An 86,948-nucleotide genomic window follows, 5' to 3' on the forward strand; every position below is an offset into this window, starting at 1 on the left:
GGCCGGGCGGCGGGTCCAACGACGGAGGGCCGGGCGGCGGGTCCGATGGCGGAGGGCCGGGTGGCGGGTCCGATGGCGGAGGGCCGGGTGGCGGGTCCGGTGGCGGAGGGCTGTGTGGCGGGTGCAACGGGCAGCCAGGCGATGAGCCCCACGGCGGACAGCCGGGCCAAGGCCAGTACGACGGACGACGGCCCGACTGCCGGTGCCCCCGCCCTCCCCACCCGTATCCGCCAGACCTCTCTCGCCCCCGGCCTGCGCACTCAGGCCCCGGCCGCCGACGACACCCCGGGAGGAGAGGTGAGCGCCGAGGAGATACGGGCGATCCTCGGTGCCTTCCAGCGTGGCCTGGACCGCGGCCGCAAGGGTCTCCCCACGAGCGCGGGCCCCACTGAGCGACCCGACACCGAGGAAGGGACGGACGCCGACGATGCGCACTGACCAGAACCCCGGGTACCACGCCGATGCCGACCAGCCGCCCGGAACCGACCTCGGCTGGCTGCTCGACGACCTCGTGGCAAGAACCGACCATGTACGCCTGGCCGTGCTCCTCACCGCGGACGGCCTGCCACTGAGCTGCTCGGAGGGCCTGCGCAGACGGGACGTGGAGCACCTCGCAGCCGTCTGCTCCGGCTTCCACAGCCTGGCCCGCTCGGCAGGGGAGCGGTTCGAGGCCGGGGAGGTGCGGCAGACCATGGTGATGCTCGACGGCGCCTACCTCTTCATCACCCCGGCGGGCGACGGCAGCAGACTGGCCGTGCTCAGCGAGGTGCAGACCGACATCGGCCAGCTGGCCCACGAGATGGCGCTGCTCGTCCGCCGGGTCGGCCGCCACATGGACGCCGCCGTCCGCTCGGCCGCGGGCCCCGCGGACCCCGCGGTCCCCTGAGCCGACTGTGACCGACGACCACTGGTACGAGGACGAGACCGGGGCGATGGTGCGCCCCTACATGGTGACGCGGGGCCGGACCCGGCCCTCGCACCGGCACATCATCGACCTGATGTCGCAGGTCACGGCCCGGGAGGCCGACGAAGGGCGGCCGGGCGTCGACCACGCCGCGGCGTCCCTGCTCGACCTGGTGCGCCGCGGCCCCCGGCCGGTAGTCGAGCTCGCCGCGGACGCCGACCTGCCCCTGACTGTCGTACGCGTGCTGCTGGGCGACCTGGTGGAGGCCGGGCTGGTGCGTATCGACGCTCCGCGGCACATGGTGCGAGGCGGTCCTGCGGCGGACCCGGCGCTGCTGCGGGAGATCGTGGACCGGCTGCGGGAGCTGTAGGCCCGCGGGTGCCGCGCCACGACCGGGGCGCGCAACGAATCGCCGCCCGGCCGGTGGTGCACGCAACGATTCGCTCACCAGCCCGCAACGGCTCCTTCTTGTCCGGCCGACGGCGCCGACCGTACCGTCTATCTGGCCCCCAACCCCCTCCGTACCGGTGGAGAACACGCATGCGCACCGCCCTGCTCCAGAGCTCCGGACGCCTCGGCTCGGTCGTCGAGAACCTCAAGGTCCTCGACGATGCCGCGGGCCGTGCGGCCGCCGCGGGTGCCGGGCTGCTGGTCGCGCCGGAGATGTTCCTCACCGGGTACGCGATCGGCGGCGACATCGCCCGGCTCGCCGAGTCCGCCGACGGCGACTGGGCGGACGCGGTCGCCGAGATCGCGTCCAGGCACGGCCTCGCCATCGTCTACGGCTACCCGGAGCGGGACGGCGAGACCGTCTTCAACTCCGCGCAGCTCGTCTCGGCCGACGGCACCCGCCTCGCGAACTACCGTAAGACCCACCTCTTCGGCTGCTTCGAGCGGGACCACTTCACCCCGGGCGACCAGCCGGTCGTCCAGGCCGAGCTGAACGGCCTCCGCGTCGGGATCATGATCTGCTACGACGTCGAGTTCCCGGAGAACGTCCGCGCCCACGCCCTGGCCGGCACCGACCTCCTCGTGGTCCCGACGGCCCAGATGCATCCGTTCCAGTTCGTCGCCGAATCCCTCGTCCCGGTGCGGGCCTGGGAGAACCAGATGTACGTCGCGTACGTCAACCGGGTCGGTCCCGAGGGGGAGTTCGAGTTCGTCGGGCTGTCCACCCTCGCCGGGCCCGACGGGATCGCCCGGGCCCGTGCGGGTCGCGGTGAGGAGCTCGTCCTCGCCGACGTCGACCCCGCCTTCCTCGCCGCCTCCCGCGAGGCGAACCCGTATCTCAAGGACCGCCGCCCCGGCCTCTACGGGTCCCTGGTCTGACCCCCTCAGCCTTCCCCCGAGTTCTTTTCGCGCAAGGAGTCCGTACCCCATGACGTCCATGGTGCCCAACGCCGTCCAGCACGCAGACGAGCAGCAGCCGCCGATCACCATGTTCGGGCCGGACTTCCCGTACGCGTACGACGACTTCCTCGCCCACCCGGCGGGCCTCGGCCAGATACCCGCGACCGGGCACGGCACCGAGGTCGCCGTCATCGGCGGCGGCCTGTCCGGCATCGTGGCCGCCTACGAGCTGATGAAGATGGGCCTCAAGCCCGTCGTCTACGAGGCGGACCGGATCGGCGGCCGGCTGCGGACGGTGGGCTTCGACGGGTGCGACCCCTCGCTCACCGCCGAGATGGGAGCCATGCGCTTCCCGCCCTCCTCCACGGCGCTGCAGCACTACATCGACCTGGTCGGCCTGGAGACCAGGCCGTTCCCGAACCCGCTGGCCGAGGCGACCCCCTCGACCGTCGTGGACCTCAAGGGCGAGAGCCACTACGCCGAGACCCTCGACGACCTGCCGCAGGTCTACCGGGACGTGGCGAACGCGTGGAACGCCTGCCTGGAGGAGGGCGCCGACTTCTCCGACATGAACCGCGCGATGCGCGAACGCGATGTGCCACGCATCCGTGAGATCTGGTCGAAGCTCGTCGAGAAGCTCGACAACCAGACCTTCTACGGCTTCCTGTGCGACTCCGACGCCTTCAGGTCCTTCCGGCACCGTGAGATCTTCGGCCAGGTCGGCTTCGGCACCGGCGGCTGGGACACCGACTTCCCGAACTCCATCCTGGAGATCCTGCGCGTCGTCTACACCGAGGCCGACGACCACCACCGCGGCATCGTCGGCGGCTCCCAGCAGCTGCCGCTGCGCCTGTGGGAGCGCGAGCCGGAGAAGATCGTGCACTGGGCGTACGGGACGTCCCTGAAGTCCCTGCACGAGAACGGCGAGCCCCGGCCCGCCGTGACCCGGCTGCACCGCACCACGGGCAACCGGATCACGGTGACGGACGCGAACGGCGACATCCGCACCTATCCGGCGGCCATCTTCACCGCCCAGTCCTGGATGCTGCTCTCCAAGATCGCCTGCGACGACGCGCTCTTCCCGATCGACCACTGGACGGCCATCGAGCGGACCCACTACATGGAGTCCAGCAAGCTCTTCGTGCCCGTCGACCGGCCCTTCTGGCTCGACAAGGCCGTCGACGACAGGGGAAATCCGACCGGACGGGACGTCATGTCGATGACGCTCACCGACCGCATGACGCGCGGCACTTACCTGCTCGACGACGGTCCGGACAAGCCCGCCGTCATCTGCCTCTCGTACACCTGGTGCGACGACAGCCTGAAGTGGCTGCCGCTGTCCGCGAACGAGCGGATGGAGGTCATGCTGAAGTCGCTCGGCGAGATCTACCCGAAGGTCGACATCAGGAAGCACATCATCGGCAACCCGGTGACGGTCTCCTGGGAGAACGAGCCCTACTTCATGGGCGCGTTCAAGGCGAACCTGCCCGGTCACTACCGCTACCAGCGGCGCCTGTTCACGCACTTCATGCAGGACCGGCTGCCCGAGGACAAGCGGGGCATCTTCCTCGCCGGTGACGACATCTCCTGGACGGCCGGCTGGGCCGAGGGAGCCGTGCAGACCGCGCTCAACGCCGTGTGGGGCGTCATGCACCACCTCGGCGGCGCGACCGACCCGGCCAACCCCGGCCCCGGCGACGTCTACGACGAGATCGCACCGGTGGAACTGCCGGAGGACTGAATCCGCCGGCAGGGCTTCACACCCCGGCCGCCCGCGCCTTCTGGTACACCTCAGCGGCGACGTCCTTGAGCTCCTGGGCGTCGCGGGGGGTGCCCTGCAGGTCGACGAGGATCTCCTCCAGGCCGATCGCCGCATGCGCCACCAGGTCCTCGACGATCTGGTCGGCGCTGCCCTGGAAGGGGTGGCGGTCGTCGCCGTCGTAGGCCTTGGCCTGGTAGATGGCGTTCACCCGCAGGACGGTCTGCAGGGGCTCCTTGCGGCCGCGCTCGGCCGCAAGGTCCTGCAGCTGCTGCCACTGCGTGGCGATCTGCTCGGCGCCCATGCCCACCGGCAGCCAGCCGTCGGCGTGGTCGACGAGCCGGCGCAGCGACTTCTGGTTGCTCGCAGCCAGCAGGATCGGGATCGGCCGGGCGGGCTTGGGGCCGACCACGGCGGACGTGATCTTCGTGATACGGCCGTCGTAGCTCACCGGGTCCGGGCCCCACACCGCCCGGCACACCTCGATGATCTCGTCCAGCACCTGGCCGCGCTCCTCGATGGGGCGGATGCCCGCGGCCGCGTACTCGTCCAGGGACCAGCCGGTGCCGAAGCCGGCGATCACCCGCCCGCCGCTCGCCGCGTCCAGCGAGGCCAGGGCCTTGGCCAGCTGGAACGGCTGGTGCAGCGGGGCGACCAGCACGCTGGAGCCGAGCCGGACACGCTCGGTGGCCGCCGCGGCCAGGGTGAGGGTGACCAGGGGGTCGGCGACGTTGCGGTACGAATCCGGCCAGGGGAGGCCCTCGATGCCGTAGAGCCCCTGGCCGGCGGGGTCCGGGAACAGGGCCCGCTCATAGACCCACAGGCTCTCGTATCCGATCTGCTCGGCCGTGCGTGCCACGTCGGGCACGTCCTTGCCGAGGTCGTACTGACGGTTCTGCGGAAGGCCGAGTCCGAGCCGGGTCGCCATACCTGTTGCTCCTTCGCAATGGATGTGCCTCCCCGTCAACTTACAGCGATCACACGGAAGTTCCCGTCCCGACAGGCGGCAAAGGCCGGATCAGTCCGGCAGCGGCGTGAGCAGCATCCGGCTCGCGAAACCCACCGCCGCGTCCAGCCGCCGTGCGAAGTCATCGGCCAGATCCGGCAGTTCCCTCAGCGCCCACAGCGCCCGCGCCGCCGACCAGGCGGCCTCGCGGGCCCGCTCCAGGCTCCACGCGCCGAGCAGATGCGTGAGCGGATCGGCGATCTGGAGCAGATCGGGACCGGGCATCAGATCCTCCCGGATGCGCTCCTCCAGCGAGACGAGGATGTCGCCGACGTGGTCGAACTCGTCCTCCAGATCCGCGGGTTCGCAGCCGAGCGTACGACAGGCGTCCACGACGGCGAGCGCCAGATCGTGCCCGATGTGCGCATTGATGCCTGCGAGCGCGAACTGCAGGGGCCGTACTCCCGGATGGCGCCGGAACTGGAACAGCGGCCGCCAGCAGGCGGGAACGGGGCCGTCTTCGGCCACGGACAGATACCGCTCGGCGAACCGCACGTCCAGGGTGGTCGCGGCCCGTCCGTCCGCGAAGTCCCCGTCATCCAGTCGGCGGTCGACCTCCTGGGTGACGGCGAGGTAGACGCGGTTGAAGACCGCGACGCCGTCGTGTTCCGGCCAGCCCGCATCGAGCGCGCGCATACGTGAGACGACCGTGTCCACCTCGGTCGTGAAGTGCTCCAACCGCGTCATGGGGGCAGAGTTCCAGGAGCGGGCCGACCGGAGTGCCACCGGCCCGCGGGCTTCCCCGGAACGGGGGAACGCACCGGTGGGCCATGAGGGGGACAGGGGGATCGGGACGTGTCAGGCTTACGCGTCCGGCGGCTGGCCGAGCGCCGGGCCGCCCGCAGGCGCGCCGCTCGGCGCGCAGCCATGGTCGCGGCGGCCTCGGTGGTGGTGATGACGGGCGCCGCGGCGGGGACGATGTCGGCGCTCGACGACGGCCGCGGCCCCGACCGGGCCCCTCCGGACGTGACCCGTTCGACCGTCCTTCAGCGGCAGACCGTCGTGCCGTCCGCCCCGTCCGGCACACCGTCCGCGGCACCGAGCCCCGCGCGGACGTCCTCCGCGCCGAGCCGGAGCGCCGCCACGCCCTCCAGGAAGCCCCGGTCCGCGTCCCCTCCCGCCCTGCTCTACCGCCACTCCGAGTCCCAGGTCCTCGACTGGCTGGCGGCCCATCCCGGCGACCCCCGGCGGGCCGTCATCGCGTCCCGTATCGCCGACCGCCCGGCCGCCGTCTGGTTCGCGGATTTCTCGCCGTCGACCATCACCGCGCGCGTGCGGGCCGTCACCTCGGCCGCCGCGGCGCAGGGCCGCGTCCCGGTCCTGGTGCCGTACACGATTCCGAACCGCGACTGCGGCGGGGCTTCGCGGGGTGGCGCGCCCGATCTGTCCGCCTACGACGCGTGGATCGACGGCTTCGCTGCGGGGCTCGGCTCCGGTGAGGTCATCGTCGTCCTGGAGCCCGACTCGGTCGCCCAGTCCGACTGCCTCACCGAAGGCCGGCAGGCCGACCGCTTCGCCTCGCTGGCGCGTGCCGGCCGCGTCCTGAAGGCGGCGGATCCCAAGGCCCGGGTCTACTACGACGGCGGGCACTCCGGCTGGAATGCGGCCGCCGAACAGGCCTCTCTGCTGGACCGGGCGGGCGCCGCCGCGCCCGAGGGCTCCGACGGCATCTTCACCAACGTGTCCAACTTCCAGCGCACCGGCGACGAGATCGCCTACGCCCGCGAGGTGCTGGCCCGCCTGGGCGGTTCCGCGCGTCTGGGTGCCGTGATCGACACCAGCCGCAACGGCAACGGTGCCCCGGCCGACGGCGCGTGGTGCGACCCGGCCGGCCGCAGGATCGGACAGGCGCCGACGCTGCGCACGGGAGAGGCCGGGATCGACGCCTATCTGTGGGTGAAGCTGCCGGGCGAGTCGGACGGCTGCAAGGGGACGCCGGGGTCGTTCTCGCCGGAGTACGCGTACCAGTTGGCTCGGTGAATCCCCGCGCAGCGGGCCTCGGGGGTGTGGCTGTGCCCCTTGAGATGCGCGGGGGCCATGGCCCGCAGTGCGTGGCAGCCGGTGATGAGGACCGGCGTGCCCAGCTGAAGAATTGTCCGGACCATTGTCACGTGCACCAGGCAGTCCTACGCTCACATGGTCCCACTCATGAACTGCGTTCACATGGATGATCGGAGCCTTGATGAGTGCACGACCCCGCCTGGCCACTCTGTTCGCCGCCCTGACCGCCTTCGCGGCCGTCGGCGTGCCCGCCGCCTCCTCCCATGCGGCACCGAAGGTCCCCGCAACCGCCGTCCTCGACGGCGCCCGGCTCCAGCAGACGAGACTCCGGCTCGACCACGGAGACACCCGGCTGCGCGGCGCGCTCAAGGAGCTGACCGCGCGTGCCGACGCCTGGCTGGACCAGGGCCCCTGGACGGTCGTCGACAAGCCGAAGCCCGCACCCGGCGGCGACATCCACGACTACCTCAGCCAGGCCCCGTACTGGTGGCCCACACGGCCGAAGACCGCCGACAACCCCTGGGGGTGCCCCTACGAGCAGCGTGACGGAGAGCGCAACCCCGAGGTGGACACCGGCACCGACCGTCAGGACGTGGAGAAGGTCTTCGACTCGGCCTACGACCTCTCGCTCGCCTGGTACTACACCGGCCGGAAGCAGTACGCCGAGAAGGCCGCCCAGGTCCTGCGCACCTGGTTCCTCGACCCGGCGACGAAGATGAACCCCAACCTGGACCACGGGCAGTTCATCCCGTGCAAGTACGACGGCCGCGCCATCGGCATCATCGACTTCTCGCAGTCCTACACCAGCGTCCTGGACGCGATCGCCATCCTGAACACCGGCGCCCCCGGCTGGTCCAGGGCCGACCGGACGGCAATGCGCGACTGGAACATCGCCTTCCGCGGCTGGCTGACGGACAGTGCGTTCGGCAAGGAGGAAGGCGCCGCCAAGAACAACCACGGCACCTTCTACGACATGCAGCTCGCCGCCCTCGCGTGTGCGACCGGCGACGAGGAGCTGGCCCGGCAGACGGTCCTGGACGCGCGTGCCCGGCGTATCGATCCGCAGATCGCCGCCGACGGCAGCCAGCCCCAGGAGCTGGCCCGGACGCGCAGCTGGCACTACTCGACCTTCGACCTGGTGGCGTACACCCGGCTCGCGGCCATCGGCCGCCATGTCGGTGTGGACCTGTGGTCGTACCGGGGGCCGGAAGGGCAGAGCCTGTTCAAGGCGGTCGACTATCTGCTGCCCGCCGCGACCGGCGCGGCGCCCTGGACGCACCCCGAGCTGGAGTTCCACCGCTATGCGGCGACCGACGTGGTGCACGCGGCGGCGGACGCGGGAGACGTAGGGGCCCAGAAAGCCGTACGGCTGCTGGAGGCACCGCCCGGCGGTGATCTGTGGGCCCTGCGGCCCGCCGCCGAGCAGCTGGACTCGATCGCCGGCTGACCCACGGGCGGAGGCTGCTGAGCGACCGCTTACCATGGTTGTGTCCAGCGCCGCAGTGTCGCGAGCGCCTCATCAGGCCATTTCGAGGAGCACCCGCCCGTGACCGCCGAAGCCCAGGCCGCACCAGTCCTTTCGTACGGCCGGCTGATCCCCGTCGCCGTCCACTTCGACGACCTGGACGCGCTCGGCCTGCTCCACAACGCCCGATACCCGCTCATGGTCGAGCGCGCCTGGACCGCCCTGTGGCATGAGCAGGGCTTCGGCTTCGAGGGCGACTGGGAGGCCGCGGGCGACTTCTGCAACGCGGTCAAGGAACTGCGGATCGGCTACGAGGCCCCGGTCACCAAGCCGGGCGCGTACGCCGTGCACCTGTGGCTGGAGCGGCTCGGGAACACCGGACTGACGTACGGGTTCCGGTTCTGTTCGGCCGACGGCACCGTGACGTACGCGCACGGCACCCGGGTCCTCGTCCGGCTCGACGCGGCGACCCTGCGTCCTACGTCGTGGAGCGAGCGGTTCAGGGCCGTGGGCCGGGAACTGCTGCGCTCGGCGGACTGACTTTCGGGCGGTCGCGGTCGCCCGCACGCAGTACGCCGGCGAACCCCGCGAGTCCGCACGCCAGCACCGTCACCAGACCGAAGGACACGACGAGACTCGTCGCCTGCGCCAGTCCGCCGAGTACGCTCGGGGCGATCAGCCCCGAGGTGTAGGTGATGGTCGCGACGCCCGCTATGGCCTGGCTGGGGTTGGGGCCGCTGCGCCCGGCCGCCGCGAAGCACAGCGGTACGACGACGGCGATGCCGAGGCCCATCAGCGCGAACCCGCCCATCGCCACCGCCGGATGGGCCGCGACGACGACGAGCAGTCCGCCGAGGACGGCGAGGACGCCACCGGCACGGACGGTGCGGACCGCGCCGAAGCGGTTCACCACGGTGTCTCCCGCGAGCCGCGCCAGCGCCATCGTCAGCATGAAGCCGGTCGTCGACGCCGCCGCGAGACCGGCCGACGCATCGAGCCCGTCGCGCAGATAGACCGCCGACCAGTCCAGGCTCGCGCCCTCCGCGAACACCGCGCAGAACCCGACCGCGCCGATCAGCAGCGCCGACCTGGGCGGCAGCGCGAACCGGGGCGGCGGTTCCTCTTCCTCTGCGGGCTGCAGATCGAGCACCCAGTGACAGGCCAGCACGCCGAGGAGCGTGAGGGTGGCCGCCGCGAGCGCGTGGTGCACGCGTGCGTCGGAACCGAGGTGCGCGGCGAGCGTGCCGGCCGCGGAGCCGAGCAGCGCACCGGCGCTCCACATGCCGTGCAGACCGGACATGATCGACTTGCCGAGCCGGTGCTCGACCTCGACGCCCAGCGCGTTCATCGCGACATCGGCCATGCCCGCGCTCGCCCCGTACGTGAACATCGCCAGGCACAGCGTGAACAGATTGGGTGCGAGGGACGGCAGCACCAGGGAGAGCGTCCACAGCGAGATCAGTCCGCGCAGGGCCGTGCGGCTGCCGAAGCGGTGGCTGATCCGCCCGGCCAGCGGCATGGAACAGGAGGCGCCGAAGGCCGTGAAGGCCAGGGCGAACCCGAGCTGGCCGGCGCCGACCGAGGCGTGGTCCTGGATCCACGGCACGCGGGTCGCGAACGAGCCGGTGACGGCGCCGTGCACGGCGAACACCGCGGCCACGGCGTACCGGGCGCGCCTCACCTCGCGCTGCTGCAGGACCCCTTCGGTCATTTCGCTCATTCTCCGCCCCTCCCCGCCTGTGTTCACCCCGCTGCGTCGCGTAAACTATCAGGAAGCCTGCCTGATAGATAGGTGATGACAGGCCGCACAGCGAGCGGCCCCGCCGATCTGGGAGGATCCCGGCATGCCCGCATCCCCGAGCACCGCCCGGGCCATCAACGACCGGCTCGCCCTGCGACTGCTCCAGCAGGAAGGCCCGCTGACGGCAGGGCAGTTGAAGCAGTTCACCGGACTGTCCCGCCCCACGGTCGCCGACCTCGTCGAGCGACTCACGGCCGCCGGGCTGATCGCGGTGGTGGGGGAGTCGGGCGAGCAACGGCGCGGTCCGAACGCCCGGCTGTACGGAATTGTCGCCGACCGCGCCCATCTCGCGGCCCTCGACGTGCGCACCGAGGGCGTCTCCGTGCTCGTTTCGGACCTGCTCGGCAGGGTGCTCGCCGAGGCGTCGGTGCCCATCGGCGGTGACACCGGCACGGGACCCGCGGTCGAACAGGCGGTGGCGGTGGTGGAGCGCGCCGCGAAGGAGGCCGGCGCCGATCGGCTGCACACGGTCGGGATCGGGGCGCCCGGGCTCATCGACCCCGCCACCGGTGAACTCCGCGACTCCTCGGGGCTGCCGGAGTGGCACCGAAGGCTCGTCGCCGCGCTCCAGGAGCGGCTGCCCGCGCGCGTGACCGTGGAGAACGAGACCAACCTCGCCGCCCTGGCCGAACAGCGCGAGGGTGCCGCCCGCGATCGTGACACGTTCGTACTGCTGTGGCTGGGGCATGGCACCGGGGCTGCCGTGGTGCTGGACGGCGCGCTGCGCCGCGGTGCCTCGGGTGGCACCGGCGAGATCGGCTTTCTGCCGGTCCCGGGCACCGGGACGCTGCCGTCGGCGACGGACTGCGAGGGGGGCTTCCACTCGCTGGCCGGGTCGGCAGCGATCACGGAACTCGCGGGGGAGTACGGGCTGTTCGCGCAAGGCGCGGGACACGAGCCGCTCTCGGCGGGGCTGGTACGGGAGGCGGTGGCCGCGGTCGCCGGGGGCGGCGGGCCGAGGGGGGCGGTGGTTCCGGCCCCGCCCGGCGCCGACCGGGCCGCGCGCTTCCTGGACGCCCTCGCCGACCGCCTCGCCATCGGCGCCGCCTCCGTCACCGCCATCCTCGACCCCGGCTGTGTCGTGCTCGGCGGCGAGGTCGGACAGGCGGGCGGAGAGGTGCTCGCGGTGCGGGTCGAGGAGCGGCTCGCGCGGATGTCACCGCTGCGGACCGAGGTACGGGCGAGCACGCTGGGCGGCGCCGCGGTACTGCGCGGCGCCCTGCTGACCGCAAGGGACGGCGCCCAGGACGAACTGTTCGTGCCGCCTTCCCGGTAGGCGCGGGGCGCGCCGCGGGGCCGCCGCCGGTCGCCGGGGGCGGCGGTCGTCGTCACGCCGTCAGCCCGGCAGTTGCGGTGGTGGGGCCCGGCGGCGGGGCAAGGGCCTCCGTCACCGCCGCCGGGCCGCTCAGGGGCGGCGCGCCGCGCCGGGAATCCCGACCCTAAAAGGACTAGACCAGACTGGTCAATAGGTATGGACCAATTGTCAAATGCCGCTCGTGGGGCGGGTGTTGCCCCGGATCGCGATGGGGAGGGCTCCCGCATGAGCGGCCATGGAAGTCCAGTATGTGAACGTGTGAGCCACCACACAGCGGTTCACCCGCATGGCTGTCGATCAGGCGTGGCACACTGAGGCTGTACCAGAAGCAGCGCACTCCGGGGTCGGTGAAAGTCCGAACCGGCGGTTACAGTCCGCGACCCGGTCGCTTCCAGCGGCCGGTTGACCAGGTGAAATTCCTGGACCGACGGTTAAAGTCCGGATGGGAGGCAGTGCGCGGCGGGCGGGCATTCGTGCGCGCCGCCGTATTGGCTCGTCCACGTGGACGAGTTCCGTCCGGCGTCGTCCCGGTGTTCTCGCCCGTATCTGCTGTCGTCATCGACAGGCCCCGGAGTCCGTGCCCCAACGTGGCAGGAGGACCCGGGAAGTGTTCACCGGAATCGTCGAAGAGCTGGGTGAGGTCACCGCCGTCGAGAACCTCGGCGACTCCTCCCGCTTCCGGCTCCGTGGACCCGTCGTCACCGAAGGCGCACAGCACGGTGACTCCATCGCCGTCAACGGCGTCTGTCTCACCGTCGTGGAGCACGAGGGCGACGAATTCACCGCCGACGTCATGGCGGAGACCCTCGACCGCTCCAGCCTCGGTGCCCTCACGGTCGGCTCCCGGGTCAACCTCGAACGCCCCACCGCCGTCGGCGCGCGCCTCGGCGGGCACATCGTGCAGGGTCACGTCGACGGCACGGGCACCGTCCTCGAACGCAAGCCCTCCGACAACTGGGAGCTCATCACCATCTCGCTCCCGGCGGACCTGACCCGCTACGTGGTCGAGAAGGGCTCCATCACGGTCGACGGCATCAGCCTCACCGTCGTCGAGGCCGGCTCCGACCGCTTCACCGTCAGCCTCATCCCGACGACCCTGGCGCTGACCACGCTCGGCATCAAGCAGCCCGGCGACCCGGTCAACCTCGAGGTCGACGTCATCGCCAAGTACGTCGAGCGCCTGCTGGCCAGTCAGGGGGCCGGGCGGTGAACTGGCTCAACTCCGAGGCCTTCACGCTCTTCGGCCAGCACATCAAGTGGTCGGACATGATCGGCAACGTGATCGGTCTGATCGCCCTCGCCTTCGGCTGGCGGCGCTCCATCTGGAGCTGGCCGGTGCAGTTCCTCTCCGGCGTCATCCTCTTCGCCGCCTTCGCCACGGCCCACCTCTCCGGCAGCGCCGGCAAGCAGGTCGTCGTCATGGTCGTCGCGGTCTACGGCTGGTGGCAGTGGAACCGCGGCAAGGGCCAGGCGGAGGACGGCCATGTCGCCGTACGGTTCGCCACCTGGCGCGAGCGCGCGGTGCTGGTCGCGGCCGCCGCCGTGGGCACCGTCGCGGTCGCGGGTCTGTTCAAGGCCTACCCGTCACTGTCCTGGGACCCGTGGCCGGACGCGTACATCTTCGTCGGCACGATCGTCGCCATGTACGCCCAGGCGCGCGGCATGGTCGAGTTCTGGTTCGCCTGGCTGCTGGTCGACGCCGTCGGCGTCCCCCTCAACTTCGCCAACGGCTTTGCCTTCTCCGGCTTTGTCTACGTCATCTACGGCGCGCTCGTGCTGTGGGGCATGCGCGACTGGTGGCTGCGCTCCCGCAGGGCGGAGCAGCCCGTCCTGGAAGGAGCCCCGGCATGACCGCCCTCCCGTCTCCCACCACCACCCTGAACGAGGCTCCCCCAGTGCCGAACGCCTGGGGTGACCCCCATCGCGCCGCCCCCTCGATGTCGATCCTCTACAGCACGGACAACATCGAGGACTTCGCCCTCGACCCGGTCGAGCAGGCCATCGCCGACATCGCGGCAGGCCGCCCGGTCGTGGTCGTGGACGACGAGGACCGGGAGAACGAGGGCGACCTCGTCATCGCCGCCGAGAAGGCGACCCCCGAGATCATCGCCTTCATGATGAGCGAGTGCCGCGGTCTGATCTGCGCCCCCATGGAGGGCGACGAACTCGACCGCCTCGAGCTCCCGCAGATGGTGGACAACAACACCGAGTCGATGCGCACCGCGTTCACCGTGTCGGTCGACGCGAGCGGCGCCCACGGCGTGACCACCGGGATCTCCGCCTCCGACCGCGCCACCACCCTCCGGCTGCTCGCCGGGGGAGAGGCGGGCCCCGGCGACTTCGTCCGCCCCGGCCACATCTTCCCGCTGCGCGCCAAGCCCGGCGGCGTGCTCGTCCGCAACGGCCACACCGAGGCCGCCGTCGACCTCGCCCGGCTCGCGGGACTGCGCCCGGCCGGCGCGATCGTGGAGATCGCGGGCGAGGACGGCCACATGCTGCGGCTGCCCGAACTGATCCCGTTCGCCCGCAAGCACGGCCTGACGATCATCTCCATCGAGGACCTGATCACCTACCGGCGTTCCCCCAAGCTCTTGGCTTCTCCCGAGGAGGGGGCACCCCCGTCCGAGCCCACCGTCCGACGCGAGGCCGAGGTCCATCTGCCCACCGCCTTCGGCGAGTTCACCGCGTACGGCTACCGCTCGATGCTCGACGGCGTCGAGCATGTGGCCCTGGTGCACGGCGAGATCGGCGACGGCGAGAACGTCGTCGTCCGCATGCACTCCGAATGCCTGACCGGCGACGTCTTCCACTCCCTGCGCTGCGACTGCGGCCCCCAGCTGGAGGCCTCCCTGGAGCGCATCCAGGCCGAGGGCCGGGGCGTGGTCGTCTACCTGCGCGGCCACGAGGGACGCGGTATCGGGCTGCTGTCCAAGCTGAGGGCGTACGAGCTCCAGGAGCGCGGCCGCGACACCCTGGACGCCAACCTGGAACTGGGCCTGCCCGCCGACGCCCGTGACTACGGCGCCGGCGCCCAGATCCTGGAGGACCTCGGCGTCCGCAGCGTGCGTCTGATGACCAACAACCCGGAGAAGACCGAAGCCCTGCTCCGGCACGGCCTCAAGGTCACCGGCCGGGAGCCGATGCCCGTACAGGCGGGCGAACACAACCTCCGCTACCTGCGCACCAAGCGGGACCGGATGGGGCACGACCTGCCCTGGCTGGACACGACCGCCGTGTCGGCCTGCGGCAACCAGTAACAGAGCACTGAGGAGAGACGTGAGCGGCAAGGGTGCACCGGAGTTGTCCGTACGCAACGCGAGCGACCTGCGGGTCGCCGTCATCGCGGCACAGTGGCACGACAAGGTGATGGACGGTCTGGTGGACGGCGCCCTGCGCGCCCTGCACGAGTTGGGCATCGACGAGCCGACGCTGATCAGGGTCCCCGGCACCTTCGAGCTCCCGGTCGCCGCCAAGGTCCTCGCGGGCCGGGGCTACGACGCGATCGTCGCGCTCGGGGTCGTCATCCGCGGCGGTACGCCCCACTTCGACTACGTGTGCCAGGGCGTCACCCAGGGCCTGACCCAGGTCTCCGTGGAGACCGGTGTCCCCGTCGGCTTCGGCGTGCTGACGTGCGACACGGAGGAGCAGGCCCTGGACCGTGCGGGTCTGGAGGGCTCCAACGAGGACAAGGGACACGAGGCCGTGACCGCGGCGGTGGCGACCGCGGCAACGCTCCGTTCAGTATCTGAACCCTGGCACTGAGGTACGCCCCGGAGCGCGTAGGGTTAGGACCACCATGTCCAAGAAGACGTTCGAGGAGCTCTTCACCGAGCTCCAGCACAAGGCCGCCCACGGTGACCCCGCCACCTCCCGCACTGCAGAGCTGGTCGGCAAGGGCGTCCATGCCATCGGCAAGAAGGTCGTCGAGGAGGCCGCCGAGGTCTGGATGGCCGCCGAGTACGAGGGCAAGGAGGCGGCTGCCGAGGAGATCTCCCAGCTGCTCTACCACGTCCAGGTGATGATGGTGGCGCGCGGGATCTCCCTGGACGACGTCTACGTCCACCTCTGAGCCGTACACCGAACACCTCCATATACGTACGCACGAACGAAGGAAGCCGACCTCATGCTGCGCATCGCCGTCCCCAACAAGGGTTCACTGTCCGGCCCTGCGGCGGAGATGCTGCATGAGGCCGGCTATCAGCAGCGCCGGGAGTCCAAGGAACTGCGGATCGTCGACCCGGAGAACGAGGTCGAGTTCTTCTACCTCCGCCCCCGCGACATCGCGATCTACGTCTCCTCAGGCCGCCTCGACATCGGCGTCACCGGCCGCGACCTGCTGATCGACTCCGGCGCCAACGCCGAGGAGATCCTCCCGCTCGGCTTCGCCCGCTCCACCTTCCGCTTCGCCACCAAGCCCGGCACCGCGAACGGCGTCGAGGACCTCTCGGGCATGACGGTCGCCACCTCCTACGAGGGCATCGTCGCCAAGCACCTCGCCGACAACGGCATCGACGCCTCCGTCGTCCACCTCGACGGCGCCGTCGAGACCGCCATCGAGCTGGGCGTCGCCGAGGTGATCGCGGACGTCGTCGAGACCGGCACCTCGCTGCGCAACGCGGGCCTCGAGGTCATCGGCGAACCCATCATGAAGTCCGAGGCGATCGTCATCCGCCGCACCGGCGCCGACGGCGAAGAGCCCAAGGTCCAGCAGTTCCTGCGCCGCCTCCAGGGCGTCCTGGTGGCCCGGACCTACGTGATGATGGACTACGACTGCCGCGTCGAGCAGCTGGAGAAGGCCGTCGCGCTCACTCCGGGCCTGGAGTCCCCGACCGTCTCGCCGCTGCACAACGAGGGCTGGGTCGCCGTCCGGGCCATGGTCCCGGCCAAGGAGGCCCAGCGGATCATGGACGACCTGTACGAGATCGGCGCCCGGGCCATCCTGACGACGGCCATCCACGCCTGCCGCCTCTGAGGGGGCGCACACCGATGCCGGACCAGTCCTCTCTGCCCGCCCTTCCCGTCACCTTCCGGCCAGGCCGCACCCGTGCCGTCCTGCTGACCGCCGGTGTCGCGATTTTTGTGGTCATCACCACGGTCGCGATGCTGCTGGAGCAGCTCACCTCCGGGGAGCGCCTCAGCTTCGTCTTCACGGCGGCCGTCCTCTTGGGAGTGCTGCTCCTGCTCTCCCGGCCGAAGGTCGTCGCCGAGGAGAGCGGGGTCACCGTCGTCAACATCGCCAGCCGACGCCACCTGGACTGGGCGGAAATCCTCCAGGTAAACCTGCGTCCGGGTGATCCCTGGGTGTTCCTCAACCTCAGCGACGGCACCAGCCTGCCCGCCCTCGGCATCCAGCCAGGCATCGCCAAACAGCGTGCGATCGAGGACGCGCGCACGCTCCGGGCGCTCGCCGACGCCCGTTCCACGGCCCATCCCGAGCGACATCCGGGCTGACTCGGCGCCCTCCACCCTGCCACACAGGGCGATGTCTTGATTAATCTGGTGGCAGAGGCGTTCACGTTGCGCCTCCGCCCCTGATGTTCCGCCCGGTGCTCGGGGGCTCCTGCTATCCGAGGAGTGACTCCCTCCGGCGATGGACGGATCGTCCTGTAGTACCTGCGCCGCCCCCTGCCGACATAGCGCGGACCTCGACAGAGTCGTCTGCGAACACGCGGAGGCGGCGGCATCATGACCATCCCCTTGCTGCTCCTCGGGGCGGCGTTCCTGCTGATTCTGGCCAACGGCTTCTTCGTCGCGGCCGAGTTCGGACTCGTCACGGTCGAGCGGCCCGACGCCGAGAAGGCCGCGGCCGAGGGCGACCGACGGGCCGGTACGGTCGTCGAGTCGCTCAAGGAGCTGTCCTTCCAGCTCTCCGGCACCCAGCTCGGCATCACCATCACCTCGCTCGTCGTCGGCATGCTCGCCGAACCGGCGCTCGCCGAGGTGCTGCACGGCCCGTTCTCCGCGATCGGGATCCCCGACGGCGCGGCGAGCGGCGTCGCCGTGGTCGTCGGCATGCTGCTCGCGTCGGCCGCGCAGATGGTGATCGGCGAACTCGTGCCCAAGAACTGGGCCGTCTCCCGGCCGCTCCAGGTCGCCCGCTTCGTCGCGGGCCCGCAGCACCTGTTCTCGCGCCTGTTCCGCCCGGTGATCGCCGCGCTGAACGCGGTCGCCAACCGCCTCGTCCGCGCCCTGGGCGTGGAGCCCGCCGAGGAGCTGGCCTCCGCCCGCACCCCCGGCGAACTCGTCTCCCTGGCCCGGCACTCCGCTCAGGCCGGCGCACTGGAGCAGGACACGGCGGATCTGTTCGTACGGACCCTGTCCCTGGGCGAGCTGACCGCGCAGCATGTGATGACCCCGCGCGTGAAGGTCAGCGCGCTGCAGTCGACCGCCACGGCCGAGGATGTGGTAAATCTCACCCGGGCCACCGGTCTGTCCCGCTTCCCCGTCTACCGGGAGAAGATCGACGAGATCGTCGGCATGGTGCACCTCAAGGACGCTCTCGCGGTGCCCTCGCATCAACGGCTGCGCACGCCCGTCACCCGGATCGCCCAGACGCCGCTGCTCGTGCCGGAGACGCTGCCCGTTCAGCCCCTCCTGGAGCGTCTGCGCAGTGAGCAGCCCATCGCCGTCGTCGTCGACGAGTACGGCGGCACGGCGGGCGTCGTCACCCTGGAGGACATCGTCGAGGAGCTGGTCGGCGAGGTGCGCGACGAGCACGACGGACAGGACCTGCCCGAGCTCGCCGCCGCGCCGCCCGAGGACGGGCGCCCCGCGTGGGACGCGGACGGCGGCTGCCGGGTCGACGTCCTGCAGCGGATAGGCCTGGACGTGCCGGAGGGACCGTACGAGACCGTGGCCGGACTCGTCGCCGATCTCCTCGGCCGGATCCCCGCCCCCGGGGACCGCGCCGAACTGCCCGGCTGGCGGCTCACGGTGCGCCAGGTCGAGCACTACCGCGCCGAGCGGGTCAGGCTCGTGAAGATCGCGGACGCCGCCGCGCCGGCCGCGGAGGCGGTGCGATGAGCCTGATCCAACTCGTGTTCGCCGCGCTGCTGGTACTCGTGAACGGGTTCTTCGTCGGCGCCGAGTTCGCGCTCGTTTCCGTGCGGCGCAGCCAGATCGAGCCGCTGGGGACCGCACGGGCCCGGCAGGTGCTGTACGGGCTCGAACGACTGCCGCAGATGATGGCCGCGGCCCAGTTCGGCATCACCGTGTGCTCGCTGACGCTGGGCGCGGTCGCGGAGCCGACGGTGGCCCATCTGCTGGAGCCGGTGTTCGCGGCGGCGCACATCCCGGACGAGATGGTTCACCCGCTCGGGTATGTGATCGCGCTCGCAGCCGTCGTCTTCTTCCACCTGGTGATCGGCGAGATGGTGCCGAAGAACCTGGCGATGGCGGCGCCCGAGAAGGCCGCGCTGTGGCTGAGTCCCGGGCTCGTCGCGTTCGCGCGGCTGTGCCGGCCGGTGACGGTCGCGCTCAGCGCATGCGCCCGGGTGATCCTCAAACTCTTCCGGGTGGAGCCGAAGGACGAGGTCGAGGCGGTCTTCACCAGTGAACAGCTCAACCAGCTGGTGGAGGACTCCGGCCAGGCGGGCCTGCTCGACCCCGAGGAGCAGGAGCGGCTGGAGGACGCACTGGAACTGGGCTCGCGCCCGGTCACGGACGTGCTCCTGGACCCGGCCCTGCTGGTGACCGTGCAACCCACGGTCACCCCCGGGGAGGTGGTGGCGCTGACCGCGCGCACAGGCTACTCACGCTTCCCCGTGGTCGCGGCGAACGGCGCCTTCATGGGCTATCTGCATGTGAAGGACGTCCTCGACCTGGAGGAGTCCGAGCGGGCGGTGCCACAGCAGCTCTGGCGACCGATGACCACGCTCGCGGCGGAGCTGCCACTGGACGACGCACTGACGGTGATGCGCCGGGCCGCCACACACCTGGCCCAGGTGGCCGACAGCTCCGGCCGGGTGCTGGGCCTGGTCGCCCTGGAGGACGTACTGGAACTCCTGGTGGGCGAGGTCAGGGATCCGGCGCACAGGGAGGCCCCACCCCAGCCGCGCATGCCGGAACGGCCGGAACAGAAGGAAGCGGTACCGAGCTGATCCTGGGTTCCCCCGCGCCCCGTAAGGGGCGCGGGGCTGTATCAATATGCGGCTCCGCCGCGTGGGCGCGGTCAATCACAACGCATCCGCACACGCAGGACGTCGGAAGCCGACCGAGCTCGTGGGCGATCCTCACAACCCCGAAGGATCCTGCGGCCCCCGCCCGGACAGAACTTCCCCGTACGCCTGCATGAGATCGGGCAACCTCAAAGTCGACAGATCGTCCCGGTTCGGCACCCCCGGGTACCCCGTGAGCCGCAGATCCCGGTACGCGCAACTCTTCTCGTACAGCGTCCGCAGGAACCGCCCGTTGCCGAGTTCGTCGATCCACCCCTGGTCCACCACGTGCCCGGCAATCGAGCGAAGCTCCTCCAGCGACTCCTCGTCCCAGACGTCCCCGTTCTCCGCGGCCAGGACCTCGCCGATCGCCGTCAGCTCCAAGGGACGGTAGGAGGGGAAGTCGACCCGGGTGGTGAAACGCGAGGACAGTCCGGGGTTGGCGGCCAGGAGCCGGTCCATGCCCTCGGGGTAACCGGCGAGGATCACCACCAGGTGGTCGCGGTTGTCCTCCGCCCGCTTCAGCAGCACCTGCAGTGCCTCGTCGCCGTACGCGTCCCCCTTGCCGTAGCCGGAGTTGGACAGCGAGTACGCCTCGTCCACGAACAGTACCCCGCCGATCGCCGAGTCGATCAACTCGTTCGCCTTCACCGCGGTCTGGCCCAGGTACTCGCCGACGAGGTCGGCCCGCTGCGCCTCCACGAGGTGGTCGCCCCCGAGCAGGCCGAGTGCGTAGAAGACCCGGCCCAGAATGCGCGCCACCGTGGTCTTGCCGGTGCCCGAGGGGCCGGAGAAGACGAAGTGGCGTTTGGGCGGCTGTACGGGTAAGCCCTGGTTCGCCCGCAGCCGCGCCATGTTCAACTGTGCCGACAACGCCTTGACCTGGCGCTTCACCGGCTCCAGCCCGACCATGCGCTCGAGCTCGGCCAGCGCCTCCTCCAGCAGCGCCGGATCCGTGGGCCCAGCCGGCAACGCCTGCGAGGGCACCGAGTCCTTCTCGCGCACGGCGTCCCGCTGCGCGGGCAGCGCACCGGGCGGTGGCGGTTCGGGGTCGGAGAGCTTCAGGTCCCGGCCCTCGGTGCCGAACAGCGGATCGAGGCCGTCCGGCCCCTCCAGCACGTCCCCGCCTCCGGCGAAAGCCATCGTCGTGAAATCGGCCGACTCGTCGTACCCGTCCCCATCGGCGATCGCCGCGAGCCGCGCCGAGGTGTCCATGAACGCAGGGTCGACGCGGTGCACCGCACGGTAGAGGGGGAGGGCGGCCGCCGAGCGGCCCGTGCCTTCGTGGGCGCGGGCCAGCCAGTACCGCAGCTCCTTGCGCTGCGGCTGCTCGCTGCGGCAGCGCATCAGGGCGGCGGACAGCAGCGGCTCGGCCTGCCCGTACATCTCCAGGCGGACCCTGGCCATCCCCCCGAAGAGCCCGGCCTCGATGCCCAGCATGGGGTCGTCGATCAGCGGATCGGTGTGCCGGACCAACTGTTCCCAGTCCTTGACCAGGTAGGCCCGGCAGGCGTGCAGGAAGCGGACCTGGGGATCGGTGTCGACGGGGGGCAGTCCGGCCAGCGCCCGGTCCAGCTCCGGGACGTGGCGGCCGTCCAGCCAGTGCGAGGCGTGCGCGAGCAGCAGATCGCGCGGGCTCTCCAGCACCGGCTGCACCCACCAGCCCAGCCAGTACCAGGAGTTGAGATTGCGCCGGTGCCGCGCCCGCTGCTCCCCGAAGCGGTCCCGGTGGCGGAACATCCGCAGCAGCGCGGTCGTCGTGTCGACGCGCAGTGCGTGCAGCCCGAGCCAGCCGTCGGCCATTCCGGGATCCATCCGGACCGCAGCGCGGAACTCCTCCTCCGCCTGCGGATAGGCGCCCATCGTGTAGGCATCCACACCTCGCAGCCAGGCGAGGTCGGCCGGGGCCTCGGGGCCCTGGGTGCCGAAGTCCATCACGTCCCCCACAACCGTGCCCCCGTCGGTTCACCGCCGGGCCCGTGCCCGTCGGTCGCCCTGCTCGAACTGCTGTGCCGCGGAACGGAGTTGCAGTGCGAAGAGCAGCCTCCGAAGGTCGCACCGAGAGGCATCGTACCTGCGGGGGAGTGGCGCACCGAAGGGTGCCGCACCGACCGTTTGGCGAGGTGGGAGCAGACGGGGCGCACACCGTATGGTCACCGAGGGTGAGCGATTCAAGCCTCCCGGCGCCCGCAGAAAGGAACCAGGGCAGAACGAAGCCCCCGATCACGGGGGAACAACCGGGGGCTTCGCGTCTGCGGACGGCCTCGAAAGCCGCACATTCAGAACGTAAGTCCTGTACGGCCCCCGGGTCAAGCCGACTTGAAGCCCTCAAGGAAGTTCTCCCGCAAGCGCCTTCACAAGTTCAGCACACTGCCGATGGTCCGTCACTGTGGGTGAGATCCTGGTCCGGACCAGTCGTCCCGACGGGCCCCGGCAGCACCTCGTATCCCTCGGACCCCTGTCGCACCAGAAGGTCGGCGAACGGCCGCGAGGGGTCCTCGGCGAAGTGCCGGTGCTCCGCCTCCACCCATCCGGCCCAGAAGGCATGTTGCTCCTCGCCGTCCCGGGTCCGACCGCGGGTCCATGCCTCCTCGTGCGGCAGTTCCATCCACAGCAGCCGCGCCAGATGCGGGCGCAGGGCCCGGCGGCCGGCACCGACCCCCTCGACCAGGACCACGGGGGCGGGCGGCAGTGCATGGGTGGGGCCGAAGTGCCGGGCCCGCCAGTCGTAGGGGCGATAGTGCGCGGTCTCGCCGCGGGTGAGCGGCTCGATCACCTCCCGCAGCAGCCGCTCCGTCCAGGCGAACAGTTCCTCGTGGGTGGCGATGTCGTCGAGGTGCAGTACGGGTGCGCCGCCGAGCGCGGTCGCCAACTGCCCGGCGAACGTGGATTTCCCGGAGCCCGCGTGCCCGTCGACGCCGATGAGGCGGACAGGGCCGCAGGACGGCGGCAGCTGCCGCAGGCGGGATGCGAGGGCGTGAATGGCGATTCCCGGGGTGAGGTGAGAGGACAATGGCATATTTCGGGGGAACATTCTACGTGGGTGTGAAGTCGAGCCGGCCAGCAGGATGTGAGGGCCTGATCCCGTGAGCCGCGAAAATTGGTGTCGCATTGAACAGTTCATTTGTCAATCATCGGCTCCTCATTCGTGCTCCCCGAACTCGGTGATCATCTCGAACCGGGTATTTGGGAATCTGGATTCCGGTTGTGCCCGATGCTGAGTAGGGTGCCTCGTGCGCAACTGCGAAGCGCCGTACGGGGATGGACGGGGGAGCATGGCCGCGGGCTTATTCGAAGGGCAGTACGTATGGCATCCGGCGGCCGACGACCGCGAACTGGCGAGCGTGTGCGTGGAAGTGCGGGCCGGCCGCTATCTGGGCGCGTACACACTGCTCGCCGAGACCCGTGACGACGCCGGACTCCGTGCCCATCGCTCCCTCGTCCTCGCCTCCGAGGCAGCCGACTCCGACCTGTCGGAACGCTGGCTCGCCGAGGAGCCCAGCCCGGAAGCCGCGCTGATATGGGCGCGCGTCGCCGTTCTGCGGGCGGTGCGCGCCGCCGACGCCCATGACGAGCGGGTCCGTGCGCTGGAGCGCATCGCGCTGAACGCCTGCGAGCGCGCCACGATCATGGCGCCGCACGACCCCACCCCCTGGGTGGCCAGGCTGACGCTGGCGCGTCTGCACGAGATCGGTGAGCCCGCCCCGCAGGGACTGCTCACCGCGCCGCCCGGCCCCTGGCAGCTGTTCTCGCACATCCTGCGGTTCGACCCTTTCCACCGCGAGGCCCACCACCGCTTCCTCGCCTACTTCTTCTCCCGCCATCGCGGCTCGGTGAACGCCGCCTGGGACGTCGCCGCCTTCCTCGGTCAGCGGGCGCCCGTCACCTCGCCGCTGCGGCTGCTGCCCCTGGTGGCGCTCGTCGAGAGCTACGACCCCTCCCGATTGCTCGCCGACCACCTCTGGGAGCAGCCCCAGTGGCGCTCCACCACGCTCGCGGTCTACCGGAACTGGCTGCCGGAGGTGGCCGGTTACCGCTTCACTCCGGTGCTCGACCTGGCGTATCTCGCGCACGCGCTGGTCATGGCCCAGTGCGAGTTCGAGGCGCGTGCCGTCCTGGTGGCCATGGGGCCCTACGCCTCGCGCATGCCCTGGAGTGTCTTCGGCGACCCCGAGGAGCAGCTCTCGCGCGCCCGGCGCGCCTGCGGACTCCCGGTGCCGGGAGCCGTCTGAGACGTTCATTCCCTTTCCGGTAAATCCCCCCACAGAAAGGTCCGGTTGTGGCAGAACGGATGTCAGTGCCTCGTAAGGGACGGCGCGCGGGCCGGGATCCCGTGGCGATCGACGACGACGCGACGCTGCACGCGATGGGATATCCACGGAAGCTCACCCGGAGATTCCAGGCCTTCGACAATTTCGCCATATCCTTCACCATCATCAACATCCTCTCCGGGATTTTCTCGTCGTTCGGATTCGGCATGAACGCGGGCGGCCCACGCATTCTCGTCTTCGGCTGGATCGGCGTCTCCGTCATGGTGCTGTTCATCGGCGCCGCGATGGCGGAGGTGGCATCCGCGTATCCGACGAGCGGGGCCCTGTATTTCTCCGCCGGAAAACTCGCCAAACGGCACAGGGGAGCCTGGTCCTGGTACACCGGCTGGCTCAACTTCGTGGGCCAGGTGGGCGGCACGGCGGCCACCGGATATGCGGCCGCCACGTTCGTCCAGGCGTTCATCGCCCTGCAGTGGCCCTCGTACAGGCCCACCGCGCACCAGACCGTGCTGATCACGGCCCTGATCATCGCGGTCCAGGGGCTGGCCAACACCTACACCGTCCGGCTCGTCGCCGTCCTCAACCGGATCTCCGTGTGGTGGCTGCTGATCGGGCTCGTGGTGATCGTGGGCGCACTGTTCGTGGGTCCGGACGAGCACCGGCCGGCGTCGTTCGTCACACATTTCGTGAACAACACCGGATTCACCAACGGGCTGTACGGGGGCATGCTCGGCCTGCTCGTCACCAGCTGGACCTTCACCGGCTTCGACGGCAGCTTCCACATGTCCGAGGAAACGGTTCGGGCGACGGTCAACGCGCCCCGGGGCATCACCCGCTCCATCGGCTATTCGGCGATCACAGGCCTGGTCCTCATGCTCGCCCTGGTGTACAGCATCGGCGACTACGACAAGGTGGCCGGCTCCTCGGCGCCGCCCGTACAGATCCTCATCGACGGGCTTGGCGTGACCACGGCAAAACTGCTGCTGCTGATCGTCATCGGCGCCATGCTCTTCTGCGGCCTGGCCAATCTGACCAGCAACACCCGGCAGATCTTCGCCTTCTCCCGGGACGGCGCGATGCCGGGCTCCCGCTGGTGGCACTCGGTCTCGCCACGCACTCGTACGCCGGTCAAGGCGGTGTGGCTCGCCGTCGCCTGCTCGCTGGCCCTGGTGCTGCCCGGCTGGTGGTCCCACACCGCCTTCACCGCCATCGTCAGCGTCAACGTCGTGGGGCTCTTCCTCGCCTATGCCGTGCCGATCTTCCTGCGGCTGCGGCTCGGCGCCGAGTTCCGGCCCGGGCCCTGGAACCTGGGGCGGTGGTCCACCCCTGTCGGTGTCCTCGCCGTCGCCTGGATCGTGCTCAGCAGCGCGCTGTTCATGCTGCCCCAGGCGTCGCCGGTCACCGTGGACTCCTTCAACTACGCGCCGGTCGCCCTGGCCGTCGTGCTGGTCGTCGCCACGGTGTGGTGGTTCGCCACCGCACGCCGCCGCTTCCAGGGGCCGGTCAGCTACGGCCGCCCGGACGAGGTCGCGGCGATGGACCTCGTGTGAGGGGGCCGCGGCTCCGGCGCAGGTGGTCCGGGGCGCCGGCCCTCCGGCCACCGCCTCCGCCGAGGCCGCGGCGCCCCAGGTCAGGCCAGTGGACGGGATCCGTACCGGTGGGGCGCGCCGACGGCGGAAGTGCTGGCAGAGCGTCCGGGCGGCGGTCATAGTTGGCGCACACCGTGCGTCTGAACCGCTGCTTCCGGACACCTGGGGGTCACCCGCCCATGACCAGAGCTTCAGAGCCGTCCCCGACCACGGCTTCAGAGCCGTCCCGCAGAAGCATCCTCGCCGCGGCGGCCGCCGCGGCCACGGCAGCCGGCGCCGCGGCCACCCAGGCGAGCCCGCCGACGAAAGCAGTCCCGAGACTCGTGGACAACCGCGCCTGGGCCTCGTACACCGACTGGCGCGGTGGCACCGCGCTGGGCGTGGCTGCCATCGCCGGCCCCCGCCCCGGCGTCGTGATCGCCGCCCCAGCCGGCCGCACCGACCACACCGATCCGCACACCGGCCGGACCACGACCTGGGAGTACGCCACCTGGACCTCCCCGGTGCACCGGCTCGCCGTTGGGTCCACCGAAGTCATCGCCTCCTGGAATGCGCACACCCCGGCCGGTACCTGGCTCCAGGCCGAGCTGAGGGGCACCTACGCCGATGGCACCAACACCCCCTGGTATGTGATGGGCCGCTGGGCGTCCGGCGATCAGGACATCAGGCGCACCTCCGTCGACAAGCAGACGGACGGCAGGAGCAACATCTGGACCGACACCTTCGCCATCGCCGACGCCGCCTCGGGGCTGCGCCTGGTGTCGTACCGCCTGCGTCTGACCCTCTACCGCACACCCGGCACCCGGATCACCCCGACCGTGTGGCGGCTCGGTGCCATGGGCTCCGACATCCCCGACCGCTTCACCGTCCCGGCCTCCACCCCGGGCCTCGCCCGGGAGCTGATCGTCCCGCGCTACTCGCAGGAGATCCACAAGGGCCAGTACCCGGAGTACAACAACGGCGGCGAGGCCTGGTGCAGCCCCACGTCCTCGCAGATGATCATCGAGTACTGGGGGCGGAAGCCCACCCCGGAGCAGTTGTCCTGGATCAACCCGTCATACACCGACCCGCAGGTCTGCCTCGCGGCCCGCCTCACCTACGACTACCAGTACCAGGGCTGCGGCAACTGGCCCTTCAATGCGGCCTACGCGGCGACGTACCAGGACCTCCAGGGCGTGGTCACCCGGCTGTCCTCGCTCACCGACCTGGAGACGCTGATCGCGGCGGGCATCCCGGCCATGACGTCCCAGTCGTTTCTGAAGGAGGAGCTGACGGGGGCCGGTTACGGCACCTCCGGCCATCTGATGACCGTGATCGGCTTCACCGCGGACGGCGATGTGATCGCGAACGATCCGGCCGCGCCGAGCGACGAGGCGGTGCGGCGCGTCTACAAGAGGCGTGAGTGGGAGAACATCTGGCTGCGGACCAAGCGGTACAACGCCTCCGGCAAGGTCGTCTCCGGCACCGGCGGCGTCTGTTACCTGTACTTCCCGGCCCGTCCCACCTCGCGGCAGCGCAAGGCGCTGGCGGCGGTGGGCGTCCGCTGACCCGGGGCTTTGCGGAGCAAGGCCTCTTCACCCGAGGCCCCGGGGACCGGGGGCCTTTCCGTGTGACCAAGGTCTCCGCCGCACCGGCCCATTCCGGTGGCAAGGTGGACACATCGGCGGGGGAGTCCACTGCACAGCCCAAGACCAGCGAGATGCCATGACCTCCACCTCGGCCACCGCCACCCGCGTCCGCGCCCGCACGGGCGGCCCGAAGGACGACGGCCCGAAGATCCTCGAGCACGTGGTGGGCTGGGTCCTCGTGGTGGTCCTCGCGATGCTCGTCACCCGGCTCGGCCTGCTCTGATCAAAACGGCCCAGGCATTTTCGGACCGGTCTCCGGCATTTCCCGAACGCCGTCCGACCTGTCGATCAAAGTCGAACATGCTGGTGGTGTCGTTCTGCAATACTGCGGATGTCCCGCCGGCAGTCGGAGACTTGGGCCGAAATTGAATAATAGTCAACAGCGAGGTGCGGTGCGCCCATCGGTGCGCGGTACCGATCGCTCCCTGGCGCGTCGCGCCGAACTCATAGCCATCGGGCGGAAGTTATTCGCCGACACGTCGTACGACGCGCTGTCGATGGACGACATCGCGCGCCATGCCCACGTGGCCAAAGGGCTGATCTACTACTACTTCAAATCGAAGCGCGGCTATTACCTGGCCATTGTCGAGGATTCGGTGACCGATCTGGTCACCACCGCGGCGGGCGGACTCGAACTGCCGCCGGTGGAGCGTGTGCACCGGACCATCGACCGCTATCTGTGCTACGCCGAGCACAACCAGGCCGCCTACCGCACGATCGTCAGTGGCGGTGTGGGCTTCGATGCCCAGGTGCACGCCATCAGGGACGGGGTGCGTGAGGCGATCGTGGCCACCATCGCCGAGGGGGCGTACGGACGGCGTGAGATCGCCCCTTTGGCGCGCATGGGCCTTCTCGGCTGGGTCTGCAGCGTGGAGGGCGCGACCCTCGACTGGATCGACCGGCTGGAGCTGTCCCGCGAGAGCATGCGCGACCTGCTGGTGAAGACGCTCGGCGGCACCCTGCGCGCCATCGAGGAACTGGAGCCCGCGTATGTCGCCCCGCCGCCCGCCCGCCGGGCCCTCTGAGTGTCATGGCTCCACTTGTACTCCTCCGAGCCGTCCTCGTACGTGGTCGCGGCGGTGAGTAACAGTAAGTGGACTAGACCGTTGCTCAAAGGTTTGGACCAATGTGACGCAGGGCTCCCCCCTTTCTTGAAGTAAGCGGTCGTTAACTGGTGACTCGGTGCCTCCGATCGGGCATACTCCAAGCGCCACAGCCGCTGGTCAGCCGCTTCCGCGACCCGGAGCGGCGACCATCGGCCGGTGCCAGTGAGACCCGGCGGAGCCGCCCCACCCAAGGCGTGTCCGTCGATGTGCCCAAGAGGGAGGAGAGCGTCGCCATGCCCGACCGCGCCCCGCAGCCGGTGGACCGTCAACTGCCCACGGACGAGGCCCGGGATCTGATCTCGCTCGTTCGTGACATCGCGCAGCACGAGATCGCCCCGAAGGCGGCCGAGGAGGAGGACGCCGGGCGCTTCCCGCGCGAGGTCTTCCGACTGCTCTCCGAATCAGGTCTGCTCGGTCTGCCGTACGACTCCGAGTACGGCGGCGGGGACCAGCCGTACGAGGTCTACCTCCAGGTCCTCGAGGAGCTGGCCGCGGCCCGCCTCACCGTCGGCCTCGGCGTCAGCGTCCACACCCTGGCCTGCCACGCCCTCGCCCACTACGGCACCAAGGAGCAGCAGGTCGAACACCTGCCCGCAATGCTCGGCGGTGGTCTGCTGGGCGCGTACTGCCTGTCCGAGCCGGCGTCCGGATCGGATGCGGCGTCCCTGCGGACCAAGGCCGTCCGGGACGGCGATCACTGGGTGATCAACGGGACGAAGGCTTGGATCACGCACGGCGGGATCGCCGACTTCTACACCGTGATGGCGCGCACGGGCGAGGACGGCCCGCGCGGGATCACCGCGTTCCTGGTCCCCGGTGACGCCGAGGGGCTCAGCGCTGCCGTGCCCGAGAAGAAGATGGGCATGAAGGGTTCGCCCACCGCACAGGTCCACTTCGACGGGGTGCGCGTGCCCGACGAGCGGCGCCTCGGGGAGGAAGGGCAGGGCTTCGCGATTGCCCTGTCGGCGCTCGACTCCGGGCGGCTCGGCATCGCGGCCTGCGCCATCGGCGTGGCCCAGGCGGCGCTCGACGAGGCGGTCGCGTACGCCACGGGGCGGCAGCAGTTCGGGCGGCCGATCTCGGATTTCGAGGGGCTGCGCTTCATGCTCGCCGACATGGCCACGCAGATCGAGGCGGGCCGGGCGCTGTACCTGGCGGCGGCGCGACTGCGCGACGCGGGGCGGCCGTTCGCCAAGCAGGCGGCCATGGCCAAGCTGCACTGCACCGACACGGCGATGAAGGTCGCCACCGACGCCGTGCAGGTACTGGGCGGGTACGGCTACACCGCGGACTTCCCGGTCGAGCGCTACATGCGCGAGGCCAAGGCACTGCAGATCGTCGAGGGGACGAACCAGATCCAGCGGATGGTCATCGCCCGTCACCTCGCCGGCCCCGAGTCGCGCTGAACCGGGGGCGTCTTGTGGATCTTCGCGGCATTGCGCTGATCCACAGGACACCCTTCTAGTCAGGGCCCGCCGCGAGCTGCTTCAGGCCGACCGGGGGCGCCGCGAGCCGCACCCACTCCGGGTCGTGGCGGCCCGGCAGGGTGCGCCCGCGGTCGGCCCAGGTCCTCATCAGCGCGCGGTAGATGGGCGGATCCTGGGGCTGTGGCGGCGGAAGCGATGCTGCCGGTGCCGGAACGAACACCCGTCGCCGACGCTCGGTCGCCGCATGTGTGGCGGTCATGCATGGGGAACGCCGGGGCGTGCGCACAGGTCACCGGCCCCGGTAATCGAGCGTGAGTTCCGTGAGGGCTCGTACGGGGCATGCGGCGCCTTCACCGGGTACGGCCGCCCGCCGCACGGTATCTGGTCCCCGTCGCTCATCTGACGTACCGTCAACTTCGTCGGCCGGGCCCCTGCCGCGCTTCCCGCCCGGCGGTGTCGACTGCCGTGCGCCCAGGGGGGCTTGCCGTGCCGACGACGACCGTCCCGTACCGCTCGACGAGTACCCCGTGCACCAGGTGCCCCTGTCGATGAAGCACGTCGCGACCGGGGACCGCAACGCATGCGACCGCTGCATGTTCCACGTCCTCGATCATCGGGGGCGGGCACTGCTCATCCTCGGGCTCGGGGTGTATCCCAACGTCGGGGTGATCGACGCGTACGCGACCCTGGGTATCGGCGACACCGTGCATGCCGTACGGGCGTCGGACGCGCTGTCGGACGGCCGGATGCGCACGGAGGCCGGCCCGCTGCGGATCCGGGTCGAACGGCCGCTGCAGGAGTTCCTGTTGGCCTGCGCGGCCCGCACTGTGGGAGCCGCACCACGTCCGGCGCCGTTGCGGCCGGCTCACCCTGGAGGGCACACGGTTCGTCCAGGCGGGCCGGTGCGAGGGCTGGATCCGGATCGGCGGCGAGGAGATCCGGCTGTCGGCCGGGGAGTGGACCGGCACCCGCGACCGCAGCTGGGGAGTGCGTCCGATCCCAAGCGAGACCCTGCTCTTCGACATCGAGCACCCCGAACCGCCCGTACTGGGCTGCGCGTTGCGACTCGCGGCGGACCCGGCGGCGAACACCGTCTTCCCGGTGTACGACATGCCGCGGCAGTACCGCACCACGCGTCTGGTCGCCGAGCACTCGGACCTGCCGGTGCCGCGCGTGCTGTGGCTGGAGGAGGGGAGCGGGCCGCTTGGGCCGTTCTTCGTCATGGCGCGCGCCGAGGGACGTGTTCCGCCGGACGTCATGCCCTGCACGTACGAGGGGAACTGGCTGCACTCCGCGAGTGACGAGGAGCGCGCACACCTCGAGTCGGCCTCGGTGGCGCTGCTGGCCCGTCTGCACGACCACGTGCCGGCCGGTGCGGCAGGGTTCCTCGAACTGCCCGGCGAGGGGAGCCCGTTGCGCCGGCATGTCGCCGCCCGGAGCGCGTACTACGCATGGGTCGTCGACGGCCTCGCGCGGTCGCCCCTCATCGAGGCCGGCTTCGACCGGCTCGACGGGCTGTGGCCGCACGAGGAGGGCGACGCCGTGCTCGACCGGGAGATGGCGGCCCTGGCCCCGCGCGAGGTGGACCTCGGCTGGACCGTCTATCTGCACCGCTTCTTCCAGGACCTGACCGTGCGCTCGGCGAAGTCGCAGTCCCGGCGGATCCGGACACACTGATCCTGCACCAGGACAGTCTGCGCGCCATGGTGGAAGGCAGTTACTGGAGCTGAGGCACCGGGCCCGAGCGACGGTGCTCGGGGTGAGACGCGAGGCGTCAGGCGGCGCGCCGCAGTGCCGGCATCCGCAACGGGCGCGAGCCCGGACCGCCGACGTGCGAGAACGGCTGCGTCCGCCAGTCGAGCCCCTGAGGCAGCGTCAACAGCAGGGCGGTGTCCTGCTCCTGGGGCTCCACGGACTCGTCCGCGGACCGGGCGTCGGCCGCCGCGCGGCCCGTGCCGGTGCAGACCGTGAGGCCGAACGGGTTCCACGGCGAGGCGCACAGCGCGTGCTCGGGCAGGACCTCCTCGTCCGCCAGGAGCGCGATGGGCTGGGCGCAGTCCGGGCAGACCACCCGGTACATCTCGAAGGTGTCGTACGCGTCGAACTCGTCGTCGTCGGGTTCGACGCCCTCCGGCTCGGGCTCGACGACCGGCTGCTGTCGCTTGGACATGGTGCGACCAGGGCGCTTCAGACTCTGCATGGGATTCTCCCCCTCGGGCTGGGCCGACAAGGCGCTGCGGCCTCGACCACAGCAAGCACTTCCCGTCCCGTCTCGGACGTAATCACGAGGACATCACGAAGCCTGTTCGGGCACTGTGGCGTTCGTCACATGCCGCCCGCAGATGCCCGGCGCGGCTGATTTGTCCCACGGACGGCTCACAGGCCGCCCTCGGTCACATCACAAACAGGGTATGACCTGCGCCGCTCAGGTATCCGCAGGGATCAAGCGCACTGTAGGTTCTTGCGCCATGGAGGAGCTGGACCGACAGATCGTGCAGCTGCTCGTCAAGGACGGGCGGATGAGCTACACCGACCTGGGCAAAGCCACGGGCCTGTCCACGTCGGCCGTGCACCAGCGGGTGCGCCGGCTGGAGCAGCGCGGCGTCATCCGCGGGTATGCCGCGGTCGTCGACCCGGAGGCCGTCGGGCTGCCGCTGACCGCCTTCATCTCGGTGAAGCCCTTCGACCCCAGCGCCCCCGACGACATCGCCGAACGGCTCGCCGACGTTCCCGAGATCGAGGCCTGCCACAGCGTCGCGGGCGACGAGAACTACATCCTCAAGGTCCGTGTGGCCACTCCCCATGAGCTGGAGGAGCTGCTGGCGCGGCTGCGGACGCTCGCCGGGGTGTCCACGCGTACGACGGTGGTGCTGTCGACGCCGTACGAGGCACGGCCGCCGCGGGTCTGACGGCCCTGCGTGCCGGGTGGTCCGCGTGAGGCGCGAGACTGTTCCTCATGAATGAGCGCACCGCCCCGTCGAAGACCGTCCTGCTGCGCCGAGGGGAAGTCCACAGCCCCGCGGATCCCTTTGCGACCGCCATGGTCGTCGAGCGCGGACAGGTCGCCTGGGTCGGCTCCGAAGGCGCCGCCGACGCCTTCGCGGAGGGCGTGGACGAGGTCATCGACCTCGACGGTGCGCTCGTCACCCCGGCGTTCACGGACGCGCATGTGCACACCACCTCCACGGGCCTCGCGCTCACCGGCCTCGACCTGTCCGGCGCGCCGTCCCTGGCGGCGGCCCTCGCCCTCGTCCGCGACTTCGCCGCCGCCCGCCCGGACGATCGCGTCCTGCTCGGCCACGGCTGGGACGCGGCCCGCTGGCCCGAACGGCGGACACCCCGGCGGGACGAACTCGACGAGCTCACCGGCGGCCGTCCCCTCTATCTCAGCCGGATCGACGTCCACTCGGCCGTCGTCACCACCGCCCTGCTGGATCTGACGCCGGGTGTCAGGGGGAAGGCCGGCTTCGCGGACGGCGAGCCGCTCACCCGCGACGCCCACCACGCCGTGCGGGCCGCCGCGTTCGCCGCGATCACCCCCGCCCAGCGCACCGGGGCCCAGCGCGCCGCCCTCGCGCACGCCGCCTCCCTCGGCATCGGGTCCGTCCATGAGTGCGGGGGCCCCGAGATCTCCTCCGAGGACGACTTCACCGGGCTGCTGCGCCTCGGCGCCGAGGCGCCCGGGCCCCGGGTCATCGGCTACTGGGCGGAACAGGCGGACGAGGGGGTGGCCAAAGCACGGGAACTCGGTGCGCTCGGCGCCGCGGGAGACCTCTTTGCCGACGGCGCCCTCGGCTCGCACACCGCGTGCCTGCATGAGCCTTACGCCGACGCCGGCCACACCGGCACCGCGTATCTGGACGCGGACGCCGTCGTCGCGCATGTGGTCGCCTGCACCGAGGCCGGACTCCAGGCGGGCTTCCACGCCATCGGCGACGCCGCCGTGACCTCCGTGGTCGAGGGTGTGCGGGCCGCCGCGGAGAAGATCGGTCTCGCCCGTATCCGTGCCGCCCGCCACCGGGTCGAGCACGCCGAGATGCTCACGCCCGAGACCATCGCGGGCTTCGCCGAACTCGGCCTGACCGCCTCCGTCCAGCCCGCCTTCGACGCGCTGTGGGGCGGCGATGACGGCATGTACGCCGAGCGGCTCGGCGTAGAGCGGGCCCGCACGCTGAATCCCTTCGCCGCACTCCTGCGCGCCGGGGTCCCGCTGGCCTTCGGCTCCGACAGCCCCGTCACCCCGCTGGATCCATGGGGCACGATCCGTGCGGCGGCCTTCCACCACACGCCCGAGCACCGGGTCTCCGTGCGCGCCGCGTTCACCGCGCACACACGCGGCGGCTGGCGGGCGATCGGGCGGGACGACGCGGGTGTGCTGGTACCGGGCGCGCCCGCGGACTACGCGGTGTGGCGCACCGACGAACTCGTCGTCCAGGCCCCCGACGACCGGGTCGCACGGTGGTCGACGGACCCCCGTTCCGGCACCCCCGGACTGCCCGATCTGACCCCGGGAGCCGACCTCCCCGTGTGCCTGCGGACCGTGGTGGGCGGCCGCACGGTGTTCGTGCGGCCGGGCGAGTGATCTCCTGGGGTGGCGCGGCGGCGGTCACTCGCCGCGGCCCCGCGGCGCGACCTGCGCATCCTCTGCTCTGACCAGGTCATTGGTGGAAGATTCGCAGGTCAAAGGGCTGTTGACAGCGAGGCGCAGAGGGCCGGTAGGTTCGGCCGGGTCCACCACCGGACGTCCGACCGGGGAACCTCCGTGCAGTTGCCGGAGCGCCGCTGGGTCAGGGGTGGTGTGCCGCACCGGCGCACCACCACTGGGAGCCAGGCTCAGCGCCCGTGCCACGGCAAGGGAACGTTCCGCCAGTCGGCAGGTGTGACCCGGGTGGGGCCCGGACGTCCAGTAGACAACGGCTTTCGGTCGACCCGCAGCCAGCGGGTCCCAGGTCGGCCCGAAGGGCGCCGGGCCCCGATCCGCAGCGTCATCCGGCTCAAACGCGAAACGAGCGTTCTTACCCGACTCTTACGGAATCGACACCCCTGTACGAACCTGCTGGTGCGTCCGTGCAGGCGAGGGACACTATGGTGGTCACCTGCGTACGGACATGAAGGGGCAGCAGTGAACGACGGCGACGGAACCCTTGCGGCAGGAGCCCAGGGGAGGCAGTTCGGTCCGCTCGGCACCGCTTTGGTGATCATTCCGACCTACAACGAGGCGGAGAACATCAAGACGATCGTCGGCCGGGTGCGGTCGGCCGTACCCGAGGCGCACATCCTCGTGGCCGACGACAACAGCCCCGACGGCACGGGCAAGCTCGCGGACGAGCTGGCGGCGGAGGACGATCACGTCCAGGTCATGCACCGCAAGGGCAAGGAAGGGCTGGGCGCCGCGTACATCGCGGGCTTCCGCTGGGGCCTGGAGCACGGCTACGGCGTTCTGATCGAAATGGACGCCGACGGCTCTCACCAGCCCGAGGAACTGCCGCGCCTGCTGACCGCGCTCAAGGGCGCCGACCTGGTGCTCGGCTCCCGCTGGGTGCCGGGCGGGCGGACCGTCAACTGGCCCCAGTCCCGCCGGTTCATCTCCCGCGGTGGCAGCCTGTACTCGCGGCTCGCCCTCGGCCTCTCGCTGCGTGACATCACCGGCGGCTACCGTGCCTTCCGCCGGGAGACCCTCGAGGGCCTGGGCCTCGACCAGGTCGCCTCGCAGGGGTACTGCTTCCAGGTCGACCTCGCCCGCCGCGCGGTCAAGGGAGGCTTCCATGTGGTCGAGGTGCCCATCACCTTCGTCGAGCGGGAGCTGGGCGACTCCAAGATGAGCCGCGACATCCTCGTCGAGGCGCTGTGGCGCGTCACGGCGTGGGGCGTGGAGGACCGGGTGGCCAAGATCACGGGTCGCAAGAAGTCTTCCTGAACCACAAGAAGTCCTCCTGAACCAGGAGAACGCCTTCTGAACGGTGCGGGGAGCCCATATGGGCTCCCCGTCGGTCAAACGGGTCAACCGGGGACCGCTTCTCGCGGTCGCTCGTAGGGGCGTAACCCCCTTATCCCGTATTGAGACTGCTCCAGGCACACTGGGGGCATGACGACTGGCGCACCGACTTCCTCGTACTCCGTCCGGCCGCGGCGTTCCCGGCTGCGCACCTTCCTGCCGCTGGGTATTGCCGCGTGGCTGGTGCTGGAGATCTGGCTGCTGACCGTGGTGGCGGGCGCGGCCGGCGGGTTCACGGTGTTCCTGTTGCTGGTCGCCGGATTCGTGCTCGGCTCGGTGGTCATCAAGCGTGCGGGTCGCCGTGCGCTCCAGAACCTGAACGAGATACTCCAGCGCGATGGCTCCCCGTCGAGCGGGGGCGGCAACGGGCTCATGATGCTCGGTGGCCTGCTGCTGATGCTGCCGGGTCTGATCTCCGACGCGGCGGGCCTGCTGCTCCTGCTGCCTCCGGTCCAGAGGACGGTGAGCCGGTACGCGGAGCGCACGATCGACCGCAAACTCCGCGAGGCGGTACCCGGCAGCTTCGGCGGCGCCTTCCAGCAGGCGCGTATGCACCGTCCCGACGGGAAGGTCGTCCAGGGCGAGGTCATCAGGGATGACGTGGAGGGGGCGGAGGATGCCCCGCAGGGCCCGCGTCCCCCGCTGACCCGCTGAGGGCCAAGGCGCCAGCTGGAGGCTACGACCCGCTGAGGGCCAAGGCGCCAGCCGGGGGCTACGACCCGCTGAGGGCCAAGGTTCCAGTCGGGGGCTTCGACCCGCTGAGGGCTGCGCAATCCCACCCGGAAAACACCGGCCTCCCGGTCACCCGTACCCTCAGGCGAACCGGTGGCTCACAAGAGTCACAAATGAAACAGTGGGCGCCACACGTCACACCGACGTATGGCGCCCACTGCTCACTGGCGTGCGCTGTATGCCGCGCAGCAACCCCCGGAGGGACTACGCGGACTTGCGGCTGTCCCGCGGATGTACCGCGATGTTCATCGCGCCGGAGCGGAGAACGGCCAGACGCTCCTCGAGGACCTCTTCGAGCTCCTCACGGGTGCGTCGCTCCATCAGCATGTCCCAATGCGTACGCGCGGGCTTGGCCTTCTTCTCTTCCGGGCCTTCGCCGTCCACCAGGAGTGCCTGGGCACCGCAGACCTTGCACTCCCACTCCGGCGGGATCTCCGCCTCGACCGAGAAGGGCATCTCGAAACGGTGCCCCTTCTCGCATGCGTACTCCACGGCCTGGCGCGGAGCCAGGTCGATGCCGCGGTCCGTCTCGTAGCTGGTCACCACGAGGCGCGTGCCGCGAAGAGCTCGCTCACTCATGAATCGTGCCTCCCGGGCTTGTCGCCCACAGGACAGGTGTCGCTGTCGTCGTCATCCGGTCAACGTCCGGTCGGCGGTAAAGATTCCCGTTCCGAGTCCCGTTCCGGGTCATGCGTCGCCGTCGTAGCCGCCCCTTGTTGTACCCACCGGCGCCCGGTTTGTCACATCTGCTAGCAGATGTCACCCAGCGTTTCGGCTCCTTTGACGCGCAGTAACGGTACGCCTGGCAGGCCAAACGCGTACACTACAGGCCTTTGCCGCCGGGCGCTAAATCCTCTCGGGGACCGGATTGCCCGCGTCGCGGACCGCCTGCCGCACGGGGACCCGCGCCAGCAGGGCAAATCCGATGGCGAAGAAGGCGACCAGCGAGATGATCGCATCCCGATAGCTCCCGGTCAGCTGGTAGGTGAGTCCGAACAGAAGCGGACCCAGCCAGCTCATGCCGCGGTCGCTCATCTCGTATGCCGAGAAGTACTCGGCCTCCTTGCCGGGCGGCACCAGATGGGAGAAGAGCGAGCGGGACAGCGCCTGGCTGCCCCCGAGGACCAGCCCGATGCAGGCCGCGAGGACGAAGAACCACGTCGGCGCGCCCGCGGGCAGGAAGTACCCGGCGCCGAGCGTCACGGTCCAGGCGACCAGCGAGCCGAGGATGGTGCGCTTGGCGCCGTACGTCCGGGCCAGCCGCCCCATGCCCAGGGCGCCGCCCACTGCCAGCACCTGCACCAGCAGCACGGCGGCGATCAGCGTGGACTGGCTCAGGCCCAGCTCCTCGGAGCCGTACACCGACGCCTGTGAGATCACCGTCTGGATGCCGTCGTTGTAGATGAGGTACGCCAGCAGGAAGGCCAGGGTGAGCGGGGTGCCGCGCATGTCCCGGACCGTCGCCGCCAGCTGCCGCCAGCCGTGCACCGCGGGAGTCGTGGACGTCGTACGGCGGTCGCGCAGCCGCTTGAGCGGTATGACCGTGAAGGCTCCCCACCAGATGCCCGCCGAGGCCAGACAGATACGGACCGCCGTCGACTCGGAGACACCGAAGGAGTCATGTCCCGTGAAGAGGACCAGGTTCCCGATCAGGACCAGCGAGCCGGCCGCGTAGCCGAAGGCCCAGCCGCGAGAGGAGACCGCGTCGCGCTCCTCGGGCGGGGCGATCTGCGGCAGATACGAGTTGTAGACGACCATCGAGACGGCCACCGACGCGTTCGCCACGATCAGCAGCAGACCGCCGAGCAGATAGCGGTGCCCGTCCAGGAAGAACATGCCCGTGGTGGCCGCGGCGCCCAGATACGCGCACAGGGCGAGCAGCGGCTTCTTGCGGCCGGTCCGGTCGGCCGCCGCGCCCGCGAGTGGCATCACGAGGATCGCCAGGACGACGGAGGCGGAGACGGAGTACGCGAAGAAGGAGCCCGCACGGACCGGGATCCCCAACGGGTGCACATAGCCGTCCCGGTCCGCCGCCGACTTGGCCACCGACGTCAGATAGGGGCCGAGGAACACGGTCAGCACGCTCGTCGAATAGACGGAGCACGCCCAGTCGTAGAAGTACCAGCCGCGCTGTTCGCGCCGCCGCTCGACGGCATCGTCGGCCGCCACGGCCTGCACGGTGTCGGTGCCCACCCGTGCCCTCGCTTCCCCGGGAACGTGACCGCGCGGGGTTGTTCAGACCCAGGTGCCCCGGTCTTCGAGGACCTTGCGCAGTGTGTCGATGTGATCGGTCATGATGCCATCCACTCCGAGGTCCAGGAGCCGGTGCATGCGATCGGCGTCGTTGATCGTCCACACATGGACCTGCAGCCCCTGCGCGTGGGCCGTGCGCACGAACCGGTGGTCGACCACGGGGATGCCCGACTGGGACTCCGGAACCTGGGCGGCGACCGCCGAACGGCGCAGCGCCACCGGTATGCCCCACGAGCGCAACCGCAGAGCGAGCACACCGCGGATGCCGTACGACGTGGCCAGTCGCGGCCCGGCCAGGCGCTGCGCGCGGCGCACGCGCGCCTCGGAGAACGAGCCGACGCAGATGCGGTCCCAGGAGTTCGTGCGCTCGATCAGCTCGAGCAGGGGGCGCAGCGCGGGCTCCGCCTTCATGTCCACGTTCCAGCGGACCTCGGGGAACTCCTCCAGCAGTTCCTCGAAGAGGGGTACCGGATCACTGCCCGCCACGCGCGCCTGTCGCACGTCCTCCCAGGGCAGGTCGGCGATCCGGCCCGCCCCGTCCGTCACCCGGTCCAGGGTCGCGTCGTGGAACGCGACCAGCTTTCGGTCGGCCGTGGCGTGCACATCCGTCTCGATGTAGCGGTAGCCCGCCGCCACCGCGCGCCGGAACTGGGTCACGGTGTTCTCCAGGCCGTCCGCCGCCCCGCCCCGGTGGGCGAAGGGGATCGGGCCGGGATGATCGAGATAGGGGTGGCGTATGAGGGTCTTCACCGGGGCAGTATCGCTCGCTCCGGTTGCCCGGTGGCAACGACCGTGCTGCGCCCCGGTGCCGGGGGGACGGCGAACATGCGCAGGAAGAGCTGGGCGAGCGGGCCGATGGACAGCGCGTACAGCACCGTGCCGATCCCGACGGTGCCGCCGAGGGCGAAGCCGGTCGCGACGACGGCGACCTCCACGGCCGTACGGATGACCCGGATGGGGCGGCCCGTGAGCCGGTGCAGCCCGGTCATCAGGCCGTCGCGCGGGCCCGGACCGAAGTTCGCGGCGATGTAGAGGCCGGTCGCCACGCCGTTGAGCACGATGCCCGCGAGGAGAAGGGGAACCCGTGCGGCCAGGGCGTGCACGTAGGGGAGCAGGGACAGGGTGGCGTCCATGGCGAAACCGATCACGAGGACGTTGGAGACGGTGCCGAGACCGGGGCGCTGGCGCAGCGGAATCCACAGCAGCAGGACGGTCGCGCCCACGATCGTGAGCACCACGCCCATGCTGAGTCCGGTGAGCTCGGCGAGACCCTGGTGGAGGACGTTCCAGGGCTCCAGACCGAGACCCGCCCGCACGAGGAGGGCGGAGCTCGCGCCGTAGAGCCCGAGTCCCGCGTACAGCTGGACCAACCGCCGTCCGAGCCGGTTCTTCATGGACGGGTCAAATGACGGGTCGGCGGACAAAACGTACCCCCTATGGAGTTGGTGGCCTGCGGCATGTCACTCTGTGGCTTGGAAAGAGAAGCCATCCATGGCCAATTCCGGGAAGGTGGACTGGGAAACATGGCGCAGTGGACATCGGCAGTGGGCGCGGCACAGCTGGCCCGGCTGCTCAACTCCCAGCAGGACCGTCCCGCCGGCCCCGGCACCCGCCGCCCGCCCGCCTACCGTGCGCTCGCCGACGGCATCCGGCTGCTCGTCCTGGAGGGCCGCGTGCCCGTCGCGGCCCGGCTGCCCGCCGAGCGGGAGCTGGCGCTGGCCCTGTCCGTGAGCCGTACCACGGTCGCTGCCGCGTACGAGGCGCTGCGCATCGAGGGGTTCCTGGAGTCCCGCCGGGGCGCCGGAAGCTGGACCGCCGTGCCGGCCGGGAACCCGCTTCCGGCACGCGGACTGGAACCCCTCCCGCCCGAGGCTCTGGGCTCGATGATCGACCTGGGCTGTGCGGCACTGCCCGCCCCCGAGCCCTGGCTCACCCGTGCGGTGCAGGGTGCCCTGGAGGAGCTGCCGCCGTACGCGCACACACACGGCGACTACCCGGCGGGCCTGCCGGCACTGCGCTCGATGCTCGCCGAGCGGTACACCGCGCGCGGCATCCCGACCATGCCCGAGCAGATCATGGTGACCACGGGCGCCATGGGCGCGATGGACGCGATCTGCCACCTCTTCGCCGGGCGTGGCGAACGCATCGCGGTCGAGTCGCCGTCGTACGCCAACATCCTCCAGCTGATGCGGGAGGCGGGCGCCCGCCTGGTCCCGGTGGCCATGGCCGAGGGGCTCGGCGGCTGGGACCTGGACCGCTGGCGCCAGGTGCTGCGGGAGGCTGCGCCGCGGCTGGCGTACGTGGTCGCGGACTTCCACAATCCGACGGGCGCGCTCGCCGACGAGGACCAGCGCCGCCGACTGGTGGAGTCGGCCCGCTCCGCCGGGACGGTACTGGTCGTCGACGAGACGATGACCGAGCTGTACCTCGAGGACGGCCTGGAGATGCCGCGCCCGGTATGCGGCTTCGACACCGCGGGCTCGACGGTCATCACGGTCGGCTCGGCGAGCAAGGCGTTCTGGGCCGGCATGCGCATCGGCTGGGTGCGGGCCGCCCCCGATGTGATCCGCAGCCTGGTCGCGGCACGCGCCTACGCCGACCTGGGCACTCCGGTACTGGAGCAGCTGGCGGTGAACTGGCTGCTCAGCACGGGCGGGTGGGAACAGGCGGTGGACCTGCGGCGCGGGCAGGCCCGGGAGAACCGGGACGAGCTGGTCGCGGCCGTGCGCCGGGAGCTGCCGTCGTGGGAGTTCTCGGTCCCGCAGGGCGGCCTGACGCTGTGGGTGCGCACGGGCGGACTGTCCGGGTCCCGGCTCGCGGAGGCCGGGGAGCGGGTCGGCGTCCGGGTGCCGTCGGGGCCGCGCTTCGGCGTGGACGGCGCGTTCGAGGGTTACGTTCGCCTGCCGTTCACGGTGGGCGGCGCGGTCGCTGAGGAGGCCGCGGTGCGGCTGGCGGCTGCGGCCCGCCTGGTGGAGACGGGCGCATCGGGACCGACGGAGACACCACGTACGTTCGTCGCCTGAACAGCGGCCGATGGCCGGGCACTTGACGGGGTGTCAGTAGGGGGCGGCTTGTCGGCTGTCGGTGATTGGATCCTGGGTCCTTGACTGGGCCGCTTGCTGTGGTGGCTGTCTGGTCGGTCGTCGGTGGCTCGGCGGGGTAGCAGTCGCCTGGGCGGCTGTTCGGAGGGGATGCCTTGACAGGCGCCTGGTCTGCTGGGTGGACCATCCGGTCGGCTTCGGCGGTCGGGTGCCTTGATGGGATTGCTCCGCGTTGACAGCCGCCTGGTCGGCCGTCGGCGGTCGGAGCCTCGACCGGCCCGCCCCGCCAGGGCGGCAGCTGCCTGGTCGGTCGGGCGTGGCCCGCGCGCCCCTCATCGGGCGCGCTCCGCCGAGTCGGCAACCGCCCTGATCCGATGTCCGTGGCCGGCGGCCCAGCGGCTACCGCCGCGTCGGCGAACGCCCTGTCGGTCCAGACGACCGAGGCCCGCCGCACACGGTTGCTGCCGGGGGGCGAGAAGCCGCATCACCACGTGGGGGAGCGCGGCCGGACGAAGTCGACGAGTCCCATGGTCGGTCGTCCGGGGCCGGGGTCCCGGCCTGGCGCCGGACGTCCGGTCAGGTTTCCGCGGCCAGCGCCTCCGCCGCCACCGCTTCGACGGGTTCGCTCCGGTGAGGCAGCAGTTCCAGGACCGCCTGCCGGTGGTTCTCGCTGGTCGCGTCGTCGTACGGGTCCGGGGTGGCCGGGACCTGGAGGCGGTGGACCGGGCCCGAGCCCAGGCGGGCGTAGCCGCGGCCGGGCGGAACGTCCTTGGTGGGCGTCGTGTGCGGCGGCGCGCCGAGGATCGCCTCCAGCTCGTCCGGTGTCGCCGGACCGAGCACCACGCGCGCGCGGGTGTGCTGCCGGACCGCGTCGGACAGACAGTCCACGCCGTCGAACTGCTCGGCGACCACGACCGTGACATTGGCCGCGCGCCCGTGCCGCAGGGGCACCTGGAGCAGAGCCTGGGGATCCCTGCGGCCGTCGGCCACGGCCAGGTGTCCGAGCGCGCCCGGCCGGTCCAGCAGGATCCACAGCGGGCGCCTGATGTCGTCCGGCGGCGGGTGCCCGGCCTGCCGGGCACGGTTCGCCGAGACCAGCCGCCGCTCCGTCTCGTGCGTCGCCCACTCCAGACTCGCCGCAGCCCCCGTGAGCCCGGACTCCACAGCCAGTACACCGTGGCGGCCCGTCAGACACGCGTACTCGCCGGTGCCGCCGCCCTCGACGACGAGGACGTCGCCGTACTGAAGCGCCTGGAGGGCGATGGAGCGCACCAGCGTCGTCGTACCGCTGCCGGGCTCGCCGACGATCAGCAGATGCGGCTCGGTGGAGCGCGGGCCCGTGCGCCACACCACCGGGGGGACGTCGCGCTGCTCCTCGCCGTATGTGAGGGGGAGTGTCCGCTGGACGCCGATCGGGTCGGTGAAGCCGAGGACCGTCTCGCCCGGAGCGGTCACGAAGCGCTGCGCGGCGATGTCGGTGGGCAGCGGAGGCAGCACCGTCACCGTCAGCTCGTTGCCCTCCTCGTCCCACCTGAAGTGGTACTCGCGGCCCCGGCCCGACTTGGCCTCCAGGAGCTGCTCGATCCGGGCCCGTGACTCGGCCTCGCCGTCCGTGAAGTAGGCGGGGTAGCGGATGAGGAGGCGCGAGATGCGGCCGGTCTCGTCGAAGTCGTAGGACGGGAAGGCCTGGGTCCAGTCCCCGCCGTGCGCGTACAGAGGAGCGGGGTCCTCGGCGGCCGAGAAGTACGGCACCAGCGCCTCGTAGAGCGACCGCAACCGCTTGATCTGCGAATCGTCCGGGCCCGTGGGCTGAGGCTGTCCTTGGTCGCGGCCCTTCCAGGCCGCCGCCGCCATGACCCCGACGAGGGCCAGCAACGGCCCGTACGGCATCAGGGCCACGACCAGGATCACCGAGGCGACCAGGAAGAGGAGCGGTCCCCGCCGGTCCTTCGGTGTGTCCGCCCACTTGCGCCGTCCGGCCCCGGCCAGCCGGCGCAGACCGCGCGTGATCGTGATCACCGGGTGGAGGATGTCGGTGGCGCCGTTGGCTGCCGTGCGTGCCAGCTCCCGGCTGCGGGCGATCTGTGCGCTGCCGTTGCTCAGGATGCGGGGGAGGGGGCGCCGGGCCACGTCTTTCTCCTGGGGGTGCGTGCGGAGGAGGGCGGGGTCAGAAGTTGATCCCGCCGAGGAGGCTCGCGAGACTCGCGCCACCTGCCTTGATGCTGGGGGCGATGGCGGTGCTCGAGAGGTAGAAGCCGAAGAGCGCGCATGTCGTCGCGTGCGTGCCCTTGAGGCCGTCCTTGCGGAAGAACAGGAAGACGACGGTGCCGAGCAGCACGACGCCTGAGATGTTGAGGATCATTTGCCTTCTCCTGGTTCGCGGGGACAGTCACCATGAGTCCTTCCAGGCTCACAGAATGTATCTATACGATAAAAGGTGCAACTGGGTGTAATTTCACGTATTTCACCCGGTTGGCGGGCCTGTCCTGCCCCCTTGAGCAGGTCTCTTGCGCTCAGTGGGCGCTGTGGTGATCTTTGCTTGGTTCGGTCCCCGCCATGTGCACTGGAAGCCAGTACGCTGGCGATTCACTCGTACGGCGTCACCGCTCGTCGCTGTACGAACCTGTGTACGACGGTTCCGCTCGCCGTCGTACGCTCCCGCAGTCCCCAGCAGTCGTAGTGAGAGGCGGTCCGGCCGATGAGTGAAGCCCCCGACCCCGAGGTCGTGGAGCTGGCGACCAAGATCTTCGATCTGGCGCGCCGAGGCGAGACCGAGATGCTTGTGGCGTACGTCGACGCGGGCGTTCCGGCCAACCTCACCAACGACCGCGGTGACTCCCTGGTGATGCTCGCCGCCTATCACGGCCACGCCGACGCCGTCCGGGCCCTGCTGGAGCGGGGCGCGGAGGCGGACCGCGTCAACGACCGAGGCCAGACCCCGCTCGCCGGGGCGGTCTTCAAGGGCGAGGTGGAGGTCATCCGGGCCCTTCTGGATGCCGGCGCCGACCCGGCCGCGGGCACCCCCTCGGCCGTCGACACCGCGCGGATGTTCGGCAAGACCGATCTGCTCGAACTGTTCGGCGCACACTGATCCGAATGCTCTGACCAGCAAAAACAACGAAAACGGGGGAGGCGGTACGGGGCCGCCCGAAATAAGGTCGCGGCAGCGAGAGACGCCGGGTCATCATGACGTCGTGATTCACGGACGCGATGGCTGGGCAGGTGTTGCCGCACCGCGCGGACCGTGATGCGGTCCGCATGGGCCACCGACGAGAGGCAGAGGAAGATGGTCTACAGCAAGCAAGAGACGGCGGGCGCCCCGACGTGTTGTCACGCGGCCAGGTAGTGCGTGTTCCCCGGTTGCGTCGACGCTTGATGTGAGGCTGTTTCCCATGTTCGAACCGGTCATAGCGCCCAGCGGTACGCTGCTCGGCCTCCTCCAGAGGGGCCGCGGCGACGGCACGTTGCACGCGCTCACCGCACCGCGGGCCGAAGCGCTCGCGGCTCTCAACCACTGTGTGCTGCGCGACCCCCGCCACGACTGGCAGGTCGAGAGCCGCTCCCTGTACTACGCCCGGCTCTACCTCGATCTCAACGGCGAGCTGGACGACATCGAGGCACACCTCTTCAGCGCCGAGGACGTCCTCGACACCGACGACTGGCGCACCGGGCTCGCCCTGGCGGTCCTCGGGCACCTCGCCTCGTACGGCAGGCGCGACGCGCTCGAACTGCTGCGCAGGTACGCCGCCTCGGGCACCAACTGGGCCTGGGCCCTGGACGAACTGGCGCTGCGCGACGACGACGCGGGGCTGCGCGCTCTCGCCGCTCCCGTTCTGGCTCGCTTCCCGGCCGATGCCGAGGGCGAGGCCGAACTGGCCGCCGCCGTCCGGGACGCCTTCGAGCGACGGCCCTGGCGGCTGTGGGCCGACGACCCGCGCGAATCCATCGCCACACGCGTGCGTGCCGCCCAGGAGGCCGGCTGCTTCGACCGCTGGCAGCGGCAGCTGCGACCCCACGGACCCCAGCCGGGGTGGAGCGTGCAGGCCGTCTTCGACTGGGCCCAGGAAGGCATCGAACGCGGCGCCGTGCGGCACATCGCCGCCGCACGGTGTCTCGTCGCCGTCGCGGGCCCCGAGGACCGCCCGGAGATCGTCGAGGCCATCCGCTCCGGCAGCGACGGAGCTCGCTGTACCGCCCTGCGCTACCTCGCCGACAGCAACGACCCCGATGTCCTCGACCTCATCGAGGCCGCCGTGTTCACCGGGTCCGCGCTCGTCGTCGACGCGGCCGTCGCTGCATTCGAACGCTTGCGCAGTGTCGCCGCCGTCGACCGGGCGCGCGGCTGGGTCCACCGGCCGGACGCCCTGGGTGCCGCCGCCGGGCGCATGCTCGCCTGCCGGGGCGGCACACAGGACAGCGACCTGGTGCTCGCGGCGCTGCGGGAAGCGGTACGGGGCGAGGGCCCCGACGCGCCGACCGTGTGGTCCCTCGTCGACGGCGCCGGACGGCTCGGCATCGCCTGCGCCGCACCCGTGCTGCGGCATATCTACCGCGAAACCGCATCGTCCCATCTCCGCGGCCGCGCCGCCCGCGCCCTGGCCGCCACGGACCCGTCCTTCCCCGCCGGGTTCGCCGTCGAATGCCTCTGGGACTGCGAGGAGTCCACCCGCGAGATCGCCGCACGGCACGCCGAGACCGGGGACGCCCGGGTCGTCGAGCGGCTGCGCCGGCTCGCTGCGGATCCCGCCGAGGAGGCCGAGGTCCAGACAGCCGTACGCAGCCGGATCGGGCCCGACATGCCAGCCGTATGAACGTTCGGTGACCCGGGAGTCAGGATCATATGGACACGGGCTGACCTGCTCGGCTGCGCAGCCCAACGCTCACAGGACGTTCCCCGGCAGGAAAGATCGACGTTGACGCGGCCACGTCCGGCACGGCGAGAACACGGGTATGCGTGTCGTCATCGTGACCGAATCCTTTCCCCCCGATGTGAACGGCGTGGCCCACTGCGCGCTCCAGACCGCCCGGCACCTCGTCGATCGCGGTCACGCTCCCCTCGTCGTCGCCCCGGCCACTGCTGCCGCCGGGGCCGGGGCCGACGCTCTCGCGCCGTGCCCCGTCATCCGTGTCCCCTCTCTTCCGCTCCCCGGCTACCCCCAGGTGCGCGTCGCCCTCCCCAGCCGACGCGTCGCCGCGGCCATCGCCGCGCACCGCGCCGACATCGTGCACCTGGCCAGCCCCTTCGTCCTCGGCGTCCGCGGCATGGCGGCCGCCGCCCGGCTGGGCATCCCGGCCGTCGCCATCTACCAGACCGACCTGGCCGGTTACGCCCGTACCTACATGGGCGCCGGCGAGGCCGCGGCCTGGCGGCGCATCCGCTCGGTGCACGCCGCCGCCGACCGCACGCTCGCGCCCTCCAGCGCTGCCCTGCACGACCTCGAGGCGCACGGTGTGCCCCGGGTGGAGCTGTGGCCGCGTGGCGTCGACACCATCCGTTTTCGGCCCGACCTGCGGGACGAGGCGATCCGCCGGGAACTCGCCCCGAACGGCGAGCTGATCGTCGGATATGTCGGCCGGCTCGCTCCCGAGAAGCATGTCGAACTCCTGGCCGGTGCCTGTGGCCTGGACGGCGTGCGCGTCGTCGTCGTGGGCGACGGGCCGAGCGAGACGACCCTGCGGGGCGCCCTGCCCGGCGCCGCCTTCCTCGGCCGCCGCACCGGCGACGAACTCGCCCGGATCTTCGCCTCGCTGGACGTCTTCGCACACACCGGCCCGTTCGAGACGTTCTGCCAGACCGTGCAGGAGGCCATGGCGAGCGGTGTCCCGGTCGTCGCCCCCGCCGCGGGCGGACCGCTCGACCTGGTGGCCCACGGCCGCACCGGACTGCTCGTGCCGCCCGGCGACGAAGACGCCGTGCGGGACGCGGTGGCGGCCCTGGCCGCCGACCCGGCGCTGCGGGCCGCGTACGGCGCCGCCGGACGTACCACCGTCGAGGGCCGCACCTGGGCCGCAGTCGGCGACCAGCTCATCGGGCACTACGCGGACGTGCTCGCCGCGCGGCGGACGGCGGTGGCGGCATGAGCTTCGCCACCGAGCGGGCCGGAGGCGGTCTGCGGATCGTGCGGCTCGCCAACTTCGTCGCGCCCGCCTCCGGCGGTCTGCGCACCGCGCTGCGCGAGCTGGGCAAGGGCTTCAAGGAGGCCGGCCACGAGCCCGTGCTGATCGTCCCCGGCGAGCGCCACACCGACCAGGAGACCGAGCAGGGCCGGGTCATCACCCTGCCCGGGCCCCTGCTGCCGGGCACCGGCGGCTACCGCGTCCTCACGGACAAGCGGCGTGTTGCCGCACTCCTGGAGGAACTGGACCCCGACCGCCTGGAGGTCTCCGACCGGACGACGCTGCGCTGGACCGGTAAGTGGGCGCGCCGCGCCCGCGTACCCGCCGTCATGGTCTCCCACGAGACCGCCGACGGTGTCCTGCGCACCTGGGGCCTGTCCGAGAACCTGTCCCGGCGCGCTGCAGACGCCCTCAACATCCGTACGGCGCACACCTACGCGCGCGTGGTGTGCACCACCGAGTTCGCCGAACGGGAGTTCGTGCGGATCGGCGCCCGCAATGTCGTACGGGCCCCGCTGGGCGTCGACCTGGAGCAGCGGCACCCCGCGCTGCGGGACGCGGCGCTGCGCGACCAGTACGCCCGTGGGGACGAGACGCTGCTCGCCATGTGCTCCCGTCTCTCCGTCGAGAAGCGGCCCGGCACGGCCCTGGACGCCCTGGAGGCGCTGCTGCGCCGCGGGCGGCGCGTGGTGCTGGTGGTCGCCGGGGACGGACCGCTGCGAGGCCGGCTCGAACAGCGGGCACGCGAACGGGGGTTGCCCGTCACCTTCCTGGGGCACGTCGGCGACCGGGACCTGCTCGGGGCGCTCCAGGCCTCCGCCGACGTGTGCCTGGCACCGGGGCCCGCCGAGACGTTCGGGCTCGCCGCCCTGGAGGCCATGGCCTGCGGCACGCCCGTGGTGGCCAGTGCCTTCTCCGCGTTGCCCGAGGTGTTCGGCTCCGCCGGCGCCACCGCCGTGAACACCGGCGACGCCTTCGCGGACGCGGTCGAGCTGCTCATGGAGCGTTCCGAGTGCGAGCGCCGGGAGGCTGCACGCGCGCGTGCCGAGTGCTTCGGGTGGAAGACCGCGGTCGACGCGTTCCTCACGGCGCACGACGCGCAGGCGGGCGGCGCGCCACCGGCCGCCGGTGACACCCGTGTGCGGGGCATCGCTCGGGAGGGCGTGCGATGAGACCGCTGCGGTTCGTCGCGCTCGGCGACTCACTGACGGAAGGTGTGGGCGACCCCGTCGGGGACACCTGGCGGGGGTGGGCCGCGCTGCTCGCCGAGGGGCTCGGCCCCGCCGACGCTCCCGCGGAGTTCACCAACCTCGCCGTCAGCGGCGCGCAGACCCGGGACGTCCTGGAACGGCAGACCCCCGAGGCGCTCTCTCTGCACCCGGACATCGTCTCCGTCGTCATCGGCGTCAACGACACCCTGCGCTGCACCTTCGACATCCATGCCGTCGCCGCCCGGCTCGACAAGGTGTACGCCGCCTTCCGGGCCCAGGACACGGTGGTGCTCACGGCCTGTCTGCCCGATCCCGGGACGATGCTCCGCCTGCCGGGGGCGCTGGCGCGTCCGCTGGCCCGGCGGCAGCGGGCCGTGAACACGGTCGTGCATGCCCTGTCCGAGCGCTACGGAGCGATGCATCTGCACGCCGCGGAAGGGGCCTGGGTCGGCGACCGCGCCATGTGGAGCGCGGACCGGCTGCATCCTGGGGAGCGCGGGCACCGGCAGCTCGCCCTGCGCTTCCACGCACTGCTCGCCGAGGCGGGCCTTGCGACCGGCACCGCGCCCTCGGCCGAACCCGAGTTCCCCGTGCCCACCCGCTCGGCCAGCCTGTGGTGGCTGGCCACCGCCGGCACGGGCTGGGTGGCGCGGCGGTGCACCGATCTGCTGCCCCAACTGCTCACCCTGGCCGCTGCCGAGGTGCGCCACAAGGCCCGCGGAACCAGCGCCCGACTGGACCTGAGTGCCTCGCATGCGGTGGCGTCCGCGCTGGCCGCGCTGTCGGTCGCCGAACAGCCGGACGCCGCCTGAGCGGCCGTTCAGCGGCGGCTCAGCGGCGGCTCACGACGGTGAAACGGACGGGGGTGCCCGGAGTCGACTGGGCCGCGGCCGCGAGGTCGGCGGACCGGACGACCGCGATCACCGGGTACCCCCCGGTGGTCGGATGGTCGGCCAGGAAGACGACCGGCCTGCCGTCGGGCGGTACCTGGACCGCGCCCAGAACCATCCCCTCGCTGGGGAGTTCGCCCGGCCGGGCACGTTCCAGCACGGGGCCCTCCGTGCGCAGGCCGATGCGGTTGCTCGCGGAGGACACGCGGTACGCGCGCGTGACGAGGGTGCGGATCGCATCCGCCGTGAACCAGTCGGCGCGCGGCCCCAGCGTCACCCGCAGCACCAGCTCGGCCGGCGGACCCGGCTGCGGAACGGCGTCCACGCGCGCGTGGGGACCGATCGGCCTCCCCAGGGGGAGCACGGCACCGTCCGTGAGTGGCGGCGGCCCGAGCCCGGAGAGCAGGTCCGTGGACCGGCTTCCGAGGACCGGCTCCACGGCCACCCCACCCGAGACACCCAGGTAACTGCGCACTCCGGACCGGGCGGGCCCGACGTCGAGCAACGCGCCGCCCGGCACCCGCACCGGCGCCCCCCAGGGCGCGGGACGGCCGTCCACGGTGACCTTGCAGGGCGCACCGCCGACCGCGACAACGACCGTCGAACGGGGCCGCACGGCACAGCCGTTGAGCGTCGTCTCCAGGACGGCCGCCGCGGGCGGATTGCCGACCAGCCGGTTGACGAGCGCCGCCGCGGGCGCGTCGAGCGCCCCGGAGCGCGGCACCCCGAGATGGGCATGACCGGGCCGCCCTTGGTCCTGCACGGTTGTCAGCGCCCCGGCCCGGACGACGGCGAGCGCACGGTCCGTCATCCGGACCCCACCGGGACGAAGCGGACGCGGGCGCCCGGGGCGAGCAGAGCGGCGGGCACGCGCGCGTGGTCCCACAGGACCGTGTCGGTCGTGCCGATGAGCTGCCAGCCGCCCGGCGACGAGCGCGGGTACACGCCCGTGTACGGGCCCGCGAGCGCCACCGAGCCCGTCGGCACGGCCGTGCGCGGGGTGGCTCGGCGCGGCACGTCGTAGCGGTCCGGCAGACCGGTGAGATAGCCGAAGCCGGGCGCGAACCCGCAGAACGCGACCCGGAACTCGGCCGCCGCGTGGATCCGCGCCACCTCGTGAGGCGGCACGCCCCACAGGGCGGCCACCTCCGGCAGATCGGGACCGTCGTACCGTACGGGGATCTCGATCGCGTCCTCGGCGCGCGCGGGCACCGGCGGGATCTCCCATGCGGCGAGCCGGGCCGCGAACCGTGAGGGATCGGGCAGGCCGTCGAGGAGGACCGTTCGGGCGGCCGGGACGATCTCACGTACCGTCAACTCGCCGGCGGCCCTGCGGCGCAGCAGTTCGGCGTGCAGGGCCTGCGCCTGCTCGCCGGAGGACAGCTCGACGAGCAGGGCCTCGTCGCCCACGGGCAGCGCCCTCATGCGAAGGCCTCCACGCGTACGCCCGAGGCCTCCAGCTCGGCACGCACCCGGCGGGCCAGCTCGACCGCGCCGGGCGTGTCGCCGTGCAGACACAGGGAGCGCGCCCGTACGGGGATGTCGCGTCCGGAGTGCGCGGAGACGACCCCGAAGCGGGCGAGGCTCACCGAGCGCTCCACGACCGTGTCCGCGTCGGTGACCACCGCGCCGTCCTGGCCGCGCGGCACGAGCGTGCCCTCATCGGTGTAGGCGCGGTCCGCGAACGCTTCGGTGACGACCGGGAGTCCGGCCTTCTCGGCCACCTCGAGCAGGCGTGACCCGGGCAGACCCAGCACGGGCAGCGCAGCGTCCGCGAGCAGCACGCCGTCGACGACCGCCTCCGCCTGCCGCTGGTCGTGGACGACCCGGTTGTAGAGCGCGCCGTGCGGTTTCACGTACGACACGCGGGAGCCCGCCGCACGCGCGAAGACCTCCAACGCACCCATCTGGTACGCCACTTCTGCGGCCAGCTCGGCGGGCGGCACGTCCATCGCACGCCGCCCGAAACCGGCCAGGTCGCGGTAGGAGACCTGGGCGCCGATCCGTACGCCGCGCTCGGCCGCCAGCTCGCACACCCGCCGCATGGTGGCCGCGTCCCCGGCGTGGAATCCGCAGGCCACGTTGGCGCTCGTGACGACGGACAGCAGCCGCTCGTCGTCGGTGAGCTGCCACCGGCCGAAGCCCTCGCCGAGGTCGGCGTTCAGATCGATCATGGTCCCTCCTGGTCGGGCGACGTCAGGCGACGCGGTACTGGTCGTCGCGGGCGTCGGTGATGAACATCTGCCCCGGTGCGTGGGTGATGGCGAACGGCGGGCGCGAGGCCGTCACCGCGGCCTGCGGGGTCACACCGCAGGCCCAGAACACCGGGATGTCGTCCGGTTCGGCGTCCACCGGGTCGCCGAAGTCGGGTCGGCCGAGGTCATCGATGCCGAGGCCCGACGGATCGCCGCAGTGTACGGGGCTGCCGTGGACGGCCGGGAGCAGACTGCTCTCGCGGATGGCGGCCGCCAGGTGCTGCGGCGGAATCGGGCGCATGGAGACCACCATGGGGCCGTGCAGCCGCCCCGCCGGACGGCACTGGCGGCTGGTCACGTACATCGGGACGTTGCGGCCCTGCTCGATGTGGCGCATGGGGACGCCCGCCTCGGTGAGGGCCCACTCGAAGGTGAAGCTGCAGCCGATGAGGAAGGAGACCAGGTCGTCGCGCCAGTGGGCGACCACGTCCGTCGGCTCGTCCACCAGTTCGCCGTCCCGCCACACCCGGTAGCGCGGCAGATCGGTGCGCAGGTCGGCGCCGTCCGCGAGGAGCGTCGACCAGGAGCCGGCGTCGGTGACGTCGAGGACCGGGCAGGGCTTCGGATTGCGCTGGCAGAACAGCAGCGTGTCGTAGGCCCAGTCGGCGGGGACCGAGATCAGGTTGACCTGGGTGTGGCCCGCGGCGGCCCCGGCCGTGGGGCCGGTGAGACCTTCCCGGAAGCGGGCCCGGGCGTCTTTCGCGCTCCACGTGTGCGCGTGCTCGTCGACAAGGGTCAGGGGGCGGTCTTCCGTACGGTTCACAGCAGTTCCTTCCCGCGTGTCTCCGGAAGTCCCAGCAGCGCCAGTGCCGCGAGGCCGTATCCGATCGCGCCGAAGACCAGCGCACCGCCCACGCCCCAGCTGTCGGCCAGGAAGCCCACCAGGGTCGGGAAGACGGCGCCCACGGCGCGGCCGGTGTTGTAGGTGAAGCCCTGCCCCGTGCCCCGCACCGCGGTCGGATACAGCTCGCTCAGATAGGACCCGAAGCCGCTGAAGATCGCCGACATGCAGAACCCGAGCGGGAAACCGAGAAGCAGGAGAAGGGTGTTGGCGCCGCTCGGGATGTTCGCGTACGTCAGGATGCAGATCGCCGAGAGCAGTGCGAAGAGCCAGATGTTGCGCCTGCGGCCCAGCCGGTCGGTGAGGTATCCGCCGGTCAGGTAGCCGATGAAGGCTCCGGAGATCAGGAAGGTAAGGTACGTGCCGGTGCCGACGACGGACAGGCCGCGTTCCGTCTTCAGATAGGTCGGCACCCAGGTCGCCAGCGTGTAGTAGCCGCCCTGCACACCGGTGGAGAGCAGGCCCGCGAAGACCGTCGTGCGCAGCAGACCCGGGGCCTCGGCCGTGCCCGGCTTGAAGATCGCCGCGAAGGAGCCCTTCCGGTCGCTCCGTTCGCGCACGGCCGTCGCCACCGGGGCGTCGTGCACCCGGCGGCGCACCCAGATCACGAGCAGGGCGGGCAGTGCGCCGGTCCAGAACATCACGCGCCAGGCGAGGTCGTTGCCGACGAAGGAGAAGACCAGGGTGTAGACGACGGCGGCGAGCGCCCAGCCGACGGCCCAGGAGCTCTGGATCGCGCCGAGAGTACGGCCCCGGTGTTTGGCGCTTGCGTACTCGGCGACCAGGATCGCGCCGACCGCCCACTCGCCTCCGAAGCCAAGGCCCTGGAGGGCGCGGAAGACCAGCAGCGTCTCGTAGGTGGGCGCGAAGCCGCAGGCGACCGTGAACACGGCGTAGGTGATCACGGTGATCATCAGGGCCTTGACCCGTCCGATGCGGTCGGCGACCACGCCCGCGACGGCACCGCCGACCGCGGAGACGACCAGGGTGACCGTGGTGAACAGGCCGGTCTGGCCGCTGTCCAGACCGAAGTGGGCCGCCAGCGCGACCATGCTCAGCGGCAGCGTGAAGTAGTCGTAGGAATCGAGGGCATAGCCGCCGAAAGCGCCCGCGAAGGCGCGACGGCCGCGCGGCCCCAGGGCGCGCAGCCAGCCCAACGGGCCGTCGCCGGCGCTGCGTTCATCCGTTTCCGGCCGGGTGTCGGAGGTCAGCGCCTCCGGCGGAGGGGTTGTGCTCATGGGCACCTCGCAGATGAGGGACGGAGGGTGCTGGGAACTGAGCTGTGCCGTGCGGAAGCCGCGGCGCCGCAGTGGAGAGCGGGGCGGCGCCGTGCGTAGCAAGGTAGAGGATCGTTGAACGATCCTTCAATACCCATGTTGTTTCGTCCTTGTATCTGCGATTGAATTCCGGTCATGGCAGAGCAGCTGACGGGACTGGCCGACGACCGCGCGCTTCTGGGGCGCACCAGCACCGCCGAGCGGGTTTCGGACATCCTCAGGAGCCGGATCGCCGAGGGGTACTTCCCGCCCGGCACCCGGCTGTCGGAGGACAGCATCGGCGGTGCGCTCGGCGTCTCCCGTAACACGCTGCGGGAGGCGTTCCGGCTGCTCACGCACGAGAGGCTGCTCGTCCACGAGTTGAACCGGGGGGTCTTCGTACGGGTTCTGACCGTCGAGGACGTCGAGGACATCTACCGCACCCGCAGGCTCGTCGAGTGCGCCGTCGTACGGGGGCTCGGTGAGCCGCCGTACGCGCTGGAGGGACTCACCGAGGCCGTCGCGGCGGGACGGCGGGCAGCCCGCGACGGCGACTGGAGCGGGCTGGGCACGGCCAACATCCACTTCCACCGGGAACTGGTGGCCCTCGCGGGCAGTGCGCGCACGGACGAACTGATGCGGAGCGTCTTCGCCGAACTACGACTGGCCTTCCATGTCGTGGACGACCCGCGGCGACTGCACGAGCCGTATCTCGTACGCAACCAGCAGATCCTCGAGACCTTGCAGGCGGGAGAGTGCGACCGGGCCGAGGAACTGCTCACGGTCTACCTCCAGGACTCGCGCGCGGGCCTCGTCGAGGTCTACGGGCGCCGGGTGGCCGAAGGAGGATAAGGGGCCGCGCCCCGACGGGACGCGCCCTGTAGGGGCGCGGGGAACTGCGCGACCAGCCACGCACGGCCCGCACGGGAAATGCGACCGCGCTTCCGGCTCCCCCGGCGGAGCGCCGTCGTTTGGGCCGTTGTCAGACCGAGGACCTAATCTGTGCACCGTGACTTCGCCTGCATCGACGGACCGTGTTCCGCCCCAGCTCGGCGCGGGGCCGCGCCCCGCTCCGGGACCGGCCGCCGACGAGGGGCTGGCGCGGCGGCTGCGCGCGCTCGCCTGCACCGCGCCGCTGCACGACCTCGACGCACGCAAGGCGAACCTCGCGGGGGAGTACTCGGTGTACGGGATGGCGGAGGTCGCCCTTGCCGCCATCGACCTGGTCACGCTGAACATGGACTTCGACACGGGCGCCGACCACGACCAGATAGTGGCGCGCCTCATCCCGCGCATCGCCGCCCAGGCCCCGCAGCGCCCGGTCGCCGAGCACGAGAGGGTGGCCCGCTGGGTCCTGGAGAACCTGATCAACGTCGGCAGCGTCGACCGCGGCTTTCGAGCCGTATACGGCACATTTGCGCCGGATGGTGCATATGTCCGCCGTGACTACGACTTCAAGCTGATCGAAGAGGTGCCGGGGTACGGCGGAAGCGTCTACCTCCGTACGACGGACGAGGCGGTCAACGTCCTCGTCGGCGCCCTCGACACGGACGTCACCAGCGCCCAGATCGCTGCCGAGGTCAAGCTGGAGGTGCTGATCAGTCGCGGACGCCTGGCCGACGCCCAGCTCGCGGCCGAGCAGGCGCGCTACCGGACCGTGCAGTACTCGGAGACGCTACGCAAGGCCCTGGACGCGACCCGGCGCAACGTCCGGGCGGTGGACTGGCTGAACGCGGTACCGGACATGATCGCCGAGGCCCTCGACCACGTCGCCGACCGCTACCGCCACGAGAACGCGATCCTCACCAACATCCGCAAAGCCCGCGACGAGTCCGAGGACCCCGAGCAGAAGCGGCGCGCCGCCGAACTCGTCGACATCGTCAAGGACTGCATCCGCAGGCACACACAGCTGCAGTCACGGCTCCTGGAAGCCGGACCGCTGTTCCGCGCCGAGCAGGACCGGCAGGCGTTCGCCACGCCGATGACGACGTCGGGGATAGATCTGTACGGGCATCTGGTGGCACCGGTGCTGCCGCTCCCGCTGGAGCAGGCGATCCGTGTCACCGACGCCTTCTTCGCCCAGGGGACGGGGCTGCGCACCCCCGGTTCTGTGCGGGTCGCGGACCTCGTCGACCTGCTGCTGACGCCACCGGTGGAGCGCGAGCACCTCGGGGCCGAGATGCCCGAGCCGGATCTGATCGCCACGCCGGACGACAGCCGGTTCAGCGAGGAGCAGCTGGCCGCAGCCATGGAGCTGCTCGACCTGCCGGCGGATGCGCCGCGACGGCTGTCCGGGCTGCTCACCGAGGCCCGCCGTCGGGATCCCGATCTGCCGTATCTGGTTGCCCTGTTGGCCGTGCATGCGGCCAGCCCCCCGGTTGGCACGGCCTACCGGCAGGGCGAGGAGAAGCTGTTGTTCGCCGTGGACGACGGCACGGAGCTGGACGATCCCGAGTTCGGCGGTGCGGACCTGATCGTCGGCACGGCTCTGCTGGATGCGGCGGGAATGGCCGCGGACCGGACAGAAGCGGCATGACCAGCAACACATATCAGCGCAACGAGGAGCCCCAACCGTGACCGAGCACGTCGAGTGGAGTGAGCCGGAGGCCGCCGCCCCGTCGGTGAGCAGCGCCGTCACCCCCGCCGACGCCGCCGACGCGGCGCGGCTCGTCGCGTTCGGGCTGCAGCCCAAGCTCCAGCCCGCCCGTGACCAGGAGTACGCGGAGCTGCTGCGCCGCTACCGCGAGGACCCGCCGTTCGCGCGGCTCGCAGACGCCGTCGCCACCGGGCTGGGCCTGGTCGTCCTGGAGGTTTCCCCGCGCGCGGGGATGGCCGTGACCGCCGCCGAGGACTCCGTGTTCGCCGTCCGTATGGGCGACTACGCGCGTCGCACGTCGTCCGACTCCGGTGACCGCTTCCTGCACGGTCTCGCCCATCTTGCCGTCGCCGCCCTGGCGTTCCCACGCCCCGAGGACCTGGCCGACGACGGCTACATCGGGCGCGTCACGGTCAACGGCGTCGACGCCTTCGTACGCCAGGCCTGCCGCCGGCTGGAGGAGCGGGCCGAGGAACAGGGCGAGAACACCGACCCGGCGACGGACGCGCCCGGCCTGGAGGCGGCCTGGCGGATCTGGGCCAGACGCAGCGCGACCGGGGCCACCAAGGATGCGCGCAGGCTGGCGGGTTCGACCACCGGCATCGTCGGCAAGGCCGTCGCGTTCCTCACGGACTCCGGGTTTCTGCAGCGCACGGGCGACGAGAGCGGCGGCACGTACCGCACGACGGCCCGATACCAGCTCCAGGTTCGCGACATGGCGGGCAGTGCCGCCATGGCCGAACTCCTCGAACTGGGCGTCGTCCCGGTGACCGACGGCACGGCCAGCCTGCTGCCCGCCGAGGACACCGACGACCTGGAGCTGGTGGCCGACGCCGGCCTGCCGTTCCATTCCGGAAGCTCCTGAAGCCACCCGGAGCTCCTGAGCTCCGGCAGCTCCCGAACTTCCCCACGTTTCCGAAGACTCAGCAAGACTTACGACGAGAGTCCGCCGCCATGTACGAGCTGTCCCGGGTCCGCCTCTACTCCATCGGGCCCGCCGGTGCGCGCTATGCCGACACCGTGCTGGACCTGCGGGGTGTGGGTGATCCGGTGCCCGACCCCGCGCCCACCCAGGGCGAGTTCTTCGAGGAGGAGCCCGCCGGGCCACCGCGCCGGCCCGCGCCCGCGGGCGTGCTCTTCCTGGAGAACGGCGGCGGCAAGTCCGTCCTGCTCAAGCTGATCTTCTCGGTGATGCTTCCGGGTCACCGCAACACGCTCGGCGGCGCCAGCTCGGGTGTGCTGCGCAAGTTCCTGCTCGCAGACGACTGCGGGCACGTGGCCCTGGAATGGCAGCACACGCTGACCGGCGAATGCGTCGTGGTCGGCAAGGTGAGCGAGTGGCGCGGACGCCAGGTCTCCAACGACCCGCGGAAGTTCGCGGAGGCCTGGTACTCCTTCCGGCCGGGCCCCGGGCTCAGCCTGGACAATCTGCCGGTCGCCGAGTCCACCGCCGTACGTCCGCCCGTCGAGGGCGCTTCCGGGGCGCAGGGGCGCCGCCGCACGATGAAGGGCTTCCGGGACGCCCTCACGGAGGCGGGCAAGGCGTACCCGCATCTGGAGGTGCACTGGGAGGAGATCCACGACCGCTGGAACGAACACCTGACCGACCTCGGTCTGGACCCCGAACTCTTCCGCTACCAGCGGGAGATGAACGCCGACGAGGGTGAGGCCGCCGGCCTCTTCGCGGTCAAGAAGGACTCCGACTTCACGGATCTGCTGCTGCGCGCCGTCACCGACACCCGGGACACCGACGGACTCGCCGATCTGGTGAGCGGTTTCGGCAACAAGCTGGGCCGGCGCTCCGAGCTGATCGCCGAACGCGACTTCACGGCCGGGTCGGTGGACCTGCTCGGGCGCATCGTCGACGCCGCCGAGGCGCGTTCGCGGGCACGGGACATCCACGCCGGAGCCGAGCGGCGGACGCGCACACTGGCGCGGCGGCTGTGCGCGCGCGGGGTACAGGAGCGGGTGCGGGCCGCCGACCTCGCCCAGCGGGTGACCGCCGCCGCGTACGCCGTCACCCATGCCGAGGGCGCCCGCGAGCGCAGTGCGCTGATCGCGGCCGAACTTGCCTATCGGCATGCCTCGCTGGCGCTGGCCGGAGCGGAGAAGGCCGCCGCCGCGCAGAAGCGCGAACTGGCCGACGCACGCCAGCTGTACACGGCCTGGCAGGCCGCCGAGGCCGTGCTGCGGCACCGTGCCGCCGCCGACCGCTCCGCGCGCGTTGCGGCCGTGATCAGGGACGCCGAGCGGGACGCCGCACCGGCGCTCGCCGCCCGCGCCAAGGCCGCCGTCGATCTCGTACGGGCGCTGCACGCGGCCGCCGAGAGCGCCGAGACCCTCGCCAACGAGGAGGAGGAGCGGTCCGCCGCGCTCCAGGAGGTCAGCGAGTCCGCTTACCGCGACTCGACCGCTGCCGCCACGGAGGCCCAGCGCGCCCGCAGTGAGGTCGGACATCTGCGCCAGCGCCTGAGCGAGGTCGAGCAGGAGACCACGGAGGCCGTGCGTGCGGGCTGGCTGGACGACAGCGCGCCCGACGCCGACCCGGCGCGGGCTGCGCTCGCCGCCAGCGACGCCGAGAAGACGGCCGTCGCTGCCTGGGACACAGCACGTGAGGCCTCCCGCCGGGCGTCCGAGCACGCGCGCGAGGCGGCATCCGCCGAGTCCCGCACGGAACTGACAGCAGCCCGCGCGGCGGACGCTGCCACGGCCGCAGCGCGGGCGTACGAAGCCGAGCACCGGACGGCTCAGGCGCTTGCGGCGGAGGAGCGGCTGGCGGAACTGCTGAGCCTGTCGGGAAGCGGCGCCCGTACCCGGGTGCCGGGGCCCCGCCGTGACGAGGACACGGGCGCGGCCGATGCCCCGGCAACGGGGGAGGGCCCCCTCACCCCCGAGGAGTTGGACGGCTTCGCCGACGAACTGCGCGAGCTGCTCGACGACACCGTCTCCTCCGCCGAGCGACAGCTCTTCGAACTGCGGACCGCCGCGGCCGACGACGCCCGTATCCTCGGCGCCCTCGGTGACGGTGGGCTCCTGCCGCCGGGCCCCGACGTGCTGGCGACCGTCGAGTTCCTCGGCGAGCACGGCATCCCCGCCCTGCCCGGCTGGCGCTATCTCGCGCAGGCCGTCGACCCCGCCGACCACGCGCGCGTGCTGGCCGCCCGGCCCGAACTGGTCGACGGTGTGATCATCACCGACCCGGACTCGCACGCTCGGGCCCGCGAGACGCTGAGCGACGCCGCGCTGCTGCCGCGCTCCGCCGTCGCCGTCGGCACGGCCGCCGCGCTGCTCGCCCCGACCCCGGCCCTCGACGAGGGCGGCAACGGCGGCGATGTGTTCCTCGTCCCGCCGAACCCGGCCATGCACGACGAGCACGCCGCCGACGAGGAGCGGCAGGCGCTGCGCGCGCGGGCCGGCGAGCGGGACGAGGAGATCCGGGTGCTGGCGGCCCGGCTCGGCAAGGACCGCGAACTGGCGGCCCGGCTGGCGTCCTGGCGCACCGGCTGTCCGGCCGGACGGCTCACCGAACTCGCCACGGCCGCCCGGGACGCGCGCGTGTTCGCGGAGGAGGCCGAGGCCGAACTGGCCGAGGCGCGCACCGTCCGGGCCGAGGCCGACGAGGCCGCGGCCGAGGCCGCCCAGGTGCGCGACGAGCGGCAGGAGGCCGCGCAGAAGGCCCGGCGGGCCGCGGACGCGCTCGCCGGACTCGCCTTCCGGCTGCGTGAACGCGCCGGCTGGCAGGTCAAGGTGCGCGAACTCGCCGACGACGCGGTCGAGTCGGAAGCGCGTGCCCAGTCCTGTCTGGAGCGCGCCCGTGCCGCCGACGAGGACCGGCGCGCTGCCCAGCGCGCCGCAGACGACGCCCGCCGCACGGCGCGAGCACTGCGCGCCGAACGTGCGGAGATCGCGGGCGCCCCCGACGACGTGCCGGAGGACGACGCCGACACGCCGAAGGCGTCCCTGCCCGCCCTCCGCGAGGCCTACCGGGCCGCCTCCCAGGTGTACGAGAAGGTCGGCGTCGGCGCCGACCTGAGGGCCGAGCAGGCGCGGGCCGAGAGCGACGAGTCCGCCGCGCTCGCCGAACTGGACCGGCTCAGCAACAAGGTGCGTACACGCGCCGAACAGCTCCTTGAGTCCCCGGACGGCTCCGACGGCCCGTCCCGGCAGGCCGCCGCCGCTCGCGCGGAAGAGCTGGTGCAGCTCCTGGAGACCCGGATGTCCACGGCGAGCGAGCATCTCGGCCGGCTGCGCGGCGAGGCCGAGCGGCACGCGCCCGAGGACGGCGAGGCCCACACCGAGCTGAACGAGGAGCTGGTACCCCGGGACACCGAGCACGCCCAGACCCTGCTGCGCGCGGCGACCGGCGAACTCGCCTCCCGCGCCGAGGCGCTCAGCCAGGCCCGCGAGGCACATGCCGAACTCCTCGACGCCCACCGGGCAGCCGAGGACGCGGCGAGCGGCTTCGACGAGATCGCGGCGATGCTCCGCGACCTGCTGCGCGAGCACGCCTCCGACGAGGAGCATGAGCAGCCGGAGCCCTACCCGGGCACCCTCGAAGAGGCCCGGCAGGCCGCCGCCGAGGCCCGCCGCTCGCTGCGCGGCTGCGCCGCCGACCTGTCCGCCGCCGAAGCGTCGGTACGTGAGGCCGGCGACGTACTCGTACGGCACGCCAACTCCACGCGGTACGAGCAGGTCCGCACGCCCGCCCGGCAGCAGATCCGTGAACTGCCCGCGTCCGCACTGCCGGAACACGCGCAGAAGTGGGCGGAGGCGTTCGCGCCCCGACTCCGCGTCCTCACCGATGAGTTGGCGCAGCTGGAACGCAACCGGGACTCGATCGTGGACCGGCTGCGCGGGCTGGTGGAGTCCGCACTGGCCACCCTGCGGTCGGCCCAGCGGCTGTCCCGCCTGCCCGAGGGGCTCGGCGAGTGGTCCGGCCAGGAGTTCCTGCGCATTCGCTTCGAGGAACCCGACCAGGCCACTCTCATCGAACGGCTCGGGGAGGTCATCGACGAGGCGACCCGGGCCGCCGTGAAGAAGAATTCCGACCTGCGGCGCGACGGAATGTCACTGCTCCTGAGGGGAGTCGGCGCGGCGCTCCAGCCCAAGGGCGTCACCGTCGAGATCCTCAAGCCCGACGCCGTACTGCGCGCCGAGCGGGTGCCGGTCGGGCAGATGGGTGACGTGTTCTCCGGTGGCCAGCTGCTCACCGCAGCCATCGCCCTGTACTGCACGATGGCCGCGCTGCGGTCGAACGACCGCGGCCGCGACAAACACCGCCACGCCGGCACGCTGTTCCTGGACAACCCCATCGGACGTGCCAACGCGACATACCTTCTGGAGCTTCAGCGGGCCGTGTCGGACGCGCTCGGCGTCCAGCTCCTGTACACCACCGGCCTGTTCGACACGACCGCGCTCGCCGAGTTCCCGCTGGTCATCCGGCTGCGCAACGACGCGGACCTACGGGCCGGACTGAAGTACATCCGTGTCGAGGAGCATCTGAGGCCCGGACTGCCGCAGCAGCCCCAGGCGGGGGAAGCGGTGCACAGCGAGATCACGGCGACACGGATGTTCAAACGACCGGCAGTAGGCGCCCCGTAGAGGCGGGGCGTGACCACGGTGGGGCGGGCTCGTCAGCAGCCCGCTCCTCCGCGCCCCTCACCCCATCACGGGTGCGACAGCTGCCCGGTCCCGCCCTGCCTGCGTATACGCTCCTGCGCCCGCTCCGCGGCCCGCGCCTGCCGACGGGCCAGGCGCCGCTCCCTGCGCAAGGACCGGGCCGTGCTGCTCGGAGCCGAGACCACCCCATTGCGCTGGTTCCACACCTGGCGCGTCACCCAGACGTCGAGCACGCCCCAGGTCGCGACCACCGTGCTGGCCACGCTGCTCAGCACCATGGGGAACGCCAGCCAGGAGCCCGCCAGCGTGCACAGGAAGGCGATCACCGCCTGGATCAGCGTCACCGAGATGATGAGCACCGCCCGCACCGCCGCCGTCCGCACCGGATCCGGCAGCCGCCGCCGGCGCGCGGGCTCCTCGACCCACAACGGCCGGTAGTAGGGCGCCTCGCGCTGTCCCTTGTCCTTCGTGGTGCGCCTCTCGCCCGCCGACGAGCTCCACCCGTCCGCCATGCCGCGCCCCTCCGTTGCCTCTCGGCCCGCGTCCGCCGGAATGTCGCGATCCGGTGCCTGCGGGCGCCGTCGCATCGCCGTGGGCGTCGCAACACCCGTCCCGGGCGCCCCGACCCGCTCCCCCGTGCCCATCAACTCGTCACTCCCCACCGCCCGCAGCCCGCTCGTCCCGGTGTCATCCGACTCCGGCTTCCCAGTGGCTGCCCGGCTTGCGCTCTTTTACGCCGCCTGGTTGCGGCATGCGGCGCCTGTGGCCGATTCCGCCCCCATTTCCCGTACAGGAAGACGATCGACGTTCCGTGAAGATTCCCATCGAAGGAAAAATTCTGGCCAACCGGCCCATGTTCCCGGCCGGTTGCCCTCCTGCGCCGAACGCCGGTTTCCGGGATGCAATCTCCCGTAATGGCAGGACAACTCCCCATGTCCTGTTCGCTGTCCATGGGGTGGTGCGCCCGGTCGGTCCTTCGAGATACCTGTGTGTCGGTAGTAGGCTCACGCCGTTTGTTGACGCACATGTGTACCCCCCGGACCAGAGGGGGGCGAGCTGGGGGAGGCCATGCGCTTTCGCGGGAAGTCCATCCGCCGGAAGATCGTGGCGCTGCTTCTCGTGCCGCTGCTGTCCCTGACCGCCATCTGGGCCTTCGCGACGGAGCTCACCGGCCGCGGGGCCCAGTCGCTGTTCAACGTCTCGTACATCGTCGAGAAGGCCGGCTACCCCACCGAGGACACCGTTCGCGTCCTGCAACAGGAACGCCGCCAGACCCTCGTCTACCTGGCCGATCCGCGTGCCTCCGACTCGCTCGCCGCACTGCGCCGCAGCCGCGCCGCCACGGACCAGGTCATCGCGAAGCTCCGTCGCAACAGCAAGGACGGCGACCTGCGCGACGACATGGGGCCGGCCACCACCGAGCGCCTCGCCTCGATCCTGGACGCCCTCGAGGGCATCGACTCGCTGCGCCGCAGCGTCGAGGACGGCACCGTCAACCGCTCCCAGGCCCTCGACCTCTACAACCGGTTGATCGACCCCTGCTTCACGCTCCTGGCCAACCTGCAGGTCCTCGACAACGTGGAGATGGACAAGCAGGGCCGCGCCCTCGTCGGCGTCTCCCGGGCCCGCGAGCTGCTCTCCCGTGAGGACGCCCTCCTGGGCTCCGCGCTCGTCGCCGGCCGGGTCACCCGCCACGACATCCACGACGTCTCCGACCTCGTCGCCCAGCGTGCCGTGATGTACGACGTCAGCCTGGCGCTGCTGCCGGGCTCGGAGAGCGGACGCTTCCAGCGCTACTGGAAGAACGCCGACACCGCCCCCCTGCGCGTGGCCGAACAGACCGTCGTCAACGCCACCCCCGGCACCCCGCACGGCGTGACAGCCAAGAGCTGGGACGAGGCCGCCAGCCAGGTCCTCGGCCAGCTCGACAGGATGGGCACCGAGGCCGGAGACCGCTACCAGGACCGCGTCCGGCCCCTCGCCGTCGACGTCATCGTCAAAGCGGCCGTCGCGGGCGTCCTGGGCCTTGTCGCCCTGCTGGTCTCGCTGATCATGTCCGTACGCATCGGCCGCACCCTCATCCGCGATCTGCGCCGGCTGCGCCTGGAGGCACACGAGGCATCCGGGGTGCGGCTCCCCAGCGTCATGCGCCGGCTCTCGGCGGGCGAACAGGTCGACGTCGAGACCGAGGTGCCGCGCCTGGAGTACGACAAGAACGAGATCGGCGAGGTCGGCCATGCCCTCAACACCCTCCACCGCGCCGCCGTCGAGGCCGCCGTCAAGCAGGCCGAGCTGCGCGCGGGCGTCTCCGAGGTCTTCGTCAACCTCGCCCGCCGCAGCCAGGTCCTGCTGCACAGGCAACTCACCCTGCTCGACACCATGGAGCGCAGGACCGAGGACACCGAGGAACTCGCCGACCTGTTCCGCCTCGACCACCTCACCACGCGTATGCGCCGCCACGCCGAGGGCCTGGTGATCCTCTCCGGCGCCGCCCCCTCCCGGCAGTGGCGCAAGCCCATCCAGCTCATGGACGTGGTGCGCGCCGCCGTCGCCGAGGTCGAGGACTACGAACGCATCGAGGTGCGCCGGCTGCCCCGCGTCGCCGTCACCGGGCCCGCTGTGGCCGACCTCACCCACCTGGTGGCCGAACTCCTGGAGAACGCCACAGTGTTCTCGCCGCCGCACACCGCAGTGCAGGTCATCGGCGAACGTGTAGCCAACGGCTTCACCCTGGAGATCCACGACCGCGGCCTCGGCATGGCGGCCGAGGCGCTCCTTGACGCCAACCTCAGGCTCGCCGAGACCCCCGAGTTCGAGCTCTCCGACACCGATCGGCTCGGCCTCTTCGTGGTGAGCCGGCTCGCCCAGCGCCAGAACGTCCGCGTCTCCCTCCAGCCGTCCCCGTACGGCGGCACCACGGCCGTCGTCTTCATCCCCGACGCGCTGCTCACCGACGACGTCCCGGACACGAACGGGATCGGCTTCCGCCTGGACCGGGCGCTGCCCGGCAAGGAGACCGGCACCGAGGGCGAGCGCACGTCGGCGCTCTCCCACGGGCCCGTGAAGCTCCCCGGCATTCCGGCGTCGATCCTGGACGGGCCGGTCGAACTGGAGGCCCCCGTCGACCTTGACGCCATCGACGACTTCCCCGGTGCCCTCGGCGACGAGGACAGCGAACGCGGCGGTCTGTTCCGCCCGCGCAGCTCCCTCGGGGGCGTCCCGGCCGGGCACCACCAGCCGACACGCGACAGGCGGCGCGAACCGGGCCGCCCCGGCGACACCGACCACGCGGGCGACCCGGTCCCGCTGCCGCGCCGCCGGACCCCCAAGCTCGTCAGCTCGCACGGCCGCCCGGTGACGGGCCCGGAACCGCGACGCGGGGGAGCCGACGACCTGCCGGACCCGCTCGACCGGGCGGCGACGGGGCTTCGGGAAGCCGGCCGTCCGTCCGGTCTTGCAGGGGAACTCACGGGAGGCACCGCACGTTTGCACGGTGACCGCTCCGAGGCCCCCGCCCTGCCTCAGCGGCGTCGCACCCGGCCCTCGGCCGGCTCGGACGGGACCACTCCGCCCCGGGGCGCGGCGGCCGGAGAGGGCGAATCGGGCGCGGGTGCACTGCCCCGACGGGTCCGGCAGGCCAGCCTGGCCCCGCAGTTGAGGGAAGGCCCCGACCGGCGCGCCGAGCGTGAGGGGTCCCGCGCCGCGAACCGGGCGGGTCTCGCCGAGCGCGACGCCGACGAGGTCCGCAGCCGTTTCACCTCGCTCCAGCGGGGCTGGCAGCGCGGCCGCGAGGAGAACGCCGCGGGCGACGAGGCCCAGGACGGCTCAGCACGAGGAACGACAAAGGGGGACGGTCGATGACCGCACCGAAGGCCGGAGGGCCCACCGCGTCCAGCAAGGGGTCGGGAGAGCTGAACTGGCTTCTCGACGATCTGGTGGAGCGCGTCGCCAGCATCCGCAAGGCGCTCGTTCTCTCGAGCGACGGCCTGCCCACAGGGGTCTCCAAGGAGCTGAGCCGGGAGGACAGCGAGCACCTCGCCGCGGTCGCCTCCGGATTCCACAGCCTCGCCAAGGGCGTCGGCCGGCACTTCGACGCGGGTGGCGTCCGTCAGACCATCGTCGAACTCGACGAGGCGTTCCTGTTCGTGACCGCCGCCGGCGACGGCAGCTGCCTCGCCGTCCTCTCGGACGCCGACTCGGACGTCGGGCAGGTGGCGTACGAGATGACGCTCCTGGTCAAGCGGGTCGGCGTACATCTGGGGTCCGCTCCGCGCACCGATCTGCCCTCGGGCGGGTAGTGGGATGACATGAGCGGAGACGGTCAGGGAAGCAGCCACTGGTTCGACGACGAGGCCGGGCCGGTGGTCCGTCCGTACGCCATGACGCGCGGCCGCACCAGCCATGCGGCCCAGCACCGCCTCGACCTCATCGCGGTGGTCGTCACGGAGCCGGACGCGGACGACCCCGGGGCGGACCCGTCGCTGTCCCCGGAGCATGTGGGCATCGTCGAACTGTGCCGTGACACCCCCCAGTCGGTCGCCGAGCTCGCCGCCGAACTCGATCTGCCCATCGGTGTGGTGCGCGTCCTCATCGGCGATCTCGTGGACGAGGACCTGGTGCATGTGTCGCGTCCCGTGCCGCCCGCCGAGCTGGTGGACGAGAGCATCCTGCGCGATGTGATCAACGGCCTGCGGGCCTTGTGAGCCAGGGTTTCCGCGCGCTCCGGGCGAGCGTGCGGAAATCTGGGCGGGGCCGTCTGCCGGTGGCGTGACAAGGCACGCCGGTGGGCGAACCGACGCCAGGACGGCCCTGCCGTTATGATCTGACCGATCGTCGACGACTGACCGCAGTGGGCCGATCACCCACCTGCGGACACGGTTCCGACCAGCGCGATCGGAGAGACGGACGTGACCACGGGCTGGCAGTTCTGGGTCGACCGCGGCGGCACCTTCACGGACATCGTCGCGCGCCGCCCGGACGGGCGCCTGCTCACCCACAAGCTGCTGTCGGACAACCCCCACCGGTACGCCGACGCAGCGGTCGCGGGCGTACACGAACTCCTCGACGACGGCGGGCCGATCGACGCCGTCCGGATGGGCACCACCGTCGCCACCAACGCACTGTTGGAACGCAAAGGAGAACGCACCCTCCTCGTCATCACCCGTGGCTTCCGTGACGCCCTGCGCATCGCCTACCAGAACCGTCCGAGCATCTTCGCCCGCGCCATCGAGCTGCCCGAGCTGCTGTACGAGCGGGTCGTCGAGGTCGACGAACGCATCGCCGCCGACGGCACCGTCCTGCAGGCCCCCGATCTGGAAGCACTGGCGGGACCGCTCCAGGAGGCCTACGACGACGGGATCCGCGCGATCGCCGTGGTCTGCATGCACAGCCATCTGTACCCCGCCCACGAGCAGGCCGTCGGCGAGCTGGCCGCCCGCACCGGCTACCCCCAGATCTCGCTCTCCAGTGAGGTCAGCCCCCTGATGAAACTGGTCCCGCGTGGCGACACCGCGGTCGTCGACTCCTACCTCTCGCCCGTCCTGCGCCGTTACGTCCAGCACGTCGCCGACGAACTCGAAGGCGTCCGGCTGATGTTCATGCAGTCCAACGGAGGGCTCGCCGAGGCCGGACAGTTTCGCGGCAAGGACGCCATCCTGTCCGGGCCGGCGGGCGGCATCGTCGGCATGGCCCGGATGTCGCAGCTCGCCGGTTTCGACCGTGTCATCGGCTTCGACATGGGCGGCACATCCACCGATGTGTCGCACTTCGCCGGTGAGTACGAACGCGTCTTCACCACTCGGATCGCCGGTGTCCGGCTGCGGGCGCCCATGCTCGACATCCACACGGTCGCGGCGGGCGGCGGCTCGATCCTCCACTTCGACGGCTCCCGCTACCGCGTAGGGCCGGACTCGGCGGGCGCGGACCCGGGGCCCGCCTGCTACCGCGGCGGCGGCCCGCTCACCGTGACCGACGCCAACGTCATGCTCGGCCGTATCCAACCCGCCCACTTCCCCAGGGTGTTCGGCCCGGACGGCGACCAGCCGCTCGAGGACGCTCTTGTCCGGGAGCGGTTCGCCGCGCTCGCGGACGAGATCCGTGAGCGGACCGGCGACGACCGCACCCCCGAACAGGTCGCCGAGGGCTACCTGCAGATCGCCGTTGCCAACATCGCCAACGCCGTCAAGCGGATCTCGGTCCAGAAGGGCCACGACGTCACCCGCTACGCGCTCACCACCTTCGGTGGAGCAGGTGGCCAGCATGCGTGCATGGTCGCGGACTCTCTGGGCATCCGCACCGTCCTCGTACCGCCCATGGCGGGTGTGCTCTCCGCGCTCGGCATCGGACTGGCCGACACCACGGCCATGCGCGAACAGTCCGTCGAGGCACCCCTGGAGCCCGCCTCGATGCCCGGCGTCCTCAAGACCGCCGACGACCTGGAGAGCGCCGCCCGCGCAGAACTCCTCGCCGAGGACGTTCCCCAGGACCGCATCCGGGTCACCCGCCGGGCCCAGCTGCGATACGACGGCACGGACACCACCCTCACCGTCGAGCTGACCGAGCCCGACGCGATGAGGCACGCCTTCGAAAGTCGTCATCGCGCCACGTACTCCTTCACGCTCGACCGCCCGATCGTCGTCGAAGCCCTCTCCGTGGAAGCCACCGGCATCACCGAACCCCCCGATCTCTCCGCCCTCGCCCCATACGAAGGCCAACCCGCCGCCCCCGAGACCGTCCGCCTCCACACGGGCGGCGCCTGGCGCGACGTACCTCTCCACCGCCGGGAGCACCTCCCTCCCGGCGAATCCGTCACCGGCCCCGCGATCATCACCGAGGCCAGTGCGACGACCGTCGTCGACGACGGCTGGCGGGCCGCGGCGACCGACGACGGGCATCTGGTCATGGAACGCGCGGCGATTACGGAGAGTTCCGGTCTCGACACAAAAGCCGACCCGGTTCTGCTCGAGGTCTTCAACAACCTCTTCATGTCCATCGCCGAACAGATGGGCGCCCGTCTCGAATCCACCGCCCAGTCGGTCAACATCAAAGAACGCCTGGACTTCTCCTGCGCCCTCTTCGACCCCGAGGGCAACCTGGTCGCCAACGCCCCGCACATCCCCGTCCACCTCGGTTCGATGGGCACCAGCGTCAAGGAGGTGATCCAGCGGCGCGCGGGCGGCATGCGCCCCGGCGACGCATACGCGGTCAACGACCCGTACCACGGCGGCACCCATCTGCCTGACGTCACCGTCATCACCCCGGTCTTCGACACGGAGGGTGAGCGGATCCTCTTCTACGTCGCCTCCCGCGGGCACCACGCGGAGATCGGCGGCATCGCCCCCGGCTCCATGCCCGCCCACAGCCGAGTCATCGAGGAGGAGGGCGTCCTCTTCGACAACTGGCTGCTCGCCGAGAACGGCCGCTTTCGTGAGGAGGAGACGTTCCGCCTGCTCACCGAGGCGCCGTATCCCTCGCGCAATCCGAGGACCAACCTCGCCGACCTGCGCGCCCAGATCGCCGCCAACCAGAAGGGCGTCGACGAAGTCGGCCGAATGATCGAGAACTTCGGGCTCGACGTCGTCCAGGCGTACATGAAGCACGTCCAGGACAACGCCGAGGAAGCCGTCCGCCGTGTCATCGATGCCCTGGACGACGGCGAGTACGCCTACGAGACCGACTCCGGCGCGGTCATCCGAGTCCGTGTGCGCGTGGACCGTGAGAACCGCTCCGCGACCGTCGACTTCACCGGGTCGTCCGAGCAGCTCGACTCCAACTTCAACGCCCCCTTCTCGGTCGTCAACGCCGCCGTCCTCTATGTCTTCCGCACCCTCGTGGCCGACGACATCCCTCTCAACGACGGCTGCTTGCGGCCCCTCGACATCGTCGTGCCACCCGGTTCGATGCTCGCGCCCGAGTTTCCGGCCGCTGTCGTCGCCGGCAACGTCGAGACCTCGCAGGCTCTCACCGGCGCCCTGTACGCGGCCCTCCGAGTACAGGCCGAGGGCTCCGGCACCATGAACAACGTCACCTTCGGCAACGACCGGTACCAGTACTACGAGACAGTGGCCTCCGGCTCCGGCGCCGGAGACGGCTTCCCCGGCGCACCCGTCGTGCAGACCCACATGACCAACTCGCGCCTGACGGATCCCGAGGTCCTCGAGTGGCGGCTGCCGGTCCTGCTCGACGAGTTCGCCGTACGGCGCGGCAGCGGCGGGGCCGGCCGCTGGCGCGGCGGGGACGGCGCCGTGCGCCGCATCCGATTCCAGGAGCCCATGACCGTCTCAACCCTCTCCCAGCACCGCAGAGTCCCGCCCTACGGCATGGCGGGAGGCAAGCCCGGAGCGCTCGGCGCCAACCGCGTCGAACGCGCGGACGGAACCGTGAGGCATCTCGCGGGCAGTGATTCGGAAGACGTCGGCCCCGGCGACGTACTGGTCATCGAAACCCCCGGCGGCGGAGGCTACGGACCGCCGCCCCTCGACCCCCATCCAGCAGGAGAAGAGAACGATGATCTTCGGGCGCAGTGAGCGCGGTAAGCCTCCGTTCGAGCCCGTCACGCTCAAGATCCTCGTGGCCGGCGGATTCGGCGTGGGCAAGACGACCCTCGTCGGCGCGGTCAGCGAAATCAGGCCGTTGCGTACAGAGGAGGTGCTCACCGAGGCGGGCCGCCCGGTCGATGACACCAGTGGCGTGGAGGGCAAGCACACCACCACCGTCGCCATGGATTTCGGCCGGATCAGCCTGCGCGAGGATCTGGTGCTGTACTTGTTCGGGACGCCCGGCCAGGACCGCTTCTGGTTCCTGTGGGACGAACTGGCCACCGGTGCCCTGGGTGCCGTCGTCCTCGCCGACACCCGCCGTCTGGAGGACTGCTTCGCCGCCGTCGACTACTTCGAGCGGCGCTCCATACCCTTCGTCGTCGGCGTCAACTGCTTCGAAGGCGCGGCCCGTTACCCGGCCGAGGCCGTACGTCGGGCACTCGACCTCGACGACGACGTACCGGTCGTGGTCGGCGACGCCCGTGAGCGCGAGTCGGTCAAGGAGTTCCTGATCGAGGTCGTCCGGCACGCCATGGCGCACACGACCGACCGCCGCGAGAGCATCACCACCTGAATCCGGGGCACGTACGGCCCGTACCCCCGCCGACCGGGGTACGGGCCGCAGTCGTGTACGCGCGCGTGACTCACGCGGGACGCACGCGCGCGTGAAGGGTGCTTCTCAGTTCACTCCGTCCTCCTGCCAGCCGAAGCTCTTCTCCACGGCCTTGCGCCAGTTGTGGTACTCGCGGTCGCGCACCGACCCCTCCATGGCGGGCGTCCATTCGACGTCCTTCTGCCAGTGCGACTTCAGCTCGTCGAGGTCGTTCCACACCCCGGTCGCGAGGCCCGCGGCGTACGCCGCACCCAGGCAGGTCGTCTCAGAGACCCTCGGACGGATCACCGGCACACCGAGCACGTCCGACTGGTGCTGCATCAGCAGGTTGTTCTTCGTCATGCCGCCGTCGACCTTCAGGGTGGTGATCTGCACCCCGGAGTCCTGGTACATGGCGTCCACGACCTCGCGCGTCTGCCAGCTCGTCGCCTCCAGCACCGCCCGCGCGAGGTGTGCCTTGGTGACATACCGCGTCAGCCCGGTGATCACACCGCGCGCGTCGGAGCGCCAGTACGGCGCGAACAGGCCGGAGAACGCAGGCACGATGTACGCCCCGCCGTTGTCCTCGACACTCGCCGCCAGTGTCTCGATCTCGTCCGCGGTACGGATGATTCCGAGCTGGTCGCGGAACCACTGCACCAGTGCACCCGTGATCGCGATCGATCCCTCCAGACAGTAGACTGGGGCCTCACCGCCGATCTTGTAGCCCATGGTGGTCAGCAGTCCGTTCTTCGACGGCACCGGCCGGTTACCGGTGTTGAGCAGGAGGAAACTGCCCGTGCCGTAGGTGTTCTTCGCCGTGCCCACGTCGTAGCAGGCCTGGCCGAACACGGCGGCCTGCTGGTCGCCGAGCGCCGATGCGACAGGGACGCCCGCGAGCTGGCCCACGGCGGCTCCGTACACCTCGGAGGAGGACCTGATCTCCGGCAGGACCACCTCCGGGACGTTCATGGCGGACAGAATCGAGGAGTCCCATTGGAGCGTCTCCAGGTTCATCAGCATCGTGCGCCCGGCGTTGGTGACGTCGGTGACGTGCTGTCCGCCGTCCGTGCCTCCGGTCAGGTTCCAGATCAGCCAGGAGTCGATGGTGCCGAAGGCGATCTCGCCGCGCTCGGCGCGGGCCCGGAGGCCGGGCACGTTGTCGAGGAGCCAGGCGGCCTTGGGACCGGAGAAGTAGCTCGCGAGCGGCAGTCCCGTCTGCTCGCGGAAACGGTCCTGCCCGTCGGAGCCCCCGAGTTCGTTGCACAGCGCGGCCGTCCGGGTGTCCTGCCAGACGATCGCGTTGTGCACGGGCTTGCCCGTGGCGCGGTCCCACAGGACCGTCGTCTCGCGCTGGTTGGTGATGCCGAGCGCGCTGAGCTGATCGGCCCGCAGTCCGGCCTTCGCGATCGCGCCCGCGACCACCGCCTGCACCTTGGACCAGATCTCCGTGGCGTCGTGCTCCACCCAGCCCGGCTTGGGGAAGATCTGGCGGTGCTCGCGCTGGTCCACGGCGACGATCGCACCGCTCTGGTCGAAGATGATGCAGCGGCTGGACGTGGTGCCCTGGTCGATCGCGGCGACGTACTTCTGGGCGTTGTCCGTCATGACGTCCCCTTCGTCAAAGGGTCAGAAGGCTGCTTTGTACACAAGGGCCGCGAGCACCCCGCCGATCAGCGGTCCCGCCACCGGTATCCAGGCGTAGCCCCAGTCCGACGTCCCCTTGTTGGGGATCGGCAGCAGGGAGTGGGTGATGCGCGGGCCGAGGTCACGGGCGGGGTTGATCGCGTATCCAGTGGGCCCGCCGAGGGAGAGGCCGATGCCGACGACGAGCAGGGAGACGAGCAGGATTCCGATGCCCGAGCCGTACGCCGTCTGCGAGCCGGGTATGGGGCCGATGCCGGTACCGAGGTTCTTGCCGAAGAACAGGATGGGCAGCACGAGACCCATGGTTGCGATGATCTCGGTGATCAGGTTGGCGACCGGATTGCGGATCTCCGGGCCTGTGGAGAAGATCCCGAGCGTGGGCTGGGCCTTGTCCTCCTCGGCATTGGCCTGGAACTGCGCGAAGTACAGCAGCCAGGTCAGAACGGCGCCGAGGATGGCGCCCGCCATCTGGCCCAGCAGGTAGTACGGGACATCCGCCCACTTGGTGATCCCGGCGACGGCGAGGCCCAGGGTCACCGCCGGGTTGAGGTGGCCGCCGGACTTCGGAGCGGCGGTGTACGCGCCCGCAAGAACGCCGAAGCCCCAGCCGAATGCGATGACGACCCAGCCCGCGCCCTTTGCCTTGGAGTAGTTGAGGGTGACGGCGGCGCAGACACCGGCGCCGAACAGGATGAGGATGGCTGTGCCGATCAACTCGCCGACAAAGATGCTTGCATGGGTCATAGCGGCTCCTAGGCCCTCGCCCGGGGCAGTCCCGCCCCGTGTCCGTCCTCCGTGCAGGGTGCGTTTCCCTTGGCGACTTCAGCCGAAGGCAGGGAGGGTCCCGCGCCCCGCCCGGCGTCCGCGACGAGTGTGCCTGTCCGGCGGAATCGCCTGTGAGGGACGGCCCGTGGTACATGCCTGGGCCTCGAGGGCGCATGACTCGAATGCGCCCGAATGCGGCGATGCCGACTGACATCCGGAAGTTTTCCCCGGCACCCGAAGAGCGTCAAGGTCAGTGACGGCAACGGTTGAGAGTCTCCGGCCGGGTCACATGAGGCGGTGCCTCAGTCCCGCCCCGCCCGCCTGGGCCGGGGCCGCCATCGAGCCGCGGCGGATCTCGTGGCCCGGCAGGCCGGCCCGGCCGAGCACCCAGCTTGCCCCGGCCAGCGCCTTCGCGGCCTGCTTGAGGGGCGCGAGGCAGGCGGCTGCCTGACGGTGGTCGGTCACACTGCCGGGTGCGCACAGGACCGTGGCCAGGGACAGTGTGACGGTACGTCCGCCGGCCGCCCAGGGTGCGTCCAGCATCGACGCGGCCAGCGGATCCATTCCCTCCGGGTCCGCCAGCACCAGGAAATCGTCCCCGCCGATGTGCCCCACGCGCGTGCTCTCGGAGGCGGCGCCCTGCAACGCCCGTCCCACCGCGCGGATCAACTCGTCTCCGGCGGCGAACCCCGCACCGTCGTTCACCTGCTTGAAGTGGTCGACGTCCAGCCAGCTCAGCGCGAACATCCGCCCGTCCGCGATCCGCTGGTCCACCTCACCGGTGATCGCGTCCGAACCTGGCAGCCGGGTCAGCGGATTGAGCCCTGCCGCCTCCTCGACCCGGCTCTCGGCGAGCGCCCGTACAAGATCCGCGAGCCGTACGACCCCCACGCACCGCCCGTTGTGGTCGACCACCGCCACATCGTCCGAGGTACGGTCCCGGCCCCCGTCCGCCACCACGTCGAGCACCTCCCACGCGGTGGCGTCGACCCCGACCGTGCGCGGCGGATCACCGAGCTTGGCGGCCGGCCGGTCGGCGTACAGCGCATGCCCGTAGCGCCCCGACATCGACAGCAGGAAGCGCGAGCGGTGTACCGAACGGAACGGCACCCCGGCCGGGTCCACCAGCAGTACGCCGGACACCTCGGGCGACCCCGTGAGCAGCGCCCGCACCTGCCCGGCCGAGGCCGTCGCGGGCAGCAGCGCGGCGGGCCGTACGAACTGCCGCACCGACGGTCCGGTGCGCGGCGTCGCCACGACGGATGAGGGAAGCGGCGGAACGTATACGTCCACTACGGGCCGCCGGGACGGCGGCGCGAACAGGTCGCCCTGTGCCAGCTGTGCCCCCGCCGCCAGCACGGCCGCACACTGCAACTCGGTCTCGACGCCCTCGACCGACAGCAGCGCGCCCAGCTGCTCGCACAGCGTCCGCATGGCCCGCACCGCAGCCGGGCGCGTCACCAGCGTCACATCGAGCTTCATCAGGTCCGGCGACAGGTCCGTGAGCAGCCGCAACGGTACGTCGCCGTCGCCGACGCCGTCCGCGGAGATCCGGAAGCCCTCGCCCCGCAGTACGGCGACCGCCTCCAGCAGCGCCCGGTGCGGCACATGCGTGTACGGCGGGCCGATGTCGATCGTCACCTCCCACGGCAGCCGCCCCGCCTCGCGCACGGCCTCCCGGAGCGCGGCGAGGCCTCCGAGATCGGCGAGCGTTCCGGCGAACACGTTGACGTGCAGCGGCAGCAACGTCTCCTTCCGCGCTGCCGCGCGGACCGCCAACGCGGCCAGGTTCCCGTCGAGTTCGGGGTCCCGGCGGGCCTGCGCCAGGACGTCGCCGGTCTCCGGGCGCGCAAGGATCTCCAGCGCCGCGACCCCTCCGGTCGTCAGGTTGACCACCGGCTGGAAGGCAAAGCGGAGAGTATCCGTCCAGGAGGGCACGGGAGCATGATGGCGCCGCCGGCGCACCCCGAGGCCCAGTTCATGACCTGTTCACACAGGATTCCCAGGTGATCACGGAGCGTGTGGACGGCCCTCCATGTGCATCGGCAGACGCCGGCGTACGACGGCCAAGGCGCGCGGAATGCGGGTGTGGCGGCCCGGTGGCCAGGCGCCCTGGCGGCGCGTTGGATCACCGCACCGCGATCACCGCGGACCCATGCCCGAACAGACCCTGGTTCGCGGTGATCCCGGCCCGCGCACCCACCACCTGCCGGTCGCCCGAGTCGCCCCGCAACTGCCAGGTAAGCTCGCACACCTGGGCGATCGCCTGTGCCGGAACGGCCTCCCCGAAGGAGGCCAGCCCACCGCTCACGTTGACGGGTATGCGTCCGCCCATTGCCGTGGCCCCTTCCCGCAGCAGCTTCGCCGCCTCGCCCTCCGCGCACAGTCCCAGATCCTCGTACCACTGCAACTCCAGGGCGGTGGACAGGTCGTAGACCTCGGCAAGGGAGAGGTCCTCGGGGCCGATGCCCGCTTCCTCGTACGCAGACCGCGCTATAGATGCGCGGAATGTCTCTCCCGACGGCTCCATCGCCACTGCCGAGTCCGTCGCGATGTCGGGCAGGTCGAGCACGGTGTTGGGGTAGCGCGGCGTCACCGTGGACACCGCTCGGATCCGCACCGGCTCCGCCATCCCGTGCCGTCGCGCGAACTCCATGCTCGACAGCACGAGAGCCGCCCCGCCGTCCGAGGTCGCGCAGATGTCGAGCAGCCGCAGGGGATCGGCGACGATCGCGGAGGCGGCGACTTGGTCGGCGGTGACCCGCTTGCGGTAGCGCGCGTACGGATTCAGCGCCCCCAGGGCGGCGTTCTTCACCTTGACCTGGGCGAAGTCGTCGGCCGTGTCTCCGTGGACGGCCATCCGGCGGCGCGCGTACAGCCCGAAGTACGCCGGATTCGTCGCCCCGAGGACCCGGAACCGCAGCCAGTCCGGATCGTCGGCCCGGTCACCCCCCGCCGGGCGGAAGAACCCCTTGGGCGCGGAGTCCGCCCCCACTACGAGCACCACGTCCGCGAGTCCCGAAAGGATCTGCGCCCGCGCCGCGTTGACGGCCTGTGCTCCTGACGCGCATGCCGCGTACACGCTCGCGACCCGTGCCCCCTGCCAGCCGAGCGCCTTGGCGAACGTCGCCCCCGCCACGTACCCGGGATAGCCGCCCCGCACCGTGTCCGCGCCCACGATCGAGCCGACGTCCCGCCAGTCGACTCCCGCGTCGGCGAGCGCCGCGCGCGCGGCCGCCGTCCCGTACTCGACGAAGCTGCGCCCCCATTTGCCCCATGGGTGCATGCCCGCACCGAGCACCGCCACATCGTCCGTCATACCGCCACCCCCGTCGGCCGCCAATGCCATGTCGTCCAGGTCGTCTGCGCGTCCTCATACAGCACGCCGGGGACGACCTCCATCTCCATGCCCACCGCCAGATCGGCGACGGTCACCCCCGGAACCGCCTGCCCGAGCACCACGATCCGCTCCGCTTCCAGTTCCACCGCGACCAACGCGTAAGGCTCCCACGGAAGTTCCGGATTCGTCACATAGGGTGACGGAGGCTGGTATCGAGCGTCCGTGTACGACCAGATTCGCCCCTGTTTGGACAGTGGTATCTCGGTGAGCTCGTCGCCTCCACACCCTGGATTGCGGCAGAAGGCGTCCTCGCGAGGAAAGAACACCGACCCACACGCCGAACATCGCGTGCCCATGAGGCGGAAGTCGTCCCCGTCACCGGCGAACCATCCGGCCACCACGGGGGTACGGACACCTGTCATGGTCCCTCCCGGCTATGAAATCTGACGGAACGTCAGGAGTCTGCCACGGGTGTCGGCAATTCGGCAGGCGTCGGAGAGGCCGCCCCTGGAGGACCTCCTCCAGGTGATCGGATACAGTCCGCCACGTGTCCGAATCCCCGTTCCCATCCGCTGCCGACTCCGTGCCGGGCTCCCACTGTTCGAGCTGCGGAGCGCCCTATGGAGAAGGCGTCTCCGACTGGCCCCGCACCTGCGCCGGCTGTGGCACGGTGGCCTACCGCAATCCGCTGCCCGTCGCGGTGGCCCTTCAGCCCGTGTACGACACCAAGGGCACCGCCCTGGTGGTCATCACACGAACCATCCTTCCCGCGCGCGGGGGCGTCGCCCTGCCCGGAGGGTTCATCGAACACCGGGAGGACTGGCGGCACGCAGTCGTCCGTGAGCTCAAGGAGGAGACCGGCATCGACGCGGCCGGCCGCGATGTGCGGCTCGTCGACGCGATGAGCTCGCCCGACGGTCACTTGCTGCTGTTCGGGCTGCTCCCCGAGCGCCCGGCCGCCGACCTGCCGCCGTCCACCGGCACGGACGAAACAGAGGGCTGGCACCTCCTGCGCCGGCCTGCCGAGCTCGCCTTCCCGTTGCACACCTTGGCAGCGCAGGGATGGTTCGAGGGCCGCTACGTGTGAGCCACGGGCGGGACGGCACCACTTGTGTCCGTCCCGCCAAGACCGGGCCCCGGCGACCGCTCCGGGGTACCACGCGCGCGTGGTGCCCCCGTCACCCGCCGTCGAGGCCCCGTATGCGTACCGGATGGACAGGCTCGCTCCGGCCGTTGTCCCCATCCCGCCGGATCACCACGCGCCGGCCCTTCCAACGCGTCACATACCGCTCGATCTCCGGTTCGTCCCAGCCGTCGCCCGCGTCAGGAACCACCAGCCCGCCACCGGACCGCCCCCGCGCGGGCGCCCACACCTCCAGCTCGAGACCGCCGTCCTCTCCCCGCACGGGCAGCACCGCGCCCGCGCGCGCGAACACCGGAATCCGGTCCAAGGGGGCTTCGACCAGCACCTGGCCCGGCCCTTGGTACGCCTCCTCGGTCACCGTGTCGTACCAGCGGCCCCGCGGCAGCAAAACCGTCCGCCGGTCCGCGCCGGGATCCAGCACCGGTGAGACCAGAAGGCCGTCGCCGAGCAGGAAGGCGTCCTCGCAGTCTCTCAGCGCCCGGTCCTCGGGAGCGCCCCACCACAGGGGCCGTACACAGGGCGCACCCGTGCGGCGCGCCAGATGCGCCAGCGTGACGAAGTACGGCAGCAGGCGACGCCGTTCGGCGAGCGCCGCGCGCGCGTGCTCGAGGACCTCGGCGCCGAACTCCCACGGCTCCCGGCGCCCGGCCCGCAGACTCGCGTGCGTGCGGAACAGAGGCAGGTACGAGGCGAGCTGGAACCAGCGCAGATACAGCTCCGGTGACGGATTCCCGTCGAAGCCGCCCACGTCCGGCCCGGAGTACGGTACTCCGCACAGCCCGAGCCCCATCACCAGCGACAGCGAGGCGCGCAGCCCGGGCCAGCCCGTGGCGACGTCCCCGGACCAGGTGCCCCCGTAGCGCTGCATCCCGGCCCACCCGGAGCGCGAGAACAGGAACGGACGCTCTCCAGGGGCGAGTTCGCGCAGACCCTCGTATGCGGCGCGGGTCATGCACAGGCCGTACACGTTGTGGGCCTCCCTGTGGTCACCGCCCCGGTCCTCCAGCGCGTGCCGTGCCGAGCGGGGCAGGGTCTTCTCTCCGAAGGCCGTGAACGACACCGGCTCGTTCATGTCGTGCCAGAAGCCCGAGAAGCCCTGGGCGAGGCGCTCCTCGTACAGCCCGCCCCACCAGCGGCGCACGCGCGCGTGCGTGAAGTCCGGATACACCGCCTCCCCGGGCCACACCACCCCTTCGACGACCCGCCCCGAAGCGTCCCGGACGAACGCATCCTCGGCACTTCCGCTGTCGTACACGGGGTTGCCCGGCTCGGCCTTGACCGCGGGGTCGACGATCGACACCAGGCGTATCCCGTCCCGGCGCAGCTCCTCGGCGAGTACCGGAAGCTCGGGGAAGCGTTCCCGGTCGACCGTGAACACCCGGTGGCCGTCGTAGTGGTCGATGTCCAGATGCACGGCGTCGAGCGGCAGGCCCCGTTCCTGGTAGCCCGCGACGATCCGCCGTACCTCCTGCTCGCTGCCGAAGCCCCACCGCGCGTGATGGTGTCCCAGCGCCCAGGCCGGCGGCAGGGCGGGCGCCCCGGTCAGCGACGCCCACACGAGCAGCACGCGCGCGGGGGTGCCCACCATCACCCAGCAGCGCAGCGGACCACCGTCCATCCGCACCTCGCAGATGCCCGCACGGTCGTGTCCGGAGCCCGCACCCTCCTCACCCTCCCGCAACGTCACCGAGCCGTCCCAGGAGGTGTCGTGAAACACCAGATGCGTGGCCGCGTCGGCGACCACCATCTGCACGGGCATGGTGATGTACAGGGGGTCGTCCCCGGGCCCGAAGGGCCGTCCGGGGTCCGTGTTCCACAACCGGTAGGTTCCGTCACGCAACCGCGGACCCGCGGCCCGCCCGCCCAGTCCGAAGAACCGGGCGTCCGGCGCCACTTCGGACCGCTGCATCCACCGCGCACCACCGCCGTCCACCGGCTCCCACCACCGGGGCGGCAGATCCCGGCGCAGGGTCACCCCGCCGGGCGTACGCACCTCGATCGCGCCGTGCCGCGACACCACGACCGTGACGCGCTCCGCCACGACCCGCCAGCCGCCGTCCTTGTCCGGCTCCAGTACGGCCCGAGGATCCGGCTCGGGGCAGCGGCCCGCGAGCGCGTACGACGGCTCCGGCCCAGCCCCGTCCCAACCCCAGAACACGGCCCCGTTCACGGCGACCGTGATCCGCAGCTCGGTCCGGGCGAACCGTACGACACCACCGCCGGAGCCGGGCTCCACGTCCTGCACGGGCCCGGGCACCCGTGCCCGCTCCGCACCCCTCCGCGGCAACCCGGTGGCGTCGGCACGCCTCCTGCGCCACGCGGCCCGCATCGTGCGCAAGCCGTGTGCCGCACCCCCCGAACCGACCGCCTTCACCGAACGCACCAGGTCACGACCGTCCATGCTGCTCACCCTGCCATTGACTTCCTCGCAGTGGGGCGCCGTTCAACTGTCGTTCACCCGTGGCGAGAGCACATCTTCATGATGTCGACTATGTGTGGCACACCCTGGTGCAGAAGTCGATCACATGGCATCGTCCGTGTCAGCCGCGTGACGCGCACACCCCTGCTCGTGCGCGGTCCACGCACACGACGCGCACAGTCCGGGAGCCGCCCCATGACCTCAGCGAACCCCACGCCGCTCTGGCAGCCCGATGCCGGCCGCATCGCCCGGGCACAGATCACCAGGTTCCAGGCCTGGGCGGCCGAACACCACGGAGCCCCCTCCGAGGGCGGCTACGCGGCCCTGCACCGCTGGTCCGTGGACGAGCTGGACACCTTCTGGAAGGCCCTCACCGAGTGGTTCGACGTACGGTTCTCCACCCCCTACGCGCGCGTGCTCGGCAGCCGCTCCATGCCGGGCGCCGAATGGTTCCCCGGGGCCACACTGAACTACGCCGAACATGCCCTGCGCGCGGCGGCCACGCGCGCCGACGAGCCGGCCCTCCTGGCCGTCGACGAGACCCACGAGCCCCGCCCGGTCACCTGGTCCGAGCTGCGCCGCCAGGTCGGCTCTCTCGCCGCCGAGCTGCGTGCCCTCGGCGTACGCCCCGGAGACCGCATCAGCGGCTACCTGCCCAACATCCCGCAGGCCGTCGTCGCCCTCCTCGCCACGGCCGCCGTCGGGGGCGTGTGGACCTCCTGCGCACCCGACTTCGGCGCCCGCAGCGTCCTCGACCGCTTCCAGCAGGTCGAGCCCGTCGTCCTGTTCACGGTCGACGGCTACCGCTACGGCGGCAAAGAACACGACCGCCGCGAGATCGTCGCCGAACTGCGCCGAGAACTGCCAACCCTGCGCGCCGTCGTCCATATCCCTCTGCTCGGCACCGACGCCCCCGACGGCGCCCTGGAGTGGTCGCCCCTGACCTCCGCGGACGTCGAGCCCGTCTTCGAACAGGTGCCGTTCGACCACCCGCTGTGGGTGCTGTACTCCTCGGGCACGACCGGCCTGCCCAAGGCCATCGTCCAGTCGCAGGGCGGCATCCTGATCGAGCACCTCAAGCAGCTCGGCCTGCACTGCGACCTCGGCCCCGAGGACCGCCTCTTCTGGTACACCTCCACCGGCTGGATGATGTGGAACTTCCTCGTCTCCGGCCTTCTGACGGGCACAACGATCGTCCTGTACGACGGCAGCCCCGGCCACCCGGACACGGGCGCCCAGTGGCGCGTCGCCGAACGCACCGGAGCCACCCTCTTCGGCACGTCGGCCGCCTATGTCATGGCCTGCCGCAAGGCGGGGGTGCACCCCGCACGCGACTACGACCTCACACGCGTGCAATGCGTGGCGACGACCGGCTCCCCGCTGCCGCCGGACGGCTTCAGCTGGCTGCACGACGAGGTCCGCGACGATCTGTGGATCGCCTCCGTCAGCGGCGGCACGGACGTGTGCTCCTGCTTCGCGGGAGCCGTGCCCACCCTCCCGGTGTACATCGGTGAACTCCAGGCCCCGGGCCTCGGCACCGACCTGCAGTCCTGGGACCCCAGCGGCAAACCCCTGGCCGACGAGGTCGGCGAGCTGGTCGTCACCAACCCGATGCCGTCCATGCCGATCCGCTTCTGGAACGACCCCGACGGCAGCCGGTACCACGACAGCTACTTCGACATGTACCCGGGAGTGTGGCGCCACGGCGACTGGATCACGGTCACCTCGCGTGGCTCCGTGATCATCCACGGCCGCTCGGACTCCACGCTCAACCGACAGGGCGTCCGCATGGGGTCGGCCGACATCTACGAAGTCGTCGAACGCCTCCCCGAGATCAAGGAGTCCCTCGTCATCGGCATCGAGCAGCCCGACGGCGGCTACTGGATGCCCCTTTTCGTCCAGCTGGCCCCCGGAGCGGTCCTGGACGACGCGCTCCTGAACCGCATCAAGCAGACCATCCGCGACCAGCTCTCGCCGCGCCACGTACCCGACGAGATCATCCAGGTCCCGGGAGTCCCGCACACCCTCACGGGTAAGCGCATCGAGGTCCCGGTCAAGCGTCTCCTTCAGGGCACGCCGCTGGAGAAGGCCGTCAACCCGGGCTCCATCGACAACCTCGACCTCCTGCACTTCTACGAGGACCTGGCCCGCAAGCGGGCCTGACACACCCACAGCAGAGCCGCCCCGGACCCGGCCACCGCGCCTGGGGGCGGCGTTGTCAGTGCCACTGGTTACTGTGAGTGAGCATTGATCGACTGCATGTAGGGGGAACCATGCCGCACACCGAGCACCGGACCATGCGCCGCGCTCTGCGCCGCGAAATCGCGGGCACCATCGGCCTGTTGACCGACGAACACGACTTCACCGCGATGCGGCGCTACCGCACCTTCACCTTCGCCGACCACGCGACCTATCTCCAGCAGGTGGAAGACCTGCTCAGGACGCTCGCCGCCCAGGGGAACCACACCTCCGTCGCCCTCTTCGACCCGCAGGAGTACGAGGAGTTCTGCGCCGACAGCGGCCTGGAACCCGACGCCCCCTCCAGCCGCACCCGCTTCACCGCGGAACTGGCCGCCACGGGACCGACCATCCCGTACGAGGGACAGCCACTGGCCGAACTCGTCCCGGACCTGGTCGACGAAGCAGTACGACAAGTCACCTGGCAGTACGCGACCACAGTGCTGGCCCATGTCGGCGCCTGCGCCTCCTGCGGCGAGGACATCGGACGCGCCGCCTTCGCACACGCATCCCACCTCATCACCCGCATCCTCGACACCGCGAGCCCTGGCCACCGCCACCTCGTATGCAGCGTCTCGGCAGCACCGGAGACGCTTGTCGCGGTGCTGCACGCCGACGAGGATCCGGACGGCACGACGCGCCTCGACGAGACCGAGGCCCTCGAATTCACCACCGTCCTCGCCCTGGGCATCGCCACCCACAGCGCCGGCGGACTCGTCATGCGCACCACCGCACCGGACAAGAACGACCGCGTCTACGGCTGGCGCCTGCGCGGAGAACGCCTGGAGCCGCTCACAGCAGGGGAGGTCTTCGACGCCTACTGCACCGACATCGAGTCCGGCGACCTCGTATCCCCGGAATCCGGGGTCGACTACTGCGCCCCACCCGACCTCGGGGACGACGGACACCCGACAGGCCACTCCCATTGAACGTAGGACGGGAGCCACTGATGCAAGCAAGATCCGCAGTCGCTGAGCAACTGAGAGGCGCCTGAACGCGCGAGGGGCGCCCCACCCGCAGGTGAAGCGCCCCTGGCCGCACGACGACCTGAGCGACGACGCGTCCCGGCTACTCGCCGGACAGCACCGCCTGAGCCGCGCTACGCGCCTCGTCGGCGGTATCGGCGGCACGCGCGGCCGCCGCGGCACGCTCGCACTGCGCCAGCGTGTACTTCGCCAGCGTCGCCCGGACATAAGGAATCGACGCCGCACCCATGGACAGGGAGGTGACACCCAGACCGGTCAGCACACATGCCAGCAACGGGTCCGACGCGGCCTCACCACAGACACCACAGCTCTTGCCCTCGGCCTTCGCCGCCTCGGCGGACAGCGCGACGAGGTCGAGCAGGGCGGGCTGCCACGGATCCTGCAGCCGCGACACGGCACCCACCTGCCGGTCCGCTGCGAACGTGTACTGCGCGAGGTCATTGGTCCCCAGCGACAGGAACTCGACCTCCTGCAGAATCGAGCGCGCGCGCAGCGCGGCCGACGGGATCTCCACCATGGCGCCGAACTTGGCCTGCAGCCCGGCCTCACGGCACGCGTCCGCGAACGCCTTCGCGTCGGTACGGTCGGCCACCATCGGCGCCATGACCTCGAGGTAGACCGGCAGACCCTGAGCGGCCTTCGCGAGCGCGGTCAGCTGCGTGCGCAGGACCTCAGGGTGGTCGAGCAGAGTCCGCAGACCACGCACGCCCAATGCCGGGTTCGGCTCGTCCGCCGGGGTCAGGAAGTCCAGCGGCTTGTCCGCGCCCGCGTCCAGCACCCGCACGACGACACGGCCCTCGGGGAAGGCCTCGAGAACCTGCCGGTACGCCTCGACCTGCTTCTCCTCGGACGGCGCCTTCTTGCTGTCGTCCAGGAACAGGAACTCCGTACGGAACAGACCGACGCCCTCGGCCCCGGCCTCGACAGCGGCCGGAACGTCAGCGGGACCGCCGACGTTCGCCAGCAGCGGCACCTTGTGACCGTCGGCGGTGACACCCGGCCCGGTCGAGACCGAGAGAGCGGCCCTGCGCTCGGCGGCCGCGGCCTCGAGCTGTGCCTTCTTCTCGTCGCTCGGGTTCACGAAGATCTCGCCGGTGCTGCCGTCGACGGCGATCACCGTACCCTCGACGAGCTCACCCGCACCCGGCAGCGCCACGACTGCCGGAACGCCGAGCGCCCGCGCCAGGATCGCGCTGTGGCTGGTGGGCCCGCCCTCCTCGGTGACGAAGCCGAGGACGAGGGCCGGGTCCAGCAGGGCCGTATCCGCCGGCGCAAGGTCACGAGCAACGAGCACATACGGCTCGTCACTGTCCGGGACACCCGGCATGGGAACCCCGAGCAGGCGCGCGACGATGCGGTTCCGCACGTCGTCCAGGTCGGCAACGCGACCGGCGAGGTACTCGCCGGCTGCTGCCAAAAGCTCGCGGTATGCGGCGAACGCGTCGTACACCGCGCGCTCTGCCGTGCTGCCGACGGCGATGCGCCGGTCCACATCCGCCATCAGCTCGGGGTCCTGGGCCATCAGGGCCTGGGCTTCGAGAACCGCCTGGGCCTCGCCCCCCGCCAGATTGCCGCGCGCAGTGAGGTCGGCTGCCACAGCGTCCACGGCCTGGCGCGCGCGCCCCTGTTCCCGCTCCGCGTCCTCGGCCGGTATCTGCTTCGCCGGGGGCTCGAGTACTGCCGTCCCCATGTGCCGAACCTCGCCGATCGCCACACCGTGGCTCACACCGACGCCTCGCAGCGTTGTCTCCATCTCACCCGTCTCCGAATCATGCGGCGGGTCCCGCCACCGCGATGGTTTTCTTGTATGCCGTCTTTCCAGTACGGCGCTGGCGTCACTGCCAGACGAAGAGTTGGTCGCCCGCCTTCACATCGCCGTCCTCACGGAGACCGGAGAGGGAGTCGGCCGTGGCCTCGAGCGCCACCACTGGGCACACCGGAGACTTGCCGGCCTGCTCGACGGCGGCCGGGTTCCAGCGCACGACGGCCTGACCGCGCGTGACGGTGTCGCCCTTGTTGACGAGCAATTCGAAGCCTTCACCATTGAGCTGCACGGTGTCGATGCCCAGGTGGGTCAGCACACCGTGACCCTCTCCGTCCACTACGACGAAGGCGTGCGGGTGAAGGGAAACGATGACCCCGTCCACGGGGGAGACGGCCTCCAAGGGCTCACGCGCGGGGTCGATCGCCATGCCGGGCCCGACCATCGCTCCCGAGAAGACGGGGTCGGGCACTGCGGCCAGTCCGATCGCGCGTCCTGCAAGAGGGGACGTCACGGTGGTCATGGGGGCCTCCCAGGGGTGGAGATTCAGATGGGCGGTCGCTGCCTGTCCCGGACGGCGCACTGGGCAGCAGCGTATGGCATGTGAAGAGCCGATTCCGCACGATAGCTCCGCCTAGAGGTCTAGACCACCCCTCGAAGTGATTTGCACCGGCTCCGTAACCCCGTGTACAGTCGTACCCCTGCCTGGGACCGAGTGACGCGTCCAAGCGCCCTTGCCCGGCAGCATCAAACTTGTCAGATCCTATCCCGGGATCCTTTCTGCATGCCCGCAGGGCGGTGGTCAGGAAGACGGGAAAACACTGATAGAGTTTGGAACACCGAAGGGAAGCGCCCGGAGGAAAGCCGCGAGAGTGAGTCTCTCGGGTGAGTACAAAGGAAGCGTCCGTTCCTTGAGAACTCAACAGCGTGCCAA

Annotated in this window: 72 protein-coding genes, 2 pseudogenes and 1 riboswitch (1 of these 75 running past the window's edge); of the genes and pseudogenes, 48 read left to right on the forward strand and 26 right to left on the reverse strand. The window is 71.2% G+C overall.

Going from position 1 to position 86,948, the window contains the following annotated elements:
- From ABT186_RS04015 to ABT186_RS04035, 5 genes are all read left to right on the forward strand, one after another.
- Positions 1 to 438 carry the end of a sensor histidine kinase gene (locus tag ABT186_RS04015; protein ID WP_351923451.1) on the forward strand. The gene continues 2,154 nt to the left of window position 1, outside the view, so only the last 438 of its 2,592 coding nucleotides appear in the window; its start codon lies beyond the left edge, outside the window; it ends in the stop codon at positions 436 to 438.
- Positions 428 to 886, forward strand: coding sequence for a roadblock/LC7 domain-containing protein (locus ABT186_RS04020; RefSeq protein ID WP_351226930.1), 459 nt, complete (start codon positions 428 to 430; stop codon positions 884 to 886). The genes ABT186_RS04015 and ABT186_RS04020 overlap by 11 nt, the downstream gene beginning before the upstream one ends.
- A gap of 7 nt (positions 887 to 893) precedes the next feature.
- Positions 894 to 1,274, forward strand: a complete 381-nt coding sequence (locus ABT186_RS04025) for a DUF742 domain-containing protein (protein ID WP_351226932.1) — start codon at positions 894 to 896, stop codon at positions 1,272 to 1,274.
- A 170-nt stretch (positions 1,275 to 1,444) separates the two neighbouring features.
- Positions 1,445 to 2,233: a carbon-nitrogen hydrolase family protein gene (locus ABT186_RS04030; RefSeq protein ID WP_351923453.1), complete on the forward strand. Its 789-nt coding sequence runs from the start codon at positions 1,445 to 1,447 to the stop codon at positions 2,231 to 2,233.
- 49 nt (positions 2,234 to 2,282) lie between these two features.
- The gene (locus ABT186_RS04035) at positions 2,283 to 3,995 is read left to right on the forward strand and encodes a flavin monoamine oxidase family protein (protein WP_351923455.1); all 1,713 of its coding nucleotides are present in this window, start codon (positions 2,283 to 2,285) and stop codon (positions 3,993 to 3,995) included.
- A 16-nt stretch (positions 3,996 to 4,011) separates the two neighbouring features.
- Here the strand turns inward: ABT186_RS04035 and ABT186_RS04040 are convergent, their stop codons facing one another.
- Both ABT186_RS04040 and ABT186_RS04045 read right to left on the reverse strand, forming a co-directional pair.
- Positions 4,012 to 4,941, reverse strand: a complete 930-nt coding sequence (locus ABT186_RS04040; protein ID WP_351226938.1) for an LLM class F420-dependent oxidoreductase — start codon at positions 4,939 to 4,941, stop codon at positions 4,012 to 4,014.
- A gap of 90 nt (positions 4,942 to 5,031) precedes the next feature.
- On the reverse strand, positions 5,032 to 5,706 hold the full coding sequence (locus tag ABT186_RS04045; RefSeq protein ID WP_351923457.1) for a DUF5995 family protein: 675 nt from the start codon (positions 5,704 to 5,706) through the stop codon (positions 5,032 to 5,034).
- A gap of 180 nt (positions 5,707 to 5,886) precedes the next feature.
- Between ABT186_RS04045 and ABT186_RS04050 the strand changes: the two genes are divergently transcribed.
- From ABT186_RS04050 to ABT186_RS04060, 3 genes are all read left to right on the forward strand, one after another.
- Positions 5,887 to 6,999 (forward strand): glycoside hydrolase family 6 protein, encoded by a 1,113-nt coding sequence (locus ABT186_RS04050; RefSeq protein ID WP_351923505.1) that lies wholly within the window; start codon positions 5,887 to 5,889, stop codon positions 6,997 to 6,999.
- A 202-nt stretch (positions 7,000 to 7,201) separates the two neighbouring features.
- Positions 7,202 to 8,467, forward strand: coding sequence for an alginate lyase family protein (locus tag ABT186_RS04055; RefSeq protein ID WP_351923459.1), 1,266 nt, complete (start codon positions 7,202 to 7,204; stop codon positions 8,465 to 8,467).
- Positions 8,468 to 8,566: 99 nt separating this feature from the next.
- Positions 8,567 to 9,025: an acyl-CoA thioesterase gene (locus ABT186_RS04060; RefSeq protein WP_351226944.1), complete on the forward strand. Its 459-nt coding sequence runs from the start codon at positions 8,567 to 8,569 to the stop codon at positions 9,023 to 9,025.
- On the opposite strand, the gene ABT186_RS04065 is transcribed toward ABT186_RS04060, so the two are convergent.
- On the reverse strand, positions 8,985 to 10,196 hold the full coding sequence (locus tag ABT186_RS04065; RefSeq protein ID WP_351923507.1) for an MFS transporter: 1,212 nt from the start codon (positions 10,194 to 10,196) through the stop codon (positions 8,985 to 8,987). The genes ABT186_RS04060 and ABT186_RS04065 overlap by 41 nt on opposite strands.
- Before the next feature lie 133 nt (positions 10,197 to 10,329).
- Between ABT186_RS04065 and ABT186_RS04070 the strand changes: the two genes are divergently transcribed.
- From ABT186_RS04070 to ABT186_RS04115, 10 genes are all read left to right on the forward strand, one after another.
- Positions 10,330 to 11,562, forward strand: a complete 1,233-nt coding sequence (locus ABT186_RS04070; protein WP_351226946.1) for an ROK family transcriptional regulator — start codon at positions 10,330 to 10,332, stop codon at positions 11,560 to 11,562.
- A gap of 368 nt (positions 11,563 to 11,930) precedes the next feature.
- Positions 11,931 to 12,061: riboswitch (FMN riboswitch) on the forward strand.
- Between the two features lie 147 nt (positions 12,062 to 12,208).
- Entirely contained in the window at positions 12,209 to 12,811 is a 603-nt protein-coding gene (locus ABT186_RS04075; RefSeq protein ID WP_351223252.1) for a riboflavin synthase, read from the forward strand.
- Positions 12,808 to 13,452: a nicotinamide riboside transporter PnuC gene (pnuC, locus tag ABT186_RS04080; protein ID WP_351223250.1), complete on the forward strand. Its 645-nt coding sequence runs from the start codon at positions 12,808 to 12,810 to the stop codon at positions 13,450 to 13,452. The genes ABT186_RS04075 and pnuC overlap by 4 nt, the downstream gene beginning before the upstream one ends.
- Positions 13,453 to 13,538: 86 nt before the next feature.
- Positions 13,539 to 14,858 (forward strand): bifunctional 3,4-dihydroxy-2-butanone-4-phosphate synthase/GTP cyclohydrolase II, encoded by a 1,320-nt coding sequence (locus tag ABT186_RS04085; protein ID WP_351223256.1) that lies wholly within the window; start codon positions 13,539 to 13,541, stop codon positions 14,856 to 14,858.
- A 19-nt stretch (positions 14,859 to 14,877) separates the two neighbouring features.
- Positions 14,878 to 15,363, forward strand: a complete 486-nt coding sequence (gene ribH, locus ABT186_RS04090; protein WP_351223248.1) for a 6,7-dimethyl-8-ribityllumazine synthase — start codon at positions 14,878 to 14,880, stop codon at positions 15,361 to 15,363.
- 34 nt (positions 15,364 to 15,397) lie between these two features.
- Positions 15,398 to 15,670, forward strand: coding sequence for a phosphoribosyl-ATP diphosphatase (locus tag ABT186_RS04095; protein WP_351223246.1), 273 nt, complete (start codon positions 15,398 to 15,400; stop codon positions 15,668 to 15,670).
- A 54-nt stretch (positions 15,671 to 15,724) separates the two neighbouring features.
- Positions 15,725 to 16,573: an ATP phosphoribosyltransferase gene (hisG, locus tag ABT186_RS04100; protein ID WP_351923461.1), complete on the forward strand. Its 849-nt coding sequence runs from the start codon at positions 15,725 to 15,727 to the stop codon at positions 16,571 to 16,573.
- 14 nt (positions 16,574 to 16,587) lie between these two features.
- Positions 16,588 to 17,052 carry a PH domain-containing protein gene (locus ABT186_RS04105; RefSeq protein WP_351223242.1) on the forward strand — a complete coding sequence of 155 codons (465 nt, stop codon included), beginning with the start codon at positions 16,588 to 16,590 and terminating at the stop codon, positions 17,050 to 17,052.
- Between the two features lie 234 nt (positions 17,053 to 17,286).
- Positions 17,287 to 18,624 carry a hemolysin family protein gene (locus ABT186_RS04110; protein WP_351223240.1) on the forward strand — a complete coding sequence of 446 codons (1,338 nt, stop codon included), beginning with the start codon at positions 17,287 to 17,289 and terminating at the stop codon, positions 18,622 to 18,624.
- Positions 18,621 to 19,700 (forward strand): hemolysin family protein, encoded by a 1,080-nt coding sequence (locus ABT186_RS04115; protein WP_351923463.1) that lies wholly within the window; start codon positions 18,621 to 18,623, stop codon positions 19,698 to 19,700. The genes ABT186_RS04110 and ABT186_RS04115 overlap by 4 nt, the downstream gene beginning before the upstream one ends.
- 132 nt (positions 19,701 to 19,832) lie before the next feature.
- On the opposite strand, the gene ABT186_RS04120 is transcribed toward ABT186_RS04115, so the two are convergent.
- Together ABT186_RS04120 and ABT186_RS04125 are read right to left on the reverse strand one after the other, a co-directional pair.
- Positions 19,833 to 21,692 (reverse strand): AAA family ATPase, encoded by a 1,860-nt coding sequence (locus ABT186_RS04120; RefSeq protein ID WP_351223238.1) that lies wholly within the window; start codon positions 21,690 to 21,692, stop codon positions 19,833 to 19,835.
- Positions 21,693 to 22,119: 427 nt separating this feature from the next.
- Positions 22,120 to 22,776 (reverse strand): uridine kinase family protein, encoded by a 657-nt coding sequence (locus tag ABT186_RS04125; protein ID WP_351923465.1) that lies wholly within the window; start codon positions 22,774 to 22,776, stop codon positions 22,120 to 22,122.
- Between the two features lie 256 nt (positions 22,777 to 23,032).
- Between ABT186_RS04125 and ABT186_RS04130 the strand changes: the two genes are divergently transcribed.
- The 8 genes and pseudogenes from ABT186_RS04130 to ABT186_RS04165 form a co-directional block, all read left to right on the forward strand.
- Positions 23,033 to 23,989 (forward strand): hypothetical protein, encoded by a 957-nt coding sequence (locus ABT186_RS04130; protein ID WP_351223234.1) that lies wholly within the window; start codon positions 23,033 to 23,035, stop codon positions 23,987 to 23,989.
- Between the two features lie 47 nt (positions 23,990 to 24,036).
- Positions 24,037 to 25,578 (forward strand): amino acid permease, encoded by a 1,542-nt coding sequence (locus ABT186_RS04135; protein WP_502973136.1) that lies wholly within the window; start codon positions 24,037 to 24,039, stop codon positions 25,576 to 25,578.
- 218 nt (positions 25,579 to 25,796) lie between these two features.
- A complete protein-coding gene (locus ABT186_RS04140) occupies positions 25,797 to 27,164 on the forward strand; it encodes a C39 family peptidase (RefSeq protein ID WP_351923467.1) in 1,368 nt (455 codons plus the stop codon).
- Between the two features lie 157 nt (positions 27,165 to 27,321).
- Positions 27,322 to 27,468 (forward strand): SCO1431 family membrane protein, encoded by a 147-nt coding sequence (locus ABT186_RS04145; protein WP_351223228.1) that lies wholly within the window; start codon positions 27,322 to 27,324, stop codon positions 27,466 to 27,468.
- Between the two features lie 142 nt (positions 27,469 to 27,610).
- Positions 27,611 to 28,270: a TetR/AcrR family transcriptional regulator gene (locus ABT186_RS04150; RefSeq protein WP_351223226.1), complete on the forward strand. Its 660-nt coding sequence runs from the start codon at positions 27,611 to 27,613 to the stop codon at positions 28,268 to 28,270.
- 314 nt (positions 28,271 to 28,584) lie between these two features.
- On the forward strand, positions 28,585 to 29,757 hold the full coding sequence (locus tag ABT186_RS04155) for an acyl-CoA dehydrogenase (RefSeq protein ID WP_351223224.1): 1,173 nt from the start codon (positions 28,585 to 28,587) through the stop codon (positions 29,755 to 29,757).
- Positions 29,758 to 30,326: 569 nt separating this feature from the next.
- Positions 30,327 to 30,786: pseudogene (locus ABT186_RS04160) on the forward strand (Rv3169 family protein); the annotation flags it as partial.
- Positions 30,781 to 31,508: pseudogene (locus ABT186_RS04165) on the forward strand (phosphotransferase family protein); the annotation flags it as partial. The pseudogenes ABT186_RS04160 and ABT186_RS04165, both read left to right, overlap by 6 nt.
- Positions 31,509 to 31,552: 44 nt before the next feature.
- On the opposite strand, the gene ABT186_RS04170 reads toward ABT186_RS04165, so the two are convergent.
- Positions 31,553 to 31,978, reverse strand: coding sequence for a hypothetical protein (locus ABT186_RS04170; protein ID WP_351223222.1), 426 nt, complete (start codon positions 31,976 to 31,978; stop codon positions 31,553 to 31,555).
- A 268-nt stretch (positions 31,979 to 32,246) separates the two neighbouring features.
- Between ABT186_RS04170 and ABT186_RS04175 the strand changes: the two genes are divergently transcribed.
- The 4 genes from ABT186_RS04175 to fxsA all read left to right on the forward strand — a co-directional run bounded on the left by ABT186_RS04175 (position 32,247) and on the right by fxsA (position 36,427).
- Positions 32,247 to 32,687: an Lrp/AsnC family transcriptional regulator gene (locus tag ABT186_RS04175; protein ID WP_351923469.1), complete on the forward strand. Its 441-nt coding sequence runs from the start codon at positions 32,247 to 32,249 to the stop codon at positions 32,685 to 32,687.
- Between the two features lie 47 nt (positions 32,688 to 32,734).
- Positions 32,735 to 34,360: an amidohydrolase gene (locus ABT186_RS04180; protein ID WP_351923471.1), complete on the forward strand. Its 1,626-nt coding sequence runs from the start codon at positions 32,735 to 32,737 to the stop codon at positions 34,358 to 34,360.
- A gap of 540 nt (positions 34,361 to 34,900) precedes the next feature.
- Positions 34,901 to 35,695: a polyprenol monophosphomannose synthase gene (locus ABT186_RS04185; protein ID WP_351223218.1), complete on the forward strand. Its 795-nt coding sequence runs from the start codon at positions 34,901 to 34,903 to the stop codon at positions 35,693 to 35,695.
- Between the two features lie 168 nt (positions 35,696 to 35,863).
- On the forward strand, positions 35,864 to 36,427 hold the full coding sequence (gene fxsA / locus ABT186_RS04190; protein WP_351223216.1) for an FxsA family membrane protein: 564 nt from the start codon (positions 35,864 to 35,866) through the stop codon (positions 36,425 to 36,427).
- A 282-nt stretch (positions 36,428 to 36,709) separates the two neighbouring features.
- On the opposite strand, the gene ABT186_RS04195 is transcribed toward fxsA, so the two are convergent.
- The 4 genes from ABT186_RS04195 to yczE form a co-directional block, all read right to left on the reverse strand.
- On the reverse strand, positions 36,710 to 37,084 hold the full coding sequence (locus tag ABT186_RS04195; protein WP_099500427.1) for an RNA polymerase-binding protein RbpA: 375 nt from the start codon (positions 37,082 to 37,084) through the stop codon (positions 36,710 to 36,712).
- Positions 37,085 to 37,351: 267 nt separating this feature from the next.
- Positions 37,352 to 38,698, reverse strand: a complete 1,347-nt coding sequence (locus tag ABT186_RS04200) for an MFS transporter (RefSeq protein ID WP_351923473.1) — start codon at positions 38,696 to 38,698, stop codon at positions 37,352 to 37,354.
- Between the two features lie 42 nt (positions 38,699 to 38,740).
- The gene (locus tag ABT186_RS04205; protein WP_351223212.1) at positions 38,741 to 39,508 is read right to left on the reverse strand and encodes a glycerophosphodiester phosphodiesterase family protein; all 768 of its coding nucleotides are present in this window, start codon (positions 39,506 to 39,508) and stop codon (positions 38,741 to 38,743) included.
- The gene (gene yczE / locus ABT186_RS04210) at positions 39,505 to 40,152 is read right to left on the reverse strand and encodes a membrane protein YczE (protein WP_351923475.1); all 648 of its coding nucleotides are present in this window, start codon (positions 40,150 to 40,152) and stop codon (positions 39,505 to 39,507) included. Before yczE ends, ABT186_RS04205 begins: the two co-directional genes overlap by 4 nt.
- 129 nt (positions 40,153 to 40,281) lie before the next feature.
- Between yczE and ABT186_RS04215 the strand changes: the two genes are divergently transcribed.
- Complete coding sequence (locus tag ABT186_RS04215; RefSeq protein WP_351923477.1) at positions 40,282 to 41,781, forward strand: SCO1417 family PLP biosynthesis transcription factor; 1,500 nt, start codon at positions 40,282 to 40,284, stop codon at positions 41,779 to 41,781.
- A gap of 594 nt (positions 41,782 to 42,375) precedes the next feature.
- Here the strand turns inward: ABT186_RS04215 and ABT186_RS04220 are convergent.
- Together ABT186_RS04220 and ABT186_RS04225 are read right to left on the reverse strand one after the other, a co-directional pair.
- A complete protein-coding gene (locus tag ABT186_RS04220) occupies positions 42,376 to 43,929 on the reverse strand; it encodes an ATP-binding protein (protein ID WP_351923479.1) in 1,554 nt (517 codons plus the stop codon).
- Positions 43,930 to 43,966: 37 nt separating this feature from the next.
- Positions 43,967 to 44,161 (reverse strand): hypothetical protein, encoded by a 195-nt coding sequence (locus ABT186_RS04225; protein WP_351223204.1) that lies wholly within the window; start codon positions 44,159 to 44,161, stop codon positions 43,967 to 43,969.
- A gap of 336 nt (positions 44,162 to 44,497) precedes the next feature.
- Here ABT186_RS04225 and ABT186_RS04230 point away from each other — a divergent pair, with 336 nt between their 5' ends.
- From ABT186_RS04230 to ABT186_RS04250, 5 genes are all read left to right on the forward strand, one after another.
- A complete protein-coding gene (locus ABT186_RS04230; protein WP_351223202.1) occupies positions 44,498 to 44,890 on the forward strand; it encodes an ankyrin repeat domain-containing protein in 393 nt (130 codons plus the stop codon).
- 301 nt (positions 44,891 to 45,191) lie between these two features.
- Entirely contained in the window at positions 45,192 to 46,610 is a 1,419-nt protein-coding gene (locus ABT186_RS04235) for a HEAT repeat domain-containing protein (RefSeq protein ID WP_351923481.1), read from the forward strand.
- 139 nt (positions 46,611 to 46,749) lie between these two features.
- Entirely contained in the window at positions 46,750 to 47,880 is a 1,131-nt protein-coding gene (locus ABT186_RS04240; RefSeq protein ID WP_351223198.1) for a glycosyltransferase family 4 protein, read from the forward strand.
- Positions 47,877 to 49,088 carry a glycosyltransferase gene (locus ABT186_RS04245; protein WP_351923483.1) on the forward strand — a complete coding sequence of 404 codons (1,212 nt, stop codon included), beginning with the start codon at positions 47,877 to 47,879 and terminating at the stop codon, positions 49,086 to 49,088. The genes ABT186_RS04240 and ABT186_RS04245 overlap by 4 nt, the downstream gene beginning before the upstream one ends.
- Positions 49,085 to 49,939, forward strand: a complete 855-nt coding sequence (locus ABT186_RS04250; protein WP_351223194.1) for an SGNH/GDSL hydrolase family protein — start codon at positions 49,085 to 49,087, stop codon at positions 49,937 to 49,939. Before ABT186_RS04245 ends, ABT186_RS04250 begins: the two co-directional genes overlap by 4 nt.
- Before the next feature lie 19 nt (positions 49,940 to 49,958).
- On the opposite strand, the gene ABT186_RS04255 is transcribed toward ABT186_RS04250, so the two are convergent.
- The 5 genes from ABT186_RS04255 to ABT186_RS04275 are packed head-to-tail and all read right to left on the reverse strand — an operon-like array spanning position 49,959 to position 54,351.
- On the reverse strand, positions 49,959 to 50,828 hold the full coding sequence (locus ABT186_RS04255) for a 5-oxoprolinase subunit C family protein (protein WP_351223192.1): 870 nt from the start codon (positions 50,826 to 50,828) through the stop codon (positions 49,959 to 49,961).
- Positions 50,825 to 51,442, reverse strand: coding sequence for a 5-oxoprolinase subunit B family protein (locus tag ABT186_RS04260; protein WP_351223190.1), 618 nt, complete (start codon positions 51,440 to 51,442; stop codon positions 50,825 to 50,827). The genes ABT186_RS04255 and ABT186_RS04260 overlap by 4 nt, the downstream gene beginning before the upstream one ends.
- Positions 51,439 to 52,191 (reverse strand): LamB/YcsF family protein, encoded by a 753-nt coding sequence (locus tag ABT186_RS04265; protein WP_351923485.1) that lies wholly within the window; start codon positions 52,189 to 52,191, stop codon positions 51,439 to 51,441. Before ABT186_RS04265 ends, ABT186_RS04260 begins: the two co-directional genes overlap by 4 nt.
- 22 nt (positions 52,192 to 52,213) lie before the next feature.
- Positions 52,214 to 53,035: a putative hydro-lyase gene (locus ABT186_RS04270; protein WP_351223186.1), complete on the reverse strand. Its 822-nt coding sequence runs from the start codon at positions 53,033 to 53,035 to the stop codon at positions 52,214 to 52,216.
- Positions 53,032 to 54,351: an MFS transporter gene (locus ABT186_RS04275; RefSeq protein WP_351923487.1), complete on the reverse strand. Its 1,320-nt coding sequence runs from the start codon at positions 54,349 to 54,351 to the stop codon at positions 53,032 to 53,034. Before ABT186_RS04275 ends, ABT186_RS04270 begins: the two co-directional genes overlap by 4 nt.
- A gap of 174 nt (positions 54,352 to 54,525) precedes the next feature.
- Between ABT186_RS04275 and ABT186_RS04280 the strand changes: the two genes are divergently transcribed.
- The 4 genes from ABT186_RS04280 (at position 54,526) to ABT186_RS04295 (ending at position 62,566) form a co-directional block, all read left to right on the forward strand.
- The gene (locus tag ABT186_RS04280) at positions 54,526 to 55,221 is read left to right on the forward strand and encodes a GntR family transcriptional regulator (protein ID WP_351223182.1); all 696 of its coding nucleotides are present in this window, start codon (positions 54,526 to 54,528) and stop codon (positions 55,219 to 55,221) included.
- 157 nt (positions 55,222 to 55,378) lie between these two features.
- Positions 55,379 to 56,905, forward strand: coding sequence for a hypothetical protein (locus tag ABT186_RS04285; protein ID WP_351223180.1), 1,527 nt, complete (start codon positions 55,379 to 55,381; stop codon positions 56,903 to 56,905).
- 37 nt (positions 56,906 to 56,942) lie between these two features.
- Positions 56,943 to 57,830 carry a hypothetical protein gene (locus ABT186_RS04290; RefSeq protein ID WP_351223178.1) on the forward strand — a complete coding sequence of 296 codons (888 nt, stop codon included), beginning with the start codon at positions 56,943 to 56,945 and terminating at the stop codon, positions 57,828 to 57,830.
- An 89-nt stretch (positions 57,831 to 57,919) separates the two neighbouring features.
- Positions 57,920 to 62,566, forward strand: coding sequence for a hypothetical protein (locus ABT186_RS04295; RefSeq protein WP_351923489.1), 4,647 nt, complete (start codon positions 57,920 to 57,922; stop codon positions 62,564 to 62,566).
- Positions 62,567 to 62,631: 65 nt separating this feature from the next.
- On the opposite strand, the gene ABT186_RS04300 is transcribed toward ABT186_RS04295, so the two are convergent.
- A complete protein-coding gene (locus tag ABT186_RS04300; RefSeq protein WP_351223174.1) occupies positions 62,632 to 63,228 on the reverse strand; it encodes a hypothetical protein in 597 nt (198 codons plus the stop codon).
- Positions 63,229 to 63,652: 424 nt separating this feature from the next.
- Between ABT186_RS04300 and ABT186_RS04305 the strand changes: the two genes are divergently transcribed.
- From ABT186_RS04305 to ABT186_RS04325, 5 genes are all read left to right on the forward strand, one after another.
- The gene (locus ABT186_RS04305) at positions 63,653 to 66,445 is read left to right on the forward strand and encodes a nitrate- and nitrite sensing domain-containing protein (protein WP_351923491.1); all 2,793 of its coding nucleotides are present in this window, start codon (positions 63,653 to 63,655) and stop codon (positions 66,443 to 66,445) included.
- Positions 66,442 to 66,882 (forward strand): roadblock/LC7 domain-containing protein, encoded by a 441-nt coding sequence (locus ABT186_RS04310; RefSeq protein ID WP_351223170.1) that lies wholly within the window; start codon positions 66,442 to 66,444, stop codon positions 66,880 to 66,882. The genes ABT186_RS04305 and ABT186_RS04310 overlap by 4 nt, the downstream gene beginning before the upstream one ends.
- A 9-nt stretch (positions 66,883 to 66,891) precedes the next feature.
- A complete protein-coding gene (locus ABT186_RS04315; protein WP_351223168.1) occupies positions 66,892 to 67,287 on the forward strand; it encodes a DUF742 domain-containing protein in 396 nt (131 codons plus the stop codon).
- A gap of 204 nt (positions 67,288 to 67,491) precedes the next feature.
- The gene (locus tag ABT186_RS04320) at positions 67,492 to 71,109 is read left to right on the forward strand and encodes a hydantoinase B/oxoprolinase family protein (protein ID WP_351923493.1); all 3,618 of its coding nucleotides are present in this window, start codon (positions 67,492 to 67,494) and stop codon (positions 71,107 to 71,109) included.
- On the forward strand, positions 71,090 to 71,695 hold the full coding sequence (locus ABT186_RS04325; protein ID WP_351223164.1) for a GTP-binding protein: 606 nt from the start codon (positions 71,090 to 71,092) through the stop codon (positions 71,693 to 71,695). Before ABT186_RS04320 ends, ABT186_RS04325 begins: the two co-directional genes overlap by 20 nt.
- Positions 71,696 to 71,800: 105 nt before the next feature.
- On the opposite strand, the gene glpK is transcribed toward ABT186_RS04325, so the two are convergent.
- The 5 genes from glpK to ABT186_RS04350 all read right to left on the reverse strand — a co-directional run bounded on the left by glpK (position 71,801) and on the right by ABT186_RS04350 (position 77,866).
- Positions 71,801 to 73,321, reverse strand: a complete 1,521-nt coding sequence (glpK, locus tag ABT186_RS04330) for a glycerol kinase GlpK (RefSeq protein ID WP_351223162.1) — start codon at positions 73,319 to 73,321, stop codon at positions 71,801 to 71,803.
- 21 nt (positions 73,322 to 73,342) lie between these two features.
- The gene (locus ABT186_RS04335) at positions 73,343 to 74,104 is read right to left on the reverse strand and encodes an MIP/aquaporin family protein (RefSeq protein WP_351223160.1); all 762 of its coding nucleotides are present in this window, start codon (positions 74,102 to 74,104) and stop codon (positions 73,343 to 73,345) included.
- 306 nt (positions 74,105 to 74,410) lie between these two features.
- Positions 74,411 to 76,063 carry an EAL domain-containing protein gene (locus ABT186_RS04340; protein ID WP_351223158.1) on the reverse strand — a complete coding sequence of 551 codons (1,653 nt, stop codon included), beginning with the start codon at positions 76,061 to 76,063 and terminating at the stop codon, positions 74,411 to 74,413.
- 190 nt (positions 76,064 to 76,253) lie between these two features.
- Positions 76,254 to 77,444, reverse strand: a complete 1,191-nt coding sequence (locus tag ABT186_RS04345) for a lipid-transfer protein (protein ID WP_351923495.1) — start codon at positions 77,442 to 77,444, stop codon at positions 76,254 to 76,256.
- Positions 77,441 to 77,866 (reverse strand): Zn-ribbon domain-containing OB-fold protein, encoded by a 426-nt coding sequence (locus ABT186_RS04350; protein ID WP_351223254.1) that lies wholly within the window; start codon positions 77,864 to 77,866, stop codon positions 77,441 to 77,443. The genes ABT186_RS04345 and ABT186_RS04350 overlap by 4 nt, the downstream gene beginning before the upstream one ends.
- 146 nt (positions 77,867 to 78,012) lie before the next feature.
- On the opposite strand from ABT186_RS04350, the gene ABT186_RS04355 reads away from it, so the two are divergent.
- Positions 78,013 to 78,552: an NUDIX domain-containing protein gene (locus ABT186_RS04355; protein WP_351223154.1), complete on the forward strand. Its 540-nt coding sequence runs from the start codon at positions 78,013 to 78,015 to the stop codon at positions 78,550 to 78,552.
- A 91-nt stretch (positions 78,553 to 78,643) separates the two neighbouring features.
- Here the strand turns inward: ABT186_RS04355 and ABT186_RS04360 are convergent, their stop codons facing one another.
- Positions 78,644 to 81,010 (reverse strand): glycoside hydrolase family 31 protein, encoded by a 2,367-nt coding sequence (locus ABT186_RS04360; RefSeq protein ID WP_351923497.1) that lies wholly within the window; start codon positions 81,008 to 81,010, stop codon positions 78,644 to 78,646.
- 213 nt (positions 81,011 to 81,223) lie between these two features.
- On the opposite strand from ABT186_RS04360, the gene ABT186_RS04365 reads away from it, so the two are divergent.
- Positions 81,224 to 83,191, forward strand: a complete 1,968-nt coding sequence (locus tag ABT186_RS04365; protein ID WP_351923499.1) for an acetoacetate--CoA ligase — start codon at positions 81,224 to 81,226, stop codon at positions 83,189 to 83,191.
- Positions 83,192 to 83,301: 110 nt separating this feature from the next.
- A complete protein-coding gene (locus ABT186_RS04370; RefSeq protein WP_351223148.1) occupies positions 83,302 to 84,195 on the forward strand; it encodes a DUF8829 domain-containing protein in 894 nt (297 codons plus the stop codon).
- 139 nt (positions 84,196 to 84,334) lie between these two features.
- Here the strand turns inward: ABT186_RS04370 and ptsP are convergent, their stop codons facing one another.
- Positions 84,335 to 86,005, reverse strand: coding sequence for a phosphoenolpyruvate--protein phosphotransferase (gene ptsP / locus ABT186_RS04375; protein ID WP_351223146.1), 1,671 nt, complete (start codon positions 86,003 to 86,005; stop codon positions 84,335 to 84,337).
- Between the two features lie 82 nt (positions 86,006 to 86,087).
- Positions 86,088 to 86,537 carry a PTS sugar transporter subunit IIA gene (locus ABT186_RS04380; RefSeq protein WP_351223144.1) on the reverse strand — a complete coding sequence of 150 codons (450 nt, stop codon included), beginning with the start codon at positions 86,535 to 86,537 and terminating at the stop codon, positions 86,088 to 86,090.
- Positions 86,538 to 86,948: the final 411 nt, after the last annotated feature.

Source organism: Streptomyces sp. NPDC001634, assembly GCF_040298185.1.
GTDB lineage: Bacteria > Actinomycetota > Actinomycetes > Streptomycetales > Streptomycetaceae > Streptomyces.

Bases quoted from the DNA above. Each gene is read 5' to 3' on its own strand.
- ABT186_RS04020 (WP_351226930.1), top strand. From the start codon at position 428: ATGCGCACTGACCAGAACCCCGGGTACCACGCCGATGCCGACCAGCCG.
- ABT186_RS04030 (WP_351923453.1), top strand. From the start codon at position 1,445: ATGCGCACCGCCCTGCTCCAGAGCTCCGGACGCCTCGGCTCGGTCGTC.
- ABT186_RS04035 (WP_351923455.1), top strand. From the start codon at position 2,283: ATGACGTCCATGGTGCCCAACGCCGTCCAGCACGCAGACGAGCAGCAG.
- ABT186_RS04040 (WP_351226938.1), bottom strand. From the start codon at position 4,941: ATGGCGACCCGGCTCGGACTCGGCCTTCCGCAGAACCGTCAGTACGAC.
- ABT186_RS04045 (WP_351923457.1), bottom strand. From the start codon at position 5,706: ATGACGCGGTTGGAGCACTTCACGACCGAGGTGGACACGGTCGTCTCA.
- ABT186_RS04050 (WP_351923505.1), top strand. From the start codon at position 5,887: ATGGTCGCGGCGGCCTCGGTGGTGGTGATGACGGGCGCCGCGGCGGGG.
- ABT186_RS04055 (WP_351923459.1), top strand. From the start codon at position 7,202: ATGAGTGCACGACCCCGCCTGGCCACTCTGTTCGCCGCCCTGACCGCC.
- ABT186_RS04065 (WP_351923507.1), bottom strand. From the start codon at position 10,196: ATGACCGAAGGGGTCCTGCAGCAGCGCGAGGTGAGGCGCGCCCGGTAC.
- ABT186_RS04070 (WP_351226946.1), top strand. From the start codon at position 10,330: ATGCCCGCATCCCCGAGCACCGCCCGGGCCATCAACGACCGGCTCGCC.
- ABT186_RS04085 (WP_351223256.1), top strand. From the start codon at position 13,539: ATGTCGATCCTCTACAGCACGGACAACATCGAGGACTTCGCCCTCGAC.
- ABT186_RS04095 (WP_351223246.1), top strand. From the start codon at position 15,398: ATGTCCAAGAAGACGTTCGAGGAGCTCTTCACCGAGCTCCAGCACAAG.
- hisG (WP_351923461.1), top strand. From the start codon at position 15,725: ATGCTGCGCATCGCCGTCCCCAACAAGGGTTCACTGTCCGGCCCTGCG.
- ABT186_RS04105 (WP_351223242.1), top strand. From the start codon at position 16,588: ATGCCGGACCAGTCCTCTCTGCCCGCCCTTCCCGTCACCTTCCGGCCA.
- ABT186_RS04110 (WP_351223240.1), top strand. From the start codon at position 17,287: ATGACCATCCCCTTGCTGCTCCTCGGGGCGGCGTTCCTGCTGATTCTG.
- ABT186_RS04115 (WP_351923463.1), top strand. From the start codon at position 18,621: ATGAGCCTGATCCAACTCGTGTTCGCCGCGCTGCTGGTACTCGTGAAC.
- ABT186_RS04120 (WP_351223238.1), bottom strand. From the start codon at position 21,692: ATGGACTTCGGCACCCAGGGCCCCGAGGCCCCGGCCGACCTCGCCTGG.
- ABT186_RS04125 (WP_351923465.1), bottom strand. From the start codon at position 22,776: ATGCCATTGTCCTCTCACCTCACCCCGGGAATCGCCATTCACGCCCTC.
- ABT186_RS04130 (WP_351223234.1), top strand. From the start codon at position 23,033: ATGGCCGCGGGCTTATTCGAAGGGCAGTACGTATGGCATCCGGCGGCC.
- ABT186_RS04140 (WP_351923467.1), top strand. From the start codon at position 25,797: ATGACCAGAGCTTCAGAGCCGTCCCCGACCACGGCTTCAGAGCCGTCC.
- ABT186_RS04145 (WP_351223228.1), top strand. From the start codon at position 27,322: ATGACCTCCACCTCGGCCACCGCCACCCGCGTCCGCGCCCGCACGGGC.
- ABT186_RS04155 (WP_351223224.1), top strand. From the start codon at position 28,585: ATGCCCGACCGCGCCCCGCAGCCGGTGGACCGTCAACTGCCCACGGAC.
- ABT186_RS04170 (WP_351223222.1), bottom strand. From the start codon at position 31,978: ATGCAGAGTCTGAAGCGCCCTGGTCGCACCATGTCCAAGCGACAGCAG.
- ABT186_RS04175 (WP_351923469.1), top strand. From the start codon at position 32,247: ATGGAGGAGCTGGACCGACAGATCGTGCAGCTGCTCGTCAAGGACGGG.
- ABT186_RS04180 (WP_351923471.1), top strand. From the start codon at position 32,735: ATGAATGAGCGCACCGCCCCGTCGAAGACCGTCCTGCTGCGCCGAGGG.
- fxsA (WP_351223216.1), top strand. From the start codon at position 35,864: ATGACGACTGGCGCACCGACTTCCTCGTACTCCGTCCGGCCGCGGCGT.
- ABT186_RS04195 (WP_099500427.1), bottom strand. From the start codon at position 37,084: ATGAGTGAGCGAGCTCTTCGCGGCACGCGCCTCGTGGTGACCAGCTAC.
- yczE (WP_351923475.1), bottom strand. From the start codon at position 40,152: ATGAAGAACCGGCTCGGACGGCGGTTGGTCCAGCTGTACGCGGGACTC.
- ABT186_RS04215 (WP_351923477.1), top strand. From the start codon at position 40,282: ATGGCGCAGTGGACATCGGCAGTGGGCGCGGCACAGCTGGCCCGGCTG.
- ABT186_RS04225 (WP_351223204.1), bottom strand. From the start codon at position 44,161: ATGATCCTCAACATCTCAGGCGTCGTGCTGCTCGGCACCGTCGTCTTC.
- ABT186_RS04230 (WP_351223202.1), top strand. From the start codon at position 44,498: ATGAGTGAAGCCCCCGACCCCGAGGTCGTGGAGCTGGCGACCAAGATC.
- ABT186_RS04235 (WP_351923481.1), top strand. From the start codon at position 45,192: ATGTTCGAACCGGTCATAGCGCCCAGCGGTACGCTGCTCGGCCTCCTC.
- ABT186_RS04240 (WP_351223198.1), top strand. From the start codon at position 46,750: ATGCGTGTCGTCATCGTGACCGAATCCTTTCCCCCCGATGTGAACGGC.
- ABT186_RS04245 (WP_351923483.1), top strand. From the start codon at position 47,877: ATGAGCTTCGCCACCGAGCGGGCCGGAGGCGGTCTGCGGATCGTGCGG.
- ABT186_RS04250 (WP_351223194.1), top strand. From the start codon at position 49,085: ATGAGACCGCTGCGGTTCGTCGCGCTCGGCGACTCACTGACGGAAGGT.
- ABT186_RS04255 (WP_351223192.1), bottom strand. From the start codon at position 50,828: ATGACGGACCGTGCGCTCGCCGTCGTCCGGGCCGGGGCGCTGACAACC.
- ABT186_RS04260 (WP_351223190.1), bottom strand. From the start codon at position 51,442: ATGAGGGCGCTGCCCGTGGGCGACGAGGCCCTGCTCGTCGAGCTGTCC.
- ABT186_RS04265 (WP_351923485.1), bottom strand. From the start codon at position 52,191: ATGATCGATCTGAACGCCGACCTCGGCGAGGGCTTCGGCCGGTGGCAG.
- ABT186_RS04275 (WP_351923487.1), bottom strand. From the start codon at position 54,351: ATGAGCACAACCCCTCCGCCGGAGGCGCTGACCTCCGACACCCGGCCG.
- ABT186_RS04280 (WP_351223182.1), top strand. From the start codon at position 54,526: ATGGCAGAGCAGCTGACGGGACTGGCCGACGACCGCGCGCTTCTGGGG.
- ABT186_RS04295 (WP_351923489.1), top strand. From the start codon at position 57,920: ATGTACGAGCTGTCCCGGGTCCGCCTCTACTCCATCGGGCCCGCCGGT.
- ABT186_RS04300 (WP_351223174.1), bottom strand. From the start codon at position 63,228: ATGGGCACGGGGGAGCGGGTCGGGGCGCCCGGGACGGGTGTTGCGACG.
- ABT186_RS04305 (WP_351923491.1), top strand. From the start codon at position 63,653: ATGCGCTTTCGCGGGAAGTCCATCCGCCGGAAGATCGTGGCGCTGCTT.
- ABT186_RS04310 (WP_351223170.1), top strand. From the start codon at position 66,442: ATGACCGCACCGAAGGCCGGAGGGCCCACCGCGTCCAGCAAGGGGTCG.
- ABT186_RS04315 (WP_351223168.1), top strand. From the start codon at position 66,892: ATGAGCGGAGACGGTCAGGGAAGCAGCCACTGGTTCGACGACGAGGCC.
- ABT186_RS04325 (WP_351223164.1), top strand. From the start codon at position 71,090: ATGATCTTCGGGCGCAGTGAGCGCGGTAAGCCTCCGTTCGAGCCCGTC.
- glpK (WP_351223162.1), bottom strand. From the start codon at position 73,321: ATGACGGACAACGCCCAGAAGTACGTCGCCGCGATCGACCAGGGCACC.
- ABT186_RS04335 (WP_351223160.1), bottom strand. From the start codon at position 74,104: ATGACCCATGCAAGCATCTTTGTCGGCGAGTTGATCGGCACAGCCATC.
- ABT186_RS04345 (WP_351923495.1), bottom strand. From the start codon at position 77,444: ATGACGGACGATGTGGCGGTGCTCGGTGCGGGCATGCACCCATGGGGC.
- ABT186_RS04360 (WP_351923497.1), bottom strand. From the start codon at position 81,010: ATGGACGGTCGTGACCTGGTGCGTTCGGTGAAGGCGGTCGGTTCGGGG.
- ABT186_RS04365 (WP_351923499.1), top strand. From the start codon at position 81,224: ATGACCTCAGCGAACCCCACGCCGCTCTGGCAGCCCGATGCCGGCCGC.
- ABT186_RS04370 (WP_351223148.1), top strand. From the start codon at position 83,302: ATGCCGCACACCGAGCACCGGACCATGCGCCGCGCTCTGCGCCGCGAA.
- ptsP (WP_351223146.1), bottom strand. From the start codon at position 86,005: ATGGAGACAACGCTGCGAGGCGTCGGTGTGAGCCACGGTGTGGCGATC.
- ABT186_RS04380 (WP_351223144.1), bottom strand. From the start codon at position 86,537: ATGACCACCGTGACGTCCCCTCTTGCAGGACGCGCGATCGGACTGGCC.